At 62.2% G+C, this 114,754-nt stretch carries 97 protein-coding genes and 1 pseudogene (1 of these 98 only partly in view); 55 read left to right on the top strand and 43 right to left on the bottom strand.

The window, feature by feature from the left end:
• The 11 genes from FHG09_RS14080 to miaA form a co-directional block, all read left to right on the top strand.
• A protein-coding gene (locus FHG09_RS14080) for a DNA translocase FtsK (protein WP_152348270.1) crosses the window boundary here: on the top strand, positions 1-2,607 show its 3' portion. Its footprint begins 177 nt before the window's first position; only the last 2,607 of its 2,784 coding nucleotides appear in the window; its start codon lies off the left edge, out of view; the stop codon is at positions 2,605-2,607.
• 125 nt (positions 2,608-2,732) lie between these two features.
• The gene (gene pgsA, locus FHG09_RS14085) at positions 2,733-3,383 is read left to right on the top strand and encodes a CDP-diacylglycerol--glycerol-3-phosphate 3-phosphatidyltransferase (protein WP_152348271.1); all 651 of its coding nucleotides are present in this window, start codon (positions 2,733-2,735) and stop codon (positions 3,381-3,383) included.
• The gene (locus tag FHG09_RS14090; RefSeq protein WP_227492776.1) at positions 3,376-3,915 is read left to right on the top strand and encodes a CinA family protein; all 540 of its coding nucleotides are present in this window, start codon (positions 3,376-3,378) and stop codon (positions 3,913-3,915) included. The genes pgsA and FHG09_RS14090 overlap by 8 nt, the downstream gene beginning before the upstream one ends.
• Before the next feature lie 177 nt (positions 3,916-4,092).
• Positions 4,093-4,422, top strand: coding sequence for a helix-turn-helix domain-containing protein (locus FHG09_RS14095; RefSeq protein ID WP_062244061.1), 330 nt, complete (start codon positions 4,093-4,095; stop codon positions 4,420-4,422).
• Entirely contained in the window at positions 4,422-4,649 is a 228-nt protein-coding gene (locus tag FHG09_RS14100; RefSeq protein WP_135809558.1) for a DUF3046 domain-containing protein, read from the top strand. Before FHG09_RS14095 ends, FHG09_RS14100 begins: the two co-directional genes overlap by 1 nt.
• A gap of 63 nt (positions 4,650-4,712) precedes the next feature.
• Positions 4,713-5,120 (top strand): VOC family protein, encoded by a 408-nt coding sequence (locus FHG09_RS14105; protein ID WP_152348273.1) that lies wholly within the window; start codon positions 4,713-4,715, stop codon positions 5,118-5,120.
• 191 nt (positions 5,121-5,311) lie between these two features.
• Positions 5,312-6,403 (top strand): recombinase RecA, encoded by a 1,092-nt coding sequence (gene recA / locus FHG09_RS14110; RefSeq protein WP_152348274.1) that lies wholly within the window; start codon positions 5,312-5,314, stop codon positions 6,401-6,403.
• Entirely contained in the window at positions 6,384-7,301 is a 918-nt protein-coding gene (locus tag FHG09_RS14115; protein WP_152348275.1) for a regulatory protein RecX, read from the top strand. The genes recA and FHG09_RS14115 overlap by 20 nt, the downstream gene beginning before the upstream one ends.
• 35 nt (positions 7,302-7,336) lie before the next feature.
• Positions 7,337-8,833 (top strand): tRNA (N6-isopentenyl adenosine(37)-C2)-methylthiotransferase MiaB, encoded by a 1,497-nt coding sequence (miaB, locus tag FHG09_RS14120; protein WP_152348276.1) that lies wholly within the window; start codon positions 7,337-7,339, stop codon positions 8,831-8,833.
• A 1-nt stretch (position 8,834) separates the two neighbouring features.
• Complete coding sequence (locus FHG09_RS14125) at positions 8,835-9,500, top strand: hypothetical protein (RefSeq protein ID WP_152348277.1); 666 nt, start codon at positions 8,835-8,837, stop codon at positions 9,498-9,500.
• 87 nt (positions 9,501-9,587) lie between these two features.
• A complete protein-coding gene (miaA, locus tag FHG09_RS14130) occupies positions 9,588-10,517 on the top strand; it encodes a tRNA (adenosine(37)-N6)-dimethylallyltransferase MiaA (RefSeq protein WP_152348383.1) in 930 nt (309 codons plus the stop codon).
• Positions 10,518-10,608: 91 nt separating this feature from the next.
• Here miaA and FHG09_RS14135 read toward each other — a convergent pair whose 3' ends face one another.
• Positions 10,609-11,967 (bottom strand): MFS transporter, encoded by a 1,359-nt coding sequence (locus FHG09_RS14135; RefSeq protein WP_152348278.1) that lies wholly within the window; start codon positions 11,965-11,967, stop codon positions 10,609-10,611.
• A 255-nt stretch (positions 11,968-12,222) separates the two neighbouring features.
• Between FHG09_RS14135 and FHG09_RS14140 the strand changes: the two genes are divergently transcribed.
• The 4 genes from FHG09_RS14140 to dapF all read left to right on the top strand — a co-directional run bounded on the left by FHG09_RS14140 (position 12,223) and on the right by dapF (position 16,228).
• A complete protein-coding gene (locus FHG09_RS14140; RefSeq protein ID WP_227492777.1) occupies positions 12,223-13,074 on the top strand; it encodes a methylenetetrahydrofolate reductase in 852 nt (283 codons plus the stop codon).
• Positions 13,075-13,133: 59 nt separating this feature from the next.
• Complete coding sequence (ligM, locus tag FHG09_RS14145; protein WP_152348279.1) at positions 13,134-14,537, top strand: vanillate/3-O-methylgallate O-demethylase; 1,404 nt, start codon at positions 13,134-13,136, stop codon at positions 14,535-14,537.
• 73 nt (positions 14,538-14,610) lie between these two features.
• Positions 14,611-15,192, top strand: coding sequence for a PadR family transcriptional regulator (locus FHG09_RS14150; RefSeq protein WP_152348280.1), 582 nt, complete (start codon positions 14,611-14,613; stop codon positions 15,190-15,192).
• Positions 15,193-15,238: 46 nt separating this feature from the next.
• Positions 15,239-16,228, top strand: coding sequence for a diaminopimelate epimerase (dapF, locus tag FHG09_RS14155; RefSeq protein WP_152348281.1), 990 nt, complete (start codon positions 15,239-15,241; stop codon positions 16,226-16,228).
• Between the two features lie 12 nt (positions 16,229-16,240).
• On the opposite strand, the gene FHG09_RS14160 is transcribed toward dapF, so the two are convergent.
• A complete protein-coding gene (locus FHG09_RS14160; protein ID WP_152348282.1) occupies positions 16,241-16,855 on the bottom strand; it encodes a class I SAM-dependent methyltransferase in 615 nt (204 codons plus the stop codon).
• A gap of 129 nt (positions 16,856-16,984) precedes the next feature.
• Here FHG09_RS14160 and hflX point away from each other — a divergent pair, with 129 nt between their 5' ends.
• Both hflX and FHG09_RS14170 read left to right on the top strand, forming a co-directional pair.
• On the top strand, positions 16,985-18,457 hold the full coding sequence (gene hflX, locus FHG09_RS14165) for a GTPase HflX (protein ID WP_152348283.1): 1,473 nt from the start codon (positions 16,985-16,987) through the stop codon (positions 18,455-18,457).
• Positions 18,454-20,424: an ATP-dependent DNA helicase gene (locus tag FHG09_RS14170; RefSeq protein ID WP_152348284.1), complete on the top strand. Its 1,971-nt coding sequence runs from the start codon at positions 18,454-18,456 to the stop codon at positions 20,422-20,424. Before hflX ends, FHG09_RS14170 begins: the two co-directional genes overlap by 4 nt.
• Positions 20,425-20,490: 66 nt before the next feature.
• On the opposite strand, the gene lexA is transcribed toward FHG09_RS14170, so the two are convergent.
• Complete coding sequence (gene lexA / locus FHG09_RS14175; RefSeq protein WP_152348285.1) at positions 20,491-21,249, bottom strand: transcriptional repressor LexA; 759 nt, start codon at positions 21,247-21,249, stop codon at positions 20,491-20,493.
• A gap of 234 nt (positions 21,250-21,483) precedes the next feature.
• Here lexA and FHG09_RS14180 point away from each other — a divergent pair, with 234 nt between their 5' ends.
• The 9 genes from FHG09_RS14180 (at position 21,484) to FHG09_RS14220 (ending at position 29,665) form a co-directional block, all read left to right on the top strand.
• On the top strand, positions 21,484-21,822 hold the full coding sequence (locus tag FHG09_RS14180) for a LysM peptidoglycan-binding domain-containing protein (RefSeq protein WP_152348286.1): 339 nt from the start codon (positions 21,484-21,486) through the stop codon (positions 21,820-21,822).
• Positions 21,823-21,908: 86 nt separating this feature from the next.
• Positions 21,909-23,096 (top strand): histidinol-phosphate transaminase, encoded by a 1,188-nt coding sequence (locus FHG09_RS14185; RefSeq protein WP_227492778.1) that lies wholly within the window; start codon positions 21,909-21,911, stop codon positions 23,094-23,096.
• Positions 23,093-23,689, top strand: coding sequence for an imidazoleglycerol-phosphate dehydratase HisB (gene hisB / locus FHG09_RS14190; RefSeq protein WP_152348288.1), 597 nt, complete (start codon positions 23,093-23,095; stop codon positions 23,687-23,689). Before FHG09_RS14185 ends, hisB begins: the two co-directional genes overlap by 4 nt.
• A complete protein-coding gene (locus FHG09_RS14195; protein WP_152348289.1) occupies positions 23,686-24,288 on the top strand; it encodes a hypothetical protein in 603 nt (200 codons plus the stop codon). The genes hisB and FHG09_RS14195 overlap by 4 nt, the downstream gene beginning before the upstream one ends.
• The gene (gene hisH / locus FHG09_RS14200; protein WP_152348290.1) at positions 24,285-24,959 is read left to right on the top strand and encodes an imidazole glycerol phosphate synthase subunit HisH; all 675 of its coding nucleotides are present in this window, start codon (positions 24,285-24,287) and stop codon (positions 24,957-24,959) included. The genes FHG09_RS14195 and hisH overlap by 4 nt, the downstream gene beginning before the upstream one ends.
• 59 nt (positions 24,960-25,018) lie before the next feature.
• Complete coding sequence (priA, locus tag FHG09_RS14205; RefSeq protein WP_152348291.1) at positions 25,019-25,756, top strand: bifunctional 1-(5-phosphoribosyl)-5-((5-phosphoribosylamino)methylideneamino)imidazole-4-carboxamide isomerase/phosphoribosylanthranilate isomerase PriA; 738 nt, start codon at positions 25,019-25,021, stop codon at positions 25,754-25,756.
• A 4-nt stretch (positions 25,757-25,760) separates the two neighbouring features.
• On the top strand, positions 25,761-26,573 hold the full coding sequence (locus FHG09_RS14210; protein ID WP_227492779.1) for an SseB family protein: 813 nt from the start codon (positions 25,761-25,763) through the stop codon (positions 26,571-26,573).
• A gap of 46 nt (positions 26,574-26,619) precedes the next feature.
• The gene (locus FHG09_RS14215) at positions 26,620-27,966 is read left to right on the top strand and encodes an amidohydrolase (RefSeq protein ID WP_152348293.1); all 1,347 of its coding nucleotides are present in this window, start codon (positions 26,620-26,622) and stop codon (positions 27,964-27,966) included.
• A 49-nt stretch (positions 27,967-28,015) separates the two neighbouring features.
• Positions 28,016-29,665, top strand: coding sequence for an AbgT family transporter (locus tag FHG09_RS14220; RefSeq protein WP_152348294.1), 1,650 nt, complete (start codon positions 28,016-28,018; stop codon positions 29,663-29,665).
• A gap of 24 nt (positions 29,666-29,689) precedes the next feature.
• On the opposite strand, the gene FHG09_RS14225 is transcribed toward FHG09_RS14220, so the two are convergent.
• On the bottom strand, positions 29,690-30,616 hold the full coding sequence (locus FHG09_RS14225; protein WP_152348295.1) for an NAD(P)H-binding protein: 927 nt from the start codon (positions 30,614-30,616) through the stop codon (positions 29,690-29,692).
• Positions 30,617-30,751: 135 nt separating this feature from the next.
• Here FHG09_RS14225 and FHG09_RS14230 point away from each other — a divergent pair, with 135 nt between their 5' ends.
• Complete coding sequence (locus FHG09_RS14230; RefSeq protein ID WP_152348296.1) at positions 30,752-31,462, top strand: TetR/AcrR family transcriptional regulator; 711 nt, start codon at positions 30,752-30,754, stop codon at positions 31,460-31,462.
• 108 nt (positions 31,463-31,570) lie between these two features.
• Here FHG09_RS14230 and FHG09_RS14235 read toward each other — a convergent pair whose 3' ends face one another.
• Positions 31,571-31,942 carry a DUF1844 domain-containing protein gene (locus tag FHG09_RS14235; RefSeq protein WP_152348297.1) on the bottom strand — a complete coding sequence of 124 codons (372 nt, stop codon included), beginning with the start codon at positions 31,940-31,942 and terminating at the stop codon, positions 31,571-31,573.
• A gap of 348 nt (positions 31,943-32,290) precedes the next feature.
• Between FHG09_RS14235 and infC the strand changes: the two genes are divergently transcribed.
• From infC to FHG09_RS14255, 4 genes are all read left to right on the top strand, one after another.
• Positions 32,291-32,872, top strand: a complete 582-nt coding sequence (gene infC, locus FHG09_RS14240) for a translation initiation factor IF-3 (protein WP_413773151.1) — start codon at positions 32,291-32,293, stop codon at positions 32,870-32,872.
• Positions 32,873-32,973: 101 nt separating this feature from the next.
• A complete protein-coding gene (gene rpmI / locus FHG09_RS14245; protein ID WP_025779785.1) occupies positions 32,974-33,180 on the top strand; it encodes a 50S ribosomal protein L35 in 207 nt (68 codons plus the stop codon).
• Between the two features lie 128 nt (positions 33,181-33,308).
• Positions 33,309-33,698, top strand: a complete 390-nt coding sequence (rplT, locus tag FHG09_RS14250; protein ID WP_025779787.1) for a 50S ribosomal protein L20 — start codon at positions 33,309-33,311, stop codon at positions 33,696-33,698.
• A 150-nt stretch (positions 33,699-33,848) separates the two neighbouring features.
• Positions 33,849-34,670, top strand: a complete 822-nt coding sequence (locus FHG09_RS14255; RefSeq protein WP_152348299.1) for a TrmH family RNA methyltransferase — start codon at positions 33,849-33,851, stop codon at positions 34,668-34,670.
• Between the two features lie 225 nt (positions 34,671-34,895).
• Here FHG09_RS14255 and FHG09_RS14260 read toward each other — a convergent pair whose 3' ends face one another.
• Entirely contained in the window at positions 34,896-38,513 is a 3,618-nt protein-coding gene (locus FHG09_RS14260; protein WP_152348300.1) for a hypothetical protein, read from the bottom strand.
• 248 nt (positions 38,514-38,761) lie between these two features.
• On the opposite strand from FHG09_RS14260, the gene FHG09_RS14265 reads away from it, so the two are divergent.
• From FHG09_RS14265 to FHG09_RS14275, 3 genes are all read left to right on the top strand, one after another.
• Positions 38,762-39,421 carry a pentapeptide repeat-containing protein gene (locus FHG09_RS14265; RefSeq protein ID WP_152348301.1) on the top strand — a complete coding sequence of 220 codons (660 nt, stop codon included), beginning with the start codon at positions 38,762-38,764 and terminating at the stop codon, positions 39,419-39,421.
• Between the two features lie 151 nt (positions 39,422-39,572).
• Positions 39,573-40,475, top strand: coding sequence for a polysaccharide deacetylase family protein (locus FHG09_RS14270; RefSeq protein ID WP_152348302.1), 903 nt, complete (start codon positions 39,573-39,575; stop codon positions 40,473-40,475).
• A gap of 88 nt (positions 40,476-40,563) precedes the next feature.
• Positions 40,564-41,313 carry a DUF429 domain-containing protein gene (locus tag FHG09_RS14275; RefSeq protein ID WP_152348303.1) on the top strand — a complete coding sequence of 250 codons (750 nt, stop codon included), beginning with the start codon at positions 40,564-40,566 and terminating at the stop codon, positions 41,311-41,313.
• 3 nt (positions 41,314-41,316) lie between these two features.
• On the opposite strand, the gene FHG09_RS14280 is transcribed toward FHG09_RS14275, so the two are convergent.
• Positions 41,317-41,730, bottom strand: a complete 414-nt coding sequence (locus tag FHG09_RS14280) for a hypothetical protein (RefSeq protein ID WP_152348304.1) — start codon at positions 41,728-41,730, stop codon at positions 41,317-41,319.
• 48 nt (positions 41,731-41,778) lie between these two features.
• Positions 41,779-43,410, bottom strand: a complete 1,632-nt coding sequence (locus FHG09_RS14285) for an acetolactate synthase large subunit (protein ID WP_152348305.1) — start codon at positions 43,408-43,410, stop codon at positions 41,779-41,781.
• 257 nt (positions 43,411-43,667) lie between these two features.
• Here FHG09_RS14285 and pheS point away from each other — a divergent pair, with 257 nt between their 5' ends.
• The 4 genes from pheS (at position 43,668) to FHG09_RS14305 (ending at position 49,146) form a co-directional block, all read left to right on the top strand.
• Positions 43,668-44,711, top strand: coding sequence for a phenylalanine--tRNA ligase subunit alpha (pheS, locus tag FHG09_RS14290; RefSeq protein ID WP_152348306.1), 1,044 nt, complete (start codon positions 43,668-43,670; stop codon positions 44,709-44,711).
• Position 44,712: 1 nt separating this feature from the next.
• Positions 44,713-47,298 carry a phenylalanine--tRNA ligase subunit beta gene (pheT, locus tag FHG09_RS14295; RefSeq protein ID WP_152348307.1) on the top strand — a complete coding sequence of 862 codons (2,586 nt, stop codon included), beginning with the start codon at positions 44,713-44,715 and terminating at the stop codon, positions 47,296-47,298.
• Between the two features lie 36 nt (positions 47,299-47,334).
• The gene (locus FHG09_RS14300) at positions 47,335-48,216 is read left to right on the top strand and encodes an SDR family NAD(P)-dependent oxidoreductase (RefSeq protein WP_152348308.1); all 882 of its coding nucleotides are present in this window, start codon (positions 47,335-47,337) and stop codon (positions 48,214-48,216) included.
• Between the two features lie 132 nt (positions 48,217-48,348).
• Positions 48,349-49,146, top strand: coding sequence for a hypothetical protein (locus FHG09_RS14305; RefSeq protein ID WP_152348309.1), 798 nt, complete (start codon positions 48,349-48,351; stop codon positions 49,144-49,146).
• Here FHG09_RS14305 and FHG09_RS14310 read toward each other — a convergent pair.
• Together FHG09_RS14310 and FHG09_RS14315 are read right to left on the bottom strand one after the other, a co-directional pair.
• Positions 49,129-50,544, bottom strand: coding sequence for a hypothetical protein (locus FHG09_RS14310; RefSeq protein ID WP_152348310.1), 1,416 nt, complete (start codon positions 50,542-50,544; stop codon positions 49,129-49,131). The two genes, FHG09_RS14305 and FHG09_RS14310, sit on opposite strands and share 18 nt — an antisense overlap.
• 212 nt (positions 50,545-50,756) lie before the next feature.
• Positions 50,757-51,470: an aspartate/glutamate racemase family protein gene (locus FHG09_RS14315; RefSeq protein WP_152348311.1), complete on the bottom strand. Its 714-nt coding sequence runs from the start codon at positions 51,468-51,470 to the stop codon at positions 50,757-50,759.
• A 110-nt stretch (positions 51,471-51,580) separates the two neighbouring features.
• On the opposite strand from FHG09_RS14315, the gene FHG09_RS14320 reads away from it, so the two are divergent.
• From FHG09_RS14320 to dctP, 4 genes are all read left to right on the top strand, one after another.
• The gene (locus tag FHG09_RS14320) at positions 51,581-52,621 is read left to right on the top strand and encodes a LysR family transcriptional regulator (protein WP_152348312.1); all 1,041 of its coding nucleotides are present in this window, start codon (positions 51,581-51,583) and stop codon (positions 52,619-52,621) included.
• Entirely contained in the window at positions 52,618-53,112 is a 495-nt protein-coding gene (locus FHG09_RS14325) for a TRAP transporter small permease (RefSeq protein ID WP_152348313.1), read from the top strand. Before FHG09_RS14320 ends, FHG09_RS14325 begins: the two co-directional genes overlap by 4 nt.
• Complete coding sequence (locus FHG09_RS14330; RefSeq protein ID WP_152348314.1) at positions 53,109-54,725, top strand: TRAP transporter large permease; 1,617 nt, start codon at positions 53,109-53,111, stop codon at positions 54,723-54,725. Before FHG09_RS14325 ends, FHG09_RS14330 begins: the two co-directional genes overlap by 4 nt.
• A 140-nt stretch (positions 54,726-54,865) precedes the next feature.
• Entirely contained in the window at positions 54,866-56,143 is a 1,278-nt protein-coding gene (dctP, locus tag FHG09_RS14335; RefSeq protein ID WP_152348315.1) for a TRAP transporter substrate-binding protein DctP, read from the top strand.
• 531 nt (positions 56,144-56,674) lie between these two features.
• Here the strand turns inward: dctP and FHG09_RS14340 are convergent.
• Both FHG09_RS14340 and FHG09_RS14345 read right to left on the bottom strand, forming a co-directional pair.
• Entirely contained in the window at positions 56,675-56,914 is a 240-nt protein-coding gene (locus tag FHG09_RS14340; protein WP_152348316.1) for a hypothetical protein, read from the bottom strand.
• Positions 56,915-56,935: 21 nt separating this feature from the next.
• Positions 56,936-57,817 carry a hypothetical protein gene (locus FHG09_RS14345; protein WP_152348317.1) on the bottom strand — a complete coding sequence of 294 codons (882 nt, stop codon included), beginning with the start codon at positions 57,815-57,817 and terminating at the stop codon, positions 56,936-56,938.
• A gap of 557 nt (positions 57,818-58,374) precedes the next feature.
• On the opposite strand from FHG09_RS14345, the gene FHG09_RS14350 reads away from it, so the two are divergent.
• Positions 58,375-58,554 carry a hypothetical protein gene (locus FHG09_RS14350; RefSeq protein WP_152348318.1) on the top strand — a complete coding sequence of 60 codons (180 nt, stop codon included), beginning with the start codon at positions 58,375-58,377 and terminating at the stop codon, positions 58,552-58,554.
• Between the two features lie 291 nt (positions 58,555-58,845).
• Here the strand turns inward: FHG09_RS14350 and FHG09_RS14355 are convergent, their stop codons facing one another.
• Together FHG09_RS14355 and FHG09_RS14360 are read right to left on the bottom strand one after the other, a co-directional pair.
• On the bottom strand, positions 58,846-59,271 hold the full coding sequence (locus FHG09_RS14355) for a type II toxin-antitoxin system VapC family toxin (protein ID WP_152348319.1): 426 nt from the start codon (positions 59,269-59,271) through the stop codon (positions 58,846-58,848).
• On the bottom strand, positions 59,268-59,495 hold the full coding sequence (locus tag FHG09_RS14360) for a FitA-like ribbon-helix-helix domain-containing protein (RefSeq protein ID WP_152348320.1): 228 nt from the start codon (positions 59,493-59,495) through the stop codon (positions 59,268-59,270). Before FHG09_RS14360 ends, FHG09_RS14355 begins: the two co-directional genes overlap by 4 nt.
• 175 nt (positions 59,496-59,670) lie before the next feature.
• On the opposite strand from FHG09_RS14360, the gene FHG09_RS14365 reads away from it, so the two are divergent.
• On the top strand, positions 59,671-61,686 hold the full coding sequence (locus FHG09_RS14365; RefSeq protein WP_152348321.1) for an ABC1 kinase family protein: 2,016 nt from the start codon (positions 59,671-59,673) through the stop codon (positions 61,684-61,686).
• Positions 61,687-61,739: 53 nt separating this feature from the next.
• Here the strand turns inward: FHG09_RS14365 and FHG09_RS20280 are convergent, their stop codons facing one another.
• The 8 genes from FHG09_RS20280 to xsc all read right to left on the bottom strand — a co-directional run bounded on the left by FHG09_RS20280 (position 61,740) and on the right by xsc (position 71,772).
• Positions 61,740-62,636: an ABC transporter ATP-binding protein gene (locus FHG09_RS20280; protein WP_319803265.1), complete on the bottom strand. Its 897-nt coding sequence runs from the start codon at positions 62,634-62,636 to the stop codon at positions 61,740-61,742.
• Positions 62,633-63,550, bottom strand: a complete 918-nt coding sequence (locus tag FHG09_RS20070) for an ATP-binding cassette domain-containing protein (RefSeq protein WP_227492780.1) — start codon at positions 63,548-63,550, stop codon at positions 62,633-62,635. The genes FHG09_RS20280 and FHG09_RS20070 overlap by 4 nt, the downstream gene beginning before the upstream one ends.
• Positions 63,547-64,461: an ABC transporter permease gene (locus FHG09_RS14375; protein ID WP_227492781.1), complete on the bottom strand. Its 915-nt coding sequence runs from the start codon at positions 64,459-64,461 to the stop codon at positions 63,547-63,549. Before FHG09_RS14375 ends, FHG09_RS20070 begins: the two co-directional genes overlap by 4 nt.
• Entirely contained in the window at positions 64,458-65,450 is a 993-nt protein-coding gene (locus tag FHG09_RS14380) for an ABC transporter permease (RefSeq protein WP_193627389.1), read from the bottom strand. Before FHG09_RS14380 ends, FHG09_RS14375 begins: the two co-directional genes overlap by 4 nt.
• Before the next feature lie 50 nt (positions 65,451-65,500).
• The gene (locus tag FHG09_RS14385; protein ID WP_152348322.1) at positions 65,501-67,150 is read right to left on the bottom strand and encodes an ABC transporter substrate-binding protein; all 1,650 of its coding nucleotides are present in this window, start codon (positions 67,148-67,150) and stop codon (positions 65,501-65,503) included.
• Positions 67,151-67,177: 27 nt separating this feature from the next.
• On the bottom strand, positions 67,178-68,143 hold the full coding sequence (locus FHG09_RS14390; protein WP_152348323.1) for a CobW family GTP-binding protein: 966 nt from the start codon (positions 68,141-68,143) through the stop codon (positions 67,178-67,180).
• A gap of 3 nt (positions 68,144-68,146) precedes the next feature.
• Positions 68,147-69,757 (bottom strand): amidohydrolase, encoded by a 1,611-nt coding sequence (locus FHG09_RS14395; protein ID WP_227492782.1) that lies wholly within the window; start codon positions 69,755-69,757, stop codon positions 68,147-68,149.
• Between the two features lie 194 nt (positions 69,758-69,951).
• Entirely contained in the window at positions 69,952-71,772 is a 1,821-nt protein-coding gene (gene xsc / locus FHG09_RS14400) for a sulfoacetaldehyde acetyltransferase (RefSeq protein ID WP_152348325.1), read from the bottom strand.
• A 237-nt stretch (positions 71,773-72,009) separates the two neighbouring features.
• Here xsc and FHG09_RS14405 point away from each other — a divergent pair, with 237 nt between their 5' ends.
• The 3 genes from FHG09_RS14405 (at position 72,010) to FHG09_RS14415 (ending at position 75,561) form a co-directional block, all read left to right on the top strand.
• Positions 72,010-72,828, top strand: coding sequence for an IclR family transcriptional regulator (locus FHG09_RS14405; RefSeq protein WP_152348326.1), 819 nt, complete (start codon positions 72,010-72,012; stop codon positions 72,826-72,828).
• A gap of 64 nt (positions 72,829-72,892) precedes the next feature.
• Positions 72,893-73,843 carry an AAA family ATPase gene (locus FHG09_RS14410; protein ID WP_152348327.1) on the top strand — a complete coding sequence of 317 codons (951 nt, stop codon included), beginning with the start codon at positions 72,893-72,895 and terminating at the stop codon, positions 73,841-73,843.
• A complete protein-coding gene (locus FHG09_RS14415; RefSeq protein WP_152348328.1) occupies positions 73,843-75,561 on the top strand; it encodes a cobaltochelatase CobT-related protein in 1,719 nt (572 codons plus the stop codon). Before FHG09_RS14410 ends, FHG09_RS14415 begins: the two co-directional genes overlap by 1 nt.
• A gap of 140 nt (positions 75,562-75,701) precedes the next feature.
• Here FHG09_RS14415 and FHG09_RS14420 read toward each other — a convergent pair whose 3' ends face one another.
• The 8 genes from FHG09_RS14420 to FHG09_RS14455 form a co-directional block, all read right to left on the bottom strand.
• Positions 75,702-77,273 (bottom strand): APC family permease, encoded by a 1,572-nt coding sequence (locus tag FHG09_RS14420; RefSeq protein WP_152348329.1) that lies wholly within the window; start codon positions 77,271-77,273, stop codon positions 75,702-75,704.
• A gap of 15 nt (positions 77,274-77,288) precedes the next feature.
• On the bottom strand, positions 77,289-78,404 hold the full coding sequence (locus FHG09_RS14425) for a phosphotransacetylase (protein ID WP_227492783.1): 1,116 nt from the start codon (positions 78,402-78,404) through the stop codon (positions 77,289-77,291).
• 10 nt (positions 78,405-78,414) lie between these two features.
• A complete protein-coding gene (locus FHG09_RS14430) occupies positions 78,415-79,806 on the bottom strand; it encodes an aspartate aminotransferase family protein (protein ID WP_227492784.1) in 1,392 nt (463 codons plus the stop codon).
• Positions 79,807-79,963: 157 nt separating this feature from the next.
• The gene (locus tag FHG09_RS14435; RefSeq protein ID WP_227492785.1) at positions 79,964-81,454 is read right to left on the bottom strand and encodes a PLP-dependent aminotransferase family protein; all 1,491 of its coding nucleotides are present in this window, start codon (positions 81,452-81,454) and stop codon (positions 79,964-79,966) included.
• 30 nt (positions 81,455-81,484) lie between these two features.
• Positions 81,485-82,378: a universal stress protein gene (locus FHG09_RS14440; protein ID WP_152348331.1), complete on the bottom strand. Its 894-nt coding sequence runs from the start codon at positions 82,376-82,378 to the stop codon at positions 81,485-81,487.
• 121 nt (positions 82,379-82,499) lie between these two features.
• Positions 82,500-83,282, bottom strand: coding sequence for an IclR family transcriptional regulator (locus tag FHG09_RS14445; protein WP_152348332.1), 783 nt, complete (start codon positions 83,280-83,282; stop codon positions 82,500-82,502).
• A 13-nt stretch (positions 83,283-83,295) separates the two neighbouring features.
• Complete coding sequence (locus FHG09_RS14450) at positions 83,296-84,666, bottom strand: MFS transporter (protein WP_152348333.1); 1,371 nt, start codon at positions 84,664-84,666, stop codon at positions 83,296-83,298.
• A complete protein-coding gene (locus FHG09_RS14455; RefSeq protein WP_152348334.1) occupies positions 84,663-85,934 on the bottom strand; it encodes a hydroxyacid-oxoacid transhydrogenase in 1,272 nt (423 codons plus the stop codon). The genes FHG09_RS14450 and FHG09_RS14455 overlap by 4 nt, the downstream gene beginning before the upstream one ends.
• A 350-nt stretch (positions 85,935-86,284) precedes the next feature.
• Between FHG09_RS14455 and FHG09_RS14460 the strand changes: the two genes are divergently transcribed.
• Positions 86,285-87,190 carry a patatin family protein gene (locus tag FHG09_RS14460; RefSeq protein WP_152348335.1) on the top strand — a complete coding sequence of 302 codons (906 nt, stop codon included), beginning with the start codon at positions 86,285-86,287 and terminating at the stop codon, positions 87,188-87,190.
• Between the two features lie 11 nt (positions 87,191-87,201).
• Here FHG09_RS14460 and FHG09_RS14465 read toward each other — a convergent pair whose 3' ends face one another.
• The 4 genes from FHG09_RS14465 to FHG09_RS14480 all read right to left on the bottom strand — a co-directional run bounded on the left by FHG09_RS14465 (position 87,202) and on the right by FHG09_RS14480 (position 92,234).
• Positions 87,202-88,188, bottom strand: coding sequence for a DUF2804 domain-containing protein (locus tag FHG09_RS14465; RefSeq protein WP_152348336.1), 987 nt, complete (start codon positions 88,186-88,188; stop codon positions 87,202-87,204).
• Between the two features lie 74 nt (positions 88,189-88,262).
• A complete protein-coding gene (locus FHG09_RS14470; RefSeq protein WP_152348337.1) occupies positions 88,263-89,651 on the bottom strand; it encodes an MFS transporter in 1,389 nt (462 codons plus the stop codon).
• A gap of 341 nt (positions 89,652-89,992) precedes the next feature.
• Positions 89,993-91,084, bottom strand: coding sequence for a LacI family DNA-binding transcriptional regulator (locus FHG09_RS14475; RefSeq protein WP_152348338.1), 1,092 nt, complete (start codon positions 91,082-91,084; stop codon positions 89,993-89,995).
• Positions 91,085-91,574: 490 nt separating this feature from the next.
• The gene (locus FHG09_RS14480; RefSeq protein ID WP_227492786.1) at positions 91,575-92,234 is read right to left on the bottom strand and encodes a TetR family transcriptional regulator; all 660 of its coding nucleotides are present in this window, start codon (positions 92,232-92,234) and stop codon (positions 91,575-91,577) included.
• A 93-nt stretch (positions 92,235-92,327) separates the two neighbouring features.
• On the opposite strand from FHG09_RS14480, the gene FHG09_RS14485 reads away from it, so the two are divergent.
• Together FHG09_RS14485 and FHG09_RS14490 are read left to right on the top strand one after the other, a co-directional pair.
• Positions 92,328-93,809, top strand: coding sequence for a purine-cytosine permease family protein (locus FHG09_RS14485; RefSeq protein ID WP_193627391.1), 1,482 nt, complete (start codon positions 92,328-92,330; stop codon positions 93,807-93,809).
• Complete coding sequence (locus FHG09_RS14490) at positions 93,806-95,419, top strand: amidohydrolase (RefSeq protein WP_152348339.1); 1,614 nt, start codon at positions 93,806-93,808, stop codon at positions 95,417-95,419. The genes FHG09_RS14485 and FHG09_RS14490 overlap by 4 nt, the downstream gene beginning before the upstream one ends.
• Before the next feature lie 535 nt (positions 95,420-95,954).
• Here the strand turns inward: FHG09_RS14490 and FHG09_RS14495 are convergent.
• A complete protein-coding gene (locus tag FHG09_RS14495) occupies positions 95,955-97,865 on the bottom strand; it encodes a DUF262 domain-containing protein (RefSeq protein ID WP_152348340.1) in 1,911 nt (636 codons plus the stop codon).
• Positions 97,866-98,034: 169 nt separating this feature from the next.
• Between FHG09_RS14495 and FHG09_RS14500 the strand changes: the two genes are divergently transcribed.
• Genes FHG09_RS14500 through FHG09_RS14510 form a run of 3 tightly spaced genes read left to right on the top strand, consistent with a single transcriptional unit; the run spans position 98,035 to position 104,306 of the window.
• Positions 98,035-99,645 (top strand): hypothetical protein, encoded by a 1,611-nt coding sequence (locus FHG09_RS14500; protein WP_152348341.1) that lies wholly within the window; start codon positions 98,035-98,037, stop codon positions 99,643-99,645.
• Between the two features lie 57 nt (positions 99,646-99,702).
• Complete coding sequence (locus tag FHG09_RS14505) at positions 99,703-100,902, top strand: PD-(D/E)XK nuclease family protein (RefSeq protein WP_193627392.1); 1,200 nt, start codon at positions 99,703-99,705, stop codon at positions 100,900-100,902.
• Positions 100,899-104,306: a UvrD-helicase domain-containing protein gene (locus FHG09_RS14510; RefSeq protein ID WP_152348343.1), complete on the top strand. Its 3,408-nt coding sequence runs from the start codon at positions 100,899-100,901 to the stop codon at positions 104,304-104,306. Before FHG09_RS14505 ends, FHG09_RS14510 begins: the two co-directional genes overlap by 4 nt.
• Positions 104,307-104,567: 261 nt before the next feature.
• Here FHG09_RS14510 and FHG09_RS14515 read toward each other — a convergent pair whose 3' ends face one another.
• From FHG09_RS14515 to FHG09_RS14545, 7 genes are all read right to left on the bottom strand, one after another.
• Positions 104,568-105,743 (bottom strand): alcohol dehydrogenase catalytic domain-containing protein, encoded by a 1,176-nt coding sequence (locus FHG09_RS14515; RefSeq protein ID WP_152348344.1) that lies wholly within the window; start codon positions 105,741-105,743, stop codon positions 104,568-104,570.
• A gap of 36 nt (positions 105,744-105,779) precedes the next feature.
• Positions 105,780-106,100: a putative quinol monooxygenase gene (locus tag FHG09_RS14520; protein WP_152348345.1), complete on the bottom strand. Its 321-nt coding sequence runs from the start codon at positions 106,098-106,100 to the stop codon at positions 105,780-105,782.
• A gap of 94 nt (positions 106,101-106,194) precedes the next feature.
• On the bottom strand, positions 106,195-106,767 hold the full coding sequence (locus FHG09_RS14525) for a glycerol-3-phosphate responsive antiterminator (RefSeq protein ID WP_152348346.1): 573 nt from the start codon (positions 106,765-106,767) through the stop codon (positions 106,195-106,197).
• Positions 106,768-106,816: 49 nt separating this feature from the next.
• Positions 106,817-108,337, bottom strand: coding sequence for an FAD-binding oxidoreductase (locus FHG09_RS14530; protein WP_152348347.1), 1,521 nt, complete (start codon positions 108,335-108,337; stop codon positions 106,817-106,819).
• Positions 108,337-110,028 carry a glycerol-3-phosphate dehydrogenase/oxidase gene (locus FHG09_RS14535; RefSeq protein WP_152348348.1) on the bottom strand — a complete coding sequence of 564 codons (1,692 nt, stop codon included), beginning with the start codon at positions 110,026-110,028 and terminating at the stop codon, positions 108,337-108,339. The genes FHG09_RS14530 and FHG09_RS14535 overlap by 1 nt, the downstream gene beginning before the upstream one ends.
• Before the next feature lie 67 nt (positions 110,029-110,095).
• Positions 110,096-111,652 carry an FGGY family carbohydrate kinase gene (locus tag FHG09_RS14540; RefSeq protein WP_152348349.1) on the bottom strand — a complete coding sequence of 519 codons (1,557 nt, stop codon included), beginning with the start codon at positions 111,650-111,652 and terminating at the stop codon, positions 110,096-110,098.
• 98 nt (positions 111,653-111,750) lie between these two features.
• On the bottom strand, positions 111,751-113,151 hold the full coding sequence (locus FHG09_RS14545) for an MFS transporter (protein WP_152348350.1): 1,401 nt from the start codon (positions 113,149-113,151) through the stop codon (positions 111,751-111,753).
• 310 nt (positions 113,152-113,461) lie between these two features.
• Between FHG09_RS14545 and FHG09_RS20075 the strand changes: the two genes are divergently transcribed.
• Positions 113,462-113,896, top strand: a complete 435-nt coding sequence (locus FHG09_RS20075; RefSeq protein ID WP_227492787.1) for a hypothetical protein — start codon at positions 113,462-113,464, stop codon at positions 113,894-113,896.
• Entirely contained in the window at positions 113,893-114,426 is a 534-nt protein-coding gene (locus FHG09_RS20080; protein ID WP_227492788.1) for an integrase catalytic domain-containing protein, read from the top strand. The genes FHG09_RS20075 and FHG09_RS20080 overlap by 4 nt, the downstream gene beginning before the upstream one ends.
• 113 nt (positions 114,427-114,539) lie before the next feature.
• Here FHG09_RS20080 and FHG09_RS14555 read toward each other — a convergent pair.
• Positions 114,540-114,754, bottom strand: a pseudogene (locus FHG09_RS14555) (IS110 family transposase); the annotation flags it as partial.

The following is a 114,754-nucleotide window of genomic DNA, read 5'->3' on the forward strand; positions in this document are numbered from 1 at the left end:
TTCGGCCGGGTGGCACTCGCCCTGCCGGTGATCTTCACCTGCTACTCGATCCGCCTGTTCCTGCGCGGCGACGACAACCGCGGCAACAACCGCATCCTCATCGGGATGATCTTCGGCCTGCTCGCGGCCTCGGGCCTGGCCCATATCGCCGCCGGCAATCCGACCTTCACGAACTCCCGCGATGCCATGGCCAACGGGGGAGGCGCGGTCGGCTTCGTCGTGTCCTCACCGCTGGTCGTCGCGACCACCGTGTACGTGGCGGTGCCGCTGCTCGTCCTCCTCGGCCTGTTCTCCCTGCTCGTGGTCACTGCGACCCCGGTGCGGGCTATCCCGCAGCGCCTCACCGCTCTGTACTACCGACTCACCGGTGGGGCCCGGCCCGAGACCGACGCCGAGGCGGCCGAGACCAAACAGTCCGACCTCGTTGCCGAGAACGGCCGCACCTCCGACCTCAAGCCCGTGATGGGCGCCAAGCGCCGCAGCCGGAAGAAGAAGACCGAGATCCCCGATCTCGACTCCGAATCCGCCGACGATGACACCACGACGAAGGCCTACGACAAGGCCTACATCCACGAGAACGACGTCAGCGACGAAGAAGCCGACACCACACGCATCGAGACCGACCCCGAGCCGAAGCTCAAGCCCGGCCAGCGCCGCCCGACCAAGGCCGAACGCGAGATGGCCGAGCTGAAGAAGACCATCGGGATGGACGACGCCGCCGCCAACCAGGCGACGAAGTCCGAACCCGCTGCCGCCTCGGCGCCGGTGCCAGTGACGAATGCACCCGCACCACCGCCCACGGAGCAGCTGCCCGAACGCGTCGAGCAGCTCACCCTGGCCGGGGACGTCACCTACACCCTGCCCGCCTCGGACAACCTCCAGCCCGGGCCCCCCGCGAAGGAGCGCTCCGAGGCCAACGACCGCGTCGTCGAAGCCCTGCGCGACGTGCTCACGCAGTTCAAGATCGACGCCGAGGTCACCGGCTTCTCCCGTGGACCCACGGTCACCCGATACGAGGTGGAGCTGGGCCCCGGCACGAAGGTCGAGAAGGTCACAGCGCTGTCGAAGAACATCGCCTATGCCGTGGCCAGCGCCGACGTGCGCATCCTCTCCCCGATCCCCGGCAAGAAGGCCATCGGCATCGAGATCCCGAACTCCGACCGCGAGAACGTCGCCCTCGGCGATGTGCTGCGGTCGAAGGCCGCCCGCAAGACCGACCACCCGATGGTCATGGGCGTGGGCAAGGACGTCGAAGGCGGATTCGTCGTCGCCGACCTCTCGAAGATGCCTCACCTGCTTGTCGCCGGTGCCACCGGTGCCGGTAAGTCGAGCTTCGTGAACTCCATGATCACCTCGATCATGATGCGCGCGACTCCCGACGAGGTCCGCATGATCCTCGTCGATCCCAAGCGCGTGGAGCTGACGATCTACGAAGGCATCCCGCACCTGATCACCCCGATCATCACGAACCCGAAGAAGGCCGCCGAGGCGCTCGAATGGGTCGTGCGCGAAATGGACGCCCGCTATGACGACCTCGCGAACTACGGGTTCAAACACGTCAAGGAATTCAACAAGGCCGTCCGCGAGGGCCGCATCCAGCCGCCGGCCGGATCCGAACGAGTCCTCCAGCCCTACCCGTACCTGCTGGTCGTCGTCGACGAGCTCGCCGACCTCATGATGGTCGCCCCGCGCGACGTCGAAGCCTCGATCCAGCGCATCACCCAGCTCGCCCGTGCCGCCGGCATCCACCTCATCCTCGCCACGCAGCGACCCAGCGTCGATGTCGTCACCGGCCTCATCAAGGCCAATGTGCCCTCTCGTCTGGCCTTCGCGACCTCCTCGCTGGCCGACTCGCGAGTCGTGCTCGACCAGCCCGGCGCGGAGAAGCTCATCGGCCAAGGTGACGCCCTGTTCCTGCCCATGGGTGCGGCCAAGCCGATGCGTGTCCAGGGTGCCTGGGTCAACGAGTCCGAGATCGAGAAGGTCGTCGAACACGTCAAGGGCCAGCTGACACCGAACTACCGCGAAGACGTGGCCGTCGAAGCGCCGAAGAAGCAGATCGACGAGGACATCGGAGACGACCTCGAGCTGCTGCTCCAGGCGATCGAGCAGGTCGTGACCACGCAGTTCGGGTCGACCTCGATGCTCCAGCGCAAGCTGCGCGTCGGCTTCGCCAAGGCCGGCCGCCTCATGGACCTCATGGAGTCCCGCGGCATCGTCGGACCCTCCGAAGGGTCGAAGGCCCGCGACGTGCTCGTGCGCCCCGACGACCTGCCCGGCACCCTGGCCATCATCAAGGGCGAGACCCCGCCCGAGGATTCCGGCGCGGCTGAGGCACCGAACGGCAGCGGCCAGAACCACGGCGGACAGGGTCACGGTCAGTCCGGCCACGCCTCGGCTGCCGATGACTACGACGAGGAGTTCGACGACGACTACGGCGAGACGTCGCACGGCTCGGCTGCGTCGCACGGCGCAGCTTCGTCCGACCGCTACGCCCACGGAGTCGGCCACGCCGGGGACCTCACGGTCGGCGATACCGAGCCGGAGACCGGGCTCGAGGTCGTCGAAGCCAGCGGAGAGGACGCGTGGCAGCTCACCGGGCGATGATCTGATCCGAACCCCACCCCTCGCCGAGGCGGCGCACCGTTGAAACGGGGCGCCGCCTCGGCGATTGTGGTTGAGATGTCCGTGGTTGGAATGATCTGCTCAGCTCACTCCGATAGGCTGGAGGCGTGAACGATCGAGTCGAGGCCGGAGCCTCTCAGCAGCCCTCTGCAGAACCGAGTCCGTGGAATATCCCGAACGCGCTCACGGTGCTGCGCATCCTCATGGTGCCCCTGTTCCTGGTGCTGCTGCTCATCGACGGCGGCAACGATGTCACACTGCGCTGGTGGGCGCTCGTCGTGTTCCTGCTGGCCATGTTCACCGACTTCGTCGACGGATACCTGGCCAGGCGAAACAACCTCATCACGAATTTCGGCAAGATCGCCGATCCCATCGCCGACAAGTCACTCATGGCCGCCGCCCTGATCGGTCTGGCGATCATCGTCGAACTTCCGTGGTGGGTGCCGGTGATCATCCTCGTGCGCGAGTTCGGCATCACCGTGCTGCGATTCTTCATGATCCGCATCATTGTCATGCCCGCCTCACGCGGGGGCAAGATCAAGACCGTGCTGCAGACCGCGGCGATCGGACTGTTCCTGCTCCTCTTCCCGCTCTCGGCCGTGGTGCCTTCGCTCGTCTACGTCATCCTCCTCGTCATCGCGTGGATCATCATGACCGCGGCCATCGTCGTCACCATCGTCACCGGCGTCGACTACTGCGTGCAGGCGGCGAAGCTGTACAAGGATGCGAAGAGCGGTGGGGACGCGCAGCGTGGTTGAAGCCGAGCCGTTCGCGACCGCGCGGCGCATCATCTCCACCTGCACTCGGCTGGGGATCTCTCTGGCATCGGCGGAGTCGCTGACCGGCGGACGCTTCGTCGCCTCACTCGTCGACGTGCCGGGGGCCTCGGCCGTGGTGCGCGGGGGACTGGTCACCTACGCCACGGACCTCAAGGCGAGCCTGGCCGGCGTCGATGCCGACCACCTCGAGGAGACCGGACCGATCGACCCGGTCGTCGCCGCGCAGATGGCCGTCGGCACCGCCGCGCAGTGCGTCGCCGATATCGGGATCTCGTGCACCGGCGTCGCGGGACCCGATCCTCAGGACGGCAAACCCGTCGGTCTCGTCTACACCGCGATCGCCTTCGGAGGGAAGGCGAAGGTCTTCGAACACGAGTTCACCGGCGACCGAGACGCCATCCGCAGGCAGACGGTGCAGGCGATGGCGGTCAACCTCGACGAGTTCGTCGCCGAACTCGCCTTCGGGCCAGAGAGCGGGCAGGGGACCGGTCGTGGGACGGCCGTGGAATAAGTCGGCACGCCGCGGGGTTGAGCAAGTGATGACCATCGGACGAATATTCTCCAAAGACTTCGAATGGACTGGCAAAACCATCCGCTCGGGGCACCAGGTTGGTGCAGTGTCACAGCCAGGTTGTAAAGTTGTTGGAACCACCATGACGGGACGCGCTGACAAAGGGAGGGCCGCGTTATGTTACTGAGAGTCGAAATCGGCGACGCACTTCGTTCCGCCCGCCGTCGTCAAGGACGCACCCTTCGCGACGTCTCGACCGGGGCCAGCGTTTCACTGGGTTACCTCAGCGAGATCGAACGCGGACAGAAGGAAGCCTCCTCGGAGCTGCTGTCTGCGATCTGTGAGGCACTCGACCTGCCGCTGTCGGCGCTGCTGTCGTCCGTGTCCGATCGCTTCGCACTCGAAGAGGGCGTGCAGATCCCCGACACCATTCCGCAGGAGCTCTCGGACAAGATCCTCGGCCACCCCGAGGGATACTCTTCTCCGCGCCTGGCCGCCAAGCCCTGATGCGGCACACGCTCTACTGGATCCTCATGAACGAGGAGTTCGGTGAGGCTCGTGCCGCCTCCCTGCACACCGACCTGACTCTGAGTTCACTGGGCTCGCGGACGGCCGAAGAGGCATTCTCCGCCGGGGTCGAACCCCGCGACATCTGGATCGCCGTGTGCGATTCCATGGGTGTGCCCGAATCCCGCCGCCTCGGCAAGGAGAAACCGCGGTCGACCCCGTTCTGATCGTTCGCAGCTGCGCGTATCTTTCTCTGCCGACGCGGTGTCGGCCGCGTGTAGACTGATCGCATGAATCAGGCGGTCCCCTTCATCACCTTTCAGCCCAGTCGCGACCAGAGCGCGGCCGAAGCCATGGAGACCTACCTCAAGCTCTTCACAGATGGGCGAGTGATCCTCGACAACCGATACGGTCCCGATGGACCTGGGGCAGAGGGCACGGTCATCATGTCCGAGATCGAGATCGCCGGCCAGAGACTGCGATTCAGCGACAGCTTCGTCGCACACGAGTGGGACATCACTCCCGGTGTCTCTCTCATGGTCGACTGCGAATCGACCGAGGAACTCGAACGCCTCTTCACCGCGCTGAGCGTGCAGGGGACTGTGTACATGCCGCTCGACGACTACGGATTCGGACCATTCGGCTGGGTGGGCGACCGCTTCGGCCTCACCTGGCAGCTGGGCTTGGCGTCGGCCTAGTCTCCGCAGAGACACGCGACACACCCGAATATATAGAACACCTGTTCCCATGTGGGTTATCCTGGTGAGGAATCACGGGACCTGTGACCATGAGTGGCTGGTTATCCACGGGGGAATCGCCTCCTCTGTCGTTATGTCAGTGCCATCTTCTAGCCTTGGTCTCAAAGGAAATGCAACGAAGAGGAGACGTCATGGCACGTACACCCAAGAACCTCCAGGTTCCCACCGGCGGAGACAAGTCGAAGGCACTCGACGCCGCGCTGGGCCAGATCGATCGCAACTACGGCAAGGGCGCGATCATGCGCCTCGGCGACGGTGTGCGTGAGCCCATCGCCTCCATCCCGACGGGTTCGGTCGCTCTCGACATCGCTCTGGGCATCGGCGGTCTGCCGCGCGGCCGCGTCGTCGAGATCTACGGTCCGGAATCCTCCGGTAAGACGACCGTGGCCCTCCACGCCGTGGCGAATGCTCAGAAGGCCGGCGGAATCGCTGCCTTCATCGATGCCGAGCACGCCCTCGACCCCGAGTATGCGAAGAAGCTCGGCGTCGACACCGACCAGCTCCTCGTCTCCCAGCCGGACACGGGTGAGCAGGCGCTCGAGATCGCCGATATGCTCATCCGCTCCGGAGCCCTCGACATCATCGTCATCGACTCCGTCGCAGCCCTCGTGCCCAAGGCCGAGATCGAAGGCGAGATGGGTGACAGCCACGTCGGTCTCCAGGCTCGGCTGATGTCGCAGGCTCTGCGCAAGATCACCGGTGCCCTCGCACAGTCGAAGACCACCGCGATCTTCATCAACCAGCTGCGTGAGAAGGTCGGAGTCTTCTTCGGTTCGCCGGAGACCACCTCGGGCGGTAAGGCACTGAAGTTCTACGCCTCCGTGCGCATCGACGTCCGCCGCATCGAGACCCTCAAGGAAGGTCAGGACGCGGTCGGCAACCGGACCCGGGCGAAGATCGTGAAGAACAAGGTCGCTCCGCCGTTCAAGCAGGCCGAGTTCGACATCCTCTACGGTCACGGCATCTCCCGCGAGGGCAGCCTGATCGATATGGGCGTCGACAACGGCATCGTGCGCAAGTCCGGTTCCTGGTTCACCTATGACGGCGACCAGCTGGGTCAGGGCAAGGAGAACGTCCGCAACTTCCTCCGCGACAACCCGGGCCTGGCCGAAGAGATCGAGCTGAAGATCAAGCACAAGCTGGGCCTGATCCAGGTCGATGAACCTGAGGAAGGCGCCGAGGCGGCCGGAGAAGCACAGACGGATGACGTCGAAGTCTCCTGACGCCCCGTCGGCCGACGACGAGTTGACCGGTATCGAGTCCACCGCATCGACCGGAGAGGTCAGTGCGGGGGACTCAGGCCAGAGTGGCTCGTCTCAGACCGAGACGCTCTCGCAGCTGCGCAGTGCGATCTCGGAGATCGACCAACGCCATGCCGAGGGAGAGGCCGGATTCTTCGCCGGTCTCTCCGGGCTCGATGACGACGATGTCGCTGATCGTGCCCGGTCGGTAGCGAGCACGGCCTCCCGGAAGAAGAAGACGAAGAGCGGGAAGAGTCCGCGGCCGGAATCCGACAACGGATGGGTCGAAGGAGATACCGGCTCAACTCCGGACTTCGTCGACGCCCCGGACTTCGTCGACGCCCCTGACGACGCCGCACCGGATTTCGCCGCCGGTCCCGGGCTGAGCTTCGACGACGACGAAGACGACGCCCCTGACTTCGACGCGGACTACGCACAGGCGAAGAAGACGGCGATGAACATGCTGGCCATGCGCGATCACTCCAGCGACGAACTGCGCAAGAAGCTCCTCAAACGCGACCTCATGCCCGAAGCGATCGACGTCCTCATCGAGAAGCTGCAGAACTCGCGCCTGCTCAACGACGAAGAGTTCGCTCACCGCTTCGCACGGGCACAGCGGGAGAACCGGAAGCTCTCCCGCTCCGTGCTCAAACGTGAACTGAGCAGAAAGGGCATCAGCCCCGAACTGGCCTCCGATGCCGTGGCCGACATCGACGGTGAGGAAGAGCTCGCCCGCGAAGTGGCCGAGAAGAAAGCCGCCTCCACCCGCCGACTCGACTATGCGGTGCGAGAGCGCCGAATCCTCGGTATGCTCGCCCGCCGCGGCTTCCCCTCGGCGATCTGCATCAAGGTCACACGGGACGTGCTCGCCGAAGACTGAAACCGCGCCTGCAGAACGGCTAGAATGGGTGCGCCATGACTGAACTGATTGAATCCCCGACGACATCCGAAACCACCCCTCGCAGCTACGAGGTCAAGACCTACGGATGTCAGATGAACGTGCACGACTCCGAGCGCCTGTCCGGACTGCTCGACGATGCCGGCTACGTTCAGGCGAACACCGACGACCAAGCCGACGTCGTCGTCTTCAACACCTGCGCCGTCCGCGAAAACGCCGACAATCGTCTCTACGGCAACCTCGGCCAGCTCGCGAGGGTCAAAGAGAACCACCCCGGACTCCAGATCGCCGTCGGCGGATGCATGGCACAGAAAGACCGCGACACCATCGTGAAGAAGGCCCCCTGGGTCGACGTGGTCTTCGGCACCCACAACATGGGCTCTCTGCCGGCACTGCTCGAACGCGCCCGCCACAACGAGGAAGCCCAGGTCGAGATCCTCGAGAGCCTCGACGTCTTCCCCTCCACCCTGCCCAGCCGCCGCGACTCCCAGCACTCCGGTTGGGTCTCGATCTCGGTCGGCTGCAACAACACCTGCACCTTCTGCATCGTGCCCAGCCTCCGCGGCAAAGAGAAGGACCGCCGCCCCGGCGACATCCTCGCCGAGGTCGAAGCGCTCGTCGCCGACGGAGTCGTCGAAGTCACCCTGCTCGGCCAGAACGTCAACTCCTACGGTGCCGAATTCCGTGACAAGGGCGCATTCGCGAAACTGCTGCGCGCCGTGGGCAACGTGGAAGGAATCGAACGGGTCCGCTTCACCAGCCCGCACCCGGCCGCATTCTCCGATGACGTCATCGACGCGATGGCCGAGACCCCGACCGTGATGCCGCAGCTGCACATGCCGCTGCAGTCCGGTTCCGACACGATCCTCAAATCCATGCGCCGCTCCTACCGGACCAAGCGGTTCATGAACATCCTCGACACCGTGCGCGAGCGCATCCCACACGCGGCCATCACCACCGACATCATCGTCGGCTTCCCCGGCGAGACCGAAGAGGACTTCCAGGGCACGATGGACATCGTCCGCCGGGCCCGATTCTCCCAGGCCTTCACCTTCCAATACTCCATCCGCCCCGGCACACCCGCGGCGACGATGGACAACCAGGTGCCGAAGGACGTGGTGCAGGAACGATTCGAACGCCTCACCGCGCTGCAGGACGAGATCGCCTGGGACGAGAACAGAGCACAGGTCGGCCGTGAGGTCGAGGTGCTCGTGACCAAGCTGCCCCACGACGATTCCCCACGCCTGAGCGGCCGTGCCGAAGACAACCGCCTCGTCCACGTCGGAATCCCCGAAGGCACCCAGATGCCGCGACCCGGCGACTTCGTCACCGCCACCGTCACCGAGGCGAAGCCCTACTTCCTCCTCGCCGATTCGGGATTCTCCGTGCGCCCGTCCCGTGCCGGCGACGCCTTTGACCGGGCACAGGCCGACAGCTGCGGCGCACCGAGCCCCGGCCAGGGTTCGGCAGGCGCCACGAACCTCGGCATGCCGACCATCCGCCCCCGCGGCTGAGATGGGTGCCTTTGCCATCATCCCGGCAGCCCCCGTGCTGCTCGACGACATCGACCTCAGCGAGACCGCCAGGACGGTCGACCTGCGGACCGCCATCCGCGCGACCTTGAGGACGCAGACCGGTTGGGCTCTGCCGATCGAGACTCTGCCGCCGGTGGCCGGGCTCGGCGGCTGGGGAATCGACCGTGGAGTCGACACCCGAACCGGTCAGCTGCTGTCCGGGAACGAATGGGTCGAGACCGTTGAGGCCCTGACGAGGGAAGAACGTCAGTTCGCCGAGGCGGCCGACTCCGCCGTCATCGTCGCTATTCTTCACGCTCACGCCGCCGACGTCGAAATCGGTCCGCTCGGCTCGAGCGAGAATCTTCTGCTGCCCATCGACCTGTCGGGAGCAGCAGCAGAAGACGCCCCCTTGGCTCCGATCGACGGCGCTGCGGAATTCGACACCGCAGTCATCGAGACACTCACCTCCGGGACGACCATGGAGACGAAGAGACTGCTCGAACTCTGTGATCACGCGGGGACCATGGCCGCCAGCCTCAGTGTGCTTGCCGCCGGGATCCGCCACATCGTCGACCAAGGTGCTCGTGTCTCGACGCTGCAGCCGGTCGTCGACGAATCCGTTCACGAAGTGCATACTCTCTGCGGCACCGGGCAGTGGGCGTGATCGCTCATGGCTGAGGGGCAGTCGCCGACTCCGAACGGCATATCGACGTTGCCCGGTGAGCGGTCGACGCTGCCGGGCGAGCGGTCGATGCAGCCGGGCGATCAGTCGACGCCGCCGATCATCACCGTGGTCGGAGCTACTGCCACCGGGAAGTCGGATCTCGCGCTGGATCTGGCCGGCCACCTCGGCGGGGAGATCATCAACACGGATTCGATGCAGTTCTACCGGGGGATGGACATCGGCACTGCGAAGCTGCCGGTCGAGGAACGGCGGGGGATTGCGCACCACCTCATCGACATCCTCGACGTCACCGAAGAGGCGAACGTCCAAGACTTTCAGGCACGTGCGCGAACGGCGATCGCGGACATCCGAGGGCGCGGACTGCGGCCGATCCTCGTCGGCGGATCAGGACTCTACGTGCGCGCCGCCGTCGACCATATGGAGTTCCCGGGAACCGATCCCGAGGTGCGGGCCCGGCTCGAGGCAGAGGCCGCGAGGGACCGTTGGGGTCTGCACCGGAAGCTGCGGGAACTCGACCCGAAGGCGGCCGCGAAGATCACCGTCAATGACCAACGACGCATCGCCAGAGCGCTCGAAGTCATCGAACTCACGGGGCGACCCTTCAGCGCTCAGCTGCCGGACTATCAGGAGATCGAACCGACCATCCACATCGGTCTGAGCATGGACCGGCCCGTACTCCATGAGCGGATCGCCACACGCGTCGAACTCATGTGGGACCAAGGCTGGGTCGATGAAGTGCGTCACCTGCTCGACGCGGGGCTGGCCGAAGGAAAGACCGCGTCGCGCGCCATCGGATACGCACAGATCCAACGCCACCTGACCGAAGAGCTCACCGCCGCCGAGGCGAAGGAAGAGACAACGATCCGCACCCGGCAGTTCGCACGCCGACAGGACACTTGGTTCCGTCGTGACCCGCGCATCCACTGGATCGACGGCAGCGCCGCAGACGCCGAGCAGAATCTGACGCATGCGCTCGACCTGCTCGGCGAGTCCTGAGCGATGGCCGAGGTCTGAAGCCGAGCAGTGGACAGACCAGGGCGGGTGCGGGGACACGTAATCAGCGGGGGCCGTCTCCGAAGGGCGCAGGCTACCCGACGGCGGCCGGAGGCTGGTCGCGAACCCGCGGGCGACTGTTTGCCTCGACGTCGATTCCGCGCATGCCCAGGAGCACGACCGAAGCCAAGAGGAGCACCGCTCCGACGAATATGTAGATGGCTTGAGGACTCCATCCGCCGTCCAGCATCGCACCGGTCGCCGTCGGCGCGATGATGGCGCCGAACCGCCCGATTCCGATGCCCCAACCCGCGCCGGTCGAGCGCAGCGTCGATGAGTACGACTGCGGCGTCAGCACATAGAGTCCGGCGATGCAGCCGTTGATCGACATACCGACGAGCACACCGAAGACCGCGACGACTGCGACCCACTGCGCCATGAAGATGAAGATCGCCATGAGCACAGCAGCCACCACGGAGAACGTCATGAGCACGGATCGGGTGGACCAGCGTGAGGTGAAGAGGCCGAAGACCACCGAACCGATGGCTCCGCCCAAGGTGAGACCGACGGTGACGATCATCGACAGGGTGTCGGTCAGGCCGGTTTCGTGCATCAGCCGCGGTGTCCACGAATTCACGAAGTAGAACCCGAACATGATGATGAAGAACGTCGTCCAGACGACGAAGGTGACGCGACGATTCCGGCGATTGAACAGCGCCGTGATCCCAGTGCCGACGTCCGAATCTCCGGCTGATGCGGGCCCCCTCGCGTCGATATCGACCGGCCCGTCGAAGCCGAGCCTGCCGGCGATGGCCTCGAGCCTGGTCTGCGAATCGTGCGGCTTCCTGTTGTAGAGGAACGAGGGGGACTCCGGCACCAAGAAGACGACGAGCAGGAGTGAGAAGACGGCCAGCGCACCGCCGAGGACGAACACCGACCGCCAGCCGGAACTCGCGATGAGTGCGACCATGACGGATCCTCCGACAGCCGCACCGATTCCGTATCCCGCGGCATAGATGCTGATGACCAGTCCGCGACGCTTGCGCGACGAGTATTCGGCCGAGATGACGTTGGTGGCGACCAGAATGCCTCCGATGCCCAGGCCCGTGACGATGCGCCACAGGCCGAGCTGATTCGCCGACGTCGCGGTCGCGGACATGAAGAGGCCGATCGCATTGACGATGATGGCGATCATGATCATGTTTCTGCGCCCGATCCGGTCTGCCACCGGGCCGAGGACCAGAGCACCGACGGCCATACCGAAGAGCGCTGCACTCATGACCAGGCCGAGGGCCGTCCCGGAGAGTCCGAATTCCTCGGTCACCTGGTTGGAGGAAAAGGAGATGGCCAGGACGTCGTAGCCGTCAAGGGCGTTGAGGAATGTGCAGATCGCGACGATCAGCCATTGGTAGAAGGACATCGGCGAGTTGTCGATGCGGGTACGTAGATCCACGAGCAGTCTCCGTCTTTGTGAGGCCTGGTGAAGAGCAGGAACGTCGCTCCGATGCGACTTCCCTATGCAGAGTCCCTATTGAGATAGTGAAAGCGGGTTGCCGGTCACGCTAGCAAAGCCCGGGTCCCAGGGCAATGGTTCGCCGGCGGAGTTCGCGCCGGTGGAGTGAATTCACAATTACCTATGGACATAGGCAAATACCTATGTTTATAGTGATTAACGGAACCCATGGAAGTGTTCATGAAAGGCGGCCCCGTGGTCACAGCAACCGGAACCCAGATCGTCGACGACTACTCCCTCGAAATGACGGGCAAGGATGTCGGAAAGCTGCGTGACGCTGCTCATGCCATTCCCTCAGGCACACGCATCAACGTCACCTTCCTCGGCAACGAGGACCTGCGGATGCGGGTCGAAGCCGCGGAAGCGGTCCGCGAGCTGGGCTTCGTGCCGGTGCCGCACATCTCCGCTCGCCGGCTGAAGTCCCAGACCGAACTGGAAGACTTCCTCGGCGAACTTCAGCAGGTCGGTGCTTCGGAGCATGTATTCGTCATCGGGGGAGACCCGAGGGAACCGGAAGGACCCTACGCCGATTCGCTGTCGGTCATCGACACCGGACTGCTGCCGAACTTTGGAGTGACCGAGGTCGGCATCGCCGGATACCCGGAAGGCCACCCCGATATCGCAACGAGCGACCTGTGGTCTCATCTGGAGGCAAAGACTCAGTCCCTGAAAGACCAGGGACTCGAACGTGTGGTCCTCACCCAGTTCGCTTTCGATGCCGATCGGGTCAGCGAATGGGTCAAGGAGACCCGGGAGCATGGAATCGAATCCCTCGTCCGCATCGGAACTCCCGGCCCTGCCGGAATCAAGCGGCTGCTCGGATATGCGGGCCGATTCGGTGTCGGGACGAGCGCCTCGATCGTCAAGAAGTACGGTTTCTCGCTCACCAATCTTCTCGGCACTGCCGGTCCCGGCAAGTTTCTCACCGAGCTGGCTGACGACATCGACCCCGGTTCGACGAGAGACGATGTCAAGGTGCATTTCTACACCTTCGGCGGTCTGCTCAACACGGCACAATGGGTCAGCGACTTCTCGGCCGGACGGTGAAGACATGACCATCATCCAGTGACCGCAACGACAAATCAGAACAGAGAGGTTCACATCTCATGACCGACAATCTCCAGCAGCTCCTCGACACCGCCAATCCGGTCGACCTGCTCCGCAATTCCCAGATCGGGTCCTACATCTACCCGGTGGTTCCCGCCGACTTCAGCAATTGGATCAAGGAACAGCGGGCTTGGCGTGAGACGGCTGTCCTCTACGACCAGTCGCACCACATGGACAACGTGTTCCTGCGCGGCTCTGGTGCCATCAGACTCATCTCCGACACGGCCATCAACTCGACGGCGAAGTTCGCGGTGAACAAGGCCAAGCAGTACGTTCCCACGACGGCCTCTGGCCATGTCATCGGCGACGGCATCCTCTTCCACGAAGCCGAAGACGAGTACGTCTATGTCGGGCGCGCTCCGGCTTCGAACTGGCTGCTCTACCACGGTGAGACCGGTGGTTACTCGAATCTCGACATCGAGATCGATCGTCGTTCGCCCTCTCGCCCGTACGGCGACGCGGTCTCCCGCCGGTATTACCGATTCCAGATCCAGGGCCCGAATGCGTGGAGCATCATCGAGAAGCTCAATGGCGGCCCGCTCGAGAAGCTCGGATTCTTCAACATGTCGACGATGTCGATCGCCGGCCGGCAGGTCCGCACACTGCGACACGGAATGGCCGGAGCACCGGGCCTCGAGGTCTGGGGCCCGTACGAAGACCACCACCTGATCCGCGACGCCATCGTCGAGGCGGGAGCCGAGTTCGGCCTTCTGCCGGTCGGGTCTCGCGCCTACCCGTCGAACACTCTGGAGTCCGGTTGGATCCCCTCCCCGCTGCCCGCGATCTACACGGGTGAGGAAGAACGCGGATTCCGTGAATGGCTCGGTGTCGACAGCTACGAGGCGACCGGGACCCTGGCCGGATCGTTCGTCTCGGAGAACATCGAAGACTACTATCTGACTCCGTGGGAGCTCGGCTACGGTTCCTTCGTCAAGTTCGACCATGATTTCATCGGCCGCAGCGCCCTGGAGAACATGGATCCGGCGCAGCAGCGCCGGAAGGTCACGCTGGCCTGGGACGCCGACGACCTCGGCCAGGTATTGTCGTCGCCGCTCAACGTCGACGGCCCCAACTTCAAGTACTTCGATCTGCCTCTTGCCAACTACGGTTCGGCGAACTACGACGCGGTCATCGACGCCGAGGGCAACACGGTCGGGTTCTCGATGTTCACCGGATACTCGGCCAACGAGCGTCGCGGACTGTCACTGGCTGTGGTCGATCCCGAAGTTCCCGAAGGCGCGGAGCTCAAGGTCGTGTGGGGCGAACCGGACGGCGGGACGACCAAGGCATCGGTCGAGCCGCACGAGCAGACCGAAGTCCGTGCCGTCGTCAGTCCCGTCCCGTACTCGACGGTCGCACGTCAGACGTACAAGGGCGGCTGGCGGACCGGCTATACGAACTGACACCGCTATCCTGAAAGGGCCCGGACTTCGGTCCGGGCCCTCTTGGCGTTCGACTGTAGGGAGATCCAGACCAATGAGCCTACGCAGTGCTCTCCTCGTGCTCTTGCGGATTGCACCGATGTCCGGCTACGAGCTGCAGAAGCAGTTCTCGCACTCCGTGGGATACGTCTGGCATGCTCCCGACTCCCAGATCTATCCCGAGCTGAGGAAGATGGCCGCGGAGGGACTCGTCGAGCCCGAAGAGCAGACGCGGGGGAGCGTGGCCACCAGGCGGGTGTATCACGTGACAGACGCGGGTGAGGAGAGCTTCGCCGAATGGATGCGCACTCCGCTGAAGTATCAGCGCACGCGAGACGCCGCGCATCTCAAAGCCTCGTACCTGGAGTCAGCCGATCACGAGACCCGAATCGCCTTCCTGGGCGATCACATCGCTCATTGGACGTCTGAACTGAAGTGCTGGCAAGACGAAATCGAGAAGATCGACACTCTGACCACGCCCATGCTCAACCGGCGTTTGGAAGTGACCCGCCCCGAGGACCGAGAGAAGACGATCGCCTTCAAACGGTTCGCCTATGAGGGGTTGGCCGAGAAGGCACGAACCGAGATCGCCTGGGCGAAGAAGGGCCTCGAGCTGGCGAAGAGGTTCGGTCCCTGACCAGAGACTGTATCGAGCCACCGGCGCCCACCGATAGGATGGAGTCATGAGCACTCCGGATACCCCGTTCGCAGCATGGGCCGATGCCGCCTTCGTCAAGGGACACGGCACGCAGAACGACTTCGTCCTGATCTCCGACGACGACAGCAAGCTGGAGATGCATCCCGAAGCCGTCGCCACGCTCGCCGACAGGCGGGCCGGGCTCGGCGCCGACGGGATCATCCGCATCGTCCGTTCCGCAGCCAGCGGCATCCCGGGGGCCGCCGAACAGGCCGAAGCCGGAGCCGAATGGTTCATGGACTACTACAACAATGACGGCAGCCTGTCCGAGATGTGCGGCAACGGTGTCCGTGTCTTCGCTCACGCGCTCGTCACCAGCGGTCGCGTCTCTGCTGATGCCCGTGACATCCTCGTCGGCACCCGTGACGGCATCAAGACGGTGCGCACGACCCTCAACCCGGCTCTCGGCGTCCAGACCGGCGACGACGTCGTCGGTACGGGAGTGTCAGGACCGGGCTCGCCCGGCGATGCCTGGTACACGATCGACATGGGCGACTGGTCGCTCGACCCATCGAGCTCCGTGCTCGTGGACACCGGCGGCATCGAGGTCGCCCGCCCCGGCCTGCGCGTGTCCACCGGCAACCCCCACACCGTCGTCGCCCTGGCCGAGAACGCTGAGCTCGCAGCCGCCGACCTGCGCGATGCCCCACTCCTCGACCCTGTCCCGCCGCAGGGATCCAACATCGAATACATCGTCATGGAACCGGCCCGATCCGATGTGGCCGGGGGAGAAGGCGCTCTGCGCATGCGCGTGTTCGAACGCGGAGTCGGAGAGACCCGGTCCTGCGGAACGGGTGCCTGCGCGGCGGCGATCGCAGCCCATCACTGGGCCGGGGAGAAGTCACCTCTGCAATGGCGAGTCGATGTGCCCGGCGGTCAGCTGCGCATCGAAATCGAACCCGATGTCGAGGGCACGAGCGGACGCGTCAGCCTCGCCGGCCCCGCGGTCCTCGTCGCCAGCGGCACGATCAGCTGAGTCGGTCGCGCCTCAGCCGCGCTCGACCGTGAGCACGCGGAAACCCTTCGACGAGCCCGTGCGCACGACCTCGAAGTCGTCGCCGAGCATCCCGGCGATCCACTTCTGCAGGGAATCGGCGCCGAGGTTCTTCGACACGACCAGGTCCGCGCGGCCGCCCGGGGCCAGGCGCGGCAGCCACATCTCCAACAGTTCGTGCAGCGCTTCCTTGCCGATGCGGATCGGCGGGTTCGACCGGATCGCGGCGAACTGCACCTCGTCGGGAACATCAGCGGCGGTGACCGTGCGAATCGATTCGAGACCCAGCCTGCGCGCATTCGCCGCCGTGGTCTCCAATGAGCGGGAGTTGACGTCGAGTGCCCACACCCGCACATCCACCTCGGCGTCCTGGGCATCCAGGGCCGTGTGCAGGGCGATCGGCCCCCACCCACAGCCGAGGTCGAGGATATCGCCGGCCGGCGGCTGCGGCAGATGACGCAGGAGCACAGCGGTGCCGAGGTCGAGGCGAGTGGGCGAGAACGTGCCTGATACGGTTTCGACGGTGACGGCGCGGCCGGCCAACTCGAGGTTCAATTCCCGCGACTTGGCCTCGCTGCTCGGCGATTCGGTGAAATAGTGCTCTGACACCGTTTCAGTGTAGACGGCTGTGGGATAATTGACGGACACCACCGTCGGTGCGCATCGCCGCGACCGGTGCGAAGCATGACGACGTCCGCACGAGAAGTCCCGTGCGGACGGCAGAGAACAAAGGAATGAATGACGTCTGAAGACAAAGAGCGTCGCAAAGCGATGCTCGACCGTGTGCTCTCCCGAGGTGCCCAAGCCCTCGATGATCACGACACCACCCCCGAGGACGACCAGTTCGACCTCGCCGAGCGTGCCGCCCTCACCCGGGTGGCCGGACTCTCCACCGAACTCGAAGACATCACCGAGGTCGAATACCGTCAGGTCCGCCTCGAACGCGTCGTCCTCGCGGGCATCTGGAACACCACCCAGGCCGAAGCCGAGAACTCGATCCGAGAACTCGCGGCGCTGGCCGAAACCGCCGGCTCCGAGGTCCTCGACGCGCTCATCCAACGCCGCGACAAGCCGGATCCGGGCACCTACCTCGGCAAAGGCAAGGCCGCCGAGCTCGCCGAGGTCGTCGCCTCCGTCGGCGCCGACACCGTGATCATCGACTCCGAACTCGCTCCCAGCCAGAGGCGCGGACTCGAGGACGTCATCAAGGTCAAGGTCGTCGACCGCGTCGCGCTCATCCTCGACATCTTCGCCCAGCACGCGAAATCCCGCGAAGGCAAGGCCCAGGTCGAACTCGCCCAACTCGAATACCTCCTGCCGCGTCTGCGCGGTTGGGGTGAGTCACTGTCCCGCCAGGCCGGTGGCCGGGTCGCCGGCGGTGCCGGGATCGGCTCCCGCGGGCCTGGTGAGACGAAGATCGAGCTCGACCGCCGCCGCATCCGCGCCCGGATGTCGAAGCTGCGCCGCGAGATCAACGCCATGGCACCGTCGCGGGAGACGAAGCGGAAGAACCGCGCCCGCCACCACGTGCCGTCCGTCGCGATCGTCGGGTACACGAACGCGGGCAAATCCTCCCTGCTCAACCTGCTCACCGACGCCGAGGTGATGGTGCAGAACGCCCTGTTCGCCACTCTCGACCCGACCGTCCGTCAGGCCAAGACCGCCGACGGCATCGTCTTCACCTACACGGATACCGTCGGTTTCGTCCGCAACCTGCCACACCAGCTCGTCGAAGCCTTCCGCTCGACCCTGGAGGAGGCCGCCGGTTCGGATCTGCTCCTCCACGTCGTCGACGCCTCCCACCCGGATCCGCACGGGCAGATCCAGGCCGTGCGCGACGTCCTGGGGGAGGTCGAGACCGGGGACATCCCCGAACTGCTCGTGTTCAACAAGGCCGATATCGCCGAGGAGGCCGTGATCACCGGGCTGCGCGCGGAGTATCCCGATGCGCAGTTCGTCTCCGCCGTGTCGAAGGAAGGCATCGATGACCTCATCGAGGCCATCGAGGACCGACTGCCGGTCCCGGACATCGACATGACCGTGCTCATTCCCTACGAACGCGGTGACCTCGTGTCGAAGATCTACGCCCTCGGCACGGTCGAACACGAATCGCACGGCGCAGAAGGCACCAGCCTGCAGGCGAAGGTGCCGACCGAACTCGTCGACGAACTGCGCGAATTCCAACGTCCGGACCTGGTCATCGACGAGTGAAGGCTGTCGACAACCTCCTCGAATCCGCTGTCGGCGCCATCGGCGGGTCGCCACGAGGAGGCCAGCAGGAGATGGCCCAGGCGGTCGCCTCGGCGGTGGACAAGGGAATCCACCTGCTCGTGCAGGCGGGAACCGGCACCGGCAAATCCCTGGCCTACCTCGTGCCGGCGGCCGAGTACGTCACTCGCACCGGCGGAAAGGTCGTCGTGTCCACGGCGACCCTGGCCCTGCAGACGCAGATCATCCACCGCGACCTGCCGCGACTGTTCAAGGCCGTGAAGAAGGACCTCGATCCGCTGCCCAGGGCGGCTCTGCTCAAGGGGCGGCGGAACTATGTATGCAAGCACAAGCTCGCCGGCGGGTATCCCGACGAAGGAGAGGGAATGCTCTTCGACCTCGGCGCCGACGCCGAGGCGGGACGCAAACCCACCGAACGCTCCGGGCTGGGCGAGGAGATCCAACGGATCCGCACCTGGGAGAAGACCACCGACACGGGCGACCGGGACGACCTCATGCCCGGTGTCAGTGATCGTGCCTGGTCACAGGTATCGGTGAACGCCTTCGACTGCCTCGGTTCGAACTGTCCGCTGTTCACCGAATGCTTCGCCGAGCTGGCGCGGAACAAGGCCGCCGAGGCCGATATCGTCGTGACGAACCATGCCCTGCTGGCCATCGACGCCTTCGGAGAATCGAACGTTCTGCCCGAACACGATGTCATCATCATCGACGAGGCCCACGAGCTCAAGGACCGGGTGACCAGCGCCCTGTCCGGTCAGATCAACACGAGCATGCTCTCGGCGGCGACGAGTTCGGTCCGGAAACACACCACCGTCCAAGACGGGGTCGTCTCCCTGCTCGATTCCGCTGCGGCAGCACTCGAACGCGCACAGAAATCGGTGCCCGAGGGGCTCATCCTGCATATGAGCGAGGCACTCGGACTGGCCATGGCGCAGATCCGTGATTCCGCACGCCAGATCATCAACGACATCGGCGGCAAGACCGAGGACGCCGATGCCGGTCGGCAGATGGCCAAGGCCCGCTGTCAGGAGATCTTCGAACTCGCCGAGCGCTTCTGCGACCCGGGCAAGAACGATGTCATCTGGCTCTCGCGCTCGACCTTCAGGGAGAAGGAGACGACGAACCTCGTCGTCGCTCCCCTGAGTGTTGCCGGCACCATGCGCAACGGCATCTTCGAAGAATCCACGGTCGTGGCCACCTCGGCGACCCTGTCCCTGGGCGGGAACTTCGACGCGGTCGCAGCTTCGTTGGGGCTCTTCGGCCCCGATGCCCCGAAGTGGGACAGCCTCGATGTCGGATCGCCCTTCGACTATGGGAAGCAGGGCATCCTCTACGTCGCCTCCCACCTGCCCAAGCCCGGACGCAGCGGGCTGAGCGAGGAGGCGCTGACGGAGCTCGAGGAACTCGTCGAGGCGTCGAACGGCGGAGCGCTGGGACTGTTCTCCTCCCGCGCTGCGGCGAACGCGGCGGCCGAACACCTGCGGAAGAAACTCGATCTCCCGATCCTGCTGCAAGGTGATGACGGACTGCCCGCGCTGGTCTCCCAGTTCACCGCCGATGATCAGACCTGCCTATTCGGGACCATGTCGCTGTGGCAGGGAGTCGACGTCCCGGGACGCACGAACCGCCTGGTCATCATCGACCGTCTGCCGTTCCCACGCCCCGACGATCCGCTCATGCAGGCTCGAGCACGCGATGCCGACCAGCGCGGAGTCAACGGGTTCATGGCCGTGTCGGCCACCCACGCTGCATTGCGTCTGGCTCAGGGAGCCGGCCGACTCATCCGTTCCACTGGTGACAGGGGGGTGGTCGCCGTGCTCGACTCGCGGCTGCGCTCGGCCCGGTACGCCGGTTTCCTGGTCAACTCGATGCCGAGGATGTGGCCGACGACGAACTCCGGTCTCGTGCGCAAGAGCCTGGCACGGCTGGCCGAGACCGACGAAGGATGACACAAAGGCCCGCGACCGAATCGGTCGCGGGCCTTTGCATTTCGGCAGCGGAGAGCCGACAGAGGGTCAGAGGCGGCGGACGACTGCGACGACGAGGCCCATGATCTGCGCGTAGGTGCCGTCGATGGGCTCGTAGTTCTCGTTCTGCGGCATCAGCCACTGCTGACCGGCCTTGCGCTTGAGCGTCTTCACCGTGGCCTCGCCGTCGAGCAGTGCTGCGACGATCTGACCGTTGTCAGCGGTGTGCTGCTTGCGCACGACCACCCAGTCGTCGTGGCAGATGGCGGCTTCGATCATCGAATCGCCGACGACCTTGAGCAGGAACATGTCACCGGAGCCGACCACCTGGGTCGGCAGCGAGAAGACATCGTCGACTTCCTGTTCGGCCAGGATCGGTCCACCGGCGGCGATGCGGCCGACGACCGGAACCTGGACCGTGTTGTTGGACAGCTCCTCGTACTTCGCGCGCTCGGCCTCTTCCTCTTCGAACGGATTGACCACTTCGATGGCACGCGGGCGCTTCGGGTCGCGACGGACATAGCCGAGGCGCTCGAGCTGGGAGAGCTGGTGGGCGACGCTCGAGAGGGAAGCCAGTCCTGCGGCCCTGCCGATCTCGCGCATGCTCGGCGGGTAGCCGTTGGTGACGACCGCGCGTTCGATGGTTTCGAGCACGAGACGCTGACGAGGAGTCAGGCGGAAATCGCCCTCACCGGTCGATCCCTCGGGGATCTGGACCACGTCGTCGTCATCGCTGCGAGCGGCAGCGATCTCGCTGGCAACATCTTCGTTGCGAGGCCTGCCTCTGCCTCGTTTGTTCTGAACCATTGCTCGTTCCCCTTCGTTCTATTCCCTGCCGCTGAACGCCGTGATCTCCGCTTCGGAGATTCTCGTGTCAGTGCCGACTGAGATGGTTCTGACAGATCAATCAACAACGCTGGTTCTCTCTCATTGTCGCATAGATGTTCGAGTCGGACTGGACATTTGTTCGATTGGCATGTTGAATAGAACAGACGTTCTACCGATTACTGGTGGAATCGTACGAATGAAAGAGGTAATGCGATGTCTGCACAGAACACCGAGCTGCGCCTGACCACTCGTGGACGCCAGGCTGTGCGCCTTCTCCGGACCCTGCTCGTCGCTCTCGTCGTCATCGGCGGAGCGCTCCTCCTCGCCACCCAGTCGTTCTCTGCCGCTGCTGTCGCCGAATCGGAGACGGAGAGCGTCGGCATCGATGCCGACGCCGTTGTCGTCGGTGAAGGCGAATCGCTGTGGACCGTGGCTTCGAATCTCGGCCTCGACCGCGACACCCGCGATGTCGTGGCTGATATCGCCGAGATCAATCACCTGGACACCCCGACCGTCCACCCCGGCCAGACCCTCGACGTCCCCGTCCGCTGAGGGCCGGCCGGATCCGGCCGCCTCGGCGAGTCTCGTGGCCCGACCCGCCGCCCGGGCGGCGTGGGCCTCTCGGTAGAATGATCGCCGTGGGAAACATCGAATCTCTGCCAGTGCGGTCCGACCTCGTCGGCCTCAAGCCCTACGGGGCTCCGCACCTCAATGTGCCGGTCCAGCTCAACGTCAACGAGAACGCCTATCCGCTTCCGGACGTCGTCGCCGACAGCATGCGCGCCGCCGTCGATGATCACTTCTCCGGACTCAACCGGTATCCCGACCGCGAATTCACCGCTCTGCGCGAACACCTCGTGACCTACCTGGACGGAGTGAACGAACGCGCCGGAGACACCGTCGAACTCGACCCCTCCATGATCTGGGCAGCCAATGGTTCGAACGAAGTGCTCAGCCATATCGTGCAGGCCTTCGGCGGGCCCGGGCGGACCGTCCTCGGGTTCACCCCCTCCTATTCGATGCACCCGCTCATCACCACGGGCACCGGAGCCGAATGGCAGCACGTCGAACGCAAGGACGACTTCACTCTCGATGCCGACACGGTCGCCGCCGAGGTGGCCCGTGCGAATCCGGACATCGTCTTCCTCTGCACTCCGAACAACCCGACCGGCACCTCGATCGGACTCGACGTCATCGAGGCCGCCTACGACAACTGTTCGGGAATCGTCATCGTCGACGAGGCATACGCGGAGTTCTCCCGCCCTGCCAAGTCCTCGGCGATGACTCTGCTGGACGGTCGGCCCCGCCTCGTCGTCTCCCGCACCATGAGCAAGGCCTTCGCCTGCGCCGGACTGCGGCTGGGCTACGCCATCGCCGCCCCCGAGCTCATCGACGTCCTCCGCCTCGTCCGCCTGCCCTACCACCTGTCCGAGGTCACCCAGGTCCTCGCCTGCACCGCACTCGAACACGCTGAGCTGCTGCTGGGCAACGTCGACCGGCTCATCGACTCACGCAACCGGATGGCAAGCCACCTCGCAGAGGCCGGGTTCACCGTCCACGACAGCGATTCGAACTTCCTCCTCTTCGGCAACATCTCCTCACCGGCCGATCTGTGGCAGAAGCTGCTCGATCGTGGAGTCCTCATCCGCGATATCGGCATCACCGGCCACGCCCGCGTCAACGCCGGCACCGAGGAGGAGACCGCAGCGTTCCTGACCGCCATCGACGAGATCCTCGCCGAATCCCCGGACACCCTCGGGGAACGTCCGCAGGCTCCAACCCAGTCAACCCCGTCATCCGCCGCCCCGACGAAAGGCACTCCATGAGGCAGGCCCAGAACTCGCGCACCACCTCCGAGTCCACGGTGTCCGTGGCCGTCAACCTTGACGGCACCGGCGCCTCGACCATCTCGACGAGCGTGCCGTTCTTCGACCATATGCTCACGGCCCTGTCGAAGCACTCGATGATCGACCTCGACATCACCGCCACCGGCGACACCCACATCGACGTCCACCACACCGTCGAAGACACCTCCATCGTGCTCGGCCAGACCCTGCGCGAAGCACTCGGCGACAAGGTCGGCATCCGCCGCTACGGATTCGCCGCCGTGCCGCTGGACGAAGCATTGGCGCAGTGTGTCGTCGACGTCTCCGGTCGTCCCTACTTCGTCCACGAAGGCGAACCCGAAGGCCAGCAGTACCACCTCATCGGCGGTCACTTCACCGGTTCGATGACCTCCCACTCGCTGGAATCCATCGCCTTCAACGGCGGACTCACCGTCCACCTCGACCTCATCCGCGGCCGCGATCCGCACCACATCGTCGAAGCCGAGTTCAAGGCCTTCGCCCGGGCGCTGCGCGAAGCCGTCGAGACCGATCCTCGAAGCAACTCCGTTCCCAGCACCAAGGGAGTCCTGTGAGCACGACCGTCATCGTGACCCCATTCGGGGTCGCCCAGCAGCTGGCCGCCGCCTGCGTGCTGTCGAACATCTCCGGCACCATCGTGCCGATCGGCGAATTCAGCGGAATCGTCCTCGCCGACACCGATGTCAAAGCCGGCAACGAGGCGGCCGCGGCGATCTCGAAGCTCGCCGGCAAACATGAGGTCCTCCTCCTCGTGCGCAGCGAAGAGCAGATCGACGCCGGCCACTACCGCCACGGCAGTCGCGAATCCGACGTGCCGGCCGGACTGGCGCTGAAGAACCTGCCCGATGTGCTCGAAGGGCTGCTGCTCGAGACCGTTGCCGCAGAAGACGTCGAAGGCAGTATCCCGACCTCATCGATGACGAAGCTGCAGGCCAGCGCCGCCACCATGAGCCCGGGCCGGGCCGCCATGGCACGCACGGCACTGCTGTGGATCATCGCCGCAGTCCTCGCCGGACTCGTCACCGCCTTCGGCATCGCCCTGGCCCTGGGCGGGAACACCATCGCCTGGGTCGTCGCCGCCCTCGGCGCCATCGTCCTCGGATTCTCCCTGTGGAGGATCTGGTCGGTGCTGAGCAAGGGCGCGAAGCGATGACGACGGTTGCCGTCCTCGACTACGGAGCCGGCAATGTCCGCTCCGCCGTGCGTGCTGTCGCCGCGGCCGGCGCCGAGGTCACGCTCACGGCCGACCACGATGTCATCAACGACTCCGACGGACTGCTGGTTCCCGGCGTCGGCGCCTTCTCCGCCGTGATGGCCGGACTGGAGAACGTCGGGGGAGTCGAACTCATCCGTGCCCGCCACGAACAGGGCCGACCGCTGCTCGGCATCTGCGTCGGTCTGCAGGTGTTCTTCGCCCGCGGTGAGGAACACCGAGTCAAGACCGAAGGCATCGGCCTGTGGCCCGGTGCCGTCACCGCGCTCGAGGCCCCGGTCATCCCGCATATGGGGTGGTCGAAGGTCACCGCGCCCGCAGACTCGGCCATGTTCGCCGGGATCAGCGACGAACGCTTCTATTTCGTCCATTCCTATGCCGCCGCCGAACCACCGCCGGGCACGATGGTGACGACCTCCCGCCACGGCAGCGAATTCGTCGCCGCCGTCGAAGACGGCACGACCTGGGCCGCGCAGTTCCACCCCGAGAAATCCGCCGAGGCGGGGGCCCGGCTGCTGCGCAACTGGCTCGCCTCGTTCGCGGCCGACAGCAGTCCGGGCAGCGACTCCGGCCGTACCGGCACCAACCCCACAGACGCACTCAGCTCCTGACCGAGCACACCGACTATGGTTGCCCGCAAACCCCGTGGCACCCTGGCAGAAAGGTCACAATGACAGACAGTTCGAACAAGCTGGTCCTCCTCCCCGCCGTCGACGTCGCCGACGGCAAGGCCGTCCGTCTCGTCCAGGGCGAAGCCGGAACCGAAACCGACTACGGTTCACCCATTGACGCCGCCCAGGACTTCGAGAACCGCGGAGCCGAATGGATCCACCTCGTCGACCTCGATGCCGCCTTCGGACGCGGATCGAACTCCGACCTGCTCAACCAGGTCGTCAAGGCAGTGGGGATCAAGGTCGAACTCTCCGGCGGAATCCGTGACACCGAAAGCCTCGAACGGGCACTCGACACCGGAGCCGAGCGCGTCAACATCGGCACCGCCGCCCTCGAGAACCCCGAATGGACCGCCGAGATGATCTCGCGCTTCGGCGACCAGGTCGCCATCGGCCTCGACGTGCGAGGGACCACCCTGGCCGCCCGCGGCTGGACGCAGGACGGCGGCGACCTCTACGAAGTCCTGGCCACCCTCGAATCCACCGGCTGCTGCCGCTACGTCGTCACCGATGTGCGCAAGGACGGCACCCTGCAGGGGCCCAACGTCGAACTGCTCAAGGACCTCGCACAGAAGACCGACTCTCCGATCGTGGCCTCCGGCGGAGTCTCCAGCCTCGATGACCTGCGTGCACTCCGTGAGCTCGTGCCCTTCGGCGTCGACTCGGCGATCGTGGGCAAGGCCCTCTACGCCGGCAAGTTCACTCTGGAAGAAGCCCTCGACGTCGCAGGACGGTGAGCCTGTGAACACGCACTCGCCCGATCCGGACGAACCTCGGTCCACCGCGTCTGCCGACCAGACAGGCGACGCCCCGACGGATTCCGCCGGACAGGCGTGGGCGGGCCGGGACCTCAAACCCAACCCGTTCTCCGGCGACTCCGGGCTGGCCGACCCGGCCCTGCTCGAAGCCATGACCCAGGTCGCTCAGGCACCCCTGGACCCGGCTGCGCACCAGCAGGTCGTCCGGGCCCTGTCCGGGGCCAGGCTCTACGCCCCGATCGTGCCGATGGTCGTCGACCAGGAGGTCGGAGAGAACGGTCTGATGGCCGACAACTCCTCGGAGATGGCGATGGTCCGCCTCCAGGCCGAGGACGGTCGCGAATGCACCCCGGGATTCTCCGGAATCCCACCGCTGACGGCGTGGCATTCGGACGCCCGGCCCGTGCCGATCGAATCCGAACGGCTCGTCCTCGGGGCGATCGAGGCCGAGTCCCAGCTCGTCGTGCTCGACCCCGGTGCCGATTCCTCGTTCCTGCTGCGCCGACCGGCCATGTTCGCGTTCGTGCAGTCCCAGCCCTGGACGCCGTCCTGGGCCGACGCCGAGGTGGCCCATCGTCTGCGTGCCATCGCCGAGCCCTTCCCCTGGCTGGCTCGGCTCGGTGTGAGCCCCGGCAGCAGCTCCGTCCACCTCGGCGGGCCGGAGCTCGGAATCACGCTCGGCGTCGAGTCCGAAGTGCCCCCGGAGGAGGTGCGCCGGTTCCAGGAGACCGTGGCCGGTGACGAAGAGCTCGTCGCGAAGATCGATTCTCTGGCCATCCGCCTCATCGAAGTCTGACTGTTTCGGGCGTGTCAGATCGGCACGGCCCTTATGCTTGTGACCCATGAGCGAAATCCGTGACCTCGGCCACTCGACCACCCCGGACGACACCTACCTCGACGAGATGGCTCGTCAGACCCAGGCTCGGGCCGCGCAGGCCGCCGAGTGGGTCTCCGACTTCACCGGAGCCCCGGACACGAGTCGCTCCGGCATCGCCGCGGGTCTGGACGCCGCGGAGGGCGACCTCACGGAACTGCTCCACACCATCCATGACTTAGCCGAGACCGCCTTCGAAGAGTTCGACTCGGTCGCCGCGATCGCCTCGGTGCTGGAAAGGCACGGGGTCGCCGTCGAGACGGGCCTCTTCGGGGTGAAGACGACTCTGCGGGCGACGACGGGATCCGGACACGGGCGCACGATCGCGATCCTCGCCGAATACGATGCCCTGCCGGAGATCGGGCACGCCTGCGGGCACAACATCATCGCCACCGCCGGAGTCGGCGCCTTCCTCGCCCTCCACGCCCTCTACGAGAAAGACCCCGAGGCCGTACCGGGCACCGTCGTGCTGCTGGGCACCCCGGCCGAGGAAGGCCACTCGGGCAAGGAGGTCATGGCCCGCGGCGGTGCCTTCGACGGCATCGACGCGGCCATCATGGTCCACGGGTACGGCTACGACTGCGCCGACCAGGTGTGGCTGGGCCGACGCCTCCTCAAGGTCACGTACTCGGGAGTCGCCGCCCACGCCTCGGCGCAGCCGTTCATGGGACGCAACGCCCTCGATGCGGCGAATCTCTTCTACCAGGGGCTCGGCCTGCTGCGGCAGCAGATGCCGCCGATCTCCCGCCTGCACGCGGTCATCACCGACGGCGGAACGAGGCCGTCGATCATCACTGAATCCGCCACTGTGCAGTGCTATGTCCGTTCGAAGTTCCCCGACACGCTCAAGGAGCTCTCCGGCCGGGTCGAGGACGCGGCGAAGGGCGCCGCGCTCATGACCGGCACCGGGGTCACCGTCGACTGGGACGAGCACCCGCCCTCGCTGCCCGTGCGCACGAACCAGGCACTGACCGCTCGTTGGGCCGAACACGAGCAGGCCCGGGGACGCCACCCGCTTCCCGCCGGCGTCCTCGACGAATCGATCGCAGCGTCCACGGATTTCGGCAACGTCTCCTATCGGATTCCCGGCATCCACCCGCTCATCAAGACCGCCGACGCCGAGGTAGCCCTGCACACCCGTGACTTCGCCGCAGCCGCGAAGACCCCCGCCGCGGAATCCGCGGCACTCGACGCGGCCTACGGGCTCGCGTGCACCGCCGTGGACTTCCTCGTCGACGATGCCCTCGCCGCCGAGGTGGCCGAGGAATTCGCCCGCGACGGGGGAGCCATCGACGTCGAGAACTTCTTCGACTGAGATCGTTCAGCCGCACCCAGACCCGCGCCATCGAAGAGAAGGACCGCTCATGTCGACGACGACAAATGGGAAGATCGGTTTCGGCCAGCGCACGCTGGACTGGATCGAACGCATCGGAAACAAGCTGCCCGAACCGTTCACGCTGTTCCTCGGGCTCTTCATCATCACCGGCCTCGTCTCCACGGCTATGGCCATGGCCGATGTCACCGTGGCCATCCCCGGCGGCGACGAGACCATCGCGATCAAGGGTCTGTTCACCGGTGAGGGCCTGTCCTGGCTGACCACGACGATGGGCGACAACTACATCGGGTTCCCGCCCCTGGCCACGGTGCTGCCGATCCTGCTCGCCGTCGGTGTGGCCGAGAAGTCGGGAATGCTCGCCGCGGCCGTGCGCATCGCCTTCGGCAAGAGCCCGAAATGGCTGCTGCCCTACGCCGTCGGCTTCGTCGGCGTGGTCGGTTCGATCATGGCCGACTCGGCCTTCGTCATCATCCCGCCGCTGGCAGCGCTCGTGTTCAAGGCGGCCGGACGGCACCCGATGGCCGGTCTCATCGGCGGGTTCGCCGCCACCGGTGCCGGCTATTCGACGTCGATCGTACCCACGAGCCTCGACGCACTGTTCGCCGGGATCACCACCTCGGTGATGGAGACCCTGCCGAACACCGACTACACCGCGGTCAACCCAGTGTCGAACTACTACTTCAACATCGCCTCGTCGATCGTGCTGGCCGTCATCGCCGGATTCATCATCGACCGCCTCATCGAACCGAACATGGTGCGCAAGGGAGTGCCACGCGAATACGCGAACGCCTCGGCGAGCGGGCTGGCCCGCGAATACCAGGCGCCCGAGAGCCCCTACGGGGATGCCTCGGCGAAATCGGGTGCCTCGACCGAGCCCTCGGGCGAGGGCGAGTCGACCGAGATCAATGCAGAACTCGAACCGGAGGAGAAGCGAGGACTCATCTGGTCGCTGGTCGCGGCACTGCTGCTGACCGCGGTGATCCTGGTCTCCGTGCTCGTCCCGAACTCCCCATGGCGAAACGACGACGGCGGATTCCTCCCGGAATCCCCGCTGCTGTCGTCGATCGTCTTCATCGTCTTCGCCTACTTCATGCTCATGGGCGTCGTCTACGGCTTCGTCGTTCGCACCGTGCGGTCGATGAATGACCTGGTGAGGATGATGAGTCAGTCGATCATCGACATGATGTCCTTCCTCATCCTCGCGTTCATCCTCGGTCAGTTCATCGCCCTGTTCAACTGGACGGGAATCGGTTCATGGATCGCCGTCGCCGGTGCTTCAGGGCTCGAGGCGATCGGACTGACCGGATTCGCCGCGGTCCTCGGCTTCATGCTCCTGGCCAGCCTGCTCAACCTGTTCATCATCTCCGGATCGTCGATGTGGACGCTCATGGCTGCCGTGTTCGTCCCGCTCTTCTCCCTGCTCGGCTACGAACCCGCGTTCATCCAGGCCGGGTTCCGCGTCGGTGACTCGGCCACCCAGGTCATCACCCCGCTCAATCCGTACATGATCGTCCTGCTCGGCCTCGTCCGCCGGTATGAGCCGAATGCGGGACTGGGCACGGTCATCTCTCGGATGTTCCCGTTCGTCGTCCCGTTCTGGCTGGCCTGGGCCGTGCTGCTGGGCATCTGGTTCCTCTTCGACCTGCCGCTGGGACCGGGCAACGGGATCCACCTATGAGGCGGAGCCCGTCGTGCCGTCGGCTCAGAGCATCTGCCGCACACCGTCACGCCAGTCCGTGGTGCCGACCTCGGCAGCGAGGTCTCCGGGGGCGATCACGCAGGGTTCATACCAGATCGGTGCCAGCTGGTTGAGCTCATAGAAGGAGCGTTCGAACGCACCGACGGCACGGGTCACCCACCGCGGCACCGAGACCGGACGCTTGTGCTTCCGCCCGAGAGCGTCCGAGGTGAAATCGGCGATCTCGGCCAGAGTCGGGTTCGAGGCAGGAGCGATCCGCAGCTGGTGCGTCCCCGCGGGGACGTCCTCCAGGTCCTCGGCGGCGCGGATCATGGCGGCCGCGTGGTCGGCGATGACGGTGATGCCATGAGGGGCGTCCGTGCGTGCCGGCACCATGGCTCGGCGGCCCTGGGAGATCGGTTCGGTGATGCACATCCGCACGACCGATGACCACTTCTCTGCAGTCCTGCCGAGCAGATCACCGGCGATGACGCTGGCGCACGTCGCCGAATGAGCGACACGGGATTCGAGGAGCTGCTGCCGGATCCGACCTTTATCCTCGACCGGAGCGAACGGGGAGTCTTGGGCGATCGGTGAGCTGAGGCCGGCGAAGGCATAGACCGATTCGGGGAAGACCACGGGAATGCCGACCTCGGCCGCGGTGTCGAGGATCGCTTCGTCCATCGGCGGAAGAATCTTCTCCCATTTCCGGCTGTCATAAGGGGCGTGAGCGCAGGCGAAGATCGCATCGACTCCTACCGCGGCTTCGGCCAACTGCGCCCGATTGCTGGCGTCGGTTCTGATGTGGGTTGGTGCCGACGCATGCCCGGCTGCTGGCGTATCCCCACCGCCGGAGCGGGTGGCAATGCGCACGGCTGTTCCGGACGCGATGAGCTGAGCCGCGATCTCCGAGCCGATCTGACCATTGCCGATGACGAGAGCTGTTTTCATGACGAATTCTTTCCGATGCCTCCGAGTAATGAGCGAGAGCAGTGCTCTCTCGAATCAGCGTAGGCTTCACGCGTCGACAATTCAAGAGCAACGCTCACTATTGTCATCCATGCTCTCGGATCGTAAGGTGGAGTCATGACTGAGACTCCGCGACAGCGTGCCCGCATCGAGACCGAAGCGCAGATCACAGCTATCGGCAATCGCATGATCGACGAGTCGGGAGTCGACGGGCTGTCGTTGCGGGCGATCGCACGTGAGCTCGGCGTCGTCTCCAGCGCGGTGTATCGGTATGTGAAGAGCCGCGACGAACTGCTGACTATCCTCATTCGAGACGCCTTTATTCAGATCGCGGATGCCGTCGACGACGCATTGGCGGGAGAGCGGGGAGTCGGAACCCTGGCGGTGACGATGCTCGCGTGGTCACGGAGGTATCCGAACCGTTGGGCCCTCATCTACGGCACTCCGATCGCCGGCTATGAGGCTCCACGTGAGAAGACCGTGGTGCCGGGAACGCGGATCATGGTCACGCTCGCGGCTCTGGTGGCAGAGTCAACGACCAGCGCCGAAGCGGCTGCCCGGAATTCTGCGACATCCGGCGGGCCTCAGGCGCAACGTCGACCGGGCGACGGGGAACGGCGAGGCCCGGAGGCGGCGCTGCAGCCGCTGCGGGAGGGGCTCGAAGAACTCGGCCTCGATTACGACGACAACATCATCATGGAGACGATCACGATCTGGGTCGCGGTCATCGGCCTGATCAGCGGACTCCGGTTCGGTCAGTTCGGACCAGGGTTCGACCACGTCGAGGACGAGCTGATGTCCGGAGTGGTCGGTCGCCTCGGCGCGTGACTCGGTGAGCATCTGGGTGGAAGGGCCCGGCCGCCTCGGCGAATGGGGACATGACAGCGGCCCCCGATCGATGATCGAGGGCCGCGGTCTGATTGGTCGGCGGGAGTGTCAGCGGACGGGACCGGTGAACTTCTCTCCGGGGCCTTCGCCCGGGGCGTCGGGGTATTCCGAAGCCTCGCGGAAGGCCAGCTGCAGGCTGCGCAGTCCATCGCGCAGCGGGCGGGCGTGGTGGTCACCGATCACGGTGGCGGCGCCGGTGACGAAACCGGCCAGAGCGGTGATGAGCTTGCGGGCCTCATCGAGGTCCTGGAGGTCGGCGCCGCGGCCTTCGGCGGAGTCCTCGGCCAGGCCGCACTTGACGGCGGCGGCGGACATGAGGTGGACGGCGCTGGAGGTGATGACCTCGACAGCGGGGACCTCGGCGATGTCGCGCGTAACGTCGGCCATCGCCTCGGTGGGAACGGATTCTTCAGAACTCATGCCATAAGCTTGACATATAAATCAATGCGGCGATCACACCAGGGCCCCGATGTGCGAAGAGTCATGAAGCGTAGTACACTGGTAGCTGGTGCGAAGCGGAGTCTGTCTCCCACCTTGATCGCGAGGAGCGATCGGGTCCGAAGATCTGTCCGTCAGATTGTGTCTGAGCGGGTGCAGATCGAGGTGTATTCACTGAACGTACGTCTACCGTACTGCTCGTGTGTGCAGGCTCCCTTGGCATGTGTCAACGGGAGCCTTTTTCGTTGCCACGACCACATTTGAGCAAAAAGGAGTGAACACATCAGCGAGACGCGCATCAATGACCGGATTCGGGTTCCCGAGGTCCGGTTGGTCGGACCCAATGGTGAACAGGTCGGTATCGTTGCCATTCGCAAGGCACTCGATCTCGCCGGTGAGGCAGGTCTCGACCTCGTCGAGGTGGCCCCACAGGCGAAGCCACCCGTAGCCAAGCTCATGGACTACGGAAAATTCAAATACGAATCTGCCCAGAAGGCCAGAGAAGCCCGGAAGAACCAGGCGAACACTGCGCTGAAGGAGATCCGCTTCCGTCTCAAGATCGACGAACACGATTACGAGACGAAGAAGGGCCACGTCACCCGCTTCCTCGAAGGCGGCGACAAGGTCAAGGTCATGATCATGTTCCGCGGACGTGAGCAGTCCCGCCCCGAGATGGGCATCAAGCTGCTCAACCGCTTGGCCGAAGATGTGTCGGACCTCGGCACCGTCGAATCCTCCCCGCGAGTCGACGGACGCAACATGGTGATGGTCATCGCCCCGCACAAGTCAAAGTCTGACGCCAAGGCGGAGGCCCGGAAGGCATCAGCAGGTGCCAAGGGCAAGTCCGCTGAGGTGAAGTCCCGTCGCGATCGGGTCGCTGCAGAGAAGAACGCAGCTCACCCGGACGCGTGAGAAATTAAGTAACGTCGCGTTCCAGGTCCATCCTGGTCTGTGCGTGTGAAGTAGTTGCAGGCGGTTGACGTCGGCAACGAATTGCAAAGGAGAACGGCACAATGCCGAAGCAGAAGACGAACAGCAGCGCCAAGAAGCGCATGCGCGTGACTGGCAGTGGCAAGATCATGCGTGAAGGCGTGAACAACCAGCACAAGTTCGAGGGCAAGACCTCGGCTCGTAAGCGCCGCGTGTCCACCGACCAGGAAATCGTCGGCGGCGACCGCGCCAAGGCCCGCAAGCTTCTGGGCAAGCTCAAGGGCAGGTGAGACCCCTTTTCGGGTCTTTCTTCCCGGACAGACTCCGGGAGCTCCCACGGGCAGCCGGCAACGGCTCCCACAGCTTGAACCAGAGTCCGGCACCGCCGGCAGATACGAACTTTTCAAAGGAGTAACACGTGGCACGTGTGAAGAGAGCGGTCAACGCTCACAAGAAGCGCCGGGTCATCCTCGACCGGGCAAGCGGCTACCGCGGACAGCGCTCGCGCCTGTACCGCAAGGCCAAAGAGCAGGTCATCCACTCGCTGGTCTACAGCTACCGTGACCGTCGCAAGCGCAAGGGCGACTTCCGTCGTCTGTGGATCCAGCGCATCAACGCCGGTGCTCGCGCCAACGGCATGACCTACAACCGTTTCATCCAGGGCCTCAAGGCCGCTGGAGTCGAGGTCGACCGTCGTATGCTCGCCGAGCTCGCCGTGAACGACTCGGCTACCTTCGCGCACCTGGTCAAGGTCGCCAAGGACGCTCTTCCTGCTGACGTCAACGCAGCGAAGACCGACGCCGCCTGAGCAGCGTCATCTCAAGACTTCGGTCACAGCTGTGACTGACGACGGCCCCGAACTTCAGGTTCGGGGCCGTCGGTCTTTTTGCCAGGACTCACCTGGCCCCTATTTCGGCTTCTGCCTCTTCAGTACCCAACGGATCGAGAACACGGTTTCATGAAACTCCCTGACGTCATCTCCTCGCCTCAGTCGAAGCGGATAAAGAACGCCGCGAAGCTGCTCAAACGGCGTGACCGGAAGGCCACGGGGCAGTTCCTCGTCGAAGGTCCGCAGGCCGTCCGTGAGGCACTGGCGCGCAAGGGCTCCGTCGTCGAGCTTTTCATCACCGAGGAGGCCGCAGAGGAGAATCCTTCGTTCGTTTCCACGGCCAAGCACGGCCGCATGCAGTGCAGCATCGTCACCGCCGAGGTGCTCACGGAGCTCGCATCGACGGTGAACTCTCAGGGTGTCGTGGCTGTGTGCAAGGCCCTCGATGTGGATCTGACTTCGGTGCTCGACAAGGAGGCGCAGCTCATCGTCGTCCTGTCGCAGGTGCGAGATCCGGGCAATGCCGGCACGATCATCCGTCTCGCCGATGCTGCCGGGGCTGATGCCGTGGTGCTGACGTCGTCCTCGGTGGATGTCTACAACGACAAGGTCGTGCGGTCGACTGCCGGCTCGCTGTTCCACATTCCGGTCGTCACCGGAGTCGGACTGTCCGAGGTGACAGAGCTGGCCCGCGCCCGTGGCCTGCAGGTGCTTGCCGCGGATGGGAACGACGAGGCACACGATCTTCACCATCCCTGGGACACGGGGCTGGATCTGACCGCACGGACCGCGTGGGTCTTCGGCAATGAGGCGTGGGGGATGAGCGCCGATGATCTGGAGCTGTGCGACTCGTCTGTCGCTGTCCCGATCTACGGTTCGGCCGAGAGCCTCAACCTCGGTACTGCTGCCGGTGTGTGTATTTATGAGAGTGCGCGTAACCAGCGGATGTGAGGATGAGGAAGCGGGAATCTTGGGCAGCCGCAACTTTTTGGTCGAGCCCTTCGGCGATAACGGCGGCCAACGTTGAATGGAAATGGGGTCACTATGGTTCTTATAGGATGTGCCTTTAAAGCAATCCAAGCCCCCTTCGCTACTTCCGGTGATATTGCCGTCCTACGCGAAGTGTTGGCTCCATAGGTGTTCGGTGGCGCACTGATCAACTATGAAATGGACTATCTATCGCTTGCGTCTCTGCTTGTGACGGGGGAGTCGTTGGCTCGTGTCGAGTCCGAGCGATTCGAGCGTGAGATCGTCGACGGCGACGACCGGGAAGGGGCTTTTCTTCACGAGGGGAGTGATCAGCGGCTCGCTGGTTACGACCGTGCCGATTACTTTGATTGATTTGTTGGCGGAGAGCCCCAGATTGAGGGCGACAATATCCAAGTTGTCGCGAAGCCAGTTGGTTCGCCGTGAGTGTAGTTCAACAGTTGGCTTCTTACCGTCGGTTCGGGCGAAGAGCTTCTTAAACTCGTTGGAAATCTCGGCAGGCGTGCGGGCAATTTCGAAGTCCTTTGCTTCAACGGCCACGATAAGGTTATTTGCTTCGTGAAATGCAAGGATGTCGATGTCACCAATGTCGTTGCCCTCCAAGTCTGACATACGTTTTTTGCCGAACTTTTTCACTGAGAGGCGTGTGTTGAAGCCAAGACGTTCGAATCTAGAGGCGGCCTGCTGCGCGAACCTGTTATTGATTCGGCTCCTGGTCTGGGAAATGAACTTAATCATCTCGTTGGAAGTGGCGCGTGCCTGAAGCCGACCCGAGAGGAGATTGTCTACCCAGTAAGGGCCAAGCTGGTAGGTGGTACGGAAGCCAAATACTAGGTCTGACCCTTGCTGGATGATTGGGCGTCGGACGTATGACATGTCTCGATTGAAGCGCCATGGCACGGCGTCGTTTTTGATCGACATGAACGACGTTCTGGGGGCGAGCGTGATCTTATTTAGCACACTTTCCACGGTCTCTATGGCCAATTTTTGACTACTGGCAATTTGGGAAATAGCATGCTTTCGGTCGACACGAGTTACCTGGGCAGCGGTTGCAATGTCGAGCAAACCCGTGCATACGAAGCGCAGCTCCTCGAACGTAAAGCCGAATTCTGCCTGTGTTGCTTCGGCACTCATTTCGAGGAACTCGGCGAAATCGAATGGTTCCGATTTGTCGGTTGAAGAGTGCATCGAGGTATCGGCTTGGGCCTCACGAAGAGTTCTGGAGCCAGAATTCTGTGAGTATGTTTCTATTGCTTGATGGATAGGGTGGTCACGTTCTACTCCAAGACGTCCCGACTCGAGGATGGACACTTCGAAGTCAGCCAAGCCGTGGTAGATGAAGTCTGAAGCTGTTCCTCTTTCGGTGATCTCCCTCGCGATGCTGAGTAGCTCATAGTAGTCGAGCGTTTGGGCACGCGCTTTGCCGGTCGGCGGACGCGCTGCGACGTACTCGATTAGAAATCTATTGGCCCGCTGCGCAGAGGCGCTCGCCTTGCGCTCTTCAACGAGTCCGGTGGCAACCTTAGAAGTCGCTCCGAAACAGGCGATACGCGCCCGGAGCATTGTGTTGAGAAACTTGGCATCGTGGAGTAGCGACTCATTCTGCTTGATGAGGTAAGTAAGTAGGTCGTGAGAGTCATAGACGACAATTTCACTTTCTAATCGGTCAAAGAGGTAGCTGACTGCCGCATTAAGAACGTCGACTCGTTCGTCCCCTTCGAACCCACCTGTAGAAAAGTTGCCTCCTGACGGAGAACGGAGCCAGTCGCCCAGGTCATCAAGCAGGCGTGCGGTGACTTGTGAGTGTCCCGTCAAAGGGCGAGGCAACCCCGTTGCCCACATGTCAGGCGTCAGGTTCTGATCGAAGATGTTGAGCATGCGCTTGGAACCACTCGGAGTTACTCGATCTAGAAATTTTGGCAGGTCGGTTACTGCTACGGCGAAAAGTGTCTGAAGCAATGCCGAGACCAGCTGGCGTTCAGCATGGTTATCTTCTTCGTTCAAGAGAGCGAGAAACGTCTCGGTGACCTCAAAAGTGAAACCACTCGAGCAAGTGGAAACGCGCACTGCAGAGTCAGGCTGCGGCAACGTGTTCGGCTTGCGCCATGAATCGATTGAAGAGAGATTGAGGACGAGTTCAACGGTCGAGTTGGCCGCATCGACGTCGAAGTAATTTGCACATTCCCAGATCCAGTAAGCAGTGCACTCCATGAGTTCAGCTTCGACACCGTGCGGTCCGCCGTTGTCCAAGTCGACAGAAACGAAGATGTTGCTGGCGGGCAGTTCGACCACATAACCGGGGTAAGGGGTACGAGGATCGACTACGTAGATGCCGGGGCCGTCGCTTCGATATCTCCTGCGGGCAGGAAGGATAATCTTAGGGTCAGTTGGCGGCACAACACCGTGCATATCGACTTCGAGTTGGTACTTGGCACGAGGCGCGAGAGCCTCTCCGGGCTGGAACATCATGAAGCTAGGCTGGGGTCCGTCCGAAATGTAGAACGACTTCTCGGACTCTTCATAGACGCTGAATTCGTCAAGAATGTCGGTGACGAATGCTTCCCAGTGGCGTCTGTCCCGCGCCTCAGCAAAGAGGAGTAGACCGAGAGGTCCATCAGGCTCGTGATGAAGCATGACCTCAAGATCATCCGACCTGATGAAGAGCACCGGGTCGGCGCCGTCGATGTTAGGGACGCCCCAAAATGCGCTTCCGCCCGGGCTGTCTGTGATAACAAGATGCAAGACTGTAGTTGCATTCGAATATGTGCGGCGTTCCGCGGGCGTCATGAGGTCAGCAAGCCGGGCTAACACCCGCTGGGTGTCGTACACGTGTTCCCAGACAGTGGTTTGCCAGTCGGCCAGAGGGTCGGTCGCGACCATGACATGCAGGTCTCGTCTGTCATCAATCGGTAGTAAGTATCTAGTGAACAATTCGTCCTCTTCTAGACGCACCGCTGCATTTTCGGTATCTAGCAGGCGCATGACGTGGAAGAGCACGGAGGCTCGCCACCTTCGTCCCAGCTCATCGAGCTGCCCGGCTTGTCGTACAAATCGCAGGAAGTGAAAGCGCATCGTCACGAGTAGATCGAGAGGCAAAGCGACTTGGTATCCTCCGTCCAGTCTGAGGAACGGGGACATGAAAAGACGGTCATCTGTGATGTCGTCGCAGCAAGGCTCGGTGAGAGTTCCAGGGTCGAGCGCGAAGGTATCGATAACCATTCGCAACCACGGGGCGTACGAGCTGAGGTCGTTATTTGAGATGAACGTGGCAGAGGCGAGTTCTTTGAGTCTCCTCGCGCCAGGCACGTCAACGGGAGTCTGTGCAGAGCCATCCGGCAGTGTGCCGCGCTGTAGACTAGCTCGCTTCAAGACTAGGTCGCTGACGATGAGTAGGCCGTGAATGAGTTGGAATGCAGGTCGGTAGACGTCGTCGTCCATCCAACGCTCACGTAACATCACGTCGATTAGGTTCTTGACGTCAGCGACTGTGTGTTCTCCGCTGCCTGACGAAACGAGGTACGGACCGCCGGGGAAATCGATGCTCTGGACAAGGACCTCGGAGTAGGGGTCTTCGTGCATAAGGACCGCAGGACCACCGATGTCGTCATTCTTCAGCAACGCGCGAATAGCACTGGTGCTTGTGGCGGGAACCTCTCGATTCTCTAGCGACATGCCGAGAGCCGCCATCCGGTGTAGACGAAGGAGCCTCGATGCGTTCTTCGGGAGCAGCATCAAACCTGAGGCTGCAGCTACGAGGGATGGTCCGTCTATGGTGGGCGGGACGTTGTCGGTGCGGATGCTGGCCATGATGGGATTCTCGCAGACGACACTGACACTGGCGCGCTGACGCGACTGCTCCCCTTTGTCGAACCGTTCAAAGAAAGATGGTGATCGCTCTCGAGACGAGGGCCCCCGGGGCCGAACTGGTCAGGAGACTTGAGATACATGCAGGACTCTTCGGTGTCGAAAAAGAAGATCGACCGGTTGGGCATTTCGAAGAAGACGAAGTGGTCCTTGGAATACGAGCTGTCACCAGGACCCGATACGGTGAGGACATGACGACCGAAGCTCCGCGCCCACCGAAACTCAACCTCGACGATCTGGTTCAGGGCCTCCTCGGCGATATCGGTCCCGAGGAATTCCTCGAAGGGATGGAGTTCACTGATCTCGACCTCGCCGAGGCGGACGCCACCCAAGCGACGTTCCTCGACTGTCGATGGGAGAACGTCAATTTTGGCGATGTCGACGCGCCGGTCGATCTCACCGGGGCGAGGTTCTCCGGCACGGAGATCACGGACTGCCGCGCCGACACGTGGACTATGCCCCGTGGAAACCTACTGCACACCGAGATCTCTGGAACACGCATCGGTGCCGGCGTTGTCTATGACAGCGTGTGGGAGAAGGTGCGATTCACCAATTGCCGCATCTCCTACCTCAATCTGCGCGGGTCGAAACTCACCGATGTCGAGTTCCGCGACTGCAAGATCGACGAGATCGACCTCGACCGAGCGAAGGTCAGCCGGGTCGCATTTCCGGGAAGCACCGTCGGCGTCTTCCAGTGCGAAGGCGCCACGCTCGGCAACGTCGACATCCGGGGACTGCAACCGCATAAGATCTCCGGTGTGCACTCGCTGCGCGGAGCGACCATCGACGACACCCAGCTCATGCTCTTTGCCGAACTCTTCGCCTCAGAACTCGGCATCACCGTGGAGTGAGCACGGGAGCCTCCTAGCGGAGAAGCACGGTCTCTGACCTGGTGAGACACCTATTGCGCAGATCACTCTTCGGTGAAAGACTCACAGCATCGCGGCATTCGCCCGCAGCGAGTCCGCGTTCTCACTTTCGAATCGACGGAGGATGCGCAAAATGGCCAAAGAGATCTTCGTTTCACTCGGTATCGACATCGACGCAGTGTCAGGCTGGCTCGGTTCCTACGGTGGGGAGGATTCTCCTTCCGACATTCAAAGGGGCATCTTCGCTGGCGAGATCGGAGTTCCCCGCCTCCTGAAGATGCTTAAACGCCGCGACCTCAAGGCTAGCTGGTTCATTCCCGGACATTCGCTCGAGACTTTCCCTGACCAATGCAAGATGGTGCACGACGACGGACATGAGATCGGTGCCCACGGCTATAGCCACGAGAACCCCGTCGCAATGACGAACCGTCAGGAAGACATCGTCATGGAGAAGTCCGTCGAGCTCATCACGAACCTCACTGGCATCCAGCCGCGCGGCTACGTCGCCCCATGGTGGGAGCTGAGCGCATATACGCCTGAGCTGCTGAAGAAGTTCGGTTTCGAATACGACCACAGCCAGAGCCACAAGGATTTCGTGCCCTATTACTCCATCGCCGGCGACGAATGGACCCCGATCGACTATTCGCAGTCGCCGGAAACGTGGATGAAGCCTCTCAAGCACGGTCAGGAGATTGACCTCGTCGAGATCGCCGCGAACTGGTACGTCGATGACTTGCCGCCGATGCTGTTCGTGAAGAGCAGCCCGAACAGCCACGGCTTCGTCAACCCCCGCGATATCGAGACTCTGTGGCGCGACCAGTTCGATTGGGTCTACCGCGAACTCGACTATGCGATCTTCCCGATTACGATCCACCCGGACGTGTCCGGCCGTCCGCAGGTGCTGCTCATGCTTGAGCGACTGCTGGACTACATCGGCGGGCACGACGGCGTGAAGATTGTGACCATGGGAGAGATCGCCGATGACTTCCGGGCACGCTATCCGTTCGAGTCACCTAAGCGTCCACCGGCGTTCTGATAACACTGGTCAGCAAGCGGCGTCCGTCGTCGGTACCTCCGTGGAGCGGGCCGAGAGCCCCGTGGATACACATGGAAAGAAGGTCGGGATGAAAGTTGCCGGAGTCGACCTCGCAGCCGAGGCGGACCGCACTGGCCTCGCTATACTCAATTTTGGCGAGGGGGAATCGCTCAACGCGCAAATAACAATTGACGAACTTCTTCTTGGCGCCGACGATGACGCGATCCGGGACGCAATTGTTCAGGCAGGTCGGACAGGTATTGACGTGCCTCTTGGCTGGCCACAGAAGTTCGTCGAATTCGTGTCCGACCACGCCAGTGGAACATTGTCTGCTCCGGAGTCCACCGACCGCGAATGGCGACGGGGTCTGGCGCTGAGGGAGACTGACCGGTACGTCCAACGCGCAATTGGTGTCTGGCCATTGAGCGTCGCCACTGAGCGGATTGCTTATGCGGCAATGCGCTGGGCCGGTATCGAGGCACACGTGAGGGCAGAGGGCGTCTCAGTTGCCCGAGACGGGTCAGGTGTTGTCTATGAGGTCTATCCTGCGGCAGCGCTGAAAGCGTGGGGCCTGCAACATCGTGGTTACAAAGGACAGAAGAATTCTGAGGTCCGGCACGAGTTGGTCGACGACCTGTCCGCGAAATTTCTCAACTTGGAGTGGAATGGGCAAAGAGACTTCTGCGTCGCCGATGACAATGCGCTGGACGCAGTGCTGGCCGCTATCATCGCACTGGAAGCCTATCTGGGCAGATGCGAACCGGTTCCCGCTGAATTGCAGTCGAGTGCGCGAAGAGAAGGGTGGATCTGGGTTCCTCGAGACGCCTTGCCTGACTAGGGATCATTCGTCGTCCAACCCTTCGGGACTATCCGGGGGAGTGAAGTAGGTTCTGCGCAGGTAGAGCATCGTGCCAACGCAGACCGCAACGGCGACGACCGCGGTGACTGTCACGTCGATGGCATCTGTTCCGCCGACCAGCAGTGACGGCAGAACGAATCCGCCCACCAGCGAGCACAGCAGCACAACTCCCAACGGAACGCTGCCGATGAAGCTTCTGACCTCGAGCCTGACACCGCGTGCCCGAAACACCGACCAGACCACTATCGCCGAGACGGCCGCCACCCCAAGCATGGCCCAGAGCAGTGAATCGATCGGCCGGTCCCGCAGGAGTGCCTTGACGATCTCGCCGAGGCATCCCCACGCGCACAGCGCGGAGATCCCCAGCAGAATCGTGAAGATACGTGACCGCAACACTCAACCAATCGCCCGATCAGGGCCATATGCGACGCCGAAAGCAGCGCCTCACCGCTGCCCCAACTCGTCGATGAGCACCCGTTTGTTCTCCGAATAGTCGACGGGTACGACCACGACGTGCACACCGCCGGCCGAGAACGCGTTCTCCAAGGCATCGCTGATGCTGTCGACATCCTCGACGCGGGTGCCGGTGGCACCATACGATTCCGCATACTTCACGAAGTCGGGGTTGTCGAACGTCAGACCGAAGTCGGGCATCCCGTCAGCTGTCTGCTTCCACCGGATCATGCCGTAGGCATAGTCCTCGAGGATGACCACGACGAGGTCCAACCCGAGCCTGACTGCGGTCTCCATTTCCTGGCTGTTCATCATGAACCCGCCGTCGCCGACCACGGCCATGACTCGACGTTCCGGGTAGGTCAGTTTCGCCCCGATGGCCGAGGGCAGTCCGGCTCCCATCGTCGCCAGTGCATTGTCGAGCAGCAGGGTATTCGCCCGGGTCGTGCGGTAGTTGCGGGCGAACCAGATCTTGTACATCCCGTTGTCCAGCGCCACGATCCCATCGGTCGGCACGACGTCACGGACCTCCTGGACGATGCGCTGCGGGATGAACCGATCCTCATCGGCCCCCTCGTGGATCTTGATGAGGATCTCATCGCGCATCGGCAGGAGCGCCTCGGCGGTGGGCACGGGGCCTCCGAGCACCTCGGCGAGCCTGTCCAAGGACGGACCCAGGTCACCGATGACCTCGAACTGCGGGAAATACACCTGCTCGACGATCGCGGGACGGTACCCGATGTGCACGACGGTCGGTCCGTTCTCATCCATCGTGAACGGCGGCTTCTCCGTCGTATCGTGACCGATGGCGACGATGACATCGGCGGCATCGATCGCGTCGTGGACGTAGTCACCGGACGTCAGCGCCGCCGTGCCCATGTACAGACTCGACGACCCCGACACCGAGCCCTTGCCCATCTGCGTGGTGACGTAGGGGATGCGCATCCCGGCGACGAACCGCGACAGAGCCTCGCTGCACGAGGCCCGGGACGCATCCGCTCCGAGCATGAGCAGCGGCTTCTTCGCCTCCTTGATGACGTTCGCGGCGTTCGCGATCGCCGTGTCCCCGGCGACTGGCCGAGTGTTCGTATGCGGTTCGATGAGCTCGAACCCGTCGACCGGCATCCCCGCGATGTCCTCGGGCAGTTCGAGATGCACCGGCCCCGGACGTTCGGCCTGAGCGGCCCGGAACGCCTCGCGGACCATCGTCGGAATCATCGCCGCCGAGGTGATCTGCTTGCTCACCTTCGTCAGCGGATCCATCGTCGCCACAGTGTTGACCATCTGGAACGCCGCCTGCTCGGCCGTGCGGATGCCCTTCTGCCCGGTGATCATGATGACCGGCATCCCGCCGAGGTGGGCGTACGCCGCCCCGGTCGCCAGATTGAGTGCCCCCGGGCCCAAGGTCGTCAACACGACACCCGGCCGTCCCGTCAGCCGGCCGTAGGTGGCAGCCATGAACGCGGCGGCCTGCTCGTGGCGGGTGAGGATGAGTTCGATCGATGAGTTCCGCAGGGAGTCGACGAAGTCGAGGTTCTCCTCACCGGGAATGCCGAAGATGCGCTCGACGCCTTCGTTCTCCAGGGCTCTGACCATGACATCTGATGCACGTTGTGTCGTCATGTTTCCGACACTACGCTTCTCATGATTCGATCCCAATGATCCAGAACACACCCTCACGCATAGGTGAGATCCCACCCGCACCGAGGCGGCCCGCCCACCCAGCGGACGGACGCAACCGCGGGGCCGCCTCGGCGAGGGACGGCCTCACCGAGGCGGATCACCCGCCCAGCGGACGCCGCCCCAGGTGCCGGCGGGGGAGACGATAGACTGACGACGAAGAAGAATGACGTCCCATCGACACGGACAAAAGGACATTGATGACAGACCAACTCGACCCCTTGGACGAGTCGGCCGTGAAGCAGGCCGTCGACGCGGCACTGCAGGCATTCGCGGATTCGACGACTCTCGACGAGCTCAAGCAGGCGAAGATCGACCACACCGGCGACAAAGCCCCGCTGGCGCTCGCCAACCGAGCCATCGGCTCACTCGACAAGGCCGATAAGGCCGCCGCCGGCAAGATCGTCGGTAAGTCCAGGGGACAGGTCAAGCAGGCTCACGACGCACGGCTGGCCGAACTCGAAGCCGAACGCGATGCGGCCGTGTTAATCGAAGAGGCCATCGACGTCACCCTGCCCACCGATCGTCGCCGCCTCGGCGCTCGCCACCCCTTGAGCCTCATCCAGGAACAGGCCGCGGACTACTTCGTCGGCCTCGGCTGGGAGGTCGCCGAAGGACCGGAGATCGAATCAGAGTGGCTGAACTTCGATGCGCTCAACTTCGGCCCCGACCATCCGGCCCGCCAGATGCAGGACACGTTCTTCGTCGACCCACCCGAGGCCGGCCTCGTGCTGCGCACCCACACCTCTCCGGTGCAGTCGCGCTCGCTGCTTGAGCGCGGAGTGCCGCTCTACGTCGTGTGCCCGGGCAAGACCTTCCGCACCGATGAGCTCGACGCCACCCACACCCCGGTGTTCCACCAGATCGAAGGCATCGCCATCGACAAGGGTCTGACCATGGCCAATCTGCAGGGCACCCTCGACGGATTCGCCCGCGAGATGTTCGGGCCGGAGTCGAAGACCCGCCTGCGCCCGAGCTTCTTCCCGTTCACCGAACCGAGCGCGGAGATGGACTTCTGGTTCCCCAACAAGGTCGGCGGCCCCGGCTGGATCGAATGGGGCGGCTGTGGAATGGTCCACCCCAATGTGCTGCGCGCCGCCGGCATCGACCCCGACGTCTACCAGGGCTTCGCCTTCGGCATGGGCATCGAACGCACACTGATGCTGCGCGAGGGAATCAACGATATGCATGACATGGTCGAAGGCGATGTGCGCTTCTCGGCCCGTTTCGGAATGAAGGCTTGATATGCGCGTCCCACTGAACTGGCTGGCCGATTATGTCGATCTACCAGCCGAGACTGATCCCCATGCTCTTGCCGCCGAGTTCGCAGCCGTCGGTCTCGAGGAAGAGGACTTCTTCGGACCCGAGATCACCGGACCCCTCGTCGTCGGCCGCGTGCTCGAACTGGTCAAGGAAGAGCACTCGAACGGCAAGACCATCAGTTGGTGCCGCGTCGACGTCGGCCCCGACCACAATGAGGCCCTCGACGATCCGAAGGACCCGCAGCCCGGCCCCGAGGTGCCCAGCCGCGGCATCATCTGCGGAGCGCACAACTTCGTGCCCGGTGACCTCATCGTCGCCTGCCTGCCCGGAGCAGTCCTGCCCGGCGACTTCGCCATCGCTGCCCGGAAGACCTACGGTCACACATCCGATGGCATGATCTGCTCGGCCAAGGAGCTCGGCCTCGGCGAGGATCACGACGGCATCATCGTGCTGACCGACCTCGGGCTGACCGGTGAGCCCGGCGATGACGCGATCGCGTTGCTCGGCCTCGACCAGGTCACCCTCGACGTCAACGTCACCCCCGACCGCGGCTACCAGCTGTCGATGCGCGGTATCGCCCGCGAGTACGCGCAGATGAAGGGGCAGGCGTTCACCGATATCGGATCGGCCACTGTCGCCGAAGTGAACGCTCCCACCTCGGATGGGTTCCCCGTCGTCATCGACGATGCCAACCCCATCAACGAGGTGGCCGGCTGCGACCAGTTCACCGCCGTTCAGGTCACCGGCCTGAACCCGGAGGCAAAGACCCCGTTCTGGATGCAGCGACGCCTGCAGCAGGCGGGCATGCGCCCGATCAGTCTGACCGTGGACGTGACGAACTACGTCATGCTCGAACTCGGTCAGCCGCTGCACGCCTATGACACCGCGCTGCTCGGCGACGAGATCGTCGTCCGCCGTGCGAGCGCGGGGGAGAAGTTCACGACGCTGGACGATGTCGAGCGCACACTCGATGCCGAAGACCTCCTCATTACCGACCGTGGGGATGGACCCAGCGGCAAGGGCGGGAAGATCATCGGTATGGCCGGAGTGATGGGCGGAGCCGATGTTGAGGTGAACGACCGGACGACCGACGTCGTCATCGAGGCCGCTCACTTCGATCCGATCTCCATCGCCCGCACCTCGCGTCGCCACAAGCTGTCCTCGGAGGCCTCCCGTCGCTTCGAGCGCGGAGTCGATCCGAAGCTCGGACCGGTGGCGGCCCGCCGCTGCGCGGACCTGCTCGTCGAACTCGGCTGCGGCACGCTCAGTCCGGCGACCACGCAGATCGGGGACGCTCTCGAACCGACCGTCATCGAACTCCCGGTTGAGCGTATCGGCAGCCTCGTCGGAGTGGAGTACACGACCGCCGAGGTGACCGGACTTCTCGAAGGAATCGGTGCCACCGTCGAGGTCATCGGCAAGGACCGTCTGGCCGTGACCGTACCCAGCTGGCGCACGGACATCACCGACACTGTCGACCTCATCGAGGAAGTCGCCCGCACCGGCGGTTACGACCGCATCCCGTCCGTCCAGCCTGCCGCGCGGGCCGGCAAGGGGCTGACGACTGCGCAGAAGACGCGCCGGCGGATTTCGAATCTGCTGGCCGCCGATGGTTTCACCGAGGTGCTGTCCTACCCGTTCACGAACGACAAGCGCGACGACCAGCTGCGACTCGAGGCTGACGATGTGCGGCGCAAGCATGTGCGTCTGGCCAATCCGATGTCCGATGACCTGCCGCTCATGCGCACCAATCTGCTCTCGACGCTCGTCGAACTTGTGGTGCGCAACCAGGGCCGCGGAGCCAAGGATGTGGCGCTCTTCGAGGCCGGACTCGTGTCCACCTCGGCTGGATTGCCCGAGGGCCCCGGACCGCGTCACCTGCCCGGATACCATCCGAGCGACGACGAGCTCGAGAAGATCTACGCCTCGGTTCCGCACCAGCCTTACCACTATGCGGGCATCATCTCCGGCAACGCGGAGATGCCCGGTGTCTGGGGCAAGGGCCGCAAGGCCGAAGCCACCGACGTCATCGACACCGTCCGTCGGATCGCTGAAACGAACGGACTCGAAGTCACAATCGAAGCCGACCAGATTGCCCCGTGGCATCCGGGGCGAGCCGCGAAGTTCATCCTCGCCGACGGGCAGACTCTCGGCAATGCCGGCGAGCTGCACCCGAAGGTGTGCGAGAACCTCGGCCTGCCGGCCAGGACCGTCGCCTTCGAGTTCGACCTCGACGCTCTGCTGGCCCAGGACGATCTGCGCGCCTGGGACGGTGCCCTGTCGACCTACCCGGTGTCGCGTCAGGATGTCGCCCTCATCGTCGATGCCGAACTGCCCACGCAGACTCTGGCCGCGACGCTGCGCGAAGGCGCGGGTGAGGAGCTCGAACTGCTCGAGACCTTCGACCTCTACACCGGCGACCAGCTGCCCGAGGGCAAGAAGTCGCTGGCGTTCCGCCTGACCTTCCGCGCCCCGGATCGTACGCTCAAGGCCGATGAGGCCTCGGCGATGCGGGAGGCGGCGACGAAGTTGGCCGCTGAGCGTCACGGCGCCGAAGTCCGCAGCTAGCCGCCCGAACCTGACCACTACCGAGGAGTCCCGACCATGTCCGAGAAGCTGCCCTACGGAACGAATATGCCCGCGACCGACGGTGCCTCTGAAGCGACCGCGGTCCCGTCCGAGACGATCGCGCTCATCACCGGCGGAGCTCGCGGAATCGGACGCCACCTGTCTGAGGCGTTCGCGAAGGCCGGTTATCACGTGATCGTCACCGCCACCTCAGCGAACAATGCGGAGGCCGCGGCTGACGAGATTGGTGAGGCGACCGGGGGAGCGGTGACCGGGGTCGGGCTGCGCACCGACGACATCGCCGCGGTGAAGGCGCTCCGTGAGTCCGTGACCGCTCTCGAGGCAGAGATCGGTCGGCGACTGCAGGTGCTCATCAACAATGCCGGTCGCATCGAGTCGACCGAGGGCTCGCTGTGGGACGCCGATCCGGAGAGCCTCAAAGGCGTCGTCGACGCGAACGTCACCGGGGTTGCGCTCATGATCAATGCGTTCGCGCCTGTGCTGATCACGAACGCCGAGGCGGCCAGCCGTGCCAGCCGCATCATCGACCTCAACTCGGGGTCGGGGGCGCAGGGGACACCCGCCTACGCCGTGTACTCGGCGTCGAAGGCGTCGCTGTTCCGTCTCGCCGATTCGGTCGTCCATTTCGGTCACGACAAGGGACTGCGCATCTTCGAGATGGCTCCCGGAGTCGTTGAGACCGCGATGACAAAGTCCATGCCGGTCCATGACTTCCGCACCGGAGATGACTGGACCTCACCGGAGCAGGTGACTGGCCTCGCGCTGGCCTTGGCATCAGGGACCTTGGACTCATACACCGGGCGGTATGTCCGTGCGGGTAAGGATTCGGAAAAGTCCCTGATCGCCGAGGCGTCCGGCGGATTGTCGGATTCGACCCGCCGACTTGTGCTTGGGTGAGGATAGTGGGAATCGCGGTGCTTCGGAGAGGTGGCGCCTCGTTCACACTTTTCGGATTTGAGGATGGAGGTAGGTCGATTGAAGCTGGATCTTAAGAGACTTCAGTACTTGGGGTATTGGAAGATCTTTGGAATGTCGTATCCTGAAGATTTCAAGAAGCGTTCTAAGACTATTGATTTTGGATTCAGATCTACGAATACTTTGGGTGGCGGATTCGGATATAAGTCGGTTCGAGATCTCCCGTTGGAAGGACAGCTGAACAAGCTTCAGCTGCGTTCAATCGCGAAAGATAAGATTCGTGAAATTTCTCGTTCATCGTCGTCCCTCCAAAATGTATTGGATCGGCGTACTCATGGTTGGTCTCGATTTGCAGGGCAGATGGGATTTTCTATTAGAACTCATGATGACTTCAGAGGCATTGAGGCTGCGAATGCGCCCAGAATCATTCTATGGGCCGCGCAGCTTCCAAATCACGATGGCACAGTGACGCTTCTGGTACTTCATGGGACCGCAGACGGTAATCTTCGTAGCACTGAACTCGCCGAGCTTCCGACTGACAGGGCTGGTTCCGATACTGAACGGATCTTTGAATATTTCTGGATCGCGAACAGGGGCATGGGCACTGACGAATTGCCATCAAAGTTGTTCGAACCCGCGAACGTGGCTGAGCGTTGCATCTGGATGATCGGCGATCAGCGAGAGTTCCGCCGAGGTGGTTTAGAGAGCATTTTCGAGATCCATTATGATGAAATGGTCCCTGAAGGGCGAAGGAATATATCGCCCTTTGCTTTTCCTAGTAGAGATCAACGCCCTCCAGTGGTCTCAAGGATTATTATCGGGTCTCCGCTTATCGTCCAATCAATGACCTCACGATCGCGATTTTGGCACAAGATTTTGAAAGTTTTCCGAAAGTCAATCTCTAGTTGGTGATTCTTCCAATTCTTCAGATGCGTCGCTAAGGAGGCTGGTTTCAGCTTCCAGGTCAGCTCGCAACGCCTTGAGCTGACCTTCTGAGCCGGACACAACTTGCACCCAGTCACTCTCGTCTCGGGCTTCGGCGGGTGACGTCATATCGAAAAGGGTCTTCGCAAATGCGTGTTGCAGCGGCTCGTCGAATCGATATTCACCACTAGCCGTCCTGCGGACAAGTGATCCACGTTCCTCACCCTGCAAGGCTTTCAGGTAGGTTGTCGCGTTACCAGAGGGGTATTGTGGATAGTAGTTGCGGACCTTGGCAAGGATCTCACCAACAGTGCCTCCGCTTTCTGGTAACTCAGTCAGTGCACGCAGTATTACCTGTGGATTGTCGTAGACCCGTTTCCGGTGGACTGTTAATGCCTTGCGGAAACGTGACCTCAAAATACTGGAGCGCGTACGCGCGTAGCTACTCACTGCGGCATCAAAGTCATCTTCTGTAAAATCGATGCGCTCACTTGAGTATGCGTCGACATTCCTTTCGTCGCAACAGGACAATGCAAGTGCATGGGTAACTGTGACGGTACCCACTGAGGTGCTAATAAGCCGTGATCGTATGTTTGAGAAACTTAGGTTGAGAAGCTCTTCGCCGATGTCCAGAATCTTTCCTAGCTCGTTCTCGTCAAGCGGAGGGACAGGAATGTCGATCAGTCGACGACCTACGTTCGTGGAGTCTCTCACGAGCTCATCAATCGAGTCCGATACTCCTAGGATTATGATCCTGGTATCTGGATATTTCGTACCTTCGTCGGAAAATATTTTCAATGCGTGCGAGAGTTTCTCGCGTTCGGGTTTGGGCACCTTATGGAAGTCTTCGATCACCCATGACAAATTTCTCGATCCTAGTTCCGCGACGAGGCGTTGAGGACTCATTTGGGGCCGTGCGATTGGGGTCTTTTGTTGCCCACTAGCGGTCTCTACCTGAATTCTGGCATCGAGCTTTGCCCCGATGAGGTCACTGCCGACAGTGCTAGAGAAACCGAGTTCCTCATTGAACTGTTCAGTTCTCTCGCTGACAAAAAAAGCTCCGGTTCCTGAAAATGCGGCTTCAAGAATCTCTCCATACGTGGAATCTGGTGTGCATGAAACTTTTACCGCTGTTTTCCCAGCGTCAACTAGAGCCTTGTTTACTAGAGAGGACTTTCCTGCTCCGGACTCACCCCAAACTACAATTTGTGTACCAGGCACATTTAGGCCCTTCTTGCGGATGTCTGCCATCTCAACTTGGCGTCCGACGAAGCCTCTCGCCGCGGGAACGGATGGGGTGAAGACTTCATTGGCGCGCACCGGTGGGTGCGAAGGTGATTCGGTATCAGTGTTGTCGGTCTTCGACTGGCTCCATGGTAAACGCATACTACGAGTATAATGCAATTAGTATGTGTTGTGTCTCATTGTCGAGCGGGTTGATGTGAGTCTTTGCTTATCGGGCGACTAGCTTAAGAAAATGAGTTGAGCTCATAGATTCTTTTGTGTCGTCTTTGAGCCGGGGCCCAGCTTAGTGAGCGGTAAGCTTGCCGGCGGATTCGGTCATGGGTTCACTGTAGTTATATTTCCGCATGGGGGCTTCAGATCCGCACCAGAGTAGGCTCCTGAGCCATCGTCCACGCCACAATCGCAGCCACGTGTGCATCGACGGAGTCGATGGCCGGCAGGGGAGCGGTCTCCGGCGGAACCAGTAGGCCGATTTCGGTGCACGACAGTGTCACTGCTTCGGCGCCGCGGGCCTTGAGGTCATTCATGATTTCGATGTAGCGGGCTCGCGACTTCTCCGTGAAGACTCCCTGGGTGAGTTCCTCCCAGATGATCTGGTCGACCTCGAGGCATGTCGTCTCATCCGGCACCAGCGTCTTGATGCCCTGCGCCTCGAGTCGGCCGGTGTAGAAGTCTTCGAGCATTGTCCATCGGGTGCCCAGAACGGCCAGCGTCGAATAGCCCCGGCGCTTCGCGATTGTCGCGATCGAATCGACCATGTGGATGAGAGGCGCATCGACTGAGGCCTCGATCGCCGGTGCACACTTGTGCATGAGGTTTGTGGCGATCGCGACGGCCTCGGCGCCGCCGTCGACCAATCGCTGTGCCGTCGAGACGAGCGACGCATCACTGCCCGCCCAATCGTTGGCCTCCTGTAGCTGCCGGATATCTGCAAAGTCGCACGAGTCGAGCAGGATCTGCGCCGAATGATGACCGCCGAGCTGTTTCGCCACGGCATCATTGATCTTCGTGTAGTACTCGATGCTCGAATGCCAGCTCATTCCACCCAGCAGACCGATCCTGCGCATACTTCCACTCCTCAACTCAACGGTGACTTCACGACGATTGCTTCCAGTGTGGTGCGCATCATCGGCCTCCGGTAGACCCAGTTCGCTCTGCTCTGACATAAGCTGGACTTATGGCTACTGTCTACGAGCAGGCTCTCGACCTCGGCGAGCCCAAACGCCTCCTGATCTTCGGCGCTATCGCCGAATCCGGCAGCATCGGCGCCGCCGCACGTGTCCTCGGCTGGTCCCAACCAGCACTGTCCCAACACATGAATGCCCTGGAAAAGGACCTCGGCGTCACGCTCTTCGACCGCACTCCACGCGGTATTCAGCTCACCACCGCCGGCCAACTCGCTCGCATCCGAGCTAACGAGGTGGCCGCCTCGGTGACGGGATTGCGCAGCGATCTTGCGAAGGCCTTCGGCCTCGGCGGACGCAATGTTCGCCTCGCTGGTTTCCCCAGCTTCGTCATCGGCCCACTGGCCGCAGCACTTGGCCGGCTCGAGGCAAACGCCGGCACAAGTACGGACTCACCGCTTCACCACTCCTACGAGGTCTCCGAGGCCGAACCACCCGAAGCGCTGCGCATGCTCGATGACGGTGCCATCGACATCGCCTTCCTCTTCCATCACGAAGACGAAGTCCCGCCCGAGCTCCCCGGACACATTACTGTCGACCTCGGCGCCGACCACCTCGACCTGCTCGTCCCCGAACGGTGGAACCGTGCCGGGCAGATCCAACACCTCAACGACGTCGCCGAACTGCCGTGGATCATGGGATGCGTCCGCTGCCGGTCCACCGCCGAACGCCTCTGTCGTACTGCTGGCTTCGAACCCCGGACTCGCCACATCACGGACAACCCTGGAGCCATCCAATCACTCGTCTCCAACGGACTCGGCGTCGCGCTGCTCCCTCGCAGCGCCCGCCGCTACTCCCAAATCGCGGGCATCGACCCCATCGCCCTGGAAGAAGCCGGCGCCCGCCGAGTCACAGCGATGATCCCCGATGGACTGGCAGACGCCTCCGAAGTCGTCGACCTGATCGATGCACTGCGAGCTGCTGACGTCACCCGCGGTGGGGCCGACGTCGCAACCGGACCGGAAGCAATGGAAGCCGCTAACGGTGCAACCGCCACCGGCACCGCGACTGACGGCTACAGTGAATCCCGATGAGCACGTTCACCAAAATTCTCGATAGGTGGCTGACGATTACCACGGCCGCGGCGATCATCGTGATGATGCTCCACATCGTCACCCACGCCCTGGCCCGGTCGATCTTCCATGCCCCGATCTACGGCACCAACGAGATCGTCGAATACTGGTACCTGCCCCTTGTGGCGCTGCTCGGCATCCCGGCCGCCCAACTGCAGAAGGAACACATCACCGTCACCATGGCCATCGAGCGGGCAAAACCTGCCACCGCTGCGGTGTTCACGGTCTTCGCGTGCGTCCTCGGCGCACTCGTATCGATCGCCTTCGCCTGGTTCGGGCTGGGTAAGGCACTGGAAAACACGGCGATCGGATCGACCGCCGATGTCTCCGATGTCATCACGTGGCCGGTGTACTACCTCGTGCCCATCGTCTTCGTGCTCCTCGCTGTGCTCTACATCCTCGACGTCGTCGCGATTTTCCGCCGCCGCACCGAGGCAGGGGAGGAGAAGTGAACGCGAACACCGACCTCACCGGCGCACCCCTGCCACCAGACGACGCGAACAGCGCGAACATCACCGGCACTGGGCGCCCGAACACCATCGCGCTCTTCCCGACAGGTTCCCGTCGCGAACGCCCCGGCACACTGGCCCTGACCATCGGGTTCGGACTCGTCGCCGTCTGCCTCATCGGCCTCTTCACCAGCCCGTCCGCGGCCATCGGCGGAGCCTGGTGCATCGGTATGATGCTCGTCCTCCTCTTCCTCTCCGTTCCCGTCGCCATTGCGTTGTCCGTGCCATCGATCATCGGCGTCTACGCCGTATCCGGCATCCCGGCGACGATGAACATCCTCTCCACCGCCCCATTCAGCGCCGTCTCGGACTGGTCGATGAGCGTGCTGCCCATGTTCATCTTCATGGGCATGCTGCTCACCCAATCCGGACTCTCCGGCAAGATCTACCGCGTCGCCGACCACTGGTTCTCCTGGCTGCCCGGCGGCATCGGCATCGGCACCACCTTCGCCGGGGCGGGCCTGTCCGCCGTCACCGGTTCGACCATCGGAATGACCTACGCCCTGGGACGCGCCGGCATCCCCGAAATGCTCAAAGCCGGCTACGACCGCCGCACGGCAGTCGGCACGATCATGGTCTCCGGCATGACCGGCAACCTCATCCCACCCTCGATCCTCATGGTCGTCTACGCCGGCATCGCTTCCGTCCCAGTCGGCCCGGCGCTCATGGCCGGAGCCGTCCCCGGCATCCTGCTCGCCGTCTGCTTCGCTGCCTTCATCTTCGCCATCGGCGTCATCGCCCCGAAACTCGTCGGCCGCGGCCGGGTAGCAATCGACCCCGCCAACACCGCCAACACCACCACCGACCTCGCCAAAGCCACCACCCGCCCCACGACCACCTGGCGTGACCGCTTCAGCTCACTGGGCGGGATCTGGGGTTTCGCCGTCATTCTCGTCGTCCTCTTCGGCGGCATGTTCTCCGGCATCTTCACTCCCACCGAGGCTGGAGCCGCCGCCGCACTCTGCTCCCTGCTGCTGTGCCTGTGGGAGAAGCGGGGCGACGGGCCGTGGCGGAAGGTCGCGGGATCGGCCATGGATACGGTGGCGGCCACCTCGGCGATCTTCTTCATCATGATCGGCGCGACCATGCTCACCAGCCTGCTCGCCATCACGGGACTCGCCCCCATCCTCACCGGCCTCATCACGGACCTCGGGCTCTCGCGGATCGGATTCCTGCTCGTCCTCATCGTCCTCTACATCGTCATGGGCATGTTCTTCGACACCCTGTCGATGATGCTGCTGACCATCCCGATCCTCCTGCCCACCCTCGAGACGATGGGTGTCAGCCCGCTGTGGTTCGGAGTCTTCGTCGTCCTCCTCGGCGAGTTCGCCATGGTCACCCCGCCGGTCGGCATCATCCCCTACATCGTCCACTCGATCGCGAAGAACCCCGAGGTCAACCTCGGTGCCACGGTCACGCTGCGCGATATCTTCATCTCCCTGCTGTGGTTCCTGCCCGTCGGCGTCATCTTCCTCATCCTCATGGTCGCCGTGCCCGGAATGACCGAATGGCTGCCCGACCTCATCAGTCGCACCAGCGGGGGAATGTCCGGATAATCCTCGCCGAGGCGGCCCGCCCACCCGTGCCCCGTGTCGTCTGGGTGGCCGCCGCAGGGTGTGAGCGGACTCATGGTTAGGGTGACCTCATTCAGGCATATGATTGGAGGGAATTCTCAGCCGTCGTTCAAAGGAGTCCCATGAAGCGCATCCGTACGGCTGCTCGCCCCGCTCATGCCATCGCGGCGGTCGCATCGCTGGCACTGTTGGCCGGATGCGCCGGATCCGTCGGCGGCGATGGCTCCGGCTCGGATGACTCCGCGGGGGAGGGCTTCGCCTATGACGCTTCCCAAGATGAGATCGACGAGGCTCTGGCCGACCTTGATCCTGTGACTCTGAAGTTCCAGCCGTCGGCGATGTCGGAGAAGTCGATCCTCGCGCCCAACGGACTCGACGTGAAGAAAGCCATCGAAGAACGTTCCGGCGGAAAAATCACCGTCGACATCGTCTGGGGTCAGGCGATCGCCAGCTATGCCGACGTCGATGATGCCCTGGCCGATGGCCGAGTCGACCTCGCCTTCACTCTGCCGTCGTACACCCCGGCCGAGTACCCTGCCTTCGACGCGATCGGCACGGCCATGTCGACGTTGCCGTCCTCGCCGGTGGCCAGTGACCTGGCGGCGAACGCAGCAGGAGTGCAGGCCGCATGGGAGACACCCGAAGTGCTTGAAGAATTCGAGAAGAAGAACCTCGTCGCGCTCATTCCGATGCTCGCCGCCGGTGGGTATTCGACGATGTGCTCGAAGCCGATGACTTCGCTCGATGACTGGAAAGGCAAGCAGGTGCGCGTCGGTTCGGCCGCTGCCGGCAAGCAGGTGACCGATCTGGGTGCGACTCCGGTGTCGCTGTCGTTCCCGGAGACCTATGAGGCGCTGCAGCGCGGAACCGTCGACTGCGATCTCGGCCAGTTGGCACCGAATGTCGAGGCCGGCACCCTCGAGGTGGCCCCGAACATCGGTGTGGCCTCGGACGCGGGAATCGCGCGATCGGCCGGCGCGATTACGGCGGGCAAGAAGTACTCGGAGCTTCCAGTTGCCTACCAGCAGGTCATCTTCGACTCGATGTCGACGACGTTCTCCACAATGATGGAGGTCGTCATCGGAGCGAAGGCGCAGGCCGTCGAACAGGCGAAGGACAACGACGGTTCGGTCAAGCCTTTCGACGATGACGTGCAGAAGCAGATGGCGAAGTACGCGAAGACGCTGTCGGAAAAGACTGCCGAAAAGGCTGGCGTCACCGATGCGCCGAAGACGCTGGGCACCGCTGGAAGCGAATGGGCGAAGTCCGTGTCCGATCTCGGCTTTGACGACAAGGCCGACTTCGCCTCACTCGATGAGTGGTACCCGGACGATGCGAACTACGACAAGCTCGGCGACGAGCTGTTCGAGAAGGTCATGGCCGAGCACCGGCCGGAGTGAGCTAGGGCTGTCAGAGATCGGTGTGTCGAATTTGTCGATTGTGCTGGAATCTGATGAAAGACTTCCTCGCACGATTGTGAGTTCGCGTCGACGACGTCTGTTCCAGCCGGACCGCGTCTGATCATTGTGCGGGAGGGGTGCGTGGCAGGGACGAGAGCTTTGTCGACGCCGAAGTATTAGGCCGAAAGAGTTCGGTGTCCCATCCCTCACGACATCAGGCTAACTATCGTTGTGGAATTCAGGTGAGGAGGATTCCAAGCCACTATGACTGTGCGAGTCAGCTGGAAGCGGCAAAAAGTGGTCAGGCCATCGGCGTAAACGTAGAGCGGAACACGTCGAGGCCCTTCTTTCGGGAAGGAATAAGGATATTTCCTCGTGTTGTGGAGCTTGATGCATGCTTTGGCATTCGGAGATTCATACGAATGGCCTCATTTGAGAGGCATTGCTTTGTAATAAATCGTAAACAGTCGCGCATCACGCAATTGAAGCGAGATGGGCGACTGATCTGTTGCCTTTGCGTTCCAAATGTACTTATTGAGTGTTGAGTTTTGACCGGCTCTTGAGCCAAGCGCTTATGAGCATTAGCGCAATCAGTATCGGGCAGACGATAGCTGTCAGCATTGCACCAAATCCAAGGCCAACCAGCCATTCGGATCCTGAGAATCCACCGCCGTTGGTGGAAAATGTAACTGTGGCGATAGCGCCTATTATTAATAAGCTGATTGCAAGTAGGGCTATTAAAATGATTAGAGCTGGCTTGAAATATTTCATCCCAGTTTGCTCCTTTGCTGGTTATTTCTTGGACCGATTGCAGCGATCGAACGGATTTGCAATCTGCTGCCATTTCTTGGTCGGCTGCCAGGATTCCATATTGTACACTCCAGTCGGGAACCATGCGCCGACCACGTGGCAAAGAAATTGCTGTTCTATATTATAGTTCCAGTACTTCTTGGTGTTCGAACTTCCAAGCACCTTTTTGGCATGCTTAACGTGTGTTCTATGCGTGTTCAGTGCATTTTGTTTCCGACCGAGTTTAGTGGGGTCGAGGTTCACAATGTATTTTTTGGAAGATTTCTTAGTAACCCAACCTTTATTATACCAAACTGTTGAAGCATACGCTTTGACGGTAATGGGCTCTTCGACTTCTTCGTTGCCAATCAGGAATTTCTGCGAGATTGTTTTCTCGTCGGCGCTAAGTTCAGCCCGAACTGGAGTTCCATCACTGGTGTGGGCATCTTCGATGAGTATGCCTCCCACGATTTCCCCGTTTGAGTCACTCATTTGAACAGACTGTTCGCCCTCATCGTCCTCCACGATCTTGACAGTTACGTCATCTTCAACTGACGCATCGAGAATGGCGTTTTCAGAGTCTGCGTAGTCGATGGTGAACTCGGCGGCTGTTCCTCCATCGACAATCGAGGCGTCGAGTTTCGAGCCACTGCCATTCGCCAGTGAAACGTTGAAGTCCGATACTGGGCCGTGGAGATCGAGTGAGTTCTTGTTGATTGCAACATTCGCGTCGACGTCAATGGCGGTCGGTCTTGTGCTTGCTTCGGCCGGCGCCTCGGGAGAAGCGTAGCCAGTAGACGCAACCGCAAGGAGGAGCGTCAGGGATACTGCCGCGATCGGTCTGGTGGCTGTTCGGTTCAATATTGACCGTTCGTTGGTGTCCATCCATTTCGGTTGTCATGCGCGCTCGGCGTCGTACGGCTAGGTACTGTTCGACACTTGCAATCTATCAACATATGTTGTGTTTTCGCCACTTAGAACTTCTTTGATTCGCCAGACGTGCTCAGCGGAGCGTCAAAGAGAGTCTGTGGGGCGATCGGCAGGGATGAAATGTTAGCTCGTCTTCTTCATGTATTGAATCTCAGTCGAGGCTCAAGGGTTGCGTCTATGTACTGACTCCGATTTTCGCGGCCGAATGTATTGCCTCGTTGATTGATGTCACAGTCGATGCGGGAGCTAGTTTTCGGGGTGTTTTTCATCCTTCAGATTTCGGCATCGGAGCTCAGGCCTTGTGTAGGTTCTGGCCGTGCATGCAACCTGCCGACCCACATGAACGCCGCACCAGCTGGAAGTGAAATCACGCTGTACCCGAATCCTCGCGTCCACCGGTCTCGACATGAAGAAGGCTATCTAAGAGTGATCGGGCGGTCGGAGCGCCCTCAGCATCGTCTGGGGCCTTCGATGCGACTGGCACGGCGATGTAGACGCTGCTGTTATCACCGTTGGCCGGCGATCTGGCGGCGAACGTTGCCGGCGTTCACGCGGCGTGGGAGACGCCGGAAGCGCTCGATGAGTTCGAGGAGAAAAGCCTCGTCCCGCTCATCCGGATGCTCGCCGCCGGCGGGTATTCGACGATGTGCTCGATACCGATGACCTCGCTCGGTGACTGGAAGGGCAAGTAGATTCGTGTCGGTTCGGCAGTTGCTGGCAAACAGGTGACTGATCTGGGTGCGCCTCCGGTGCCGCTGTCGTCTTCGGATACGTGTGAGGCGCTGCAGCGTGGGTCCGTCGGATGCGGCCTCGGCCAGTTGCCACAGAGCGATGAGGCCGGCACGTTCGAGGTGGCCTCGGGCATCGGTGCGGCCTCCGATTCGGGCATTGCCCGATAGGCGAGTGCGATCACAGCGGTCAAGAAATACAACTAGCTGCCGGTCGCCCACCAGCAGGGTCTTCGTGCATCTAAAACGGCCCGGTCAGTTCGAATTGCCCGTCCAAGGATCCACCAGTCGAACCCCTTCGAGCGCTTCGAAATGTTTCCTGTTCCGCGTCGCTACCGTCATGTTGTGGGCAACGGCGATGGCTGCAATGAGCGCGTCATCGAGCGGTGCGTGTTCAGGTACTCGGAACATACCCAGCGCACGAGCCGCAGGCAGGTCGAAAGGAAGGATGCGCCCGGCAAAACCGGGAAGCAGCATGTCTTCGAACCACGTTCGTAGGACCTTGCCTTGCTGTGCGTCGGTGCGTTCCTTCGACGCAACACCACGCTCGATCTCAGAAATGCTCAGGGCCGACACAAACTGGTCACACGTGGGTATGGAATTCGACCAGTCTTCGACCTCCGGGTTACGCCCCCGTACTCGCAGCGCTGAAATGACGTTCGTGTCGAGAAGATAGTTCATAACTCTGCAGTGCGCGCCTTCAAGCCAAGGCGTTTCGGCTCAAACTCGATCTCGGTATCGGAATCCATCGAAATGAGGTCAACAAGGGTGGGGTCCTCGGCCGCAATACCGACTGCGAGTGCTTCCCTGGCTTCGGCCTCGATACTCGAATTGTGGGCATTTGCTCGTCTCCGCAGGATTGCTTTAGTTCCCTCTGGCAGATTGCGTATCAGAATCTGTTCCATGACGCCTCCAAATGATATCAACACGATGATATCAACATTGGCAGCGGATCTGAAGAGCAGTCTTCCGATGCACTGCAAACTCTCAATCTCAATCACCCCTGATCAACTAGGCTGGGGACGGCGCCGAACGATGCTGCAGCACGGCGCAAGGAACAAATGACGGAAGGGCTGACGGGTGACGATCCTCTACACCATCGGATTGGGCGTCCTCAGCGCGCTCATCGTCGGATTCCTCGTTCGACGGATGATGCTCACCGGCACCGGAGCCGCCCGCAACACCATCGTCTCCCTCATCATGGGCCTCTCCATCTGGCCCATCACCCTCCAGGCCTACAAGATGCTCGGAATCTCCGCAGGCGGATACTATCCGACCCTGGACATGAGCTTCCCCGCCATCATGGTCTTCCTGCTGCTCTTCGCGTGGTTCATTGTCATCCAGATGTTCGTGCTCCTGGCGATCGAACTCATCATGCCCTCGGGCACACTGAGCTCCCTCATCCGCAACGCGCCGAAGATCCCCACCTGGTACCGCCGCGTCAACCGCCTGGCCCAGATCCAGAAGATCCTCATCAAATTCGGCCTCTCCCGCTACCTCAGACCCCGAATCCCGACCCTGCGCGTCTCTCTCCGAGAGATCGCCGCCACCACCCGTGACGCCCTGGCCGCCTCGGGGGTCACGTTCATCAAACTCGGCCAGTTCATCGCCACCCGCGGTGACATGATTCCGCACGAATTCGTCGAGGAGTTCTCCACCCTCCAAGCCGGGGTGAAGCCCGTTCCCTTCGCCGAGGTGAAGGACCAGCTCGAGGCCGAATGGGGCCGTCCCGTCGCCGAGGTGTTCGCCGAGTTCGATGAGAAACCCTTCGCGGGTGCCTCCGTCGCCCAGGTCCACCGGGCTGTGACCTGGGAAGGTCGCTTGGTCGCGGTCAAGGTGCAGCGGCCGAAGATCCGCAAACAGGTCCGTGCCGACTGCGATATCGTCCTCACCCTGGCCGACCGCCTCGATCGCACCACCGACTGGGCGAAGAAGATCGGCATCGCGAAACTCGCGCGCAGCTTCGTCGATTCCCTGCAGGGCGAACTCGACTACCGCGGCGAGCTCGCCCACATCGAAGCCCTCCGCCTCGCCGACGAGACCGGGCGTTCGACGACGAGGACCGATTCCGTCGTCCACATCCCTCACGTGTACAAGGAGCTGTCCGGCGAGTTCGTCATCGTCATGGACCTCGTCGAGGGTGCTCCGTTGTCCCACGGCGCCGAGGTGGTCGACCACCTGTCCGAGATCGCGCGCAGAGAGATCGCCCAGGACCTCTTCCTCATGGTCGTCCGCCAGGTGCTCGGGAAAGGGATCTTCCACGCCGACCTCCATCCCGGCAACATCGTCGTCTCGAGCGCGGGCCGTGCCGGGCTCGTCGACTTCGGTGCCGTCGGCCGCATCGACAAACGGGACCGTCGGGCAATCGCGCTGCTGCTCATGGCCTTCGACTCGCAGAACTCGCAGGCGGCGACGGCCGCGATCCTCGAGCTGCTCGGGACACCGAGCGAAGTGAATCTGCGGGAGCTGCAGCGTGAGATCGGGCAGATCATGCTCAAATACGGCGACAGCGCCCCGGGATCGACCTCGGCGGCGTTGTTCGGTGAGCTCATCGATTTCGTCGTCGACTTCGGGTTCCCAATGCCCGCTTCGGTAGCGACGGCGTTCCGTGCCATCAGCACGTTGGAGGGGTCGATCACCCGACTGGTGCCCGAACTCAACCTGCTCGCGCTGGTCACTCAGAACGGCAAGACACTGCTCCGTGAGGTCGGGGGACTGGGAGTCGATCGTCACGAGATGACTCTCTACGCGGCGGCGACCGCGCCACAGATCGCCGAGCTTCCCGGGCAGATCTCTCGCATTGCCGGTCATCTGCAGGACGGTACGCTCGACGTCGGTACGAGTGGGCTGAACATTTCAACGATCAAGAATCTGCTCGTCTCGACTGTCGAGCAGTTCATTCAGGTGATCGTCTCGACCGCGCTGATCCTCGGCGGGGTCATTCTCATGGCTGCGGACTTCGGGCCGCCTCTGGCGCCCGAGCTCAAACTCTTCACCTACTTCGGAGCGTGGATGCTCTTGGCCGGCAGCGTCATCGCAGCTCTTGTCCTCGCTCCCGCACTCAGGCAGAGGATGGCATGGGAAGGATTGGGGTAGTCGGCACCAGTTGCGGACCAAGTCCACCCTGGCCGCCGACGCCCTGAAGCCGCCTATTCCGCTGCCACTAAATGACCGTCCCCGAGATCATTCAACGCCACCTTCTCGGGCCCCTGATCTTCGGGCCAGACAGGGCTGGGGATCTCTCCGGCAATGAGGCCACGCTCTCGTCGCTGACCGGGATCCGCGATCGGGGCGGCATCCATCAGGCGCCGAGTGTAGGAATGCTGCGGGTTCTCGAATACCTGCCGACGAGGTCCCATCTCGACGATCTGCCCCAAGTACATGACAGCAACGCGATGGGCGATCCGTTCGACGACAGCCAGATCGTGACTGACGAAGAGATACGACAGGTTGAGGTCCTGCTGCAATTCGATCATCAGATTGAGCACAGTGGCGCGTACGGAGACATCGAGCGCAGACACTGCCTCGTCGGCGACAATGAGACTCGGATTGAGCGTGAGCGCTCGAGCTATGCAGATCCGTTGGCGTTGACCTCCGGAGAACTGGTGCGGGTACTTCCGCATATCGTCAGCGCTCAGACCCACAAGTTCGAACAGCTCGACAACACGAGTCTCCGCGTCAGCATTCGACGCGGTCCGATTGAGACGCATCGGGTCGCCGACGATCTTTCCCACGGGCTTGCGCGGATTGAGGCTGGCAAAAGGATCCTGGAAGATCATCTGCAGATGCCGCCGATGCGGCCGCAGCTCCTTCGTCCCCAGGTCAGTGATATCAGTGTCGAGAAGTCTGATCGACCCACTGTCAGGTTTCTGCAGGCGCATGGCCAGATTCGCCAATGTGGTCTTGCCGCAGCCGCTCTCACCCACGAGTGCGAAAGTCTCTGCCTTGTCGACATGGAAACTGACATCCTCGACGGCATGGACGCGCATGCCGCCCGAGATCGAGAAGCCCTTGACCAGATTTTCGACATCGAGAATTTTCGTCATCGGGCGACCTCTTCCTTATCGAGCCGGAACAATGCGGGGGAGTCGGTGCCGTTCATTGATCCCAGCTTCGGAACAGCGCTCAAGAGCTTCTTCGTGTACGGATGCTGGGGACGGTGGAAGATCTCCTCCACGCTGCCGGTCTCGATGGCATGAGATTGCCGCATGACAAGCACCCGGTCGGCGATCTCGGCCACCACACCCATATCGTGAGTGATGAAGATGATCCCCGCGTCGAGGTCGTTCTTCAGCTCGCGGAGCAGAGCGAGGATCTGCGCTTGGATCGTCACGTCCAAAGCCGTCGTCGGCTCATCAGCAATGAGGATCCGCGGCTGGCACGCCAGTGCCATGGCGATGACGACACGCTGCCTCATACCGCCCGACATCTGATGCGGATACTGACGGGCGCGCCGCTCCGGTTCGGGGATGCGCACCCTTTCCATGATCTCGATGACGCCCTTTCTCGCTTCTCGGCGAGACATACTCTTGTGCACGCGCAGCACCTCGGCGAGCTGGTTGCCCACCGAGTAGACCGGATTGAGTGAAGTCAGCGGCTCCTGGAAGATCATTGAGATGTCATTGCCGCGAATCGTGCGCATTTTCGCTTCCGAAGCAGTACGCAGGTCGACGATGTCCCTGTTTGCCCGAGTGAACTTCATCTGACCGTGGGTGACTTTTCCTGAGGATGAGAGCTCGACAAGCCGCATGATGGCAAGAGAGGTCACAGACTTTCCCGAACCGGATTCCCCGACGATGGCAAGCACCTCTCCGGGGCTGACATCGAACGAGATGTCATTGACGGCAACGTTCTCTTGGAACTTCACGGCCAAGTCCTTCACCGACAGAATCGGTGATTCGTCTCCTCCGGCCGCAGCTGGGGCGCCGGCTGAATCAGCGGTGAGCGTTGCGGTGTTCATCGTTCACGTCCTTTGGGGTTGAGCGCGTCGTTGAGGCCGTCGCCGGAGAGGCTGACGCTGAGGACTGCGAGGAAGATGGCCAGGCCCGGGAACGCCACGGGCCACCACGCAGTGAGCATCTGTTCACGGTTGTTGCCGAGGATCAGGCCCCAGCTCATCGTGTTCGGATCCCCCAGGCCGAGGAAGCTCAGCCCTGCTTCGAAGAGCATTGCCTGGCCGATCACGAGGGTGGACATGACGACGATCGGCGGCAGAGCGTTGGGCAGTATCGTCTTCATGATGATCCAGAAGTCACCGGCGCCGGCGGCGCGATCGTTCTTGACATAGTCGAGTTCGCGAATGCGCAGGAATTCGGCTCGAGTGATGCGCATTGTCGCCGGCCAACTGACGACTCCGATGGCGATCGTGATCGTCATCAGACTCGGAGTGAACAGGGTGACGAGGACCATGGCCAGCAGCAGCGGTGGCAGAACCTGGAAGAATTCGGTGATGCGCACAGCCACAGAATCGGCCCATCCGCGGTGGTAACCGGCGAGACCGCCAAGCATGATTCCAATTGCGGTAGACAGGATGGCTGCGACCACGCCGACGAGCATGGTGGCTCGTCCGCCGTAGAGGAGCTCGGCGAAAAGATCCCGTCCCAGTGCGTCTGTTCCCAGCAGCACCTCGGACTCGCCGGGAGCCTCCATGGGGATGCCGACGATCTCGAACGGATTGTTCGGATAGATCATCGGTCCGAAGGTGATGGCAAGCAGGATTGCGGCGAGCAGCGAAAGGCCGATGAGGGCCACTCGATTGCGACGGAACAGCGTCCAAGCCGTCGTCGGCCGTTTCCTCGTCTGCACAGCTGCTGCAGACGGTTGTTCGGGTTGGCCTTGTCCGGTGCCCGGCAGTGACATGATGTCGGTCATTGTGGCCCTCCTGAGATGGCGATCCGCGGATCGATGATGCGGTAGGCCACGTCTGTGACCAGATTGGCGAGGATGACGAGCACAGAACTGGCGAGAAGGATTCCCAGAATCACTGGGATGTCACGGCGGAGGATCGACTCGAGCAGCAGCGACCCGAGACCGGGCCAGTTGAACACGACTTCGATGAGCACCACACTCGACAAGAGCGCACCGACATGGAGGCCAAGAAGGGTGACAACCGGCAACACTGCATTGCGCAGCCCATGTTTGAAGATGACGACCTTGCCGCCCAGTCCCTTCGCCCAGGCAGTGCGGATGTAGTCAGAGTCGAGGACGTCGAGCATGCTCGTGCGTGCCGTGCGGCTGTAGAGCGCCACATAGATGAGTGCAAGTGCAGTGGCGGGCAGGATGAGGTGCATCGTCGTGTCCCACATCTGCGGAAGCGCATGCGGGGAGACGATGATCGAGTTCATCCCCTGCACCGGAAAGATCGGCAGAGTGATCGACAGTGCCAGCAGCAGCAACACCGATGTCCAGAACACCGGTGCGGCGAAGCCTACGAGAGCAAGGACGGTGACGAAGTAGCTGAGGATCCCCTGCGGTTTGATCGCGGCGACGACGCCGAGCAGCGTGCCGATGACGAGGCCCGCAGTCATTCCGGTGCCGGCGAGGAGCACGGTCGGATAAAGGCGTTCGCCGATGAGCGCCGTGACATCCTGACCGAAGTAGAACGAGTATCCGAGGTCGAAGTGAGCGATTCTGACGAGATAGTGCCAGAGCTGGACGAAGATCGGATCGTTGAGTCCATACGCTTCTCTGATCGATTCGAGCTGCTCAGGCGTGGTGCCGCCGGATTCGCCGGCGATGACGGTGGCCGGGTCTCCGGGCGCGAGGTGGATGAGGACGAAATTGAAGATGATGACGGCGAGCAGGAGGAGCACAGCCTGCCCGATGCGCGAAGCGATCGAGCGGGTTCTCGCCAGAGCCATGCTTCTGCGCCCTTTGAGTCTGATCTTCGGTGGAGCTGTCAGGGACATGGTCAACCTTCCATCGAAATGTCCAGCAGCGGAGACATGATGCCGAACGGGCCATTGGGGGCGTTGTGCACGGAGTCCGAATAGATATTGCGATACTGCTGATTCTCCAAGGGAAGAATCGGCAGTTCTTTGGTGAGTATTTCCTGGACTTTGGTGTAATCGGCCTTCCGAGACTTCTCATCAGGTGCAGCGGCTGCTTTCTTGAAGAGCCGGTCGACGTCCTCGTTGCAGTACTGGGACATATTCGCCCAGAGGACGCCCTTCTTGATGTTGTCGCACAGGTAGGTGCGTTCGACTCCGACGGCCGGGTCTCCCCAGTTCCAGACGTTGTCCAGGGTCATGTCGTAGTCGTAGTTCGCCACCCTATTGCCCCAGGTCGGCTCGTCGGCGGAGCTGCGGATCTTCACGGTGATGCCGACGTCCTTGAGGTTGGCTTTGATGGTCTCGGCGATGCTCGACGACATCTCGGCGCTGAGCGGATCGTAGTCGAGTTGGACGGTGAAGCGATTGCCGTGCTCGTCGACCGGGTACCCGGCGTCGTCGAGCAGATCGGCGGCCTTGTCGAGATCGCGGTCGTAGCGCGGCAGCGAATCGTCGAAGTAGGGGCTGCCGTTGGCGATGGGGCTCGTCGCCGGCTCGATCTGTCCGCGGTGGAGCTTGTTGACGAGGTAGTCGCGATCGATCGCATAGGCGATCGCCTGGCGCACCCGCTTGTCCGAGACGTTGTCGCTCTTGACGTTGAACCCCAGCCAGGTGAGGGCGCCCAGCCCTTCGTAGCCCTCATCGGCGACCGTGACTCCGTCGACGGCTTCCATGCGCGAGAGGATCGACGGAGTGTTCGAGAGCATCATGTCGATCTCGCCCTTCTCCGTGGCCAGCGCCAGGGTGTTCTCGTCCGAGATGATCTCGATGAGCACCTGCTGCGGTGCCTCCTCGTTGGGCATGAAGTAGTCATCGACCTTGTCGAGCACGATCCGCTTTCCCTCAAGATTGCTGCGCAGCTGGTACGGTCCCGAACCGACGACGTCGTGCGCATTCTGCGGATGGTCGACGACGGTGTCGTCGGTGCCGTAGACATGCTTCGGCATGACCGGCAGGAACGGCGGACTCATCGCGGTCATCAGTGCCGGATGCCTGCGGGACATATTGATCACCACGGTCTGGTCATCGGGTGTGTCGACGCTGGTGACAGGGCCGAACAAGTTGGCTCCGAATGGGTGCTCCTTCTTGACCACTCCGAGTGAGAAGGCGACGTCCTCGGAGGTGACGGGCTCACCGTCGTGGAATTTCGCATTCTCCACGAGGTGGAGGGTCACTGTCTTTCCGTCTTTCGACTCGTCCCATGACCTCGCCAGGTAGGGTTCGGGTTCCATATCGCTGTTGAGTCGCACCGGGCTGGCGAAGAGCTGTGCGCCGGGCGTCGCCGTCGCGAGCCCCGACTGGACGGCGGGATTGAGCACGCGAGGGACCGAACCTGTGCCGAAGATGAGTGTGTCATCGCTGCTGCCGATCAGCGCGGACGGCGCTGCGCATCCGCTGAGCATCAGCCCCAGCGCCGCTGCGATCGCGATGGCCGGGGTGAGCAGGCGTGTCGTCGTCCGCTTGGGTGGCCGCCGACGGTCCGCGTCGTTCTGTCTGCGGGTGAACTTCATTGTTCCCTTTCCGAAGATCGGGGCCGGCTAGTCGCCGACCCACCCCTGTAGTGCCCGGGCCAGTGAGGTCACGGCTTCGGGAGTGCCGGCATGATCGCCGGCCGCGATGATGACGAGGCAGCCCACGCCGTCCGACGCCGCGGCCCCCGATGCGACCTCGCTGGTCTCGCACCTCGTACCGTCATATTGGACGAGGAACCGGTGGCCGGGCCTCCGCTCGTCGGGCAGGATCCCCTTGGCGCGGACGACGGTCTCCGGCAGGTCGAGGATGAGACCGCGCAGCTCCTCCGGATGGATCGCCGAGGCGGCCGTGATCGACCACGAGCTGTGAACTCGTGCGGGGGTACGGGAAGCGCCCCCGTCGTCGACGGACGGAATCGACTCGGAGACGGCGCCATCAGCACCGGGCGCCGTCTCCGATCGCTGCGACCGACCACCGGCCAGGACGTCGTCCCGGTCGATGATCTCCGCGTCGATGCCCGGGTCCGCCGCCAACCAGTCGACGACTTCACGCCGCTGCTGCTCGTCGACCAGATCCGTCTTCGTCAACAGAATCCGGTCGGCACCGCGCAGCTGCGACAGCACCGTCTCTCCCACCCATTTCCGGTTGACGTCCCGGCGGATGGAGGTGGCATCGGCGCAGACGAGGGCTCCGCCGTGGACGAAGCCGGGATGATCGCCCCAACGGGCGACGACCTCGGGCTGGCCGACCCCACTGACCTCGACGACGACCCGGGACACCGGGGGAGCGGCGGTCCGGATGCTCTCGATCGCCGCGGCCATCCCGTCGGAGAGGTCGCAGCAGATGCACCCATTGGCGATCTCCCACGTCCGGCCGTCGGCGCCGGCGATGATCTCCGCGTCGATGTTGACCGTTCCGAAGTCGTTGACGATGACTGCGACGCGTTCACCGTCGGTCCGATCGAGGATCTCGTTGAGCAGAGTGGTCTTGCCCGCCCCGAGGTAGCCGCCGATGATAGTCAGTTCGATCATCGCTCAGCCCGCCGCCCGGAAATGCCGGCCGGCCACGACGGTCCCGTGGACGGTGACCTCCCGCAGTTCGGCAGGTTCGCACTCGTAGGGATCCCGGTCGAGGATCGCGAAGTCGGCGAACTTGCCCGCTTCCAACGACCCGACGAGGTGGTCGAGCTTGAGCATGTAGGCAGCCCCCAGGGTGACGGCGTCTAGTGCCTGGGCCACACTGATGCGTTCGTGGACTCCGAGCACGCGGCCGCTGGGAGTGGCCCGTTCGGCCGCGTAGGAGGCAGTGGCCAGCGCGTCGAGGGGAGTGACGGGAGTGTCGCAGTGCAGCGAGATCGGCACCCCGATGCGCAGTGCGGTGGCGGCGGCGTTCATCCGTTCGGCGCGATCGGGACCGAGGATGAGGTCCCGGTGCTGGTCGCCCCAGTACCAGATGTGGTTGGAGAAGATGTTCGCGCACACGCCCAGAGCCTTCATCCTCCGGTACTGTGCCGGAGTGGTCAGCTGACTGTGGGTGACCGTGTGCCGGTGGTCCCAGCGGGGGACTTCGGCCAGCACCTGCTCGACAGTGTCGAGGAAGAGTTCGGTCGCCTCGTCGCCGTTGCAGTGGACATGGATGACCGAGCCGGCCGAATGGTAGGCACGGAAGGCCCGATAGAACTCCTCCGGTGAGGACAGCCAGATGCCGTTGCCGTCCTCGGACAGATAGCCGGGGGCCTGAAGCCGGGCGGTGAAGCCCTGGATAGATCCGTCGAGGAAGAGTTTGACCCCGCCGAGGTGCATCTTCTCGCTGCCGGTTTCGGCCAGATCCGCCAGGGTCCGCGACGTCGTGTCCGGGTCGCCGCCGGCACCCATGCCTCCGCCGAGGTGGAACAGTGAGAGCCGGAGCGGGAAGTCCTCGTCGTCGAGGATTCTGCGATGCTCGTCGAGGGCATCGGTCATGATGTAGGGGTTGCCGAGATCTGCCGAGGTGGTCACCCCATGGTTGCGAGCGTCGGCGGCGAACCCGCGCAGAGCAGCCGGATTGAACGGACCGCCGAGGAGAGAGGAGGCGCTGGAGATCAGCGCGATCGCCGGAGGCTCCCGCAGTTCGCCGTTGGGTTCGCCGTCAGGACCGCGGACGACGCCTTCGACCGGGCAGTCGCGGTCGATGCCCTCATGTTTCAGCATCGCCGAGTTCACGGTGGCCAGGTGCCCGCTCTGGTGGCTGACGAAGATCGGCCGAGTCGTCGACACCGAGTCGAGGTGGCGTTTGTCGAGACGTTCGCCGGGAAAGAAGATCGGGTCGAGCCCCCAGGCGACGAGGAGCTCACCGTCGCCGAGGCGGGTGTCGGCGTCCCGCAGACGGTCGAGCACCTCCTCGATGTTCGTGCAGCCGGACCAGATCGTGCCGTCGGGATCCTTGCGCGGATAGAAGCCGACATAGGTGTTCTCCCACATCCCTCCGCTGCCGGCGTGCGCGTGGGCTTCGACCATTCCGGGGAAGATCACGGCGTCGGCGTAGCGGTCGTCGATGCGGGAGGGTCCGTAGGCCTTGAGCTCGTCGAGGGAACCGACGGCTCGGATCCGCGATCCGCGGACCATGACCGCCTCGGTGGTGGGCCGTGCGGGATCAAGGGTTCTCACGGTCCGGGCTGGGTAGATGATCTGTTCGGGCGAGTTCATCGTGTGAGCGCCAGCTTTCTGCGGCAACGTCGTCGTCGACGGGCCGCTGTTCGATTGTGTCGTGCATGATGGGCGGCACCGGAGTCGCCGGAGATGGTGGTCGGGACGGACCCGACCACCATCTCCGGCGACCGGCGCTCACCTGTATCGAGGACTCACACGTAGTCCTTGTACTTGTCCAGAGTCCGAACCGGCTTGCGCAGTGCATCGCGGCGGAAGGGATCGCCGAGCTCCTTCGTGCACATGACCTCAATGACGGTGGTCTTGCCCTCGGTCTTCTGCGCATCCACGGCCTTCTGCAGGGCCGGGCCGACCTCGTCGAGCTGGTCGACGACGATTCCGTCGGCGCCCATCGATTCGGCCATGGCGGCGAAGCTCTCTCCGTTGTCGAGCTCACCGGCGATGAAGCGGTGGCCGTAGAACTCGACCTGGTTCTTCTTCTCCGCACCCCACTGCCGGTTGCGGAAGACGACGGCGGTGACCGGAATGTCGTGGCGGACCGCGGTGAGGACTTCGACCATGCTCATCGCCCAGGCGCCGTCGCCGGCATAGGCGATGGCCGGACGTTCGGGAGCGGCGCGCTTGGCACCGATGATCGTCGGCAGGGCATAGCCGCAGTTGCCGAAGCTCATCGGAGCGAAGAAGCTGCGCGGACGCTCGAACCGCAGATAGCTGTGGGCGACCGAGTTGATGTTGCCGATGTCGGTGGAGACCATGACGTCGGCGGGCATCGCCTTCTCGAGCTCGCGCAGCACCTGGCGTGGGTGCAGCCAGCTGCCGTCCTCCTTCTCGGCCTCGGCGATGGAGTCGAGGGAGAACTCATCCTTCTCATGGGTCCAGGAATCGAGTTCGGCTTCCCACGCATCCTTCTCTGCTTTGATGAGTCCGGCACGCTGGTCCTTCGTGGCGTCGCAGGCGACCTCGCGGTCGTTGAGGCGGGCGAGGAGATCCTCGGCGACTGCCTTGGCATCGCCGCAGATGCCGACGTCGATCTTCTTCACCAGGCCGAGCATCTTCTGGTCGGCATCGACCTGGATGATCTTCGCGTTGGTGGGCCAGTAGTCGAACTCGTACTGCGGCAGGGTGCCGAATGGTCCCAGGCGGGTGCCCAGAGCGAGGACGACGTCGGCCTGGTTGATCAGCGTCATTCCGGCCTTCGAACCCTGATAGCCCAATGGTCCGGCCCACAGTGGGTGGCTGGCGGGGAAGGAGTCGTTGTGCTGATAGCTGTTGACCACCGGCGACCCGAGGCGCTCGGCCAGGGCAATGCACTCATCGACGCCATCGGCCATGACGACGCCGCCGCCGGAGACGATGACGGGGTTCTTCGCCGAGGCGAGAAGGTCTGCCGCTTCCTCGAGGCTTTCGGCACCGCCTGCGCCCCGATCGACCTTCTGCGGTGTCGGGATCTGCGGATCGCATTCCCCGTAGAAGAAGTCACGGGGGATGTTGAGCTGAGTGGGACCCATCTCCGACCTCGCGCGGTCGAAGCAGCGAGCGGTGAATTCGGACATGCGGGACGCATTGGACACATGGCCCTGGTACTTCGTGAACTCCTGGAACATCGGCAGCTGATTGGCTTCCTGGAAGCCGCCGAGCCCGATCGAGTTCGTGCCCGCTTCGGGAGTGACGATCACGACTGGGGAGTGAGCCCAGAACGCGGCCGCGATAGCGGTGACGCAGTTCGAGATTCCCGGCCCGTTCTGGCCGGTGACCACCCCGTGCCGTCCTGATGCGCGGGCGTAGCCATCAGCCATGTGCGCGGCTCCCTGCTCATGGACCACCGGGATGAAGTCGATTCCGGCGGGGGCGAAGATGTCCATCGCGTCCATGAACGCCGAACCCATTATGCCGAAGATATCGGTGACACCGTTGGCCACCATCGTTTCGACGAAGGCCTCTGAGGAGGTGATCTTCTGAGTGGTGACCGCGTCGCTCAGCGCCGCGCTCTCGGTTCGATCGGCCAGTTCCGTCATCGCAACGTCTCCTGTTCGTCGTAGGACCACTGCCTTGTGGTCTCGGTTTTGTGTTCATTTCACTTCGAAAAGCGGAACACCTCGAATTTATGGTCCGAGCTCCGTCGGTGTCAATAGAGTTCCGAAAAAGAATTCGTTTGGTACGATATTTCGAGACGGAGCAATCATGGAGGCGCTGGCTGCGGAGCGGGAGCGACTGTCGAGCGAAGGCCGAAGAGGGCCGGGGAGGTAGCGAGAATGGACGATCTGACGGAGCCGCAAATCGACGAGCGGACCTCGCTCGCCGGTGAGACACCTGCGCTGAGGTTGGTGTCGCTGTTGGAGTTCATCTCCACCCGCGACCAGATCTTCACCCTGCAGGCCCTCGTCGTCCAGACCGGTCTGCCCAAACCCACACTCCACCGGATGCTGCAGCAGCTCGAAGGCGCGGGACTGCTCACTCGCCACAGCGACGGCCGCCATTACGGCACCGGAGCCAGGCTGCGACGGATGGCCGAGGACGTTCTGCTCAATGACTCGAGGCAGGGGGCACGGCGGATGATTCTGTCCCGGCTGTCCGAGGAGATCGGTGAGAGCTGCAACCTCACCGCGGTCTCCGGCGATGAGGTCATCTACCTCGATCGCGTCGAGACCTCACACCCGCTGCGCGTGCATCTCGAAGCCGGCAGCCGCGTGCCGATCCACGCCTCGGCCAGCGGGAAGATGATCGCTTCTCAGTACGGAGAGACGCCGCGCCGCAGGCTGCTGAGCAGTTCACTCTTGAGAGAGTTCACGCCGCACACTCTCACCGATCCGGCAGAGCTCGAGGCCGAACTCGATTCGGCCCGAAGCCGCGGCTATGCCCTGGACCGGCAGGAGTACCTCGAGGGCCTCGTCTGCCTCGCAGTGCTCATCCCCACCGATCTCGGCCGATCCAATCAGGCCTTGGCGGTCCAAGCTCCCGTGATCCGGAAGTCGATCGACGACCTCGTCGAACTGCTGCCGGTGGTGGAGGAAGCCGCCCAGCGCATGGCCGTTCTCGACGAGATCGACCGCGCCGACGAGAACTCGGCCTGAACCGCGACCAGACTGACCCGCCGCCACAGTGTGGCTGAACCACGACCAGGAAAGGACGGCGCTCATGGCCGACGTTTCAACACTGAGAGAACTGTTCGGCATCGATGCCGATATGCCCGTGCCGATGCTCGAGGAGGACAGTGATCTGGTCCCGCGCATCGATGAGAACTACCGGTTCGACCCTGAGGTGACCCGGGCGGTGCTCGCCGGGTTCTCCCACGGATCGCGAGTGCTCGTGCAGGGTCTGCACGGGACGGGGAAGTCCACGCACATCGAACAGATCGCCGCCCGCCTCAACTGGCCGCTCATGCGCGTCAACCTCGACGGACAGATCTCCCGGTCCGATCTCGTCGGCAAGGATCAGGTCGTCATCGAGGACGGCCAGCCCCGCACGGCCTTCGAGGAAGGCGTGATCCCCTATGCGCTGACGCGGCCGATGGCGCTGGTCTTCGACGAATACGATGCCGGCCGCCCCGAGGTCATGTTCATCATCCAGCGACTGCTCGAACGCGATGGCCTGTTCACCCTCACCGAGCAGAACCGAGTGATCCGCCCCCACCCGCACTTCCGACTCTTCGCCACGGCGAACACGGTCGGCCTGGGCAACGTCAACGGCCTCTACCACGGAGTCAACCGGCTCAACCAGGCCCAACTCGACCGGTGGAACATCATCGCCGCACTCGACTACCTCGACCCGGCAGAAGAACTCCTCGTCGTCACCGGACAGGTGCCCGAGGCGGCGACGCGCCTGGGCGAGGAGACGGTGGCGACGATGATCGAGGTCGCCCAGCTGACGCGCAGCGGGTTCGCCGCCGGCGACGTCTCCGCGCTCATGTCCCCGCGCACGGTCATCTCCTGGGCCGAGAACTCAGTGATCTTCGGCGACGTCGAATTGGCCTTCAGATTCTCGTTCCTCAACCGCTGCGACGCCACCGAACATCCGCTCGTCGCGGAGTACTACCAGCGCTGCTTCGGCGGTGAGCTCGACCTCGACCAAACGGCGTCGGCAAGCTGATGACCACGCACGGTCCGCAGTCATCGACTCAGCGCTCAGACCGGGAGGAACTCGTCCTCGAGCGCCGCCTGGCCGCCGTGTTCCGCGCACTGAGTCAGGATGCCGGGGTCGACCTGTGGGCGCACCGGCCGGCCGACGCGAACGGTCTGCTGCCGATGAACGCACCCCACCTCTACCCCGATCCCTCCCGGTCCGATCTGACCTCTCTGCGCGGAGCCACAGACGCCATGGCCATGCGCCGGAAGTGGAGCGATCCCGAGCTCCACGGTCAGCAGCTGCCGCAGGCCCGCGAAGAGCGCCTCCTCGTCGAGATCCTCGAACAGTTCCGGTGCGAGTCCCTGGCCCGGCAAGCGGGTGTGCGCGCCAACCTGTCCCAGCGAAACGCGCACTGGCGCAGCGAGTATCTGCGCAGCCGCCTGCACGAGACCCACCTGGGCATGCTGCTGTACACGGTCATCGTCGTCACCCGGTCGATCCTGACCGGAGAGCCGATCGGTCGGGAGGACTCCGACCTCCTCGAGGAATCCCGGTTCGAACTCTCATCCGAACTCGGGCCCTTCCTCATCCCGCTGCGCAATGCCCGACACGATCAGCAGACCTTCGCCGAGGTGGCCCGCGAACTCGCACACACGCTCGCCGGCCGGATCGCCGCCGTCGAAGAGCGAGAAGGCACGCGGTCCGGAGCCCGCGAGCGTCGCGCCGCACCGAGTCTGCCGCTGGTCTTCGACATCGCCGAGGATCTGTTCGCTCCCGCCCCGGAGGATTCCGGTGGGCAGCTCCACCTCGCCCGCGGCTACCGAGTGTGGACGACGCGATTCGACCGGGAATCGACCATCGCCGAGGTGGTTCGGACGGAGAGTCTGCGCAGCGGCAGGACCGCCATCGCCGCCGAAACGGCACGTCGGTCGGTGCCGTTGGCGCCCGTCGTCTCCCGTCTGCACGGTGTCGTCGAGGCGGTGAAGGACGCCCACGAACTCGTCGATTCCGAGGACGGGTTCCTCGATTCCTCTCGGCTGACACGGTTGATCACCTCCCCTGGCGATCCGCGCGTCTTCCGTGGACGTTCGCAGCGTGCCGAGACCGATTGCGCCGTGACCTTCCTGCTCGACCTCTCGGGGTCGATGAAACCTCATGCGCTCGGGCTCGGAGCCCTCCTCGACGTGCTCGTCACCGCCCTGGACCGATTGGACGTGAGTACCGAGATCCTCGGGTTCACCACCAACGCGTGGAACGGCGGACGCGTGCGAAACGAATGGAAGAGGGCCGGCTCGCCCGATCGGCCGGGGCGGCTCAATGAACTCCATCACCTGGTGATGAAGTCCGGAGCGTCCTCGTGGCGGCGGACGCGCTCCCATCTCGGCGGTCTGCTCAAGACCTCGCTGTTCCGCGAAGGGGTCGACGCCGAAGCCCTGCGCTGGGCGGTCGGCCGGTTGCGCAGCCAGCAGGCGGCGAAATCGGCCGTGGTCGTCATCAGCGACGGTCTGCCGGCCGACTCCGCCACCGCTTTCGCCAATGACGAGGACTACCTCGCTCGTGACCTCGAGACTACGGTGGCCGGTTTGCGACGGGCCGGCGACATCGGGACGCTCGGCGTCGGCATCGGCACCGACCCCGGTCTCATCTACCCCGCCAGCGTCGAACTCGATGCCGAATCTCTGGGGGACCGCGCCTCGGTGCGGTCGGTCGTCGACGGACTCCGCACCGTCCTCGCTCGCTGAGTCCACCGCAAGTGAGGACGAGGGGCTTCCTCGTCCGCATACGTTCCTCGGCGCTTGAACCGACGACAGTGGTCGGCCCGCTGCTGGTGAGACCTGGCAGCGGGCCGACCGCTCTGTTCTCCGGGTTGGTCCGGATCCTGTCAGCCGTCCGTGGTCAGCCGTCCTTCGCGGCGCAGCTGAGCGCGTTCGCCGAACCGGGTGACGGCAGGACGCTCGTCACCGAGGACCAGACGATCGACCTGCAGATCAGTGAGCTTCCTGTTGTGCCGGATGCGAGAGAGGAAGAATACGACCCCGATGACGATCCAGACCGCAAGGGCGATGAGCGACTGCGGCCCCAGCGCACCGGGCGAACCCGGGATGAGCAGGAGCAGCATGAAGATGATCGCGATGACCGCTCCCACACCGGACAGGACCTTCTTCGTCGTCGAGTACATTCCCGGCAGCGCCTCGGGGTCTTGGGCCTCACGAGTAGGGCGGAAGATCCGGAAGGCGCACAGGCAGGTGTAGAGGTAGGCGATGGTCACACCGATCGAGGACATGTCGACGACCCAGGTCAGTGCTGCCCTGCCGAACCAGGGGCTGATGAGGCAGACGATGAGGACGGCGATGATCCCGATGTGCGGGGTTTTGTGCTTCGAATGCAGGCGAGCGAAGATCGGCGGAATCATCTGCGCGCGGCCCATGGCCATGAGCACGCGGCTGGCCGAGACGTAGAAGCCGTTGAGGCCGGTGCTCACCCCCATGGTGATGGCGATGGCGAGCAGAAGCAGACCCGAGCCGCCGACGACGCCGGTGACCGCATCGGCCGTGCCCCAGGCTGAGCCCGAATTCGCCAGGGTCTGCCACGGTTCGGCCATGGAGACTGAGACGATCATCGCCATGTACAGTGCTGCGGCGGTGACGATGGCGAGCACGATGAGGCGCAGCGCCTTGGCCGGTGAGAAGTCGAACTCCTCGGCAGCCTGCGGAACATTGTCGAAGCCGATGAACGCCCACGGGGCGATGGCGACGATCGCGATGATCGCGGCCACCGGGCTGACACCGTCCGGCAGTGCTGGTGACATGTTGGAGAAATGAGTCGTCGGGCTGGCGATGACGGAGACGATGATCGCAGAGACCGCGATGATCATGAGCACACAGGCCCAGTACTGGACCCGACCCGACAGTGCGGTGCCGCGGATATTGAGGATGGCGAAGACGACGAGTGCGGTGATCGAGATGAAGATCTCGGGCAGGTAGACATCCCAGCCGGCGACGGAATAGAGATAGCCCTGTTCCATCACCGAGGGCATGATCTTGCGGAACAGCAGAGCCAGGGCCGAAGCGTTGAGTGCGACGATGCAGACATAGCCGAGTGTGAGGAACCACCCGGCGAAGAAGGCGTGCACTCTGCCGTACCCGATGAGGGCGTATGCCAGCTCACCGCCGGAGACGGGGAAGGTGCGGATGAGGAAGCCGTAGCTGACGGCAATGATGAGCATGAGGCCGGCACCGAGGGCGAAGCCGACGAGAGTGCCCAGAGGACCGCCCATCGCCAGCCAATCGGTGGGGAGGATGAACGCACCCCAGCCGACCGCCGAGCCGAGGGCGATAGCGAAGACCCAGCGCGGTTTGAGCGTCTTGGCCATCCTCTCGGGCTGCTGGCCGTCCCCGGCCGCCGATGGCTCGGAGGCGACATTCTGAGGTGGGTTCTCTATTGATTTCGACATGGCACCTTACTTTCGTCACTTCGTTGTGAAGGTATGGGCAGTGGATTTCGTCGGGTGCTGGGCGCTCGCCGCGGGGGTGAGCGCCTGCAGGCAGGTGATGAGTCCGACGTTGACGATGTCGGACACGCTCGCCCCGCGAGAGAGGTCGTTGATCGGAGCCGCAAGCCCTTGGAGGAGCGGACCGTATGCATGTGCTCCGCCGAGGCGTTCGGCGATCTTGTAGCCGATGTTGCCCGCGGCGAGGTTCGGGAAGACGAGCACGTTCGCGTGGCCGGCGACTGCGGATTCGGGGCATTTCGACTTCGCCACGGATTCGACGATGGCTGCGTCGAATTGGAGCTCGCCGTCGACATCGAGGTCGGGGCAGCCGCTGCGTATGTGCTCGGTGGCTGCTCTGACCCGATCGATGTCGGAGTGCTGGGCCGAACCGGCAGTGGAGAAGGACAGCATCGCCACGGATGGGGTCTGGCCGGTGATCGCTGTGAACGTGTGTGCAGTGGCGATCGCGATCGCTGAGAGCTGCTGATCGTCGGGGGCCGGGATGACCGCACAGTCGCCGAATCCCAGGTATCGCCCGTCGCGCAGGCGCATGAGGAATGAGGAGCTGAGCAGGGGCGCATCCGGAGCGAGACCGACGACACTCAGCCCCGCCCGAATGACATCGGCCGTGGGCCGATCCGCGCCGGCGACGGCGGCATCGGCGAGTCCTTCCTTGACGGCTGCGGCGGCGAGGAAGACGGGATCGACAAGCCACTGCTCGGCGAGTTCGGGATGCTTCCTCTCTGCGCTGGAGCGGATTCTCTGCCCGGCGGGCCCGGCTGCGAGCACCGCCGGGTCTTCGACGGACCATCCGTCGGCACCGGCGCTGCCCAGCCGCTTCGCACGGTCCCGGACTTCGGGACCGTTTCCGATGAGGACGGGCTGGACCCCCACCTCGGCGAGGGCGCCGGCAGCGCGAAGGATACGCTCGTCGTGGGACTCCGCGAGGATGACCCTCGGTCGCGGTCCTTCTCCGCACAGAACGAGAACCCGTTCGAGGAGCATGGAGTCGATCGTGACGGACTCAAGGTCGGTCGCGACGGTCGTGCCCTGGGGTTCGGTGCGGTCGCGCGCTGCCGGCGTCTTCAACATGGTGCGAACCTCAGACCGCAGCCGTCAGCGTCGAGACGCCGAGGTGCTTGTCGACGGATCCCATGACGTGGTCGACCTTGTCGAGCAGATCATCGAGGACGGCCTGGTCCGCGACCAGCGGCGGTGAGAGCACGAGCATCGTGGCACCTCGGTTGTCGGGACGGGTGATGAGCCCGACTTCCCTCATCGACTTCGGGATCACTTCGGTGAGGATCTGTGTCGAGGCCACCGGAGTCAGTTCGGCACCGGTGTCGCGGTCGGCCATCATCTCGATGGCGTAGAAGAATCCGGTGCCACGGTACTCCTTGATGCACCGGTAGGAGTCGGCGATCCGGTCGAGGCCGTTCTGGAAGTAGGGAGCGAGGCTGCGGACGTTGCCGGGGACGTTCTCCTCTTCCAGTGCGGTGAGGTTGGCGGTGGCAACCGCGGTGGCCACCGGATGGCCGCCCCAGGTGGCGCCGTGGGTGAACGTTCCGGCATTGGGCGAGTCGAGCAGGGCCTCTGCGAGCGGTTTGCGGATGATGACTCCGCCGAGGGGCATGTAGCCCGAGGTCGAGCCCTTGGCGAAGGTGATGAGGTCTGGGACGACGTCGAACTTGATCGAGCCGAACCATTCGCCCAGCCGACCGAACCCGGTGATCACTTCGTCGGCGACGAGGAGGATTCCGTGTTCGTCACAGATCTTCCGCAGCTCTTGCCAGTAGCCTTCCGGCGGTACCAGTGCTCCGCGCGAGTTCTGGACCGGCTCGGCGAAGAGGGCGGCGAAGGTGTCCCCGCCTTCCCGTTCGATGAGTTCTCTGATGGCCTGGATCGAGGGCAGGTCGGCGGCGGTGCCCCCGGCTGGGATCTCTTCTCCGAGCGTGTTGGGCACGTGGAAGACTCCGGGCATGAGCTCGCCGAAGGGCTCCTTGTAGCCAGGGATGCCGGTGACAGCGAGGGCGCCGAGGGTGGTGCCGTGGTAGGCCATGTCCCGCGCGATGATCTTCGTGCGTTCGGGCTGTCCCTGGGAGCGGTGGTACTGGCGGGCGAACTTCACGGCGGACTCGACGGCCTCGGACCCCGAATTCACGAAGAACACGGTGTCGAGGTCGCCGGGGGCGTGGCCTGCGATGCGCGTGGCCGCGTTCACTGCCGCCGGATGGGCCGAACCCCAGTTCGTCCAGTACGCGAGCTTGCTCATCTGCTCGTAGGCGGCCTGGGGAATATCCTGGCGTCCGTGGCCGATGTTCGCACAGAACAGTCCTGCCAGACCGTCGAGGTACTGATCGCCTCGTTCGTCGGTGAGGTAACTTCCGCGCCCTTCGACGATGATCGGAAGATCGTCGTCATTCCACACTCTGCCGGTGGTGAAGTGGGGAAAAAGATGCTGCTGGGCACGATTTGCATAATCCGAGATCGTCACGCGAACCCTCCATTCGAACTGTCTGGGTCGGTACGTCGAGGCGTCCCGACTCCGGCACTCCTTCGTTGGTGTGCCTGACATCACTCTCGTGGTGATCTGGTTCCGAATGAAGTCCCAGTCCGATATGAGTTCTTTGGTGCCAGATGACGGTGGAGGGTCAGCGGTCTCCGAGAACCGAGTCGATCACCTCGGCGAGGATTCGTACACCGGGTTCGATGGCTTCGAGGTCGATGGCCGCGAAGCCGAGTCTGAAGTTGTTCCGGTGGGACCCGGGGGAGAGGAAGAACGGATCGCCTCGCTCGATCACGACGCCTCGGCGCAGACATTCGGCGGCGAGGATTCTCGCATCGAGATGTGCAGGGGCTTCGATCCACACGCTCACCCCTCCGGCAGGGAAGGGCACGGTCCACGGCAGGTGCTTCTCGAGCGCAGACGTGAGCGTCTCCCATTTCTTGCGCAGCTGGGTGCGGCGACGCGAAATCGTTCGGTGGTATTGGCCGGATTCGATGAGCAGCGCCATGGCGCGTTGAGTGTGTCCGGGGACGTGGCGGATGGAGTAGCGTCTGTGCCTGCGCATGCGTCTGATGAGTTCGGGTTCCGCGACGATGTAGCCGAGTCGCAGGCCGGGGGCGAGGAATTTGGAGAATGAGCCCAGATAGATCACGTGCTCGGAACTGGGCAGGGCTTTGAGTGCGGGGGTGGGTTTGCCTCGGTAGCGGAACTCCGAATCGTAGTCGTCTTCGATGATGAGCGAGTCCGAATCACGCATGTGTGCCAGCAGCTGCGTTCGACGCGAGGAATCGAGAGTGACGTTCGTGGGACTGTGATGGCTGGGGGTGACGTAGATGAGGTCAAGCCGGTTGGGCGGTGGGATCATGCCCCGACTGTCGACCTTCAAGGGAAACAGCTGGCCGCCGACGCGGGCGAAGGCATGTTTGGCGTCGACGTATCCGGGGTCTTCGACGCCGACGGTGGTGTCCGGCCCGACGAGCAGCTGTGCCAAGAGGTCGAGTCCCTGTTGGGATCCTGCTGTGACGAGTACATTCTCGGCATCGACATGGATGCCGCGGCTCGGCAGAACGCGCTGGCACAGCAGCTTGACCAGCAGCGGATCGTCTTCGTCGATGGCGTCGCGGACAGAGAACTGGAGATGCTCGGGTTCCATCGCAGTGCGTAGGGCTTTTGCCCAAGCGAGGCGCGGGAACTCTTCTGGATCGACCTGGCCGGCGACGAATGGGTATGGGTAGGTCTGCCAGTTCTTCGTCTTGGTGATCTCAGGCAGATGGACGTCTCGGACAGGCCGGATCTTCTTCTCCCAATCGATGGGAGCGTTCAGTCGGCGAGTGCCGTCGCTGTCCGCAGTCGCATCGGCGAGCAGTTTGCTGTTGACGAAGTGCCCGCTGCGTGGTCGGGCTTCTATGAGTCCGGTGGCGACAAGCTCCTGGATAGCAGCGTTGACGGTGTTGCGCGAGAGCCCGAGCTCGTGCGACAGGTCCCGCGATGACGGAAGTGCAACGTCAGGGCTGTAGGCGCCGGAGAGGATCTGGTGTTCGAGTGCCCTGCGGAGCTGCCGATAGAGCGGCTCCTTCGACTTCGGCGAGATTTCGATAGGGGCTCTGAGCAGCGCGTGGTCGTCGTGGTGGTCCATGTCGGGATGCGGGGTCATTGCTTTGCGGGCCTACAGTGCCAATGTGTTCGAGTTCTTGCCGTATCCGACCGGGTAACGGGGGACTACGACCATCGGTACGGGGATGCTGCGGAGCATTTTGTTCGCGGTGGCACCGAGGAACAGCGACCTCGGCTGTGCGAGGCGACTCGAACCTATGAGGACGATCTCGCTGTCGTTCCAGCTCAGTCGTTCGACCGCGGAGTCGATAGACCGCCCGTGAGCGACATCGACCATGACCTCGACGGCATCGTCGACCTGCTGTGATGCACTCAGCAGCAGCGCTCGTGCATGATCGGCGGGAGAACGCCCGTCCGGTGTGTTCGGCGGCGCGTCCAAACCGATGAGTGAGATGAGCCGGAGTGGGACGTCGTGCCGGACCGACGAGCTGACCGACACATCCAGGACTGCGTCAGCGCCGACTCTTGTTCCCATTGCACAGGTGAGTCGTGTCAGTCTGCTCGGTGGCAGGTAACCCGACGGCGCGAGCGCGACGGGTACGGAGGCTGAATGGAGCAGGGCATTGGCCACGGATCCCACAGTGAACCGTCGGAACGGGCCGCGGCTGGCTGCGCCGACGATGATGAGGTCGCAGGTCCCGGTGGAAGCGATGTCGAGAAGGCCTTCTGCCATCGAATCGGCGAAGTGGACGGTGGCTGTGGACGTGATTGTCTTGGGAATGAGGTCGTCGACCTTTGCGAGGCCCTCCTGCGCTGAGTCTTTGCGCAGCTGTTGGAACTCTCGCTCCTGAGCTGACTGAGCGTGGTCGGGCTGCGGCCCGCGAATGACATGGACGAGTTCGATTGCGACACTGTGCGGGGCAACGACGGAGCGTGCCAGAGTGAGGGCCAAAGAGACGGCATCTCGGTCTCGTCTGTCCAGAGTGATTCCGACGACGTAACGCATTGAGTCTCCTTTGACCTGGTGCTCTGTATCTGGGTGGGCGCGTCTTCCGCCTCCCAACTCGACTATAGGTGAGGCCTCTGACCGTCGACAAAGCGCAGATCAGTGGCCTGAGGAGTCATTCTCACATCGACAGCGGATGGTCGACGGGTAGGAACCGAGAGACCTCCTGTGCCGCGCGGACTACATCGGCGCCCAAGCTGATGAGGCGGTCGTCGTCCATCCTCACCGTCGGACCCTGAATGACGATGGCGGCCTGCGCTTGTCCTTTGGCGTCGAGGACAGGCGCTCCGACACAGCGAACTCCGTCCACGTTCTCCTGATCGTCGATGCTGAAGCCTCGTTCTCGGGTGGCTCGCACAGCAGATCGCGCATCGTCGCGTGTGCTCAGCGTGTTCGCTGTGACCGGTTCGAGCTGATCGGGAAGTGAGTCGAAGTATTCGTCTGCATTATCCGAGAACGCGAGGATCACTTTGCCCGAGGCCGTGGCATACAGAGGGAATCGCGCACCGACTCGTTGCACGAAGCGCAGGGGCAGCGTGGATTGGACGCGAGTCATGACGACCGATTCGCCGCCGTCGCGGATGGCGAGATTGACTGATTCTTCGGTCATCTCATTGAGCCGTTCCAGGAACGGGATCATCTTGTCGATTCCGAAGCTCCGCTGTGCCGCCTGGCCGAGGAGCACCGCGCCGCTGCCGAGGTAGTACGCGTCGTTCCACGGGTTCTGGGCGATGAGACCTTCAGCCAGAAGCGCCTTCGCGATGCGGTAGACGGTTCCGGAGGACAGCCCCAACTCCTCAGCGATGGAGGAGAGGGGCAGATCCGCCTCGGTGTCGGCCAGAAGCTTGAGAATGTTCAGCGCACGACCGACGGCCTGAGTACCTGCCGGATGCCCATTCACCATGGTGGTGAGCTTATCAGGGGCTGACAGGCACCTTGCGAGACCGCTCACGGTGACTTTCGTCTTCCATGTCCTCGGTGAACATGTCCTTGCGTCGAATCAGCAGAGCCGACACGGCACTGATCACCGTGACAGCGAGAACGTATGCCACGATCGCCCCGATGTGTCCGTCACTCTCTCGGAGAAGATAGGAGAGGATGAGCGGCGTCATCCCGGAGGCCACGATTCCAGAGATCTGGTAGACGACCGAGATTCCGCTGTATCGGGTCCACGTGGGGAACAGTTCGGCGAAGAGCGAGGCTTCTGGCGCATAGACGACTGGATAGACGACGCCGAGTACGACGCCGATGCTGATGAAGATCAGCAGCGGATTTCCTGTGCCGATGAGCAGCAGCGTCGGATAGGTGAAGATGCCCAGTGCGATGACCCCGAGTGCGTACATGCGCCGTCGGTCGAAGTGATCGGACAATCTGCCCATGAGTGGGATGACTCCGACCATGATGATCGCGCCGACCATGACCGCGGTCAGGATCGTTCCCTGGCTTACATCCAGGCTCGACGTGGCGTAGGTGATGATGAAGACGGCCCAGAGATTGAAGGCGACGCCTTCGGCCCAACGTGCGCCCATACCCAGAATGATGTTGCGTCGACTCTGCCTGTCCTTGGCCAGTTCCACGGCGGGAATGACTGCGCGTGCCTCTGCTTTCTCGAGTTTGGCGAAAGCCGGTGTCTCCATCACTTTCAGCCTGATGAAGAGCCCCACACCGACGAGGACAGCACTGAACATAAAGGCGATTCGCCATCCCCAGCTCAGGAACGAAGCATCGGACATCACTGCGCCGAGGAACGCGAAGACTCCTGTGCCGAGCACAAGTCCGACGGCCAGCCCGATCTGAGGAAAGCTGCCATAGAGGCCGCGCTTGCCTTTTGATGCGTACTCGACCGCCATCAGCACGGCCCCGCCCCATTCGCCGCCGACGGCGACACCTTGGGCGATTCGGCAGATGACGAGGAGCAGAGGAGCGGCGAAGCCGATCATCGCATGGGTGGGAATGACGCCGATGAGGAATGTGGCGATACCCATGATCATCATGGTGGTGACCAGAGTCTTCTTCCGCCCGACTCGATCGCCGATGTGGCCGAAGACCAGTCCGCCGACGGGCCGTGCGACGAATCCTACGGCGAAACTGGCGAAGGCGAGAATGGTGCCGATGAGCGGGTCGTCACTGGGGAAGTAGAGCTTGTTGAACACAAGCCCGGCGGCCAATCCGTAGAGGAAGAAGTCGTACCATTCGACGGTGGTGCCGACGATGCAGGACATCATGACGATGCGGATGTCCTTCTTGGTAAAGGAGCTGACATCGGTTGGCTGAGGACTCGAGCTCATAATGACTCCCGGAAGATTCCTGTCAGTGATTCGCGTGTGACCGGACGGGGCACGACGGCCATCTGTCGCGTCTGTTTGAGGGTTCCATCGACGAGTTCGTCGATGTTGTCTTCTGTGTAGCCGAAGCTGCGCAGTCCCTTCGGCATGTCGATGTCGTGCATCAGTTCGGTGAGCACGTGGGCTAGTGCCTCAGCTCCGTCGGTGCGAGTGAACGTCTGGCCGCTCAGCAGTTCTGCGGCGCGGAGGTGGCGGTCGGGGTCGGCCGGATAGGTCCAGCGGAAGACGGCGGGGGCGGTTGCGGAGACAGCTTGGCCGTGCGGGACCATGACCATCTCCGGGTATCCTTCGGCTCTGTAATTCTCAACCGCGCCGGCGATCGGGTAGGCGTTTGCGTGGGGGAGGTGGGTGCCGGCATTGCCGAACCCGGTTCCGGCTGATGCCGAAGCCAGGGCCATTTGGCTTCTCGCATCGATATTGCGGCCGTTCATCACGGCTTTGCGCAGGTTGCGGCCCACCAGCCTGAGTGCCTGTTCGCACCAGATGTCGCTGATGGGGTTCGACCCGCAGAAGGCTGGTCGTTTCGTCGGATCGTCCGGGGCAGGCTTCGCGTCGAAGGCAACACTCGTGTAGCTTTCGAGCGCATGTGAGAGGACGTCCATCCCGCTTGCCGCAGTGACCTGGGAGGGGAGGGTGACGGTGGTCAGCGGATCGACGATCGCCATCGACGGGCGAAGCCGGGCATGGCTGATCGCGGCTTTGAGGTGCATGTCCAGAAAGTCGATGACGCAGATCGTCGTTGATTCGGAGCCGGTGCCTGCCGTGGTCGGTACGGCGATGAGGGGCTTCAGCGGCAGCCAAGGAGCGGTGCCTACGCCGATGGGCGGTGTCACGTAGTCGAGGAGTTCGCCGGGGTGTGTTGTGAGCAGATTGACGGCTTTCGCGGTATCGATCACCGATCCGCCGCCGATAGCGACGTAGCAGTCCCACTCTCTCTGTCGCGCCCAGCGGACTGCGTAGTCGATGCTTTCGTTGGTCGGTTCGATTCCGACCTCGTCGAAGATGTCGGCCGAGATGTCTTCGTCCTTGAGCTGCTGGAGAACGTCATCGGGTATGCCCGTGGCGCGAATGTGAGTGTCAGTGATGATGAGGCATGACTGTGCGCCGAATGTCTTGATGTCTGAGTAGAGCTCGTTGAGTGAACCATTTCCGAACTTCAAGGGTGGGGCGGCCCAAGTGAATACGGATTCGTTCTGCTGAGGTGTGCCCATGCTGATGCTCCTTTGCATTCATATGTGGGAGGGTTCCCCACATTGTGTTTCGACCCTAAAAGTTGAGAGCGAAAATGTGAAGCACTTCACAAAAGAAATTGTGCTGAGGGCATGTGAGTGGTGGAGAAGGAACGGTAGCTGTAGCTCCCTGACCAGCAGATATCAATTGGACCGGAGATTAAGAAGCAGCCGAGAAACATCGGCTGCGACGACTTGGCTTGGCAGGATGGCGAATGGCATCGCGAAGTTCAGTCCGACTCTGGTGAACAGCATGTCAACGGAGCGGTCGTCGAGCGCTGCTGTTGGGGTTGGATGAATGCGGCGGCGCGATCATCGTTAAGATGGCGGGCATGACAGAACCTTCGACCTCGACGCGAATCAGCGACACCGCTCTCATTTTCGAAGGTGGAGGCATGCGCGCCTCACTCACCAGTGCGATGGTCGTCAGTCTGCTCAACGCTGGTCTGTCATTCGACTGGGTTGCTGGTATCAGTGCCGGTGCTTCGAACACGGTCAACTACCTCTCCGAGGACGGATGGCGTGCGCGTCGGTCCTTCGTTGAGTTCGCGGCCGACGAGCAGTTCGGAGGCTTCCGATACTTCGCGCGTGGCCAGGGCATGTTCAATGCTGAGTACATCTACCAGCGGGCGGGTGGACCGAATGAGGCCCTGCCCTTTGACTGGGAAGCGTTCCAGGAGAGCAAAGGTGATATGCGGATCATCGGATTCGATGCGGAATCCGGTGACGATGTGGTGTGGTCGAAGAACGACGCTCCGCACATCGATGACCTCATGGTTCGGGTCCGCGCGTCTTCGACGATGCCAGGCCTCATGCCGCCGGTGCACCTCGATGGGCGTGTGTACGTCGACGGTGCGATGGGGGAGGACGGCGGAATCGCCCTGAGCCAGGCTCAGCGCGAAGGTTTCGAGAAGTTCGTTATCATCCTGACGCAGGAGCGCTCATATAGGAAGGCGCCGCAGCGGTTCTCGGCGGTCTACCGCGGAATATTCCGCAGGTATCCGGCTTTGGCCGATGCGTTGCTGACCCGGTGGAAGCGGTACAACGAGACGCGGGAACGCATCTTCGCCCTCGAAGAGGAGGGGAAGGCTCACGTCTTCGTTCCCGAACGCATGCCCGTCGACAACAGCACCCGCGACCTCTCGCGCCTCGCCGCCGCCCACCGGATGGGTCTGTCGCAGGCGAGGCGTGAGCTGCCGGTCATCCGTGAGTTTCTAGGGGTAGAGAGCGCAGCGTAGGGAGCCGAGCATCACCACCGCCTGTGCACTTCTTCGGCCCATCCGAAGATGTTCTCCACCCGATACTCACGCCCTGCCAGGGACCAGACCGTTCCGGAGAAATGGCCGAAGACCTGTTCTTCGCGGCTGCTGACGATCTTCTTGTCGAACTCGGAGTGTCGATGGTATTCGGGGGTGAAAGTCAGGTCGACTCGTTCGCCCTTGATCGTCCACGGGGCCATCCAGTCATCGGTGTCATACGTCCACTCGAGCTCTTCGCTGATCTTTTCGATCTGGCCATCCAGGCGCAGCGCATTTTCGGTCGACGGAGTTCCGGCAGTCCATTTGGCACCGAACTGCAGGCCAATCACTTCACCATCCGTCGTTCCGCTGCCGGAAGCCCAGTTCCACAAGGTGTCGTAAGGCCACTTGCCGCGGCCGTGGTCCATGGTCGCTGTCGTGGTCGTCTCATCAAGTCGGTAGGTGACTCCGTTGGCGCGAACTCGCCCGCTGGCAGTCAGGCAGTTGTCCTTTCGGGTGTATTGGAAGCGTCGGCTGTTCCACGGAACTAGGACGCCCATCGACTGGTGGTCGTTTGGAACGCTGACCTCCACCTCGGCGTTGACGTTCGCCGTGGCGACGTTGAGCGCGATGATCTGATCGCCGAAGGTGATCGAGATATCGACGTCTTTGTCACCGGAGCGAATCTGCTGTGAGCCCCACGGTGCACGCGAGGACGGATTGGACCTGAACCAGTCCATGCTGCTTGCCGTCGTCTCGGTTTGGGTCTTTCTGTCGAAGAAGAACAAAGAGGTTGCGGCCTTGTAGTCCGTGTCAGAGATGGAGAATGCGAGAATCATCTCCGGTGACACGACGCACCAGTAGTCGAACCGCTTCCTGCGACCCCAGCCCTTGAGATTGGCATTGTGCACCGGGAACCGACTCCACCCGACTGCAGCTTCGTTGAGTGTCCCGTTCTTGAGGCACATGTCGACGGGCTGGTGAAGTTCTCTCTCCATTTGGTTCCTTTGAGTTCGTGAGTTGGTCTGCTGAGTCGATAGCTCATCGGCGTGGACTATCGCGGTTTCGGTGTTCAGGCCTGTCGTTCTTTCATGACCCGCAGCTCCTCAAGGATCTGCGGATACTGTTTGTCGAGTTTGAAGAAGTAGAGCAGCACTGCCATGAGCACGCTGACGAGCGTCGGGACCCAGATGAAGAGGTTCGAGATCATGGAGACGGCCTCTGCGGATTGGGTCTCCTGACCACCGAGGTACCCGCTGGCTGCCAAGCCCCAACCGATGAGTGCGCTGCCGAGTCCGGTGCCGACCTTGATTCCCATGCTGGCCCCGCTGTAGATGAGACCTTCGATGCGGATTCCCGTCTTCCATTCGCCGTATTCCATTGTGTCGGCCAGCATGGCGAAGATGACTCCCATGATTGCTGCCTTGCCGATCCCGCGGACGACCTGTCCGATGACGACGACGGCAGTGCTGTCGGGAACAGCGAAGATGATGAGTGAACCGACGATCGCGATCAGGCAGCCGACGATCGCTGTGTTGCGCTTGCCGAAGCGTCGAGTGATGGGGACGACGAGGAGCATCCCGCCCAAGGTAGCGAGTGTGAGAGCCGTGGCGACCACACCGACCAATGCGGGGGAGCCGAGCACATACTCGGAGTAGTAGATTGCGACGCCGGCGGTGATGGCGTTGTAGATGTACATGAGCAGCAGGACGAGGGTCGCGATGAACCAGTACTTGTTGCGCACGAGTGATATCAGGCTGGCTTTGACGGTGGGCTTGACGGCATTCTGCTTGGTGCCGACGGGGTCGGTCCGCTCCTTTGTGGACCAGAAGGTGAAGAAGTATGTGGCTGCGGCGACGAGCCCGAAGAGGACGAAGGTGTAGACCCAGCCGGATTGACCGCCGCCGAAGAAGTCGACGATCGGCAGGGTGATGTTGGTGATGGCGATGATGGCGACATAAGCACCGATCATCTTGGCCACGTTGAGCACCGAACGTTGGTGTTGGTCATAGGTCATCAGCGCGCCGAGGGTGCCGTGGGGGATCTCGACCGCTGTGTAGACGAGAAGTGCGATGTTGTATGTGACGATAATGTAGATGATCTGGGTGGTGGTGCTGGCATCGGGGACCGCGAAGAGCGCGGTCGCGACGACCGCGAACGGCAGCGCCAACCACAGCAGCCACGGCCGAGCCTTGCCGAAGCGAGTGCGAGTCTTGTCGAGGACGACGCCCATCACTACGTCGCTTGCGCCGTCGATGATGCGTGAGAAGAGGAAGATCGTGCCGATCAGGCCTGCGGCGATGCCGACGATGTCGGTGTAGAAGTAGACGAGGAAGGTCGATATCCCGGTCCAGACGACGTTATTGGCGCCTCCGGCCATTCCATAGCCGATCTTCTCGATGCGACCTGGCTTCTCAGGGTCCCGGTGCGTGATCGGTTTTGCGGTGCTGTTCAAAGGCATGAGCTTCCTTGATCATTCCAGGCGTCATAGTTCTTACTTCTGACGACCTATTCGGCAGTGGTGCTGCTTTCGATCCACACGAGGTTGTATCTGATTGTGAAGGCAAGCAGGCAAGTCTGAGCAGATTCGACGAGTTTGCGAGCTGCCGAAGGTGCTCTGTAGAGAAATCAAAGCAGATCCTCGCACGTATTGCAACGTGGAAATAAATCGGCCACGACGTTGATGGGAGGGAGAAGAGTCGCCAGAGGATGGGCTTTGTCGGTTGGTTATTTCGTTTAACTCGAGGTCCCAGTTCCGAACCATCGAGGATCACAGCTGGTGTTAGGGCGGGGTATGAGCGGCTAGAGCGGGCCGCCCACAGTTGACTCGCGGATCATCAAGCGGTGTGGGGCTACGCGTCCAGCTGGAGCATCTGTCGAGCCCAGGATGCGTTGATGTACCGCCTCGACGGCGAACTGCGCGATCGCGTTCATATCGGGGGCAACTGTCGTGAGCGTCGGGACTGAGAATCCGCCTTCCGGGGTGTTGTCCCACCCCGTGACGGCAATGTCGTCTGGCACTTTCACGCCGGCTTCCCTGAATGCCCGGAGCAGACCGATTGCCAGAAGGTCGTTGGCGCTGACCACCGCATCGATCTGCGCCGTTTTGTGCAGTTGCAGAATCTGTTGTGCTCGGGCGTAGCCCTCCTCGCGCGAGTAGTCGCTTTCTGCGCTGACAGGTGTGGAAGCAGTCGTCTGCGTGTCGGCACCGATGATGAGTTCGGGGTCTTCGTCGATCTCGGCAGCGGCCAGGGCTCGACGGTAGCCTTCGAGCCGGAGATCGCCGGTGCCGAGCGTGCCTTCAGTGAGGTATCCGAGGAATGCGATTCGGCGATGACCGAGTGAGATGAGGTGTTCGGTGACTTCACGGGTCGATTCGACGTTGTCTGCGGTGACATGGTCGATTCGGGGGTCGAGTGTGTGCTCTCCGAGCAAGACGAGCGGTGTTTCGTCGCGGGCAGCCAGAATCGAGTCGACGGGCAGAGTCAGGGGACTGAAGATGATGCCGTCCGCGTGGCTGTTCTTATACCCTTGCGCTACCTGTTCTTCCTTCTCCGGCAGTCCGCGTGTTTCGTCTATCAGCACGGTGTAGTCATACGACTTGGCCGCTTCGACGACGGCGTGTGCCAGGCTGGCGAAGTAGGGATGATCGATGTATGGAATTGCGAGTGTGATGAGGTTGCTGCGCCCTGTCCGCAGCTGCCGTGCTGCTGTCTGCGGTTTGTAGCCCAGTTCCGCGATCGCAGCTTCAACTTTAGCCTTGGTCTGCGGCCTCAGGTACCGATGCCCATTGATGACGTTGGACACTGTCCGCCATGACACTCCAGCCAAGGCGGCAACATCCTTGATGCTGGGGCGGGCTTTGGACTTTTTGGTCCCAGCCTCATCTGTCATATGACCACTTCTCCGTGTCCGATTCTGGATCCATCATATTTTCACAGAACTCATGCAATCGGAAAACGTGAGCCCGCGGCCTCCGTAAGGCGAAGCGATAGCCGAACGCGGCTGAAGCCGGGTCTGGCGCCTTGTTGATTGGCATCAATGAACTCTGCCTCTACATTGCTCGTTCCAGTTCGGTGGAGCAAGACGTCCCTTCGTAGCTTTTGCGTTGCTACACGATCCGGCGAAACCCCTGAGCTCGAGGAGCGATCTCTCCTGCGCATGATCGGTTCCGGGAATCGCAGGTGGACGCTTTTGAAGTCGACGGTGCTCATGCTGAGCCTCCGAGCGCGACGAGCCCCTCGCCGGTAGTCGTCCCAGCGCGGTTTCAGACCGCATCGATTGATGAAATTCGTCTGTGAGCCGAGGCACGTGGACACGGAAGCTGTCTCTGCCTGCATTGGGTGAGCATGACGAAGCGCGCGAGCCGGTCCTTGGTCGACGATCACCCAGGACTGACTGCTTGCCTTGCGTTTCGTACGCTTCTCAGGGTCCCGGGAGCCAAACCGAGAGCCCACTCGGCGACATCCGCGATGAAGAACTCGTAGGAATCGTGATCGAAAGGCAGTGGGTTGTTCGCGTAGGTGCCATAACCATCGATGGCCATATAGATTCGCACACAGGCTGCGATGGCATCGACATCGCCGAACTCGCCCGCGCGGATTCCCGATTCGATGAGTTCGATCAATCGTGACCGACCCGCCTCTTCCAGTTCCTCGAGTGCCATGGCCATAGCGGCGCTGGTCCGGCTGACATTTCGCGCAGACGACCACAGCCGGAATTGGGCGTGAGCCTCTTCGCTCCGCAGGTCCCCGATGATAGCAGCAAGACGTTCGGCAGGCGTGTCATCGGATGACCGGGTATCGAGCTGTCCTTCGCGGGCGGCGGTGGTGAAGGCTTCGACCACCAGGGCGCCGACCACAGGGAAGTAGTGACTGACTAATCCCGGCCGTACGTCCAGCCGTGCGGCTACGGCACGCAGGGTGATTGCTTCCAGCCCCTCGTCAAGAGCGATTACGGCAGCGGCGGCAAGGATCTCACGACGGCGTTCCGACGAAGGTTTGCGAACTCTGGCGCGACCTGAGTTTGACATCATGACAACCATGCTATTGGATTGGTGACCAATAAGCTATTGGTCGCTCGACCAATAGAAGGTTCGGCGCCAGCAAAGACGCTAGTGACTTCGAAAGGAATCTCCGTGCCTGCTTCCGCACATTCCGAATACATCGATTCGGCCAAGACACCAGAAGTAAGGGGGATTGAGATCGTTACCGAGTCCGAGCGACATGGCAGGGCGCGAGATCTCTTCGCTGTCTGGGCCGCGCCGAACATCAGCGTTCTCAATTTCACCGTCGGTGCGAGTCTGACCATCATGGGGCTCGAGGTCTGGCAGTCCATCCTCATCAGCATTGCCGCAAGTCTGCTGTGGATTCTGCCGGGAATCGTCGCGATCAGCGGTCCTGCAGCTGGAACGTCAGGCTCTGTCATCCAGCGCGCAATATACGGAATCCGCGGGAACAAAGTCGTCATCGCGTTCTATGGCTGGTTCATCTCGGGAGTCTTTCTCGCGCTCAACTGGGTCGCCTCATCGTTCATGGGTGCAGAGTTGCTTTCACGCTGGGGATGGTTGCCGAAACCTGCCGCCCTTGTGCTGGTCACGATCGTGGTGGCTGGCATCACCCTTCTGGTGGCCATCTTCGGTCACGGGCTGATTCTGCGAGCATACGGTTTCATCACCATCGGCCTTTTCATCATCTTCCTCGTCGTCTCTGGTTTCATCATCAGCGACATCGACTGGAGCTTCGTGCAGCCTGAGCCGCTGCACGGAGTCGCACTGTGGTCGGCGGTGTCGATCGGCTTCGCCATTCAGGCTTCGAGCCCGCTCTCCTTCTCCAATAGTGCAGACATGGCCCGATATCTGCCGAAAGACACCAAGCCGTGGGGGATCATCGCAGCAACCGCCTTGGGCGGTGCTCTTCCCGGAGCAGCCTTCTACATCATCGGCGTGTTCATGGCCACGATCGTTCCTCCGGCCAGCCTAGATGCAGGCATCGAATTCGCTTTACTCGATATGCTCCCGATGTGGCTGGCTCCGCTCTTCGTCATCGGCGTGATCACCACAACGATCGCGCTGAACGGGATGACTACCTATACGGCGTCTATGGCATTCCAGTCCATCGGCATTCCGATCCGTCGCATTCCATCCGCGATCGTCATCGGGGTTCTCGGCGCTGCCTTCACTCTCTATTTGGTCAATGCCACCAGTCTGCTCTCTGCCGTCAATCTCATGCTCCAAGTGCTGATCCTCATCTCTGCACCCACAATGGCGGTCTACGTTTCCGATATTCTGCTGCGCCGGAATCGTTATGACGGCCCGGGCCTATTCATCGAGAACTCCTCGGGCCCGTTCTGGTTTCACGGCGGATGGTCATTGGCCGGTATGAGCGCGGCGATCGCCGGCGCGGTCACCGGCTCACTGTTCATGACCACAGAGATCTTCACTGGTCCGATTGCGGCGGCGACAGGATTTGTCGATCTCTCCGTTCCCGTATCGCTGATCGTCAGCGCCGGACTGTACATCGCATTCGCCGGCAGAGGTGTGAGTAGACAGCTTGCCGCACGTTCACAGTCAGAAAGTTGCACCATGACAGCCAACACCACTCAAGGAGTCACCCCATGAGCAAACAGCTCTACGTCAACGCCTCAATCTTTACCGCAGACACCCGTGCGTGGGCGGACGCTCTGCTGGTCCGCGATGACCGCATTCTCTACGTCGGCGACGAAGCAACAGCGCGCAGACTCGGCGCCGATGCGCAGATCGTCGACTTGGGCGGGCGACTTGTCCTGCCCGGCTTCGTCGACGGACACGCCCACGTGATCGGGACAGGAGAAGCACTGGGGCAAGCCGACCTCAGCGGCGCTGACGATCTCGACGAGATTCGGGCACGACTTTCCCGGTGGCATAGGAAACACCCCGAGGCGCCTCGCATTCTGGCAATGGGGTGGCCGCACGGCGCGATTCCGGGTGGGCAGCCGCACCGTGCCATGCTCGACGAGCAGTTTCCGGACATCCCTGTCTACGCGATCGCGTACGACTACCACTCGATCTGGCTCAACACTGCCGCTCTGAACGAGGTCGGCATCACTGCAGAAACCGCCGACCCGCTGGGTGGGAAATTCCATCGCGACGCCGACGGGCAGGCGACGGGCTTCGTCGACGAGACCGCCTTTCACGGCATCGTCGGTCCATTCCTCGACGAACTCGTCGACGCCTCCACCAGTGCGAGCAATCTCGACCGTGTGCAGGCAGCCTACAGGCAGACAGGTGTGACGACATCCTGTGACATGGGCTTCAACGAAGCCGACCTCGAATCCTTCCTGGCAGCAGACCGGGCGGGGAGACTCACGAGCCGGCTGAAGGCGTATTGGCGGATCAACAACACCGGCGATCGCGAACAGAACCTCGCTCAAGTCGCCCGAGCCGTCGAATTGTCAGAGAGCGTCTCATCCCCGTTCCTGGAGGTCGTTGGAATCAAAGTGATCATCGACGGAACCGTCGACGGCTGCACAGCTGTGCTCGGAGCCCCCTACGCCGACGGAAGCAATGCGGATCCCATCTGGCCGCTGGACGACCTCGCTCCGGTTGTGGCGGCTGCCGATGATGCCGGTCTGAAAGTCGCCATGCACGCCATCGGAGATGAAGCTGTTCGAATCGCGATCTCTTCTGTCGAACACGGAATCCGCGTCAACGGTGCCCGCGCTCGCCGCCATCGCATCGAGCATCTCGAGGTAGTCGACCGAGCCGATGTCGAGAGACTGGCTTCCCTGGGAATCACGCCGAGCATGCAGCCGGTCCACGTCGACCCGCTCAACGCTCCCTTCTGGCGTTCCCAATTGGGAGATGTCCGCGCCGATCAAGGGTTCCCCTGGCCGTGGATGACCGAAGCCGGTGCCCGACTCGCATTCGGCACCGATTCGCCGACTGCGCCCCATCCTCCGCTGCCCAACATGTACATGGCAACCACTCGCAAATCTCCGTCCGCCCCAGAACTGGCACCGAACGTCGCCGAATTCTCGATTCCGCTGGCTGAGGCCGTTGTGCACGGGTCCTCCGACTCGGCATGGACCTGTGGCGCTGAAGACGAGATAGGGCGCCTGCGTGCCGGACTGTACGCAGACTTCATCGTCCTAGACACCAATATCTTCGAGAGTCCGGTGGACGACCTGCTCACCACGTCCGTGTTGATGACCGTCCTGGGCGGGCAGGTGGTTCATCAAGCTGAGCGGTGACCCGAGAGTCAGTATTTGTGTAAAGGCTGCCTTCGGGGAGCGGCTCTGCGCTGGCCGACCGTTCTCTCAATCGAACCAGGCCACGATCGCCTCCGCTCCGCGCGTAGGTGCGCCGACGGTAGGTTTAGATCCGAGGTTCGACGAACATCGGCATTCTTCGTATTCTCGAGAATCTGGTTGAGGCGCGTCGGCGGCACAAATCATCGTCCGTCTTGGGACGGCATTTCAAGATCACATTGTGTGCGGCGATGTGGCTGACCCACGCGCGTGCGACCGATGGTGTCGGGAGGACAGAAGCGGTGAATATGGGCTTGGCCAGGTCGAGGTCTTTCGGATGGATTGTGTGAGAACGTGCTTCATTGGAAGGCCTCGACCTCTATCCAGGAGACGACTCGCTCAAGTTGAAACTCATCGATCTGTACTCTCGTTACGAAGAGCCTCTTTATCCCGGAATGCGTGCAATTCCGATCAGGGTTCTGTTCCACTTGCTGAGCGTTATCCTGACGAGGCATAGGCTACGTTGTCAGAAAGTCCTTTAGACCTCGCTAGCGAAGACGGTTTCCGCGTCGAGTCCCGCCCCTCGAATCGATTCGTCGACCGACTCAGTGGCGGATTCGGCCACCTCAGCTTCTTCGAATTGGGACGATTCCTCAACAAGGTACCCTTGTGACACATCCCTCTGTGCAGGCTTCCGCATCGCCGATTCGACCAAACCGAGCAATCTTTCGCGTCGGTCAGAGAAGAAGCCGGCGAAATCGTCGTTTCGCAGAATGCTGGGGTTGATACAATGCGAAGTAAGCACTTCATCGACCTGGCCAGCTGAGATCTGTGCATTACGCTCGATGAGATCTAAATAGTGGGACGGAGCTCGAGCGCCGATTGAACGGTTTGTCTTAGCACTGATCGCGGTCTTGTTGACGATCGACTCACGATGTTCTTCGTCGATGTTGTGATCCGTGCACCACTTCTTAGGGAATATGTGGTGGATGTCGACCGCTAACTCGCGATGCTGAACTAGGTCCAACCGCTTGTCTTCCATCCAGTCACGTGCTTGATTCTCAAGCAAAAGCGCGTAGATGCCTTTGTATGCGGCAGCGTTTCGTGTGCGCAGGGAATGAAGACGCGACTCGACGAATTGTGAGTCCAGGACGGTTGTCGGAACAGCTGCTCCGTCGATTCCCGTAGCCCAATCGGGAACGAGCATGATATCGCGGACGAAACGAGTGTCGGTCGTGCCACCGTAGAGCTCGCCGAGGATTCCGCACCAGAACCATTGGATGATTCGGCCATGCGGTCCGCGCAGGTCTGCATCAGCGCCGAGGATCACCTTGATGACGGCCAGAGGAATCAGTTGTGTGCCATAGGGCAGAAAGCGGGTGTCGAAGATGTGCCGATCGGCGAGGAAGCCTGCAGCCCAGAGGAATGCCTCCCGCAGGGGGTCGCGCCACCGCAGATACTCCGAGAGAGTGATCCTCAGAGCGTCTTCGTTGCGGGCGGATACGGCAGTCGGGCGCGTCCGTGTGCCGGTCAGATTCTTCTCTCGTGTGGCAAGGAGGGTCACTGCCCTGAGGAAGTCGGTGTTGCTGACCTCCTGCAGCACCGGTTGGGCTTCGAATATTGCTTGCGTCTCGCGCCAGTCGTCATTGAGGCGGAAGTCCGTCCCGTACTCGGCATAGTAGTCGGCGTCGCCGGCGAATGTTGCTGTCAGCAATTCGAAGACATTGAGTTGGAGCCCACCGGTGTTGACCTTCTCGAAGACAGTGGCGACTGCAGATTTCGAGGTGTTGCGGTCCAGTTCGATCGCGGGGATGGAATACCTCAGCGCCGGAGTCAATACTTCCGCGTGGAAGCGTCCCGCCGACTCTTGGTCGACCAGGGCGTACTTGATGATCCACCCTTGACTCTCCACCGGCTGGAACAAGAGATTGAGAGGAAAGTATCCTTGTTCCCTCTGTAGATCCGATGTCGACAGGTCGAGATCAACATCCCGGTTGAAATTCGACTTGATCATCCCGTCTCCATCAACAGAGATGACGGCCTCATCCATCGATTCCTCGCCGCCTAGCGCCTTGCTAATGCTGACGAAGTACCGCCGGGACATGAGTTTTCCGCGCGCGTCCTTAGTCTCGACGACACCATCGCCGGTCAACGCCTGGGTTAGTGAAGTGAGGCGCTGCTGCCCGTCGAGGAGGAGGTAAGCCGGAGGAGTGTCCTGGTCGAGAGTGACACCTTCGACTGGACGCGGCTTGAAACGGACCTCGTCATTGTTCGTATCGAGCAACATCACGACCCCCATGGGATGACCGCGAAGAATCGTGACGAGCAGCTGACGGATGCGCTCGTCGTCCCATTTGTATCCGCGTTGGAAATCGGGGAGCTGGATCCTTCCATCGACCGTCCACCCGAGGTACTGATCCAGTGTGTACTGCGGAGTCTGAAATCCCATACAGCGACCTTACATTGTGAGTGGGACTTCGAACCATCGGTATGCGATCGGACGATGCCACTGACGAACCGGTCGATTCCGGAGGGCCACTGTGTCAGTTATTTGTAAAGCCGTTTTGTGAAACCCAATCGCCCTACTACTGTCGTCAGTTGGGCAGGGAGGAGCAAGGATGCACATCAAGTTCGGGTGGGCCCTCGACCGAGCCCCATGGCAGTCCCACGGCAACACTCGCAGCTCCCACGTCACTACCAGCCCCACTGGCACGACCGTCGTCACCGGCCCGCTCGGTTTCCTCGGCATCTTGCAGACCCGGCTGGGGACTACACGACCGGCCGTCAACCGTCCCTTCCGCATCGCACAGTACCGCGCGCTCATGTCCGAAGCCGACCACCCCTGGTATCGCCGTTCCTTCACCACCGACCCGTGGAACACTGCCCACCATCTTCTGCGAATGCGCGACGATGCCATCGAAGCCGGCTGGCAGCCGACCACAGTTGCCGATACGGACTCTGAGCACCCTCGACTCGAGGCTCTCGCGGCAGTGGAACGCCTGGTTCGCCTCGGGCCGTCTCACGACCTGGACGCGACTCTGGCCCCAGGCAAAGCCGATGACCTGCGAGAGGTCCTCACCCTCATCCGTCACTACGGACCGAACTGGCCCCTGGGCATCGACATGATCGAGGTGCAGGACCGCCTGACCGACCTTCCGCACACATGGCAAAACATCCTCGAATCGCTCAACGTCGCAGGCGTGACCATCACCGAGGCATCCCTCCCCACCAAGGTGCCGGAACTGACTGTCGTCCGAGGGACAGACGAATGGTCGACCGCCGAGGCCGCCGCACGCTGGTTGGCCAACGCCTCCGACCACGACAGGCTCTGCATCATCGCTGGAGACTCCACCACGGTCCTCGACCACGAGCTGGCCCGCCGAGGCACTCCGACACTCGGCATCGCCCGCCAGTCGGCAACGAACCCCTCCGGCCAGGTGCTGCCGGTCTTCCTCAGTGCCATCCTGCCGCCGACCGACATCCGCCGCCTCGCTGAGTTCCTCAGCCTCTCCTTCGGCACTCCGAACTCGGAAGCACCTGCGAAGACTCTCGTGCCTCGCTCGGTCTCCGAACCTCTCCTCGACGCGCTGACGGTCGAACCCGGCGTCTCCGGCGATCCCGACTCCGCATGGATGAGAGCACTCCGCGATCTCCAAGACCGCGCCGACGCAGACCCAGAGACCAGAGCGAAGGCGGCAGAGACTGCACACACGATCGACCGGCTCATCCGTCTCTCACCACCAGTCGTCGACCACGACCTCATCGATCTCACGACACTCCAACCGGCCCTTGACTGGCTGGGAAAACGCCTGCGCGCACTCACACACCAACCGGATGAGACGACGTCGACAAGCTTCATCACCGAGGCCACCACTCATTTGAACTCCTTCCGCGAAGCACTCGCCCAGCTGCCCGAGAGACAGCTGCGCGTCCGGGAGCTCTTCGACATCGCCGATGCCTGCGCCCCTGCCACACCACACACCACCGCCGAGGCGATCGCAGCAGAATGGACGGTAGTCTCCGAACCATCGGAAGTCCCCGACGACTGCGAGACAATCCTCTGGTGGTCCTCATGCCGCAGCGACAGCAACGAGACCGAACTCTGGGACCCCGAGGAAACCGCGGCTCTGTCCCGCGCCGGCGCCCACATCTCGACTGCTGCCGAACGAGAACGCCTGCGCCAGGCTGCTGCGCTGCGCGGACTCCGTCACGCGCCTAACCTGATCTGATTCTGTCCTGACCGAATCCGCGGGGAAGAGACAACGCTCCACCCTGCTCTCTCACGCTTGGCCGAGGACATCACCGCGGCTCACCCCGAGCGATTCACCTCGACCGGCGTCGATGCAGTGCTGGGCGACGCCTCGATCGCCCAACCGATTCCCACACTCCACACGGCAGGAACCTGGACCCTGTGCGAGGTCTCAACAACCCTCGACGAAGTGGCCCCCGAGACCATCACCCCACCGAGCACGATCTCCCGCTCCCTCGACGGCGATTTCACCCACCTGCTTCCCGAGAAGCTGTCCTTCACCCAGATCGAACAGCTGCTCAACGATCCGCTCGGATGGACGCTCGAGCGTGCCATTGGGATCAGACGCGGCTTCTCCTCGGAGGTTCCGACCGGTAATCGCATGATCGGCACATTCGTCCACGCGATCGTCGAGGAACTCGTCAGCAGGGGAGCGGCAACGAACGGAACACTCCCAAGGACGCAGAACATCGCTGACACCTTCGACCGATTCGTTCCACGGTTCGCCTCCGAGCTGCTCCTGCCCGGACAGAAAGCCCGGCTGGGGACCATCCGCTCCACTGTGCTCGCCTCACTGACATCTCTGTTCACCCCACTGGCGAACCGCGGCATCACCCTCACCCGCGCCGAGGCCGACTTCACGCACACGTGGGAGCTCGCCGTCGGAGGAACGCCCAGGTCCGTCGAGTTGGGCGGGATGCGCGACCTCGAAGGATCGTTCGACGACGGGCGACCGGCGATCATCGACCTCAAATGGTCGAACTCAGGCAAGCGATATCGCACGATGATCGACGATGGTGAAGCCGTGCAGCTGAGCGTCTACTCGCGCACGGCCGAGGCCGACGGCGACGGGAAGCCACTGTCGGCCTACTTCCTGCTCAAGCAGGGACGCTTCGTCTGCACCGACTCCGTTCTCGACCCGGACTTCACCGGAGGCTCCGATGCGGCCGACGACGACGAAACCGACCTCGGTGGAGACCCGGCAGGACTGTGGCCACGCATCGAGGCCTCCGTCGAAGACGCCCTGACGAAGATCGCCACGGGCAACTTCGAATCACTGAGCGCCGACGTCTACGCTGACTTCGGCATCAGGCCAAGGGAGAAGAACACGGACCTCAACAACGCGATCAAGGATTTCAAAGAAGCTGCAGACGCACAGGGGCGACTCTTCATCGACAAACCGCAGACCTTCAGCCCCTTCAACATCATCTTTGGCATCGCGGGAGACCACTCATGAGCGTCCACGTCATCACCGCCTCCGCCGGCTCCGGCAAGACCTACCGCCTCACCGAAGTCCTCTCTCAGCGCCTGACCGAGACTCCCGCCGACGGCACCCGACCACTGCAGGCCAGCGAGGTCATCGCGACTACCTTCACCGTCCGCGCCGCAGCCGACCTCGTTGAGAAGACACAGAAGCGACTCCTCGACGACGGGAACACCACCGCGGCCGAGGAGATCGGCACCGCCCTCATCGGGACTATCAACTCGGTCTCCGGTCGGCTCGTCACCGACTACGCGATCGATGCCGGGTATTCCCCCGAACTGCGCGTGCTCGACGAGACCGAGCAGGCCGCGGTCTTCACCGCAGCCGTCGACGATGTCATCGCGAACGCCGAGGCGACCCACCGGGATCTGCTGCTGCGCACCGGACACAACGGCAACGCAGACGACGCGAACCCGTTCGGCCACGGACCGGTCGTCTGGTCCGATCTCGTCAAATCAGTGGCCGAGACCGCCCGGGCGAACCACCTCGGCGAAGCACAGCTGCGCGAGTCCGCGGACGCTTCGGTGCGGCTCTTCCTCTCCGCGCTGCCGGAGAGCCGACCCGATGGACGACAATCGTGGAGGGACTGCCTCGCGAGCGATACCGATGAGCTCCGCGCGGCACTGCGCATCGCCCAAGGCGACGAGCTCGAGCCGACCGTGCAACCACGGGCGACGGTGGCCAAGCGCAGCGTCGGCAACGTCGAAGGCAGCATCATCACCCTCGACCGGTTCCTCCGTGACCTCGATGCCCGTGCCGAGGAGGCCGATCCCTTCGCCAGCATCCCCTGGTCCACGTGGACAAAGATCGCCGAGATGAAGTACCCGAAGGCACCGGGAGGAAAGGACCCGGGCACGGTGCCCAAACAACTCCTCGAAGCATCGAGCGCTGCACTCGTAGCCGGCGAGCTGTTGGCCAACGAAGCCTTTCACACAGATGTTGAGGCCCTCATTCGTCTCATCATCGACACCGCGATCGAATCGCTCGACGCCTATGAGGAGCACAAGAACCGGTTGGGCGTCATGGACTTCGTCGACCAGGAAGTGCGAGCAGTCGACCTATTGCGGACGAACGACCGTGTCCGCCGGTCCATCGCCTCGAAATATGGGCTGCTTGCCGTCGATGAGTTCCAGGACTCCTCGCCGATCCAGCTGGCGATCTTCATGGAATTGGCTGAACTCGTTGACGAAGTCGTGTGGGTCGGCGACCGCAAGCAGGCGATCTACGGGTTCCGCGGAGCCGACCCAGAGTTGATGAACGACGTGTTCTCCGCCCTCATCAACGGTCAGACCGAGCTGGGGACGGCGACGACGGAGAACCTCGGCGCGTCCTGGCGGTCAACGGATCTAGCATTGGATCTGTCGAATGTGATCTTCAGCTCGGTCTTCGCCGACCAGCCAGAGGACGAAGTCTCCCTCCGCATTCCACCGCAGCGCCAGGCACAGCGCGCGATCGGCAGTCGCGAACTCTGGGTGCCGAACACGGACAGAGGCGGAGCCCGAAGTTCGGACACGAGGATGGTGGGCACGATCGTCGAAGGTGTGGCCGACTTCATCTCCCGCTTACCACAGCTGCCGGATCGAGACGCCGGTGCCGGTGACATCGCGGTCCTCGTACGCACGAACACTCAGGTCGCGAAAGTCGTCGCCGAGCTCCATACGCGCGGAATCCCCGCCATCGGTTCGACCACGAATCTGCTCTCTACTCGGGAAGGGCAGATCGTCGCCGCCGGCCTAGCCGCAGTCGTCGACCTCAAGGACACCGTGGCGCTAACCGAACTCGTCACACTCTTAAGCGACCACGAACACCACGAATCCTGGTTCGACGACGCGGTTCGCATCACCGATAAGGACCAGCGTCGAGAGAAACCGGCGACATGGTGGTCGGATCCCGCGCTCGCCTCCTTGCGTGAGCTGGCAATACAGGCCTCTCAGCACACTTCGGTCGAACTGCTGCTTGCCGTGATCGACGCCCTCGATCTGCCGCAGCGGATCAAAGCGTGGTCGGCCCCGGAGACGAGGTTGTCCACTCTCGACGCGCTCTGCCAGATCGCTGCGGAGTATGAGGACGCCTCCCACCAGACTCGGATGCCGATCACACCGGCCGGACTGCTTGCTCACCTCACTGAGGCGGCCGGGGCATTCGAGCAGACAACGGCTCATGACGCCGTGCTGGTGACGACGATGCATCAGTCGAAGGGTCTGCAGTGGCCGGTCGTGATCGTCGGAGTCTCTGCCGATAAGGACTACGGCCACCGCGAGGTCACAGTGGAGAAGGCTTCGGCCTTCGACGCCCGACATCCGCTGGCAAACCGTTCTCTCCGGTTGCTGCCGAAGATCCTCAGCATCTTCGGGCCGCTGAAGGAACGTTTGGGCCGGACTGACACAGTGCGTCGCAGCACCGAGTCCGAACGCAATGAGGCAGCCCGATTGCTCTACGTTGCTCTCACCCGAGCCCAATGCCACAGCATCATGGCCTTCGGTGATCCCACGGGAAAGAACAACGTACTCAACGCGGCAGTCGAAGAGGAACTGCTCACCTGGGATCTGCCGGAGATCGGTGAAGACTCTGCACCCAGCGTCGACGAGGCGGGGGAGGCGCGGATCAAGAACCGCCGAGCCAAAGAAGGTGAAAGCGTACCGATGCAGACCCGTCTGCCGATCCGGATCGGCGCCTACCCTCTGTCTTCCGAGATGTCGCCGGAAGCGCAATCGCCACAGCGGTCCTTCTATGCTCACACCGATATCCCAATGCATCGGCTGACGAAGGAGACGACCGGACTCCCTGCTCGTTTCACCGCCAGCAGCGTCAGTTCGGAAGGAATCGACGCTGAGGTGAGCGTTGTCGCGAATCTGGGAGAGCCTCTCGTCGACAAGGGTGGCAAGGACTGGGCCCTTGTCGGCGATGCCGTACATGCTTACCTCGGTCTGCCGCTGTCGTCTTTGACTGAGGAGACGGCGAAAGACGCTGCCGAACGGATTCTCCAACGGTGGAACGCCGGTGCGGTGCTTTCGGCAGAGATGTTGGTCGAGATCGGTCGTCGTTGGACCCAGTGGATCGACGTGACGTTGCCCGGCGCCGAGGTGCTCACCGAACAGCCGATCGTCTGGCGCAACGAGGCCGGTCAGGTGATGGAGGGATGGATCGACACTGTGCTGAAGCCGCCGAACGGCGAGCACGTCCTCGTCGATCACAAGACCTATCCCGGCGCTGACCCGATCGGGCATATTCGTAAGACTTTTCTGGGGCAGTTAGCAACGTATAGGCGAGCTGTTGAGCCTTTCCGCGGACGACCAGTTCGCACGTTCGTACATCTGCCACTCGTGGGCCTCATAGCGGAGTTTGGTACATCGGTAACGATTACGCCGGGGGTATGAAGAATTCTCTGTTTTGACCTTGAGCGCCGTCCACAGAATGTCACGATACCCGACGTTGTAGAGTGCCATGAGACGACGGAGTCGACGTCACGCCAGTAGAGCGTCCCATCCTCCTGCAACAGGGCAATATAGGGATTGTTCCTGAGGCCCGCCTGGAAAGATATTATTTATCGGGCTTCTTGTGTGGGAAATGGTTTCCGGTAGCTGCCGTGGACAGTTTCCTAAACGGCTGCCAGCGCGATGTCACAGTGAATCTCGACATTAGTCGAACAGAATGATCTGCCGGATCGAGCGGCCCTCGGCCAACGAATCCATGGCCTCGTTGATCTGGTCAAGCGGCTTCGTGGACGACACCAATTCGCTGACAGGTAGCTTTCCTCCTCTCCAAAGTTGCACGTATCGGGGGACGTCGCGTGCGGGCAACGCCGACCCGAGATAAGAACCGATGACGGTGCGTGCCTCGCTGGTAAGCAGAAGTGGGTGAATGGTTGATTCTGCAGTGGGAGATGGTAACCCTACTGTCACGGTGGTGCCGCCCGGCGCAGTCGCGCGGAATGCGGTCTCGAATGCTCGTGCATTGCCGGCCGCTTCGATGACGATGGGAGCAGTCACTTGGTGTTCCTCAACCTCACTGGGAGTGTAAGTTGCAACGGCGCCCAGTCGTCGAGCCGTATCCAGCTTGTCGGGATTAGCATCGATGCCGATGACCTTCCCTGTGTCCAAGCTGAGGGCAGTGATCAGCGCTGCCATACCTACCCCGCCCAGCCCCACGACCATGATGTCTTGGCCCGGCTGTGGTCTGCCTGCATTGATGACAGCGCCGCCACCAGTGAGCACCGCGCACCCTAGGGGTGCGGCGACCTCAGGCGGAACATCGGAATCGATTTTGACGACCGAGGCCTGATTGACGACTGCATGGTCGGCAAAGACCGAGACTCCCAAATGGTGGAAGAGTGGGGTGGAATCAGCAGCTTCCCCATGAACTTCATGCAGGCGGCAAAGTTCAGCAATTCCGGTCTCAGCTCTCGGCAAGTCTGCGTCGGCCGGTTGATCGAAGTCCGGCAGGTAGCCAGCGTTGTTGCTGGCGGTGCCGCGCTCACACGGAAGCTTCCCATCGGTCCGACAATTGACGCAGTCGCCGCATCGCGGGAGAAACACTGTGACGACGTGATCGCCGATGTCCAAACCCGTGACGTAGTCACCGACCTGCTCGACTGTCCCGGTGCCTTCGTGCCCGAGAAGCATCGGCAGCGGGCGAGGGCGATTTCCATCAACAACGGAGAGATCAGAATGGCAGACTCCCGCAGCAGTCAGTTTGATAAGTACCTCACCTGGTCCTGGGGGATCCAGCTCGAGGTCGACAACTTCCAACGGTTTGGACCGGGTGTATGGTCGGGGAGAATTCATCGTTCGGAGTACGGCCCCACGAATCCTCATGAAATGTTCTGACCTTTCATCTCTTCAACTCTGCTATCAGAGGGTGAATTCTTCGACTTGCCGTTCATCGAGCAGAGGAATGATCTGTTCCTTGCCGATCGATTGAAAATGCTCGGACTCGCGGTGGACGGCAAACGCTTCCGCCGTTTCATATCGTTCCACGATGAGAATTTCGCCCTCGTTCCCACCAGGGGCATAGAACTCGTATCCAAGGTTCCCCGATTCAGTCAGGCTGGCATCCTTCAGGTCGACGAGTAAGTCCAGAACGCGCTGCTCGTTGCCTTCGACGGGAAAGTAGTGCGCGAGAACCAAATGTCCTGTCTTTCGAGAGTCGTCAGGCTCGATAAAGTTTGTCATTGCTTATCCTTCGTTTCTAATCAGCAGAGGCTGGGAGAGTTCTCTGCTGAATCCTGCTGTGAAATATCGACCCAGTCAGATATGACTGAGGCTCTCACCCGATCTTCTGAAGATTCCACAGCTCGGTCTGACTGGTGGTGACTGCCATTGCTCCCAGCCGGAGCGCGGAAGTGATATCGTCTTCCGAATTTACAAAGCCAGAGGCGATGAACGGCCCGAGAACGTGGAAGAACTCGGGGGAGAGATAGGGCAGAACCGGCCAAGGCATCAGCTGAATGAAGTGTGCGCGGCTCGACTTGGCGGTAGCTGCGGCTCTTCGCAGGTTCGAACGGTCGGTGACGAACACCTTTTGAACTGCCAGGAATCCGAGGTCCACTGCCCGGCTGACCGCATTGGTGTGTGTTGTAATTATGCCGGGGACTCTAATGCCTTGGAGATACTCGAGTCCATCGGAGTTGGCTGTCAGGCCTGGCACGGAATCGATGTTGAGCAAGGGCAAAGTCTTGACCTTGCTCAGACGATCGAAGATCGTGCCCACACGGGCCAACGGGAGATTGGCGACGAAGCTGAATCGGGTTGGTTGAGCTTCGAAATGATCCAGATCGTCTTCACCGAACAAAGTACCGATGACGGGATTGTCCCGCAACGTCTGTTCCAGTGACATCATTTCTCCTTCGTCGGCCCGCGTAGCACAGACCCATTGTTATGTGAGTGGTTCAGAGCCCAAGTTTGCCCGGATTGAGGATGGACTTCGGGTCGAAGCTGCGTTTGAGACTCTCCAACGCCGTGAACCCAGTTCCCAACGAGTCTGCCACGTATGGGGAGCGGAGCAGTCCACAACCGTGATGGTGGCTGATGGTCGCATTCTCTTCGATCAGCACGGTGTTGACTGCCTGCCAAACCTTGTCGTACCAAGCTTGTCGTTCGTCGACTTCGACCGTGCCTCGGAGAGAGAAGTACAGGCATGCTCCGTCAACATACGCATGGGACTGGTGAGCTGATCCTGCATTCGTACCGGGGACCTCGTTGATCGCGGCCACCACTCGATCGTAGATGCGAGATAAGGCTGACCACGGTGCGACCATTTCTAGAGTGTCGGCCACGAAGCCCGAGCTGCGTTTGAATCCTTCTGCCGACTTGCCGGTGAGATAACGAGTATCCAGCCATCGTTCCAAGATCGCATTCTCGTCGAGCGGCACGCCATTCTGGCAGACCTCAGCAACGACGCTCATGCCGGCATCGACCATGACAGGATTGCCTTCATCAGCGATGAGCAGCACATTGGTTTCGCCATGATCGAATTGCACCCCGGACTCAAGCTCGTCGTAGAGGCGAAGCACCGCGGGGTTGGCCCCGTTCTGCATTATCTGTCGGCATGCTTCGAGGCCCTCGGCGAAACTGGCGAATCCGAAGGCTAGTGCCTTTGTGTAGTCCGGGAGACTGTGCACGCGAAGGCTGACCGAGGTAATGACACCCAGGGTGCCTTCCGAACCGACGAAGACCTGTGTGAGGTCAGGTCCGACTGCTGCTCTGGGGCTTCCTCCGGTTGTGACGAGGGTGCCATCTGCCAGGATGACGTCCAATCCGACGACCATGTCTTCGATCTTGCCGTAGCGAGTTGACAGCTGTCCTGCGCCTCGACAGGCTACCCAGCCGCCGACCGTTGAAATGCCGAACGATGACGGCCAGTTTCCTGCCGTGAAGCCTCTGGCCTGCAGCCATTCCTCGAAGACATCGCCGAAGATCCCCGGCTCGACAGTGACGATCTGGCTCTCCTCATCGAAGTCGAGCACTCTGTCGAGACCGAGCACATCGAGCACGACTCCGCCGGACTTAGGAAGTGCCGCGCCGGTGACATTTGAGCGAGCAGCGGAGGTCGTGACAGGAATTTCGGCTGCAGAACACGCCGCAACTACTGCTTGCACAGCGTCAACGGTCGAGACTTCGACGATCACTGTATCCGGGTACTGCCCTCGATGATCAGTCTCAGCGATCATCGTGCCGGCCCACCAGTCGCGCACACCGTCGGTGACCTCAATAGGGTCAGACACTACCTTCTCGACACCCGCGATCGCTTCAAGCGACGCAGCGAATCCGTCTGGCAATGTGACACCACCGGAGAACCGGGGCTCGTGAGCCTCGGGAACACCGTCTTGTGCGAATTTCGGCACGGTGTGGGCGCCCACGGTATAGTCACCGCGGTTGTACTTGCGCTTCAAGGCTTCCTTGCTGAGCATCAGACTTTCTCCTTCTCGTTGCTGTAGGTGTTCAACGCGTCTTTTTCTTTGGCGATTTCATCAAAATATTCATTCAGTTGAGCATCAGCCGTGGGCCTGTCGATGGCTCCTTCTGCGACGAGCAGCTCGGCCACGGTCGGTGCGGCTGCTGCCGCCGCGTCGCGAGCATGAAGCCGTGCCCGAATCCTGCGATCCAAAACGTCCGAAATGGTTGCGGCCATCTCGCGTCGAATGGAATACACGGCCTCGCCCGTGAGATATGGGAGGCCTTCAACAAGTGGCTTGTCGGCTCCTGGCTCGTGCTCGATGATGTCGGCGACGAAGTGACTCTCATTGCCGTATCGTTCGCTCAGATGCGCAACCAGTCCGCCGGTCGCCGTAGTCGACTGGGCATCGTATCCTGCGCTGCCCAACAATGGCTGCTTGGCCGTCGCACATCGAGTCTTGACCCCAAGCACAGTGGACACAGCGTCGATCGTCTGTTCGGCCATGTGCCGCGAAGTCGTGAGTTTACCTCCGACGACGGTCACGAGGCCATCCGAATCCACACGGATCTCATGGTTGCGTTTGACATCGACCGTCTTACCTCCCGGTGCGGCTGTCAGCGGCCGAGTTCCGGCGATGGAACCGACAACATCGTGTTCATCGAGGTCGGTATTGAGGGCAGTTCGTGTTCCTTCGATGAGGAAGTCTCGTTCGTCTGCCGTGCAGTAGACCTCGTCGAGGCTGCCCTGGTAGTCGTCGTCGGTCGTTCCCAGCAGTGCAACGTCCCCCCAGCGAGTGATCGTGGCGCGTCGGGCGCGGCCAGGTACAGGAATCGTTACCGTACAATCATTGCGGATTTTGGACCACGGCACGGCGATATGGACGCCCTTGGCCGGTCGGATCGGTGGAACACCGGCATCCGGGAGCGCGCCGTGCCAGTCTCGCAACCACGACCCGGTAGCCATGACGACACATTTGGCGCGGATACTTAATGAGATGCCTTCGTCAGTCTCTGCCTCGACGCCAGAGACCTTGCCGCCATGTCGTCGAACATCGGTGACTTTGACATGGTTGGCTACAGTTGCACCGAAATAGGCGGCTGTGCGTGCGATGGTCAGAGTCAGTCGAGCATCGTCCACACGGGCGTCGTAGTACATGAAACCGTATTTGAGCCGTTCGGTCTTGAACGTGGAGCAGTGGGAAAGTACCTCGTTGGGTGCGAGCTTCTTGTGTAGGACGCCTTCTCTCCAGCCGCCTGCCAGATCGTACGTCCACAGAAGTGCTTCGAAACCGGCTGCCAGCCGAGGATCGAAGACTCCGTTCTCGCTGAGAACAGGGAAGAGGAACGGAAGTCGCTGAACCAGATGCGGAGCATTCTTGCGCAGACGTTGGCGCTCCAGAAGCGAATGTTTGACGAGAGGGAGATTTCCCTGTTCGATGTAACGCAGACCGCCGTGGACCATCTTCGACGACTTGGATGACGTTCCAGAGGCGAAATCATCTTTCTCAAGCAGAGCAACTTTCAACCCCCGTTGAGCTGCGTCGAGAGCGGCGTAGCTGCCGGTAATTCCACCACCCACGATGACCAGGTCGTAGGCGGTCGAGTCGAGTTCTGACAGCATTTCCTTGCGCGAGAATCCTTGTGGGTTTTCCAAGACCATCTTGGCTCGTGCTGTGTTGATCTTTCTGCCCGGAAGGGAAACCATCCGAGTCTCCTTACTCTTGCTGATGTATTACAGGTGGGTAGGGCCGCGCTGGCTAGATAGTAAAGTCCTAAGCGGGTGCGGATTGTTGGAATTTCGAGGGACTGGCCTCGTCGAGAGCTCTCTGTTCGGCAAGAACAGCACCCCGCCAGATGCTTGTGTATTCGGCGGCCAACGAATCGGAGAGCTTCGGTTCAAACACCTCGGGTCGTCCCATCGTCAGAGCTGCCTGATCCAAGGAATCCCAAAAGAGATTGACCCCGGCTAAGTATGAAGCTCCACGCACGGTGGCCTTATCCGTATTCGGGTATCTGAGCATTGACACTCCTGTCAGGTCGGCTTGCATCTGCAAGAGGGGATCCGACTGCGACAGGCCTCCGCCGACGAAGATCTGGTGGGGCCGAACTCCGGCTGCTGTGGCATTGGCATCGACGCTTTGGGCGACGCACTGGGCAATCCCCTCAAGCATTCCCACCGCAATCTGTTCGCGGGTGGTTGCCAAGCTCATCCCGGTGATGGACGCTCGAACGCGAGTGTCGATGACAGGAAGCCGTATTCCCGTCAATGCCGGAACGAATCGCGGCACGGCCTCTGACCAAAGGGTTTGCCGGCTCGCGAAGTCGGATATTTCAGCAGGGTCGGAGAACATTTTCAACTGTCGACACAACCACCCGAGTGCGGAGCCTGTTGCTGAAGTGAAGTTTTCGACGGCGTGGACGGTTTGTCCGCTATGCCAACCGATTGTGCCAGTGACCGCATCGGGAATATCGGTCCCTAAGATCATCCGCCCACTGAGAATCTGATCGACGAAACTTCCGGTTCCGTGTATACAGGTTGACTGGTGTGGCTCGAAGCACCCTAGGCCGAGAATTGCCCCGTGCTGGTCTCCGATCAGAGCGCGGATCGGGAGTTCTATACCGAGGATGCTGGGGTCGAGCACCGCCAAGTCATGACCTCCGTCGTCACAAATCGACGCCAGTAGTTCCTGAGGGAGTCCCAGCTCGGTGATCCATTCGAAGAGATACGAACCCGAGTCCAGGTCATATCCGCCGCAGGCAGCCACATTCGTCGGCGAGGTGATGTGACTTCGACCGCCGGTGAGATTCCAAGCCAGCCAGGTATCAACAGTTCCGAACATCAACGTGCCGCGGTCGTACGCCGCCGCAATTTCGGGTTCTATCGCGAGGCGTTCGGCAGCCCAGAGGTAGGGAGAACGAACGCCGGCCGGGCGTCCGGTTTTCTCACGCAACTTCGTGTCCCAGAGGCCGGACAGCTGTCCTAGGCGCTCTGAGTGCCGAGTGTCCTGCCAGACCATGCCTTTCCCGAACGGCCGGCCGGTGGCTGTATCCCACAGACTGGCTGTTGCTCGCTGAGTGGCGATCGCGACTGCTACCGGAGTGATTCCGAGTTCCCCTGAACGCTCGTAAGCCTCGCGAAGGACTTCAAGAGTCGCATTCCACAACTGCTCAAAAGATTGCTCGACTATGCCGGGGTTAGGGTTGTCCGTCTCTAGCTGACGGTAGGAGAGGAACGGAATGTCTCCGGCCTCCGTGACGATGGCCGCACGTGTACCGGTCGTACCTTCGTCGATAGCGAGGATTCCGCGTAGTTTCGGCTTGCTTGCCAAGATCTGACCTAACTCTCGAACCTGGCCTGAGGTGCATACCCCAGGCCAGGGGACAACGGTAAATGCTTCTTTGGGAACGATGGTCGAACTCTGAAGCCCTACACGAACTGCGGGGCGTCAGACTCTTCATCGACGTGTACCTCGGCTCGGGTCGGTTCCCAAGTGATGACGGAGCACACAATAAAGGCTGCGAGGGGGAAGACCGCGACGATCAAGAATGTCGGCCCCAGCCCGAATGCCTCTTGGAGCAGAGGGAAGATCAACAATCCCAGCGCGGCGCCGAATGAACCGATGGCACCGATGAAGCCGTTGGCTGTTGCGCGGATCTCTGATCGGAACGACAGAGACGACAGGCTCTTACCGTTGGCAGCTGGGCCAATGGAATGGCACAGAATGAACAGCGAAGGAAGTGCGAAGCCCAGCCAAAGGGGCAGACTGTCGTAGGCAAATCCGAAGATGATCAAGACGATGAAGACGACGAGGAAGCCCCACTTCGAAGCAATTCGTTGCCCGATCTTCGCTGACAGCCAGGCCGAGGCGAATCCGCCGATGATGCCGAAGATGTTGAACACCAGTGTGCCGACCGTGTTGAAGATGAAGTCGGAGCCGAAAAGAGCAACGGCGATGATCGGAAGATACCAACCTACTCCGAAATACTGAATCGATTGAACGAGCTGAACCGTGGCCGCGAGGACCGTTCGCGGAAGGTATTTGCCGCGGAAGATCAATTTCAGGTTCTTCAGCCCCCGGTTGGCGGTCGGTGGGCCCTGCAGCTCCCCGATGGGGGACTCTTCGGCGACGAAGTGCTGTCCGTAGATCTTCGACATCGACTGTGCGGCTCCCGCCAAACGATTCTTGCGAGCCTGCCACGTCGGTGATTCGACGAGATAGCAGGATTGCAGAATGAGTAGGACCAGCGCGACAACACCGCAGGTACCCAGCAGGTATCGCCAGATCGAGTCGCCGGTTCCCATCTGGAAGAAGACGATGGCGAGGATCAGGTTCAAAGAAACTGCGGTGTACCAGATCCCCTGCCATGTGTTGAGGCGTGCCGAGAACTTCCTCGGGGTAAATTCGGCGAGCATCGCCATGGCAATCGCGAAGTCGATTCCATATGCCATCCCGACGAACACTCGTCCGAGAGCGACTTGGAAAACTCCGGCCGCTGTGCAGGCCAGCACCGCTCCGAGGACTGCCAGGGCTTTTGCTGCAATGAGAGGCGGGACTCGGCCGATGCGGTCCGCGATGGCGCCTCCGATTGGGTTGAAGAGAAGAGCTACCCACGACGACAATGAAGTGAGCATTGCGACCTGTCCGGCGCTCAGGCTCAGGTCATCCGTCATCGGATCAAGTCCTGCGCTCATCGCCACGTTGGCAAGTGCTTCGAGGAACAGGCCGCCCAGCAGCAACCACCAAATAATACTAGCCCGTCCACGGATACCGGGGCGTGCGTCAATGAACTCGGCAACATCGCCGACTCCGCGAATCTTTACTTCCATGAGTGACCTCCTTGTCGGACCTCCAGCTGGGTCGGACAAGGACAGTGGAAATAGAAAAGGACAGAATCCGACCCAAAGAGTAGGAGGTCTAAGATTCTTGCCCTACAAGAACTGACAGTAGCCCAGAATTTCTGAGGTGTAAACCACACGAGTTGACTCGTTGAAAACCTTCGCTAACTCACGATCGTTGCCTCATAACAAAACCTCCGGAAACCCTGAGTCGTTGACTCAGTGAAGAACCTTCGTCTACGGAGTGGCAGCACAGCTCGGGCATCGATCAGGAGTACGCCTGATTTTCATGGAGCTGACAATGCGCGAACGCCAAGCAGTGACCCGGAAGAAAGCCCTCACCTACGCACACGCCAACCGGGCGGAGAAGTCCCGAATCCTGGACGAACTCGTCGATCTCACCGGATGGCATCGCGACTACGCCCGCGCCGCTTTGAAGAACGCGCTGACGCCCACGATCGTCAAACCCCGACCCGGTCGTGCACCGATCTACACCCCCGATCTGATGCCAGCCCTCATCACCTGCTGGGCAGTGCTACGAGCACCGGCAGGACGCCTGCTGGCTTCGATGCTGCCGGTCCTGGTGCCGATGCTTCGTCGCGATAAGGAACTCGACATCACCGATGACCAGGCAGACCTCCTCATGGCGATGAGCCCGGCCACGATCGACCGGAAACTCGCCCCAGAACGTAAGAAGATGCTGCCCAGAGGACGGTCCCACACGAAACCAGGATGAAGTCCCAGATTCCGATCCGAACGTGGGCCGAGTGGGACGACGCCGTCCCGGGATTCGTCGAGATCGACCTCGTCGGTCACGAAGGTGGAAACGCGGCCGGCGAGTACTGCTTCACGCTGACCGTGACTGACATCAGCACCGGGTGGACGGTGAATCGGTCGGTGAAGAACAAGGCCGCGAAATGGGTATTCGAGGCTCTGGAACACGTAATCAGCGTGTTCCCGTTTCCGATCATCGGCATCGATTCCGATAACGGGTCGGAGTTCATCAACGAACATCTCCTGGCCTACTGCATCGAGCATCAGATCACGTTCACCCGGTCGAGGTCGGGCAACAAGAACGATGGTTCACATGTCGAGCAGAAGAACTGGGCCAGAGTCAGAGAACTCGTCGGGTACCTGCGCTATGACACTCCTGCCGAGCTAGAGCTGTTGAACCAGATTTGGGAGCTCGACCGAGTCTTCACGAACTATCTGCTGCCCCAGCAGAAGCTGGTGTCGAAGACGCGGCGGGGGGGCCCTATGTTTTAAGTCAAGGGGTAGCGCCCAGATTCTTCAAGAATATTTGGTAAGACTCGAAGGGTAGGGGTGATCGGTCCGGGGTCTTTCTCCCAGACTGATCAGGTACTTCGCTACAGAACGGTTCAGGCCGCAGTCACCTGCTCGGGTGCGTGGAAATAGGCACCATCACGCAACATCGCGTACAGCACGTTGCAGCGCCTTCTGGCTAATGCAATCAGTGCTTGGTTGTGTTTCTTATGCTCGGCACGTTTCTTGTCGTAATACGCCCTCGACAACGGGTCCTTCAACGCCGCGAACGCGGACAAGAACAACGCTCGTTTGAGGATCTTGTTGCCCC

The organism is Brevibacterium sp. CFH 10365, from assembly GCF_009299785.1.
GTDB classification, from domain to species: Bacteria; Actinomycetota; Actinomycetes; order Actinomycetales; family Brevibacteriaceae; genus Brevibacterium; species Brevibacterium limosum.

Excerpts from the sequence above, each read along its gene's own strand:
- FHG09_RS14500 (WP_152348341.1), top strand. The coding sequence starts at position 98,035 with ATGCACATCAAGTTCGGGTGGGCCCTCGACCGAGCCCCATGGCAGTCC.
- FHG09_RS20080 (WP_227492788.1), top strand. The coding sequence starts at position 113,893 with ATGAAGTCCCAGATTCCGATCCGAACGTGGGCCGAGTGGGACGACGCC.
- FHG09_RS14525 (WP_152348346.1), bottom strand. The coding sequence starts at position 106,767 with ATGATGTCACTGGAACAGACGTTGCGGGACAATCCCGTCATCGGTACT.
- rpmI (WP_025779785.1), top strand. The coding sequence starts at position 32,974 with ATGCCGAAGCAGAAGACGAACAGCAGCGCCAAGAAGCGCATGCGCGTG.
- FHG09_RS14115 (WP_152348275.1), top strand. The coding sequence starts at position 6,384 with ATGACGTCGAAGTCTCCTGACGCCCCGTCGGCCGACGACGAGTTGACC.
- FHG09_RS14495 (WP_152348340.1), bottom strand. The coding sequence starts at position 97,865 with ATGGGATTTCAGACTCCGCAGTACACACTGGATCAGTACCTCGGGTGG.
- FHG09_RS14355 (WP_152348319.1), bottom strand. The coding sequence starts at position 59,271 with ATGAACTATCTTCTCGACACGAACGTCATTTCAGCGCTGCGAGTACGG.
- FHG09_RS14440 (WP_152348331.1), bottom strand. The coding sequence starts at position 82,378 with ATGCGTTACGTCGTCGGAATCACTCTGGACAGACGAGACCGAGATGCC.
- FHG09_RS14220 (WP_152348294.1), top strand. The coding sequence starts at position 28,016 with ATGTCGACGACGACAAATGGGAAGATCGGTTTCGGCCAGCGCACGCTG.
- dctP (WP_152348315.1), top strand. The coding sequence starts at position 54,866 with ATGAAGCGCATCCGTACGGCTGCTCGCCCCGCTCATGCCATCGCGGCG.
- FHG09_RS14095 (WP_062244061.1), top strand. The coding sequence starts at position 4,093 with ATGTTACTGAGAGTCGAAATCGGCGACGCACTTCGTTCCGCCCGCCGT.
- FHG09_RS14415 (WP_152348328.1), top strand. The coding sequence starts at position 73,843 with ATGACCACGCACGGTCCGCAGTCATCGACTCAGCGCTCAGACCGGGAG.
- dapF (WP_152348281.1), top strand. The coding sequence starts at position 15,239 with ATGAGCACTCCGGATACCCCGTTCGCAGCATGGGCCGATGCCGCCTTC.
- FHG09_RS14310 (WP_152348310.1), bottom strand. The coding sequence starts at position 50,544 with ATGCGTTTACCATGGAGCCAGTCGAAGACCGACAACACTGATACCGAA.
- FHG09_RS14535 (WP_152348348.1), bottom strand. The coding sequence starts at position 110,028 with ATGGTTTCCCTTCCGGGCAGAAAGATCAACACAGCACGAGCCAAGATG.
- hisH (WP_152348290.1), top strand. The coding sequence starts at position 24,285 with ATGACGACGGTTGCCGTCCTCGACTACGGAGCCGGCAATGTCCGCTCC.
- FHG09_RS14360 (WP_152348320.1), bottom strand. The coding sequence starts at position 59,495 with ATGGAACAGATTCTGATACGCAATCTGCCAGAGGGAACTAAAGCAATC.
- hisB (WP_152348288.1), top strand. The coding sequence starts at position 23,093 with ATGAGGCAGGCCCAGAACTCGCGCACCACCTCCGAGTCCACGGTGTCC.
- FHG09_RS20075 (WP_227492787.1), top strand. The coding sequence starts at position 113,462 with ATGCGCGAACGCCAAGCAGTGACCCGGAAGAAAGCCCTCACCTACGCA.
- FHG09_RS14230 (WP_152348296.1), top strand. The coding sequence starts at position 30,752 with ATGACTGAGACTCCGCGACAGCGTGCCCGCATCGAGACCGAAGCGCAG.
- FHG09_RS14480 (WP_227492786.1), bottom strand. The coding sequence starts at position 92,234 with ATGGTTGTCATGATGTCAAACTCAGGTCGCGCCAGAGTTCGCAAACCT.
- FHG09_RS14510 (WP_152348343.1), top strand. The coding sequence starts at position 100,899 with ATGAGCGTCCACGTCATCACCGCCTCCGCCGGCTCCGGCAAGACCTAC.
- FHG09_RS14340 (WP_152348316.1), bottom strand. The coding sequence starts at position 56,914 with ATGAAATATTTCAAGCCAGCTCTAATCATTTTAATAGCCCTACTTGCA.
- FHG09_RS14450 (WP_152348333.1), bottom strand. The coding sequence starts at position 84,666 with ATGAGCTCGAGTCCTCAGCCAACCGATGTCAGCTCCTTTACCAAGAAG.
- hflX (WP_152348283.1), top strand. The coding sequence starts at position 16,985 with ATGACGTCTGAAGACAAAGAGCGTCGCAAAGCGATGCTCGACCGTGTG.
- pheT (WP_152348307.1), top strand. The coding sequence starts at position 44,713 with ATGCGCGTCCCACTGAACTGGCTGGCCGATTATGTCGATCTACCAGCC.
- FHG09_RS14515 (WP_152348344.1), bottom strand. The coding sequence starts at position 105,743 with ATGAGGATTCGTGGGGCCGTACTCCGAACGATGAATTCTCCCCGACCA.
- FHG09_RS14225 (WP_152348295.1), bottom strand. The coding sequence starts at position 30,616 with ATGAAAACAGCTCTCGTCATCGGCAATGGTCAGATCGGCTCGGAGATC.
- FHG09_RS14410 (WP_152348327.1), top strand. The coding sequence starts at position 72,893 with ATGGCCGACGTTTCAACACTGAGAGAACTGTTCGGCATCGATGCCGAT.
- FHG09_RS14325 (WP_152348313.1), top strand. The coding sequence starts at position 52,618 with ATGAGCACGTTCACCAAAATTCTCGATAGGTGGCTGACGATTACCACG.
- FHG09_RS14460 (WP_152348335.1), top strand. The coding sequence starts at position 86,285 with ATGACAGAACCTTCGACCTCGACGCGAATCAGCGACACCGCTCTCATT.
- FHG09_RS14320 (WP_152348312.1), top strand. The coding sequence starts at position 51,581 with ATGGCTACTGTCTACGAGCAGGCTCTCGACCTCGGCGAGCCCAAACGC.
- FHG09_RS14375 (WP_227492781.1), bottom strand. The coding sequence starts at position 64,461 with ATGACCGACATCATGTCACTGCCGGGCACCGGACAAGGCCAACCCGAA.
- FHG09_RS14275 (WP_152348303.1), top strand. The coding sequence starts at position 40,564 with ATGAAAGTTGCCGGAGTCGACCTCGCAGCCGAGGCGGACCGCACTGGC.
- FHG09_RS14465 (WP_152348336.1), bottom strand. The coding sequence starts at position 88,188 with ATGGAGAGAGAACTTCACCAGCCCGTCGACATGTGCCTCAAGAACGGG.
- FHG09_RS14390 (WP_152348323.1), bottom strand. The coding sequence starts at position 68,143 with ATGATCGAACTGACTATCATCGGCGGCTACCTCGGGGCGGGCAAGACC.
- FHG09_RS14545 (WP_152348350.1), bottom strand. The coding sequence starts at position 113,151 with ATGGAAGTAAAGATTCGCGGAGTCGGCGATGTTGCCGAGTTCATTGAC.
- FHG09_RS14180 (WP_152348286.1), top strand. The coding sequence starts at position 21,484 with ATGTCTGCACAGAACACCGAGCTGCGCCTGACCACTCGTGGACGCCAG.
- FHG09_RS14285 (WP_152348305.1), bottom strand. The coding sequence starts at position 43,410 with ATGACGACACAACGTGCATCAGATGTCATGGTCAGAGCCCTGGAGAAC.
- FHG09_RS14100 (WP_135809558.1), top strand. The coding sequence starts at position 4,422 with ATGCGGCACACGCTCTACTGGATCCTCATGAACGAGGAGTTCGGTGAG.
- miaA (WP_152348383.1), top strand. The coding sequence starts at position 9,588 with ATGCAGCCGGGCGATCAGTCGACGCCGCCGATCATCACCGTGGTCGGA.
- FHG09_RS14445 (WP_152348332.1), bottom strand. The coding sequence starts at position 83,282 with ATGGTGAATGGGCATCCGGCAGGTACTCAGGCCGTCGGTCGTGCGCTG.
- recA (WP_152348274.1), top strand. The coding sequence starts at position 5,312 with ATGGCACGTACACCCAAGAACCTCCAGGTTCCCACCGGCGGAGACAAG.
- pheS (WP_152348306.1), top strand. The coding sequence starts at position 43,668 with ATGACAGACCAACTCGACCCCTTGGACGAGTCGGCCGTGAAGCAGGCC.
- FHG09_RS14455 (WP_152348334.1), bottom strand. The coding sequence starts at position 85,934 with ATGGGCACACCTCAGCAGAACGAATCCGTATTCACTTGGGCCGCCCCA.
- lexA (WP_152348285.1), bottom strand. The coding sequence starts at position 21,249 with ATGGTTCAGAACAAACGAGGCAGAGGCAGGCCTCGCAACGAAGATGTT.
- FHG09_RS14385 (WP_152348322.1), bottom strand. The coding sequence starts at position 67,150 with ATGAAGTTCACCCGCAGACAGAACGACGCGGACCGTCGGCGGCCACCC.
- FHG09_RS20280 (WP_319803265.1), bottom strand. The coding sequence starts at position 62,636 with ATGACGAAAATTCTCGATGTCGAAAATCTGGTCAAGGGCTTCTCGATC.
- FHG09_RS14475 (WP_152348338.1), bottom strand. The coding sequence starts at position 91,084 with ATGACAGATGAGGCTGGGACCAAAAAGTCCAAAGCCCGCCCCAGCATC.
- FHG09_RS14235 (WP_152348297.1), bottom strand. The coding sequence starts at position 31,942 with ATGAGTTCTGAAGAATCCGTTCCCACCGAGGCGATGGCCGACGTTACG.
- FHG09_RS14260 (WP_152348300.1), bottom strand. The coding sequence starts at position 38,513 with ATGGCCAGCATCCGCACCGACAACGTCCCGCCCACCATAGACGGACCA.
- FHG09_RS14420 (WP_152348329.1), bottom strand. The coding sequence starts at position 77,273 with ATGTCGAAATCAATAGAGAACCCACCTCAGAATGTCGCCTCCGAGCCA.
- FHG09_RS14405 (WP_152348326.1), top strand. The coding sequence starts at position 72,010 with ATGGACGATCTGACGGAGCCGCAAATCGACGAGCGGACCTCGCTCGCC.
- FHG09_RS14305 (WP_152348309.1), top strand. The coding sequence starts at position 48,349 with ATGTCGTATCCTGAAGATTTCAAGAAGCGTTCTAAGACTATTGATTTT.
- FHG09_RS14435 (WP_227492785.1), bottom strand. The coding sequence starts at position 81,454 with ATGGACCACCACGACGACCACGCGCTGCTCAGAGCCCCTATCGAAATC.
- FHG09_RS14300 (WP_152348308.1), top strand. The coding sequence starts at position 47,335 with ATGTCCGAGAAGCTGCCCTACGGAACGAATATGCCCGCGACCGACGGT.
- FHG09_RS14255 (WP_152348299.1), top strand. The coding sequence starts at position 33,849 with ATGAAACTCCCTGACGTCATCTCCTCGCCTCAGTCGAAGCGGATAAAG.
- FHG09_RS14265 (WP_152348301.1), top strand. The coding sequence starts at position 38,762 with ATGACGACCGAAGCTCCGCGCCCACCGAAACTCAACCTCGACGATCTG.
- priA (WP_152348291.1), top strand. The coding sequence starts at position 25,019 with ATGACAGACAGTTCGAACAAGCTGGTCCTCCTCCCCGCCGTCGACGTC.
- FHG09_RS20070 (WP_227492780.1), bottom strand. The coding sequence starts at position 63,550 with ATGAACACCGCAACGCTCACCGCTGATTCAGCCGGCGCCCCAGCTGCG.
- FHG09_RS14315 (WP_152348311.1), bottom strand. The coding sequence starts at position 51,470 with ATGCGCAGGATCGGTCTGCTGGGTGGAATGAGCTGGCATTCGAGCATC.
- FHG09_RS14125 (WP_152348277.1), top strand. The coding sequence starts at position 8,835 with ATGGGTGCCTTTGCCATCATCCCGGCAGCCCCCGTGCTGCTCGACGAC.
- FHG09_RS14105 (WP_152348273.1), top strand. The coding sequence starts at position 4,713 with ATGAATCAGGCGGTCCCCTTCATCACCTTTCAGCCCAGTCGCGACCAG.
- xsc (WP_152348325.1), bottom strand. The coding sequence starts at position 71,772 with ATGACGGAACTGGCCGATCGAACCGAGAGCGCGGCGCTGAGCGACGCG.
- FHG09_RS14520 (WP_152348345.1), bottom strand. The coding sequence starts at position 106,100 with ATGACAAACTTTATCGAGCCTGACGACTCTCGAAAGACAGGACATTTG.
- FHG09_RS14470 (WP_152348337.1), bottom strand. The coding sequence starts at position 89,651 with ATGCCTTTGAACAGCACCGCAAAACCGATCACGCACCGGGACCCTGAG.
- FHG09_RS14530 (WP_152348347.1), bottom strand. The coding sequence starts at position 108,337 with ATGCTCAGCAAGGAAGCCTTGAAGCGCAAGTACAACCGCGGTGACTAT.
- FHG09_RS14380 (WP_193627389.1), bottom strand. The coding sequence starts at position 65,450 with ATGGCTCTGGCGAGAACCCGCTCGATCGCTTCGCGCATCGGGCAGGCT.
- FHG09_RS14490 (WP_152348339.1), top strand. The coding sequence starts at position 93,806 with ATGAGCAAACAGCTCTACGTCAACGCCTCAATCTTTACCGCAGACACC.
- FHG09_RS14215 (WP_152348293.1), top strand. The coding sequence starts at position 26,620 with ATGAGCGAAATCCGTGACCTCGGCCACTCGACCACCCCGGACGACACC.
- ligM (WP_152348279.1), top strand. The coding sequence starts at position 13,134 with ATGACCGACAATCTCCAGCAGCTCCTCGACACCGCCAATCCGGTCGAC.
- FHG09_RS14425 (WP_227492783.1), bottom strand. The coding sequence starts at position 78,404 with ATGTTGAAGACGCCGGCAGCGCGCGACCGCACCGAACCCCAGGGCACG.
- FHG09_RS14345 (WP_152348317.1), bottom strand. The coding sequence starts at position 57,817 with ATGGACACCAACGAACGGTCAATATTGAACCGAACAGCCACCAGACCG.
- miaB (WP_152348276.1), top strand. The coding sequence starts at position 7,337 with ATGACTGAACTGATTGAATCCCCGACGACATCCGAAACCACCCCTCGC.
- FHG09_RS14150 (WP_152348280.1), top strand. The coding sequence starts at position 14,611 with ATGAGCCTACGCAGTGCTCTCCTCGTGCTCTTGCGGATTGCACCGATG.
- FHG09_RS14270 (WP_152348302.1), top strand. The coding sequence starts at position 39,573 with ATGGCCAAAGAGATCTTCGTTTCACTCGGTATCGACATCGACGCAGTG.